108 protein-coding genes and 1 pseudogene (1 of these 109 running past the window's edge) are annotated in these 112,304 nt (G+C 60.7%); 61 read left to right on the plus strand and 48 right to left on the minus strand.

Annotation, left to right across the window (positions count from 1 at the left end; genetic code table 11):
* Positions 1–75: 75 nt before the first annotated feature.
* The 8 genes and pseudogenes from SB725_RS02160 to SB725_RS02195 form a co-directional block, all read left to right on the plus strand.
* Positions 76–366, plus strand: a pseudogene (locus tag SB725_RS02160) (gamma-glutamyl-gamma-aminobutyrate hydrolase family protein); the annotation flags it as partial.
* Positions 367–477: 111 nt separating this feature from the next.
* A complete protein-coding gene (locus tag SB725_RS02165; RefSeq protein ID WP_027926485.1) occupies positions 478–1,836 on the plus strand; it encodes a glutamine synthetase family protein in 1,359 nt (452 codons plus the stop codon).
* Between the two features lie 59 nt (positions 1,837–1,895).
* Positions 1,896–3,260 carry an aspartate aminotransferase family protein gene (locus SB725_RS02170; RefSeq protein ID WP_027926486.1) on the plus strand — a complete coding sequence of 455 codons (1,365 nt, stop codon included), beginning with the start codon at positions 1,896–1,898 and terminating at the stop codon, positions 3,258–3,260.
* 183 nt (positions 3,261–3,443) lie between these two features.
* A complete protein-coding gene (locus tag SB725_RS02175; protein ID WP_027926487.1) occupies positions 3,444–4,541 on the plus strand; it encodes a polyamine ABC transporter substrate-binding protein in 1,098 nt (365 codons plus the stop codon).
* A gap of 245 nt (positions 4,542–4,786) precedes the next feature.
* Entirely contained in the window at positions 4,787–5,884 is a 1,098-nt protein-coding gene (locus SB725_RS02180; RefSeq protein ID WP_027926488.1) for a polyamine ABC transporter substrate-binding protein, read from the plus strand.
* A 73-nt stretch (positions 5,885–5,957) separates the two neighbouring features.
* Positions 5,958–7,100, plus strand: coding sequence for an ABC transporter ATP-binding protein (locus SB725_RS02185; protein ID WP_027926489.1), 1,143 nt, complete (start codon positions 5,958–5,960; stop codon positions 7,098–7,100).
* 35 nt (positions 7,101–7,135) lie between these two features.
* Positions 7,136–8,017, plus strand: a complete 882-nt coding sequence (locus tag SB725_RS02190; protein ID WP_172825964.1) for an ABC transporter permease subunit — start codon at positions 7,136–7,138, stop codon at positions 8,015–8,017.
* Positions 8,014–8,904 (plus strand): ABC transporter permease subunit, encoded by an 891-nt coding sequence (locus SB725_RS02195; protein WP_027926491.1) that lies wholly within the window; start codon positions 8,014–8,016, stop codon positions 8,902–8,904. The genes SB725_RS02190 and SB725_RS02195 overlap by 4 nt, the downstream gene beginning before the upstream one ends.
* A gap of 142 nt (positions 8,905–9,046) precedes the next feature.
* Here the strand turns inward: SB725_RS02195 and SB725_RS02200 are convergent, their stop codons facing one another.
* The gene (locus tag SB725_RS02200; protein WP_027926492.1) at positions 9,047–9,688 is read right to left on the minus strand and encodes an HD domain-containing protein; all 642 of its coding nucleotides are present in this window, start codon (positions 9,686–9,688) and stop codon (positions 9,047–9,049) included.
* Positions 9,689–10,026: 338 nt separating this feature from the next.
* Between SB725_RS02200 and SB725_RS02205 the strand changes: the two genes are divergently transcribed.
* Positions 10,027–10,992, plus strand: a complete 966-nt coding sequence (locus SB725_RS02205; RefSeq protein WP_027926493.1) for a GlxA family transcriptional regulator — start codon at positions 10,027–10,029, stop codon at positions 10,990–10,992.
* Positions 10,993–11,088: 96 nt separating this feature from the next.
* On the opposite strand, the gene SB725_RS02210 is transcribed toward SB725_RS02205, so the two are convergent.
* Both SB725_RS02210 and SB725_RS02215 read right to left on the minus strand, forming a co-directional pair.
* The gene (locus SB725_RS02210) at positions 11,089–13,500 is read right to left on the minus strand and encodes a penicillin acylase family protein (RefSeq protein WP_410921202.1); all 2,412 of its coding nucleotides are present in this window, start codon (positions 13,498–13,500) and stop codon (positions 11,089–11,091) included.
* 103 nt (positions 13,501–13,603) lie between these two features.
* Positions 13,604–14,182, minus strand: a complete 579-nt coding sequence (locus tag SB725_RS02215) for a DUF6436 domain-containing protein (RefSeq protein WP_410921203.1) — start codon at positions 14,180–14,182, stop codon at positions 13,604–13,606.
* Between the two features lie 96 nt (positions 14,183–14,278).
* Here SB725_RS02215 and SB725_RS02220 point away from each other — a divergent pair, with 96 nt between their 5' ends.
* Complete coding sequence (locus SB725_RS02220) at positions 14,279–15,226, plus strand: alpha/beta hydrolase (RefSeq protein ID WP_194940461.1); 948 nt, start codon at positions 14,279–14,281, stop codon at positions 15,224–15,226.
* Between the two features lie 104 nt (positions 15,227–15,330).
* On the opposite strand, the gene SB725_RS02225 is transcribed toward SB725_RS02220, so the two are convergent.
* Positions 15,331–16,083: a DUF2059 domain-containing protein gene (locus SB725_RS02225; RefSeq protein ID WP_027926497.1), complete on the minus strand. Its 753-nt coding sequence runs from the start codon at positions 16,081–16,083 to the stop codon at positions 15,331–15,333.
* Between the two features lie 108 nt (positions 16,084–16,191).
* On the opposite strand from SB725_RS02225, the gene SB725_RS02230 reads away from it, so the two are divergent.
* Complete coding sequence (locus tag SB725_RS02230) at positions 16,192–16,824, plus strand: 2OG-Fe(II) oxygenase (protein ID WP_027926498.1); 633 nt, start codon at positions 16,192–16,194, stop codon at positions 16,822–16,824.
* 2 nt (positions 16,825–16,826) lie between these two features.
* Positions 16,827–17,312, plus strand: coding sequence for a DUF523 domain-containing protein (locus SB725_RS02235; RefSeq protein WP_410921204.1), 486 nt, complete (start codon positions 16,827–16,829; stop codon positions 17,310–17,312).
* 122 nt (positions 17,313–17,434) lie between these two features.
* On the opposite strand, the gene SB725_RS02240 is transcribed toward SB725_RS02235, so the two are convergent.
* A complete protein-coding gene (locus SB725_RS02240; RefSeq protein ID WP_410921205.1) occupies positions 17,435–18,019 on the minus strand; it encodes a transporter substrate-binding domain-containing protein in 585 nt (194 codons plus the stop codon).
* Between the two features lie 135 nt (positions 18,020–18,154).
* Here SB725_RS02240 and SB725_RS02245 point away from each other — a divergent pair, with 135 nt between their 5' ends.
* Positions 18,155–18,580: a DUF4399 domain-containing protein gene (locus SB725_RS02245; protein ID WP_027926501.1), complete on the plus strand. Its 426-nt coding sequence runs from the start codon at positions 18,155–18,157 to the stop codon at positions 18,578–18,580.
* Positions 18,581–18,642: 62 nt separating this feature from the next.
* Here SB725_RS02245 and serA read toward each other — a convergent pair whose 3' ends face one another.
* Complete coding sequence (serA, locus tag SB725_RS02250) at positions 18,643–19,872, minus strand: phosphoglycerate dehydrogenase (RefSeq protein ID WP_027926502.1); 1,230 nt, start codon at positions 19,870–19,872, stop codon at positions 18,643–18,645.
* A gap of 204 nt (positions 19,873–20,076) precedes the next feature.
* Here serA and SB725_RS02255 point away from each other — a divergent pair, with 204 nt between their 5' ends.
* From SB725_RS02255 to SB725_RS02270, 4 genes are all read left to right on the plus strand, one after another.
* Positions 20,077–21,471 (plus strand): FAD-binding oxidoreductase, encoded by a 1,395-nt coding sequence (locus SB725_RS02255; RefSeq protein ID WP_027926503.1) that lies wholly within the window; start codon positions 20,077–20,079, stop codon positions 21,469–21,471.
* Between the two features lie 36 nt (positions 21,472–21,507).
* A complete protein-coding gene (locus SB725_RS02260) occupies positions 21,508–22,173 on the plus strand; it encodes a fumarylacetoacetate hydrolase family protein (RefSeq protein WP_027926504.1) in 666 nt (221 codons plus the stop codon).
* Between the two features lie 207 nt (positions 22,174–22,380).
* The gene (locus SB725_RS02265) at positions 22,381–23,307 is read left to right on the plus strand and encodes an SdiA-regulated domain-containing protein (protein WP_059182001.1); all 927 of its coding nucleotides are present in this window, start codon (positions 22,381–22,383) and stop codon (positions 23,305–23,307) included.
* 103 nt (positions 23,308–23,410) lie between these two features.
* Positions 23,411–24,328, plus strand: a complete 918-nt coding sequence (locus tag SB725_RS02270) for an SdiA-regulated domain-containing protein (RefSeq protein ID WP_410921206.1) — start codon at positions 23,411–23,413, stop codon at positions 24,326–24,328.
* 131 nt (positions 24,329–24,459) lie between these two features.
* Here SB725_RS02270 and rpiA read toward each other — a convergent pair whose 3' ends face one another.
* Positions 24,460–25,134 carry a ribose-5-phosphate isomerase RpiA gene (gene rpiA, locus SB725_RS02275; protein WP_027926507.1) on the minus strand — a complete coding sequence of 225 codons (675 nt, stop codon included), beginning with the start codon at positions 25,132–25,134 and terminating at the stop codon, positions 24,460–24,462.
* 307 nt (positions 25,135–25,441) lie between these two features.
* On the opposite strand from rpiA, the gene ilvA reads away from it, so the two are divergent.
* A complete protein-coding gene (ilvA, locus tag SB725_RS02280) occupies positions 25,442–26,956 on the plus strand; it encodes a threonine ammonia-lyase, biosynthetic (RefSeq protein ID WP_027926508.1) in 1,515 nt (504 codons plus the stop codon).
* Positions 26,957–26,995: 39 nt separating this feature from the next.
* Positions 26,996–27,421 carry a DUF2269 domain-containing protein gene (locus SB725_RS02285; RefSeq protein ID WP_410921208.1) on the plus strand — a complete coding sequence of 142 codons (426 nt, stop codon included), beginning with the start codon at positions 26,996–26,998 and terminating at the stop codon, positions 27,419–27,421.
* Between the two features lie 121 nt (positions 27,422–27,542).
* Here the strand turns inward: SB725_RS02285 and SB725_RS02290 are convergent, their stop codons facing one another.
* The gene (locus tag SB725_RS02290; RefSeq protein WP_027926510.1) at positions 27,543–28,199 is read right to left on the minus strand and encodes an HAD family hydrolase; all 657 of its coding nucleotides are present in this window, start codon (positions 28,197–28,199) and stop codon (positions 27,543–27,545) included.
* Between the two features lie 143 nt (positions 28,200–28,342).
* Between SB725_RS02290 and SB725_RS02295 the strand changes: the two genes are divergently transcribed.
* Together SB725_RS02295 and ptsP are read left to right on the plus strand one after the other, a co-directional pair.
* Positions 28,343–28,822 (plus strand): RNA pyrophosphohydrolase, encoded by a 480-nt coding sequence (locus SB725_RS02295; RefSeq protein WP_007945562.1) that lies wholly within the window; start codon positions 28,343–28,345, stop codon positions 28,820–28,822.
* A 22-nt stretch (positions 28,823–28,844) separates the two neighbouring features.
* Positions 28,845–31,124, plus strand: a complete 2,280-nt coding sequence (ptsP, locus tag SB725_RS02300) for a phosphoenolpyruvate--protein phosphotransferase (protein WP_027926511.1) — start codon at positions 28,845–28,847, stop codon at positions 31,122–31,124.
* Positions 31,125–31,238: 114 nt separating this feature from the next.
* Here the strand turns inward: ptsP and SB725_RS02305 are convergent, their stop codons facing one another.
* Positions 31,239–31,985, minus strand: coding sequence for an NRDE family protein (locus SB725_RS02305; RefSeq protein WP_027926512.1), 747 nt, complete (start codon positions 31,983–31,985; stop codon positions 31,239–31,241).
* Positions 31,986–32,109: 124 nt separating this feature from the next.
* Between SB725_RS02305 and SB725_RS02310 the strand changes: the two genes are divergently transcribed.
* The 3 genes from SB725_RS02310 to SB725_RS02320 all read left to right on the plus strand — a co-directional run bounded on the left by SB725_RS02310 (position 32,110) and on the right by SB725_RS02320 (position 34,807).
* Entirely contained in the window at positions 32,110–32,892 is a 783-nt protein-coding gene (locus SB725_RS02310) for a sulfite exporter TauE/SafE family protein (protein ID WP_410921209.1), read from the plus strand.
* Between the two features lie 80 nt (positions 32,893–32,972).
* Positions 32,973–33,785, plus strand: a complete 813-nt coding sequence (lgt, locus tag SB725_RS02315) for a prolipoprotein diacylglyceryl transferase (protein ID WP_059182002.1) — start codon at positions 32,973–32,975, stop codon at positions 33,783–33,785.
* A 50-nt stretch (positions 33,786–33,835) separates the two neighbouring features.
* Positions 33,836–34,807 (plus strand): thymidylate synthase, encoded by a 972-nt coding sequence (locus SB725_RS02320; RefSeq protein WP_027926515.1) that lies wholly within the window; start codon positions 33,836–33,838, stop codon positions 34,805–34,807.
* A 121-nt stretch (positions 34,808–34,928) separates the two neighbouring features.
* Here SB725_RS02320 and cadR read toward each other — a convergent pair whose 3' ends face one another.
* The gene (gene cadR, locus SB725_RS02325) at positions 34,929–35,378 is read right to left on the minus strand and encodes a Cd(II)/Pb(II)-responsive transcriptional regulator (protein ID WP_027926516.1); all 450 of its coding nucleotides are present in this window, start codon (positions 35,376–35,378) and stop codon (positions 34,929–34,931) included.
* Between the two features lie 85 nt (positions 35,379–35,463).
* On the opposite strand from cadR, the gene SB725_RS02330 reads away from it, so the two are divergent.
* From SB725_RS02330 to SB725_RS02360, 7 genes are all read left to right on the plus strand, one after another.
* Positions 35,464–37,725 (plus strand): heavy metal translocating P-type ATPase, encoded by a 2,262-nt coding sequence (locus SB725_RS02330; RefSeq protein ID WP_410921210.1) that lies wholly within the window; start codon positions 35,464–35,466, stop codon positions 37,723–37,725.
* A 16-nt stretch (positions 37,726–37,741) separates the two neighbouring features.
* Complete coding sequence (locus SB725_RS02335) at positions 37,742–38,605, plus strand: LysR family transcriptional regulator (RefSeq protein ID WP_027926518.1); 864 nt, start codon at positions 37,742–37,744, stop codon at positions 38,603–38,605.
* Between the two features lie 145 nt (positions 38,606–38,750).
* Positions 38,751–39,827, plus strand: a complete 1,077-nt coding sequence (locus tag SB725_RS02340) for a putative 2-aminoethylphosphonate ABC transporter ATP-binding protein (RefSeq protein ID WP_194940457.1) — start codon at positions 38,751–38,753, stop codon at positions 39,825–39,827.
* Complete coding sequence (locus SB725_RS02345; protein WP_410921212.1) at positions 39,827–41,551, plus strand: putative 2-aminoethylphosphonate ABC transporter permease subunit; 1,725 nt, start codon at positions 39,827–39,829, stop codon at positions 41,549–41,551. Before SB725_RS02340 ends, SB725_RS02345 begins: the two co-directional genes overlap by 1 nt.
* Before the next feature lie 53 nt (positions 41,552–41,604).
* Positions 41,605–42,630: a putative 2-aminoethylphosphonate ABC transporter substrate-binding protein gene (locus SB725_RS02350; RefSeq protein WP_027926521.1), complete on the plus strand. Its 1,026-nt coding sequence runs from the start codon at positions 41,605–41,607 to the stop codon at positions 42,628–42,630.
* A 122-nt stretch (positions 42,631–42,752) separates the two neighbouring features.
* The gene (locus SB725_RS02355) at positions 42,753–43,886 is read left to right on the plus strand and encodes a TIGR03364 family FAD-dependent oxidoreductase (protein ID WP_410921214.1); all 1,134 of its coding nucleotides are present in this window, start codon (positions 42,753–42,755) and stop codon (positions 43,884–43,886) included.
* Positions 43,886–44,443, plus strand: coding sequence for a phosphonate degradation HD-domain oxygenase (locus SB725_RS02360; protein ID WP_059182007.1), 558 nt, complete (start codon positions 43,886–43,888; stop codon positions 44,441–44,443). Before SB725_RS02355 ends, SB725_RS02360 begins: the two co-directional genes overlap by 1 nt.
* A gap of 119 nt (positions 44,444–44,562) precedes the next feature.
* On the opposite strand, the gene SB725_RS02365 is transcribed toward SB725_RS02360, so the two are convergent.
* Positions 44,563–45,939, minus strand: a complete 1,377-nt coding sequence (locus SB725_RS02365; RefSeq protein ID WP_027926524.1) for a GTPase/DUF3482 domain-containing protein — start codon at positions 45,937–45,939, stop codon at positions 44,563–44,565.
* The gene (locus SB725_RS02370) at positions 45,932–47,311 is read right to left on the minus strand and encodes a DUF2868 domain-containing protein (RefSeq protein ID WP_059183048.1); all 1,380 of its coding nucleotides are present in this window, start codon (positions 47,309–47,311) and stop codon (positions 45,932–45,934) included. The genes SB725_RS02365 and SB725_RS02370 overlap by 8 nt, the downstream gene beginning before the upstream one ends.
* A gap of 85 nt (positions 47,312–47,396) precedes the next feature.
* On the opposite strand from SB725_RS02370, the gene SB725_RS02375 reads away from it, so the two are divergent.
* Positions 47,397–47,909 carry a dihydrofolate reductase gene (locus SB725_RS02375; protein WP_059182008.1) on the plus strand — a complete coding sequence of 171 codons (513 nt, stop codon included), beginning with the start codon at positions 47,397–47,399 and terminating at the stop codon, positions 47,907–47,909.
* Between the two features lie 122 nt (positions 47,910–48,031).
* Here the strand turns inward: SB725_RS02375 and SB725_RS02380 are convergent, their stop codons facing one another.
* The gene (locus SB725_RS02380; RefSeq protein WP_410921216.1) at positions 48,032–49,423 is read right to left on the minus strand and encodes an L-cystine transporter; all 1,392 of its coding nucleotides are present in this window, start codon (positions 49,421–49,423) and stop codon (positions 48,032–48,034) included.
* A gap of 242 nt (positions 49,424–49,665) precedes the next feature.
* On the opposite strand from SB725_RS02380, the gene SB725_RS02385 reads away from it, so the two are divergent.
* A complete protein-coding gene (locus SB725_RS02385; RefSeq protein WP_027926528.1) occupies positions 49,666–50,721 on the plus strand; it encodes a phosphorylcholine phosphatase in 1,056 nt (351 codons plus the stop codon).
* Positions 50,722–50,907: 186 nt separating this feature from the next.
* On the opposite strand, the gene ilvD is transcribed toward SB725_RS02385, so the two are convergent.
* From ilvD to SB725_RS02410, 5 genes are all read right to left on the minus strand, one after another.
* On the minus strand, positions 50,908–52,749 hold the full coding sequence (ilvD, locus tag SB725_RS02390) for a dihydroxy-acid dehydratase (RefSeq protein ID WP_027926529.1): 1,842 nt from the start codon (positions 52,747–52,749) through the stop codon (positions 50,908–50,910).
* A 273-nt stretch (positions 52,750–53,022) separates the two neighbouring features.
* Positions 53,023–54,207: an MFS transporter gene (locus SB725_RS02395; protein ID WP_050590261.1), complete on the minus strand. Its 1,185-nt coding sequence runs from the start codon at positions 54,205–54,207 to the stop codon at positions 53,023–53,025.
* Complete coding sequence (locus SB725_RS02400) at positions 54,200–55,177, minus strand: diiron oxygenase (protein ID WP_410921217.1); 978 nt, start codon at positions 55,175–55,177, stop codon at positions 54,200–54,202. The genes SB725_RS02395 and SB725_RS02400 overlap by 8 nt, the downstream gene beginning before the upstream one ends.
* Entirely contained in the window at positions 55,174–56,253 is a 1,080-nt protein-coding gene (locus SB725_RS02405; RefSeq protein ID WP_410921218.1) for a SagB family peptide dehydrogenase, read from the minus strand. Before SB725_RS02405 ends, SB725_RS02400 begins: the two co-directional genes overlap by 4 nt.
* 424 nt (positions 56,254–56,677) lie before the next feature.
* On the minus strand, positions 56,678–57,874 hold the full coding sequence (locus SB725_RS02410; RefSeq protein WP_410921219.1) for a class I SAM-dependent rRNA methyltransferase: 1,197 nt from the start codon (positions 57,872–57,874) through the stop codon (positions 56,678–56,680).
* 229 nt (positions 57,875–58,103) lie between these two features.
* On the opposite strand from SB725_RS02410, the gene SB725_RS02415 reads away from it, so the two are divergent.
* The 3 genes from SB725_RS02415 to SB725_RS02425 are packed head-to-tail and all read left to right on the plus strand — an operon-like array spanning position 58,104 to position 60,138.
* Positions 58,104–58,919, plus strand: coding sequence for an HDOD domain-containing protein (locus SB725_RS02415; RefSeq protein ID WP_172825965.1), 816 nt, complete (start codon positions 58,104–58,106; stop codon positions 58,917–58,919).
* A gap of 28 nt (positions 58,920–58,947) precedes the next feature.
* Positions 58,948–59,760: a bifunctional DNA-formamidopyrimidine glycosylase/DNA-(apurinic or apyrimidinic site) lyase gene (gene mutM, locus SB725_RS02420; protein ID WP_027926534.1), complete on the plus strand. Its 813-nt coding sequence runs from the start codon at positions 58,948–58,950 to the stop codon at positions 59,758–59,760.
* 54 nt (positions 59,761–59,814) lie between these two features.
* Positions 59,815–60,138: a hypothetical protein gene (locus SB725_RS02425; RefSeq protein ID WP_059182012.1), complete on the plus strand. Its 324-nt coding sequence runs from the start codon at positions 59,815–59,817 to the stop codon at positions 60,136–60,138.
* 140 nt (positions 60,139–60,278) lie between these two features.
* Here the strand turns inward: SB725_RS02425 and SB725_RS02430 are convergent, their stop codons facing one another.
* The 5 genes from SB725_RS02430 to SB725_RS02450 all read right to left on the minus strand — a co-directional run bounded on the left by SB725_RS02430 (position 60,279) and on the right by SB725_RS02450 (position 64,985).
* Positions 60,279–60,530, minus strand: a complete 252-nt coding sequence (locus SB725_RS02430) for a YfhL family 4Fe-4S dicluster ferredoxin (RefSeq protein ID WP_007945532.1) — start codon at positions 60,528–60,530, stop codon at positions 60,279–60,281.
* A gap of 102 nt (positions 60,531–60,632) precedes the next feature.
* On the minus strand, positions 60,633–61,112 hold the full coding sequence (coaD, locus tag SB725_RS02435; protein WP_007945531.1) for a pantetheine-phosphate adenylyltransferase: 480 nt from the start codon (positions 61,110–61,112) through the stop codon (positions 60,633–60,635).
* Between the two features lie 115 nt (positions 61,113–61,227).
* On the minus strand, positions 61,228–62,823 hold the full coding sequence (locus SB725_RS02440) for a GMC family oxidoreductase (protein WP_027926536.1): 1,596 nt from the start codon (positions 62,821–62,823) through the stop codon (positions 61,228–61,230).
* A gap of 157 nt (positions 62,824–62,980) precedes the next feature.
* Complete coding sequence (locus SB725_RS02445) at positions 62,981–63,526, minus strand: hypothetical protein (RefSeq protein WP_027926537.1); 546 nt, start codon at positions 63,524–63,526, stop codon at positions 62,981–62,983.
* 28 nt (positions 63,527–63,554) lie between these two features.
* Positions 63,555–64,985: a coniferyl aldehyde dehydrogenase gene (locus SB725_RS02450; protein WP_059182013.1), complete on the minus strand. Its 1,431-nt coding sequence runs from the start codon at positions 64,983–64,985 to the stop codon at positions 63,555–63,557.
* Between the two features lie 146 nt (positions 64,986–65,131).
* Here SB725_RS02450 and SB725_RS02455 point away from each other — a divergent pair, with 146 nt between their 5' ends.
* Both SB725_RS02455 and SB725_RS02460 read left to right on the plus strand, forming a co-directional pair.
* The gene (locus tag SB725_RS02455) at positions 65,132–65,803 is read left to right on the plus strand and encodes a TetR/AcrR family transcriptional regulator (protein WP_027926539.1); all 672 of its coding nucleotides are present in this window, start codon (positions 65,132–65,134) and stop codon (positions 65,801–65,803) included.
* A gap of 33 nt (positions 65,804–65,836) precedes the next feature.
* A complete protein-coding gene (locus tag SB725_RS02460; RefSeq protein WP_059182014.1) occupies positions 65,837–66,691 on the plus strand; it encodes a sulfurtransferase in 855 nt (284 codons plus the stop codon).
* Between the two features lie 50 nt (positions 66,692–66,741).
* On the opposite strand, the gene SB725_RS02465 is transcribed toward SB725_RS02460, so the two are convergent.
* Genes SB725_RS02465 through SB725_RS02485 form a run of 5 tightly spaced genes read right to left on the minus strand, consistent with a single transcriptional unit; the run spans position 66,742 to position 72,079 of the window.
* Positions 66,742–67,572 (minus strand): AraC family transcriptional regulator, encoded by an 831-nt coding sequence (locus SB725_RS02465; protein WP_027926541.1) that lies wholly within the window; start codon positions 67,570–67,572, stop codon positions 66,742–66,744.
* 3 nt (positions 67,573–67,575) lie between these two features.
* The gene (locus tag SB725_RS02470; RefSeq protein WP_059182015.1) at positions 67,576–68,574 is read right to left on the minus strand and encodes a hydrolase; all 999 of its coding nucleotides are present in this window, start codon (positions 68,572–68,574) and stop codon (positions 67,576–67,578) included.
* 55 nt (positions 68,575–68,629) lie between these two features.
* Positions 68,630–69,241 (minus strand): 16S rRNA (guanine(966)-N(2))-methyltransferase RsmD, encoded by a 612-nt coding sequence (gene rsmD / locus SB725_RS02475; RefSeq protein ID WP_027926543.1) that lies wholly within the window; start codon positions 69,239–69,241, stop codon positions 68,630–68,632.
* Positions 69,241–70,731: a M16 family metallopeptidase gene (locus SB725_RS02480; protein ID WP_027926544.1), complete on the minus strand. Its 1,491-nt coding sequence runs from the start codon at positions 70,729–70,731 to the stop codon at positions 69,241–69,243. Before SB725_RS02480 ends, rsmD begins: the two co-directional genes overlap by 1 nt.
* Positions 70,724–72,079: a M16 family metallopeptidase gene (locus tag SB725_RS02485; RefSeq protein WP_410921221.1), complete on the minus strand. Its 1,356-nt coding sequence runs from the start codon at positions 72,077–72,079 to the stop codon at positions 70,724–70,726. Before SB725_RS02485 ends, SB725_RS02480 begins: the two co-directional genes overlap by 8 nt.
* A gap of 345 nt (positions 72,080–72,424) precedes the next feature.
* On the opposite strand from SB725_RS02485, the gene ftsY reads away from it, so the two are divergent.
* The 4 genes from ftsY to rpoH all read left to right on the plus strand — a co-directional run bounded on the left by ftsY (position 72,425) and on the right by rpoH (position 76,599).
* Complete coding sequence (gene ftsY, locus SB725_RS02490; RefSeq protein ID WP_410921222.1) at positions 72,425–73,945, plus strand: signal recognition particle-docking protein FtsY; 1,521 nt, start codon at positions 72,425–72,427, stop codon at positions 73,943–73,945.
* On the plus strand, positions 73,942–74,613 hold the full coding sequence (gene ftsE, locus SB725_RS02495) for a cell division ATP-binding protein FtsE (protein ID WP_027926547.1): 672 nt from the start codon (positions 73,942–73,944) through the stop codon (positions 74,611–74,613). The genes ftsY and ftsE overlap by 4 nt, the downstream gene beginning before the upstream one ends.
* Complete coding sequence (gene ftsX, locus SB725_RS02500) at positions 74,610–75,632, plus strand: permease-like cell division protein FtsX (RefSeq protein WP_194940450.1); 1,023 nt, start codon at positions 74,610–74,612, stop codon at positions 75,630–75,632. Before ftsE ends, ftsX begins: the two co-directional genes overlap by 4 nt.
* A gap of 112 nt (positions 75,633–75,744) precedes the next feature.
* Entirely contained in the window at positions 75,745–76,599 is an 855-nt protein-coding gene (gene rpoH / locus SB725_RS02505; RefSeq protein ID WP_007897890.1) for an RNA polymerase sigma factor RpoH, read from the plus strand.
* A gap of 125 nt (positions 76,600–76,724) precedes the next feature.
* On the opposite strand, the gene mtgA is transcribed toward rpoH, so the two are convergent.
* A complete protein-coding gene (gene mtgA, locus SB725_RS02510; protein WP_027926549.1) occupies positions 76,725–77,447 on the minus strand; it encodes a monofunctional biosynthetic peptidoglycan transglycosylase in 723 nt (240 codons plus the stop codon).
* A 74-nt stretch (positions 77,448–77,521) separates the two neighbouring features.
* On the opposite strand from mtgA, the gene SB725_RS02515 reads away from it, so the two are divergent.
* From SB725_RS02515 to trmB, 4 genes are all read left to right on the plus strand, one after another.
* Positions 77,522–77,893, plus strand: coding sequence for a DUF423 domain-containing protein (locus tag SB725_RS02515; protein ID WP_027926550.1), 372 nt, complete (start codon positions 77,522–77,524; stop codon positions 77,891–77,893).
* 90 nt (positions 77,894–77,983) lie between these two features.
* Positions 77,984–78,184 carry a sulfur carrier protein ThiS gene (gene thiS, locus SB725_RS02520; protein WP_007897898.1) on the plus strand — a complete coding sequence of 67 codons (201 nt, stop codon included), beginning with the start codon at positions 77,984–77,986 and terminating at the stop codon, positions 78,182–78,184.
* 60 nt (positions 78,185–78,244) lie between these two features.
* Entirely contained in the window at positions 78,245–79,039 is a 795-nt protein-coding gene (locus SB725_RS02525; protein ID WP_027926552.1) for a thiazole synthase, read from the plus strand.
* 9 nt (positions 79,040–79,048) lie between these two features.
* The gene (trmB, locus tag SB725_RS02530) at positions 79,049–79,774 is read left to right on the plus strand and encodes a tRNA (guanosine(46)-N7)-methyltransferase TrmB (RefSeq protein ID WP_027926553.1); all 726 of its coding nucleotides are present in this window, start codon (positions 79,049–79,051) and stop codon (positions 79,772–79,774) included.
* Between the two features lie 125 nt (positions 79,775–79,899).
* Here trmB and SB725_RS02535 read toward each other — a convergent pair whose 3' ends face one another.
* The 10 genes from SB725_RS02535 to SB725_RS02580 form a co-directional block, all read right to left on the minus strand.
* Positions 79,900–80,223, minus strand: a complete 324-nt coding sequence (locus SB725_RS02535; RefSeq protein WP_027926554.1) for a DUF3392 domain-containing protein — start codon at positions 80,221–80,223, stop codon at positions 79,900–79,902.
* Positions 80,224–80,245: 22 nt separating this feature from the next.
* Positions 80,246–81,451, minus strand: a complete 1,206-nt coding sequence (gene hemW, locus SB725_RS02540) for a radical SAM family heme chaperone HemW (protein ID WP_027926555.1) — start codon at positions 81,449–81,451, stop codon at positions 80,246–80,248.
* Positions 81,448–82,044: an RdgB/HAM1 family non-canonical purine NTP pyrophosphatase gene (gene rdgB / locus SB725_RS02545; RefSeq protein ID WP_027926556.1), complete on the minus strand. Its 597-nt coding sequence runs from the start codon at positions 82,042–82,044 to the stop codon at positions 81,448–81,450. Before rdgB ends, hemW begins: the two co-directional genes overlap by 4 nt.
* Positions 82,041–82,475, minus strand: coding sequence for a DUF4426 domain-containing protein (locus SB725_RS02550; protein WP_027926557.1), 435 nt, complete (start codon positions 82,473–82,475; stop codon positions 82,041–82,043). The genes rdgB and SB725_RS02550 overlap by 4 nt, the downstream gene beginning before the upstream one ends.
* Before the next feature lie 26 nt (positions 82,476–82,501).
* Positions 82,502–83,122: a methionine biosynthesis protein MetW gene (gene metW / locus SB725_RS02555; RefSeq protein WP_027926558.1), complete on the minus strand. Its 621-nt coding sequence runs from the start codon at positions 83,120–83,122 to the stop codon at positions 82,502–82,504.
* Between the two features lie 7 nt (positions 83,123–83,129).
* The gene (locus SB725_RS02560; protein ID WP_027926559.1) at positions 83,130–84,269 is read right to left on the minus strand and encodes a homoserine O-succinyltransferase MetX; all 1,140 of its coding nucleotides are present in this window, start codon (positions 84,267–84,269) and stop codon (positions 83,130–83,132) included.
* A gap of 182 nt (positions 84,270–84,451) precedes the next feature.
* Positions 84,452–84,748, minus strand: coding sequence for a DUF167 domain-containing protein (locus tag SB725_RS02565; protein ID WP_027926560.1), 297 nt, complete (start codon positions 84,746–84,748; stop codon positions 84,452–84,454).
* A complete protein-coding gene (locus SB725_RS02570) occupies positions 84,748–85,335 on the minus strand; it encodes a YggT family protein (protein WP_027926561.1) in 588 nt (195 codons plus the stop codon). Before SB725_RS02570 ends, SB725_RS02565 begins: the two co-directional genes overlap by 1 nt.
* Before the next feature lie 24 nt (positions 85,336–85,359).
* Positions 85,360–86,178, minus strand: coding sequence for a pyrroline-5-carboxylate reductase (gene proC / locus SB725_RS02575; protein WP_410921224.1), 819 nt, complete (start codon positions 86,176–86,178; stop codon positions 85,360–85,362).
* A gap of 35 nt (positions 86,179–86,213) precedes the next feature.
* A complete protein-coding gene (locus SB725_RS02580) occupies positions 86,214–86,900 on the minus strand; it encodes a YggS family pyridoxal phosphate-dependent enzyme (RefSeq protein WP_410921225.1) in 687 nt (228 codons plus the stop codon).
* Between the two features lie 57 nt (positions 86,901–86,957).
* Between SB725_RS02580 and SB725_RS02585 the strand changes: the two genes are divergently transcribed.
* The gene (locus SB725_RS02585; protein WP_027926564.1) at positions 86,958–87,992 is read left to right on the plus strand and encodes a type IV pilus twitching motility protein PilT; all 1,035 of its coding nucleotides are present in this window, start codon (positions 86,958–86,960) and stop codon (positions 87,990–87,992) included.
* Between the two features lie 132 nt (positions 87,993–88,124).
* Here the strand turns inward: SB725_RS02585 and SB725_RS02590 are convergent, their stop codons facing one another.
* Positions 88,125–88,742, minus strand: a complete 618-nt coding sequence (locus SB725_RS02590) for a C40 family peptidase (RefSeq protein WP_027926565.1) — start codon at positions 88,740–88,742, stop codon at positions 88,125–88,127.
* 250 nt (positions 88,743–88,992) lie between these two features.
* Here SB725_RS02590 and SB725_RS02595 point away from each other — a divergent pair, with 250 nt between their 5' ends.
* The gene (locus SB725_RS02595; RefSeq protein WP_027926566.1) at positions 88,993–89,424 is read left to right on the plus strand and encodes an NINE protein; all 432 of its coding nucleotides are present in this window, start codon (positions 88,993–88,995) and stop codon (positions 89,422–89,424) included.
* Between the two features lie 87 nt (positions 89,425–89,511).
* On the opposite strand, the gene SB725_RS02600 is transcribed toward SB725_RS02595, so the two are convergent.
* The 7 genes from SB725_RS02600 to gshB form a co-directional block, all read right to left on the minus strand.
* Positions 89,512–90,783 carry a dihydroorotase gene (locus SB725_RS02600; protein ID WP_059182019.1) on the minus strand — a complete coding sequence of 424 codons (1,272 nt, stop codon included), beginning with the start codon at positions 90,781–90,783 and terminating at the stop codon, positions 89,512–89,514.
* Positions 90,780–91,799, minus strand: coding sequence for an aspartate carbamoyltransferase catalytic subunit (locus SB725_RS02605; protein WP_027926568.1), 1,020 nt, complete (start codon positions 91,797–91,799; stop codon positions 90,780–90,782). The genes SB725_RS02600 and SB725_RS02605 overlap by 4 nt, the downstream gene beginning before the upstream one ends.
* A gap of 27 nt (positions 91,800–91,826) precedes the next feature.
* The gene (gene pyrR, locus SB725_RS02610; protein WP_410921226.1) at positions 91,827–92,330 is read right to left on the minus strand and encodes a bifunctional pyr operon transcriptional regulator/uracil phosphoribosyltransferase PyrR; all 504 of its coding nucleotides are present in this window, start codon (positions 92,328–92,330) and stop codon (positions 91,827–91,829) included.
* 99 nt (positions 92,331–92,429) lie between these two features.
* Entirely contained in the window at positions 92,430–92,867 is a 438-nt protein-coding gene (ruvX, locus tag SB725_RS02615) for a Holliday junction resolvase RuvX (protein ID WP_007945492.1), read from the minus strand.
* A complete protein-coding gene (locus SB725_RS02620) occupies positions 92,867–93,439 on the minus strand; it encodes a YqgE/AlgH family protein (RefSeq protein ID WP_027926570.1) in 573 nt (190 codons plus the stop codon). The genes ruvX and SB725_RS02620 overlap by 1 nt, the downstream gene beginning before the upstream one ends.
* 103 nt (positions 93,440–93,542) lie before the next feature.
* Positions 93,543–94,442 carry an energy transducer TonB gene (locus SB725_RS02625; RefSeq protein ID WP_027926571.1) on the minus strand — a complete coding sequence of 300 codons (900 nt, stop codon included), beginning with the start codon at positions 94,440–94,442 and terminating at the stop codon, positions 93,543–93,545.
* Between the two features lie 105 nt (positions 94,443–94,547).
* Positions 94,548–95,519: a glutathione synthase gene (gene gshB / locus SB725_RS02630; protein ID WP_027926572.1), complete on the minus strand. Its 972-nt coding sequence runs from the start codon at positions 95,517–95,519 to the stop codon at positions 94,548–94,550.
* A 225-nt stretch (positions 95,520–95,744) separates the two neighbouring features.
* Here gshB and pilG point away from each other — a divergent pair, with 225 nt between their 5' ends.
* From pilG to SB725_RS02660, 6 genes are all read left to right on the plus strand, one after another.
* Positions 95,745–96,149: a twitching motility response regulator PilG gene (gene pilG, locus SB725_RS02635; protein ID WP_027926573.1), complete on the plus strand. Its 405-nt coding sequence runs from the start codon at positions 95,745–95,747 to the stop codon at positions 96,147–96,149.
* A 57-nt stretch (positions 96,150–96,206) separates the two neighbouring features.
* Complete coding sequence (pilH, locus tag SB725_RS02640; protein ID WP_027926574.1) at positions 96,207–96,572, plus strand: twitching motility response regulator PilH; 366 nt, start codon at positions 96,207–96,209, stop codon at positions 96,570–96,572.
* 10 nt (positions 96,573–96,582) lie between these two features.
* On the plus strand, positions 96,583–97,116 hold the full coding sequence (locus tag SB725_RS02645; protein ID WP_027926575.1) for a chemotaxis protein CheW: 534 nt from the start codon (positions 96,583–96,585) through the stop codon (positions 97,114–97,116).
* Positions 97,117–97,184: 68 nt separating this feature from the next.
* Positions 97,185–99,242 carry a methyl-accepting chemotaxis protein gene (locus tag SB725_RS02650; RefSeq protein ID WP_027926576.1) on the plus strand — a complete coding sequence of 686 codons (2,058 nt, stop codon included), beginning with the start codon at positions 97,185–97,187 and terminating at the stop codon, positions 99,240–99,242.
* Between the two features lie 49 nt (positions 99,243–99,291).
* Entirely contained in the window at positions 99,292–105,198 is a 5,907-nt protein-coding gene (locus SB725_RS02655) for an Hpt domain-containing protein (RefSeq protein WP_410921228.1), read from the plus strand.
* Positions 105,191–105,649, plus strand: a complete 459-nt coding sequence (locus tag SB725_RS02660) for a chemotaxis protein CheW (protein WP_027926578.1) — start codon at positions 105,191–105,193, stop codon at positions 105,647–105,649. Before SB725_RS02655 ends, SB725_RS02660 begins: the two co-directional genes overlap by 8 nt.
* 150 nt (positions 105,650–105,799) lie before the next feature.
* Here SB725_RS02660 and SB725_RS02665 read toward each other — a convergent pair whose 3' ends face one another.
* The gene (locus tag SB725_RS02665; protein WP_410921230.1) at positions 105,800–106,177 is read right to left on the minus strand and encodes a DUF6124 family protein; all 378 of its coding nucleotides are present in this window, start codon (positions 106,175–106,177) and stop codon (positions 105,800–105,802) included.
* A gap of 713 nt (positions 106,178–106,890) precedes the next feature.
* Between SB725_RS02665 and mdcA the strand changes: the two genes are divergently transcribed.
* The 7 genes in view from mdcA to mdcH are tightly spaced (each overlapping or abutting the next) and all read left to right on the plus strand, a layout consistent with a single transcriptional unit that may run on beyond the window.
* On the plus strand, positions 106,891–108,561 hold the full coding sequence (mdcA, locus tag SB725_RS02670; RefSeq protein WP_027926579.1) for a malonate decarboxylase subunit alpha: 1,671 nt from the start codon (positions 106,891–106,893) through the stop codon (positions 108,559–108,561).
* On the plus strand, positions 108,561–109,418 hold the full coding sequence (locus SB725_RS02675) for a triphosphoribosyl-dephospho-CoA synthase (protein WP_194940446.1): 858 nt from the start codon (positions 108,561–108,563) through the stop codon (positions 109,416–109,418). The genes mdcA and SB725_RS02675 overlap by 1 nt, the downstream gene beginning before the upstream one ends.
* The gene (locus tag SB725_RS02680; protein ID WP_027926581.1) at positions 109,418–109,717 is read left to right on the plus strand and encodes a malonate decarboxylase subunit delta; all 300 of its coding nucleotides are present in this window, start codon (positions 109,418–109,420) and stop codon (positions 109,715–109,717) included. Before SB725_RS02675 ends, SB725_RS02680 begins: the two co-directional genes overlap by 1 nt.
* Complete coding sequence (locus SB725_RS02685) at positions 109,710–110,561, plus strand: biotin-independent malonate decarboxylase subunit beta (protein ID WP_194940445.1); 852 nt, start codon at positions 109,710–109,712, stop codon at positions 110,559–110,561. Before SB725_RS02680 ends, SB725_RS02685 begins: the two co-directional genes overlap by 8 nt.
* Positions 110,558–111,361: a biotin-independent malonate decarboxylase subunit gamma gene (gene mdcE, locus SB725_RS02690; RefSeq protein ID WP_410921231.1), complete on the plus strand. Its 804-nt coding sequence runs from the start codon at positions 110,558–110,560 to the stop codon at positions 111,359–111,361. Before SB725_RS02685 ends, mdcE begins: the two co-directional genes overlap by 4 nt.
* Positions 111,355–111,975, plus strand: a complete 621-nt coding sequence (locus SB725_RS02695) for a malonate decarboxylase holo-ACP synthase (protein ID WP_410921232.1) — start codon at positions 111,355–111,357, stop codon at positions 111,973–111,975. The genes mdcE and SB725_RS02695 overlap by 7 nt, the downstream gene beginning before the upstream one ends.
* A protein-coding gene (gene mdcH / locus SB725_RS02700) for a malonate decarboxylase subunit epsilon (protein ID WP_194940442.1) crosses the window boundary here: on the plus strand, positions 111,972–112,304 show its 5' portion. It continues 579 nt past the right edge of the window; only the first 333 of its 912 coding nucleotides appear in the window; its start codon is at positions 111,972–111,974; its stop codon lies off the right edge, out of view. The genes SB725_RS02695 and mdcH overlap by 4 nt, the downstream gene beginning before the upstream one ends.

A 112,304-nucleotide genomic window follows, 5' to 3' on the forward strand; every position in this document is an offset into this window, starting at 1 on the left:
GGGGGTGTTGTGTAAAAAAATGAACAAGGCTAAGCTCGATTCAAACCCATAACACCAATAATACCGGGGTGCTTCATGTCTCGCCTGCCGTTAATCGGCGTCACCAACTGCTCTAGGCAGATTGGTCTGCATGCTTATCACATCAGTGGCGACACCTTCGTCCGCGCCGTGGCCTCGAAGGCTCCGGGACGGCTGGTCTTTCTGCCGTCCCTGACGGATTGCCTGTCTCCGTCCGATATTCTGGACGGCCGAGATGGCACCCCCATTACGGTTACTTCATTCAATATAGAACCGATTCACAATAGCGGCCCGGCTTTCGCTCAGGGCATTGCTCGTGATTCTGCACGCCCGGCGTTTGCCGCACCGTCCGGGGAAACACGATAGCCTGACGTAGACACCCGTTTCAACGCGACGCCGATGCGTCAACTATTGCCTGATGCGAGCAAGCGTCAGGAAACTCAAAGCCTAGAGGCATTTATGAGTAACAACCTCGACCAGCTCACCGATTGGTTGAAAGACCACAAGATCACAGAAGTCGAATGCATGATCGCCGACTTGACCGGGATCACCCGGGGCAAGATCTCGCCGACCAACAAGTTCATTGCAGAAAAAGGCATGCGCCTGCCCGAAAGCGTTCTGTTGCAGACCGTGACTGGCGACTATGTCGAAGACGACATCTATTACGAACTGCTCGACCCGGCCGACATCGACATGATCTGCCGCCCCGACCAGAACGCCGTATTCCTCGTGCCGTGGGCCATCGAGCCCACCGCCCAGGTGATCCACGACACCTACGACAAGCAAGGCAACCCGATCGAGCTGTCGCCGCGCAACGTGCTCAAGAAGGTCCTCAAACTCTATTCCGACCGCGGCTGGCAGCCCATCGTGGCGCCGGAAATGGAGTTCTACCTGACCAAGCGCAGCGACGACCCCGACTACCCGCTGCAACCGCCAATCGGCCGTTCCGGGCGTCCGGAAATCGGGCGTCAGTCGTTCTCGATCGAAGCGGCGAACGAATTCGACCCGCTGTTCGAAGACGTCTACGACTGGTGCGAATTGCAGGAACTGGACCTCGACACGCTGATCCACGAAGACGGCACGGCGCAGATGGAAATCAACTTCCGTCACGGCGATGCCCTGTCCCTGGCCGACCAGATCCTGGTGTTCAAGCGCACCATGCGTGAAGCCGCGCTCAAGCATGACGTGGCGGCGACGTTCATGGCCAAGCCCATGACCGGTGAGCCGGGCAGCGCGATGCACTTGCACCAGAGCATCATCGACATCGAAACCGGCAAGAACATCTTCTCCAATGAAGACGGGACCATGAGCCAACTGTTCCTGCACCACATCGGTGGCTTGCAGAAGCTGATCCCTGAGTTGTTACCGCTGTTCGCGCCGAACGTGAACTCGTTCCGCCGCTTCCTGCCGGACACCTCGGCACCGGTGAACGTGGAGTGGGGCGAAGAGAACCGCACCGTGGGCCTGCGGGTTCCGGATGCCGGGCCGCAAAACCGTCGGGTGGAAAACCGCCTGCCGGGCGCTGACGCCAACCCGTACCTGGCGATTGCCGCGAGCTTGCTCTGCGGCTACATCGGCATGGTCGAAGGGCTCAACCCGAGCGCACCGGTGGTGGGTCGTGGCTATGAGCGCCGCAACCTGCGCCTGCCACTGACCATCGAGGACGCGCTGGAACGCATGGAAAACAGCACGACCATCGAGAAATACCTGGGCAAAAACTTCATCACTGGCTACGTCGCGGTCAAGCGGGCCGAGCATGAAAACTTCAAGCGCGTCATCAGTTCGTGGGAGCGTGAATTCCTGCTCTTCGCCGTCTGATACGCCGGGCGCCGTCGTTGTCGGGCGGCGCTTTCACCTGATTTTTTTTGGAGATTGGTATGACCAGCAATAATCCGCAAACCCGTGAATGGCAAACCCTGAGCAACGATCACCACCTGGCCCCGTTCAGCGACTTCAAGCAGCTGAAAGAGAAAGGCCCGCGCATCATCACAAACGCCAAGGGCGTTTATCTGTGGGACAGCGAAGGCAACAAGATCCTCGACGGCATGGCCGGCCTGTGGTGCGTCGCGATCGGTTACGGGCGTGATGAACTGGCCGACGCGGCCAGCAAGCAAATGCGCGAACTGCCTTACTACAACCTGTTCTTCCAGACCGCTCACCCGCCGGTACTGGAACTGGCCAAGGCCATCGCCGACATCGCGCCGCAAGGCATGAACCACGTGTTCTTCACCGGTTCCGGCTCCGAAGGCAACGACACCATGCTGCGTATGGTTCGTCACTACTGGGCGATCAAGGGCCAGCCGAAAAAGAAAGTCATCATCAGCCGCAAGAACGGTTATCACGGTTCCACCGTGGCCGGCGCGAGCTTGGGTGGCATGACGTACATGCACGAACAAGGCGACTTGCCGATCCCGGGCATCGTCCACATCGCGCAGCCGTACTGGTTCGGCGAAGGCGGCGACATGACGCCTGAAGAGTTCGGCGTCTGGGCGGCGAATCAGCTGGAAGAGAAGATTCTGGAAATCGGCGTGGACAACGTCGGCGCCTTTATTGCCGAGCCGATCCAGGGTGCCGGCGGCGTGATCATTCCGCCTGAGACCTACTGGCCGCGCATCAAGGAAATCCTCGCCAAGTACGACATCCTGTTCGTGGCAGACGAAGTGATCTGTGGTTTCGGCCGCACCGGTGAGTGGTTCGGTACCGATTACTACGACCTCAAGCCCGACATGATGACCATCGCCAAGGGCCTGACCTCCGGCTACATCCCTATGGGTGGCCTGATCGTGCGTGACGAAGTGGTTGCCGTACTGAACGAAGGCGGCGACTTCAACCACGGTTTCACCTACTCCGGTCACCCGGTGGCGGCTGCGGTGGCACTGGAAAACATCCGCATCCTGCGCGAAGAAAAAATTATCGAGCGCGTTCATGCAGAAACGGCACCCTATTTGCAAAAGCGTCTTCGGGAACTGAACGATCACCCGCTGGTGGGGGAAGTGCGTGGGGTCGGTCTGCTGGGGGCCATTGAACTGGTTCAGGACAAAGCCACGCGTAAACGTTACGAAGGCAAGGGCGTCGGCATGATCTGCCGCCAGTTCTGCTTTGACAACGGCCTGATCATGCGTGCCGTGGGCGACACCATGATCATTGCTCCGCCACTGGTGATTACACCGGCTGAAATCGACGAGTTGGTGACCAAGGCACGCAAGTGTCTGGACCTGACCCTGAGTGCGTTGCAGGGCTAAGTGCTAGGCTCTGAGCGGGGTGCGAAGCTGGCACTTCGCTCAGGGCAAATTAAGGATGGGTCTTTCCTTGAAAGCCTGCCTCGGAACTTGCCAGACTACCGGTTGTTCGGATGCCCAGTAAAAGGCCGCTGAGCACGTGGTTAAAAAGAAAAAATTGGAGCATTACTGATGAAGGCATTAGGTATGAAGATAGCTGGCAAGACCCTTCTCGCCATGTCCCTGTTGGGCGCGATGGCGGGTGCAGTTCAGGCGGACGACAAGGTGTTGCACGTCTATAACTGGTCCGATTACATCGCTCCGGACACGATCGCGAACTTTGAAAAAGAGTCCGGGATCAAGGTGGTGTACGACGTTTTCGACAGCAACGAAACCCTCGAAGCGAAGTTGCTGGCAGGCAAGTCCGGTTACGACATCGTCGTGCCGTCGAACAACTTCCTGGCCAAGCAAATCAAGGCCGGCGTTTACCAGAAGCTGGACAAGTCCAAGCTGCCTAACTGGAAAAACCTGAACCCTGAACTGCTCAAAGCAGTATCGGTGAGTGACCCGGGTAACGAGCACGCCTTCCCGTACATGTGGGGTTCGATCGGTATCGGCTTCAACGCCGAGAAGGTCAAGGCGGCACTGGGCGCCGACGCACCGACCAATTCCTGGGACCTGATCTTCAAGCCTGAAAATGCTGCCAAGTTGAAGTCGTGCGGTATCAGCCTGCTGGATTCGCCAACCGAGATGATTCCGGCGGCGTTGCACTACCTGGGCCTGCCGACCGACAGCCAGAAGAAGGAAGACATCGACAAGGCTGAAGCCCTGCTGTTGAAAGTTCGTCCTTCGATCGCCTACTTCCACTCGTCCAAGTACATCTCCGACCTGGCCAACGGCAACATCTGTGTAGCCGTGGGTTATTCGGGTGACGTGTACCAGGCCAAGTCCCGCGCGGCTGAAGCCGGTGACAAGGTGAAAGTCAGCTACAACATTCCGAAAGAAGGTGCCGGCAGCTTCTACGACATGGTCGCCATCCCTAAAGATGCCGAAAACGTCGAAGGCGCCTACAAGTTCATGACCTACCTGCAGAAGCCGGAAGTCATGGCTGCAATCACCAACGCCGTACGCTTCCCGAACGGTAACGCAGCTGCCACACCGTTGGTTGATAAAGACATCACCAGCGACCCGGGCATCTACCCGCCAGCGGACGTGATGGCCAAGCTGTACGCGATTGCCGACTTGCCGGCCGCGACCCAGCGTCTGCTGACTCGCAGCTGGACCAAGATCAAATCGGGTAAATAAGACGTAAAACCCTGTAGCAGCTGCCGCAGGCTGCGTCCGACTGCGGAGCAGTTGTGCTGTTGAAAACGCGGGAAGGTCCTTCGGACCTTAACGCCGCCTTCGGCAGCTGCTACAGGTATCTGCATAAAAGTTTTGCTGGAACGGTTTTTCGAGGGTAAGTTGCGCGCCGGTTTTGTTGCCGGGCAGCCATGGCTGTCATGTAACGCGGGGCAACTTGGGCCCAACTAATTTTAGAGGACCTCCACTTGCCTATTTTTTCTTTGTTTCGCAATGCCATGCTGGTCGCAGCCGGGTTGACGCTGGCCGTCAATGTCCAGGCCGCCGGCACTGTGCATGTTTATAACTGGTCGGACTACATCGGCTCTACCACCCTGGCAGACTTCCAGAAAGAGACCGGCATCAAGCCGGTTTACGACGTCTTCGATTCCAACGAAACCCTGGAAGGCAAGTTGCTGGCCGGGCGTACCGGTTACGACGTCGTCGTGCCGTCCAACCACTTCCTCGGCAAGCAGATCAAGGCAGGCGCTTTCCAGAAGCTCGACCGCTCCAAACTGACGAACTACGGCAACCTCGACCCGGTGCTGCTCAAGCGCCTGGAGCAGAACGATCCGGGTAACCAGTACGCTGTGCCGTATCTGTGGGGCACCAACGGCATCGGTTACAACGTCGACAAGATCAAGGCTGTGCTGGGCGTCGACAAGATTGATTCCTGGAGCGTGCTGTTCGAGCCGGAGAACATCAAGAAACTGCACAGCTGCGGTGTAGCGTTCCTCGACTCGGCTGACGAAATGATGCCCACGGTCCTCAACTACATGGGCCTGAACGCCAACAGCACCAACCCGGAAGATTACAAAAAGGCCGAAGCCAAGTTGCTGGCCGTGCGGCCTTACGTGACGTACTTCCACTCTTCCAAATACATCACCGACCTGGCCAATGGCGATATCTGCATCGCGATCGGTTTCTCCGGCGACATGTTCCAGGCTCGCAACCGTGCGAACGAAGCCAAGAAAGGCGTGAAGATCGCCTACACGATTCCGAAAGAGGGCGGCGCGCTGTGGTTCGACATGCTGGCGATTCCAAAGGACTCGGCCAACGTCAAGGAAGCCCACGCCTTCATCAACTATTTGCTGAAACCTGAGGTGATTGCCCAGGTCAGTGATTACGTCGGCTACGCCAACCCTAACCCCGGGTCGGACAAACTGATGGAACAGTCCATTCGCACCGACGAAGCGGTTTATCCACCGCAAGCAGTCCTCGACAAGACCTACGTGTCGGTCGAGTTACCACCGAACATTCAACGTTTGATGACCCGTAGCTGGACCAAGGTCAAGACGGGTAAATAGCTTCAAGGCTCAAACTATCCAAGGTTGGCTCACCTTGAGCGAACTGCACTCTTTTTTTCTGGGAGTTTCGTAAATGGCAGTTGCCTCCGGCGCCTATAAGAAAGCCCTCGAGGGCGACCAGTCACCTAAACAGGTGTTGGTCAAAATCGACCGGGTCACGAAGAAGTTCGACGAGACGATTGCCGTGGACGATGTGTCCCTGGAAATCAAGAAAGGCGAGATTTTCGCCCTGCTCGGCGGTTCGGGATCGGGCAAATCCACCTTGCTGCGCATGCTCGCAGGCTTCGAACGGCCCACGGAGGGGCGCATTTACCTCGACGGCGTCGACATCACCGAGATGCCGCCGTACGAGCGACCGATCAACATGATGTTCCAGTCGTACGCTTTGTTCCCGCACATGACCGTGGCGCAGAACATCGCCTTTGGCCTCAAGCAGGACAAACTGCCGGCCGCTGAAGTCGATGCCCGCGTGGCCGACATGCTCAAGCTGGTGCAGATGAGCCAGTACGCCAAGCGCAAGCCGCATCAGTTGTCCGGTGGCCAGCGTCAGCGTGTGGCCCTGGCGCGCTCCCTGGCCAAGCGACCGAAGCTGTTGCTGCTCGACGAGCCGATGGGTGCACTGGATAAAAAGCTGCGTTCGCAAATGCAACTGGAGCTGGTCGAGATCATCGAGCGCGTCGGCGTAACCTGCGTCATGGTGACCCACGACCAGGAAGAAGCCATGACCATGGCTGAGCGCATCGCGATCATGCACCTGGGCTGGATCGCCCAGATCGGCAGCCCGATCGACATCTACGAAACCCCGACCAGTCGCCTGGTCTGCGAGTTCATCGGCAACGTCAACATCTTCGACGGTGAAGTGATCGACGACGCCGAAGGTCACGCCACCATCACCTGCAAGGACCTGGACCGCCAGATCTATGTGGGCCACGGCATCAGCACCTCGGTGCAGGACAAATCCGTGACCTACGCGATCCGCCCGGAAAAACTGCTGGTGACGCCGACCATGCCGACCTGTGAATACAACTGGTCCAGCGGCAAGGTGCACGACATCGCCTACCTCGGCGGCCACTCGGTGTTCTACGTCGAACTGCCGAGCGGCAAGATCGTCCAGTCGTTCGTCGCCAACGCCGAGCGCCGTGGCCAGCGCCCGACCTGGGGTGACCAGGTTTACGTGTACTGGGAAGACGACAGCGGCGTGGTGCTTCGTTCATGAACATGCGCAAATTCAAACGCCGCCTCAATCGAATAATTCCCGGTGGCCGTCAGCTGGTCATCGGGGTTCCGTTCATCTGGCTGTTCATGTTCTTCATGTTGCCGTTCTTCATCGTCTTGAAGATCAGCTTCGCCGAAGCCGACGTGGCCATTCCGCCGTACACCGAGATCTACAACTTCGTCGACCAGAAGCTGCAGGTGCTGCTCAACCTCGGCAACTACGCGATGCTCGGCGACGACGAGTTGTACATCGCCGCTTACCTCGGCTCGTTGAAGATGGCGTTGTTCAGCACCATCCTCTGCCTGCTGATCGGTTACCCGATGGCCTACGCCATCGCCAGCGCCCGTAAAGAGCTGCAAACGGTGCTGGTGCTGCTGATCATGATGCCGACCTGGACCGCGATCCTGATTCGCGTGTATGCGTGGATGGGCATCCTCAGCAACAACGGCCTGCTCAACGGTTTCCTGATGAGCATGGGCTGGATCAACGAACCGCTGCAGATCCTCAACACCAACCTCGCGGTGTACATCGGTGTTGTTTATTCCTACCTGCCGTTCATGATCCTGCCGCTCTACGCCAACCTGGTGAAGCACGATCAGAGCCTGCTGGAAGCCGCCTCGGACCTCGGTTCGAGCACGTTCAACAGTTTCTGGAAGATCACGATTCCGCTGTCGAAAAACGGCATCATCGCCGGTTGCATGCTGGTATTTATCCCGGTGGTCGGTGAGTTTGTGATCCCGGAACTGCTCGGCGGTCCGGAAACCCTGATGATCGGTAAAGTGCTGTGGCAAGAGTTCTTCAACAACCGTGACTGGCCGGTGGCGTCTGCCCTGGCGGTGGTGATGCTGGCGATCCTGATTGTGCCGATCATCCTGTTCAACCGCAGTCAGGCCAAAGAAATGGAGGGCAAAGAATGAAGCGCTTCAGTTTCTCCAGCCTGATGCTGGTATTCGGTTTGCTGTTTATCTACGCCCCGATGCTGATCCTGGTGATCTACTCGTTCAACGCCTCGAAACTGGTGACGGTGTGGGGCGGCTGGTCGATCAAGTGGTACGTCGGCCTGCTCGACAACAGCCAACTGATGGGCTCGGTGGTGCGCTCGCTGGAAATCGCCTGCTACACGGCGATTGCAGCGGTTGCGCTCGGTACATTGGCGGCGTTCGTCCTGACCCGTATCACCCACTTCAAGGGGCGTACGCTGTTCGGCGGTCTGGTGACCGCACCGTTGGTGATGCCCGAAGTGATCACCGGTCTGTCGCTGTTGCTGCTGTTCGTGGCGATGGCGCAGATGATCGGTTGGCCACAGGAACGCGGGATCATCACCATCTGGATTGCGCACACGACGTTCTGTGCCGCGTATGTGGCGGTGGTGGTGTCGGCGCGCTTGCGTGAGCTGGACCTGTCCATCGAAGAAGCGGCCATGGACCTCGGTGCACGGCCGTGGAAGGTGTTCTTCCTGATCACCATCCCGATGATCGCGCCGTCGCTGGCGGCGGGCGGCATGATGTCGTTTGCCCTGTCGTTGGATGACCTGGTGCTGGCGAGTTTCGTGTCGGGCCCGGGTTCGACGACCTTGCCGATGGAAGTGTTCTCGGCGGTGCGCCTGGGCGTGAAGCCGGAGATCAACGCGGTGGCCAGCCTGATTCTGCTGGCGGTGTCGATCGTGACCTTCCTGGTCTGGTTTTTCAGCCGCCGCGCCGAAGAAAGCCGCAAGCGTGCGATTCAGCAAGCCATCGAAGAAGGCGCTGCCGACTCCTGGAAACAACCGGACGTACGCCGCGCCCCGGCGCCGGAAGCGGCTTAAGCGCAATGCCGGGTTGACCACAAATACGTGGCCAACCCAACTCCCCTGTGGGAGCGAGCTTGCTCGCGATGAGGCCATTACATTCAGCGAAGATGTTGAATGTTAGTCCGCCATCGCGAGCAAGCTCGCTCCCACAGTTGTTTCAGGCAACCCAAGGGGATTTGCGGATGATCTCGACAAAGTTCATCGGCTTGAACCCCACCTCGCTGTCCACCAGCACATCCGCATTCACCGTGCCGAACGTCGTGTCCGGCTTGTGCTTGAAGCCGTTGGCGAACGCACACAGGATGCACTCCTTGAACCCATCACCGCGTGGATGCGCATGCACCACCGCCTCGCGCTGCACGGTGGAAAACGCCGCGTAGTCGATTCCCAGCACATCCATTTCAACCCCGGCGGTCACCAGCGCCACGTTCGGCCGCAGGTGCTGCGGCACGCCCGGTGTGGTGTGCAGCGCAATCGACAGCCAGACTTGCTCGATATCGTCATCGCTCAGCCCATAAGGCTTGAGGAACGCCTTGGCGGCATTGGCACTGTCGACTTCAAAACGCTCGTCAGCGCTGCGATGACCTTCCACCAGACCGAGGTCATGGAACATTGCGCCGACGTACAACAGCTCCGGGTTGTAGGCCAGTTGCTTGCGTTCGCCGCTCAAGGCACCGAACAGGAACACCCGGCGGGAGTGGTGATACAGCAGGTCGGATTCGACGTCGCGGATGTATTCGGTGGTGGCCTTGGCCAGTGCGCTGTCGGGGATTTTGATACCGGCAATGATGCTGCTCATGGTGATTTCCTCGTGGGGAACGCCGTGGCGGCGCTGATGGGTAAAGTCTGTGCCGCCCCCTGAAACCGGACAATCGATCCATGGCTGCGATCCTTGCCAATGAACCTGCATATCGCGCCAACCTCGCTTGTTGCGCCTGGATTGGCTAAGTTGGACGGATCTGTAGCAGCTGCCGAGCCTGCGTTCGGCTGCGAAGCAGTCGTAAACCCGGAGTACGCGGTTTACCTGAAAAACCGCGGTGCCTGATTTCACGACTGCTGCGCAGCCGAACGCAGCCTCGCACGCTCGACAGCTGCTACCGGTCGCGTAATGGCTAACAATTGAGGGCGTTTGTTTCCATGAGTAAAACCGTCGCCATCGTGGTCTTCGCCGGCGTTCAGTCCCTGGACGTCACCGGTCCCATGGATGTGTTTTCTGAAGCCAATCGTTTCCTCGAACCAGCGGATCACTATCGATTGGAAGTGATCGGCGTCGAGCGCGGGGTGATGCCGTGTTCCAACGGTCTGTCGCTCAATGCGCACCGGCACTTCAGCGAAGCGCTTGAGGCGTATGACTTGCTGCTGGTGGCCGGTGGGCCGCAGTTGCCGTTCATGGATTTCGGCGCGGCGTTCGATACCTGGTTGCGATCTGCCTGCGCGCGGGCGCAACGCTTTGGCTCGATCTGCAACGGCGCCTTCATCCTCGCCCGGGCCGGATTGCTGGAGGGGCGAACCGTGACGACTCACTGGGGTGACGCTGCCGCGCTGGCTCAGTTATGTCCGTCGACTCAGGTCGAAGCGGATCGCTTGTACGTGCAGGACGGTGAGCTCTACACCTCGGCCGGGGTCACGGCGGGGATCGATTTGTCGTTGTATCTGCTGGCCATGGACCACGGACCGGAAGTCGCATTGAACGTGGCCAAGCGCCTGGTGGTGTTCACCCAACGCTCGGGCGGGCAATCGCAGTTCAGCCCGTTTCTCACGCCCCACGCTGAACCCACCTCTGCCGTGGCGCTGGTTCAGCTCTACGTGCTGGCCAACCTTACCGGCGACCTGACCATCGCGGACCTGGCGAACGCGGCCAACATGAGCACCCGCAATTTTTCCCGGGTGTTCGCCAAGGAAGCCAAAATCACCCCGGCGGAATTCGTCGAGCGGGCGAGGGTGGATGCGGCGCGGGTGCTGCTGGAGAGCACGCATTCGCCGCTCAAGACCGTGGCCTACCAATGTGGATTCCGCGATGCCCAGCACATGCGCAGCGTGTTCAACCGCCGATTGGGGGTAACGCCACAGCAGTTCAGGCTGAACTTTGCGGCGATGGTTTGAAGGCCCCATCGCGAGCAGGTTCACTCCTACAGTTGAAACGCATTCCAATGTAGGAGCGAGCTTGCTCGCGATAGCGTCAGTCCAGACACTGAAGATTTAAGGCGCAGCCCTGGCCGGCAAAAACTTCAACGTACTGCGCGTATTGGCCGTGACTTCTTCGTCGTTGAAATGCGCTTCGTAGTACACCCCTTCGACATACGCCTCGGCCTGGTCATCGTAATGACTGTCGAACGGCACGCCGCTCTGGCCGACCGGGTTGATGGTCAGGCTGTGAGCCGGGTCGGCGAAGTCGACCAGGCGCCGTGTCGACGGGCCATAAGTCACCGGCCAGGGTGCCGGGCCGATTTTGGCCGAGAGGTTGTTCGGCACTTCGTGGGTACCGGGTGCGTCGAACGGCCCGACGTTGAAGACCCGATCCAGCGGCTTCTGCACGCCCAGTGGATGACCATGGGTCAGGGTATGCGCCTTGCCCCACTGCCACTGTGCCGAATCCGCGCCGAGGGTGGTCTTGAGGTGGGCGATGCTCGCTTGCCAGGCCACCTTGACGGTGTCGGCGCGGGTTTCCTTGCCGAGGGTGTTGCGGTTGTCCCACCACGGTGAATCAGGCGTGGCAGCCAGGCGCGGCAGTGCGGCATCGATCACGCGGGTCGAGAGCAAGGTCTCGAAAAAATCATTGCCCAGTTCATCGTGCATCGTCGCGTCAGCGAGGTTGAACAGGAACTGGTTGAACAGCGTGGCGCTGGTCGAATCAAGCGGATAGTCGCCTTTCCACTGCGCCAGTTGTTCCACCAGTTTCAGTCCGGCGGGATCAGTCACTACTTCACGCAGCACCGGCAATAGCGGTGCCAACAGGCGCGGACCGTAGGCGGTGGTGGTGCCCAGTTGCAGCTTCTGACTGGCGTCGATGACCCACTTCACGTTTTTGTCGCTGAGCTGGCGATTGAGCTGCTGGCCGCGATCGGCCAGGTTGTAATAACCGGGAATCTCCATGCCGGTCGGCGACAGCGGCTGGAAGTTGGCCGAGACGATATAGCCGCGCGTCGGGTTCTCCTCTTGCGGGTTGGCGCTGAACGGGTAGAAACCGTCCTTGTCCGGCTGATTGGTGCTGCCGTCGAGGATGAAACCGGGTTTCACCCCGGCCGCGCGCTTGGGCAGCAGCGCCGAAGCCCACCAGCCGATGTCGCCCTTGGCGTTGGCGTAGACGATGTTCAAACCCGGTGCCTGAACCTTGGCCGCAGCGGCGCGCGCCTTGGCCAGGGTGTCGGCGCGGTTGAGCTGATAGAAGCCTTCGAGAATCGGGTTCGGTGTTTCAAGGAACGCCCACCACATCGCCACCGGCGTCTTGCCGGCCGCCGTGCCAAGCGCATCGTTGATGATCGGGCCGTGGGGTGATTGACGCAGCGTCAGCTTGACCGCCTCCTGCCCCTTCACGGCGATCTGTTGCTCGGTGGTGACCATGTCCACCCACTTGCCGCGGTACCAGACCTGGTTCGGATTGTCCGGGTTGGTCTTCTCGGCGATCAGGTCCAGATCGTCGTTCTGGAACATCGTCAGACTCCAGCCGAAGTCCAGGTTGTGGCCCAGAAACGCAAACGGCACCAACGCCTGATGGTGACCGTACAACTCAAAGCCCGGCGCCGAGAGTTGCGCCTCGTACCAGACTGCCGGCACGGAAAAGCGAATATGCGGGTCGCCGGCCAGCAGCGGCTTGCCGCTTTTGGTGCGGTTGCCGGAAATCACCCAGGCATTACTGCCCTCGAATTGCGGCAGGCCATTGTCGGCCAGTGCCTGTTCACTCAGGCGGGCGAGGGCGTTCAAGTCTTTCCAGTCGCTGCTGGACAGGCTTGGCGCAGGCGTGGAATGCCCTTTGGCCAGGACGCCTTTGGGCTGCCAGTCGAGGTCGAAGATGTTCAGGTAGTCGGCACCCAATTGATCGCGCACGAACGTCAGCAACGGTTCGGTGCGAAACGCCGCAGCAAAGCTGTACGCCATGTAACCGGCGACGCTGATGCTGTCTTGCGCCGTGAACGGGCGTTTGTGGATGCCCAGCACGTCGAACTCGACAGGCGCTGCATGCGTGTCCTGATATTGATTGATACCGTCCAGATAAGCTTCCAGGGCCTTCCACGCCGGGGACTGCCGATCCAGCGCGGCGACGTAGCTGTCAGCCCGCTCGCGGATGCGCAGGCTGCGGAACAGCTTGTCAGTGTCGATCAGTTTCGGGCCGAAGATTTCGGCCAGTTCACCACGGGCCAGGCGGCGCATGGCTTCCATCTGGAACAAACGGTCCTGGGCCTGCACATAACCGAGGGTACGGTAGAGGTCGGTCTCGTTTTCCGCGCGGATATGCGGAACGCCGCGCTCGTCGTAGCGCACGCTCACCGAACCTTGCAGGTGCTGCAATTCCACTTGACCCTGGCGCGTCGGCTGCTTGCTGTACACATACCCGCCGACCCCGATGGCGAGCGCGACAATCAGCAAGGCAAGTACGGTCAGGACGCGTTTCATGGTGACTCCTTGTTCTTTTTGGATTGCCGCCCGTGTGGGCTGCCAACATGTAGCACAGACCTCCTGTGCCGGGCATCGCGGTCCTGCAAAAGTCAGTAATGCCTTATTTCACTTCAACGGGCCATGGGCAGTAACAACCGATGGCCAGCGTATGCGTTGCATTCACTGCGCGACCTTCGCTCAGCGCTTGCAGGATGGGTTCGATAAAGCTGTTGTTCGAATTGCAGGTCAGGCCTTCGCTGTACGGGCCGAAGTAAGCCAGTTTGCCGGCGCGGTCCCAGATCGCTACGGCCGGGCTGGCAGGTATCTGTTCAGAGCCGGGCAGGACGGTAATGGTTTTCAGGCTGCTCAATGTGGTGGGGAGCTGGCCGTGACTGCCGGGTTTTTGCACGGCATAAAACTCGACGCCCTGTGGCGCATAGCGCTCAACCAGTTCGCTCAGGTGTTGCTGATTGCCGACGTTGCACGGGCAGGCCGGGTCCCAGAAGTGCACCAGGCGAATGGCGCCCGGGCCGGCGAGGTCATCGGGCAGGCGCAGCGGGTCGCCGGAAAATACCGCGGTGTGTTCGCTGAACGCCCGCAAGTAACGTCCTTGAAACCAGTCATACGCGGCCCACAGGACACCGGCACACACGAGGGCGAGCAGGCTGGCAAGCAGTGTGGTGCGGTAGGCCGGGCGCATGGGTTTCATCCTCGAAGGCCGGCTAGCTTGCCATGCTTGCTGCGACAGATGAATATCGCAGGCCTATAAAGTCTGTTTAACGCTCTGGAATCTTTCATGTCAGCCACGTTTGCCCCCGATCATTTGCGCGCCAGCCTGCGGCCATTGGCTGAAGGGCAGGCGCTGTCGACCGAGGCCATGGCGTATCAGCACTTTTACGGGCTGGATTTTCCAGGACGTACACTGCGAAGCGGGCTAGGGTGTTTCGAGGTCGATGGCTATCAGTTGGTCAGCCAGTTCTGGTGGCCGGAGCGGGCGAAGGCGACGCTGTTCCTGTTCCACGGTTTCTACGATCACACCGGGCTCTACCGTCATGTGATCGAGTGGGCGCTGGATCAGGGTTTTGCCGTGATTGCCTGCGACTTGCCGGGGCACGGTCTGTCCAGCGGCGAGCGGGCGAGCATCAAGGAATTCGCCGAGTATCAGGACACGCTGCAAGGATTGTTCGCCGAGGCGTTGTCCATTGACCTGCCGCAGCCCTGGCACCTGTGCGGGCAGAGCACGGGCGGGGCGATTGTGATCGATCATGTGCTCAACCACGGCACGAACAGCCCGGCTCAAGGTCAGGTAATCCTGTTGTCACCCCTGGTCCGGCCGCGTGCCTGGGGGTGGTCAAAGCTCAGCTATTACCTGCTCAAACCGTTCGTCAAAGCCATCGCCCGACGTTTCAGCGAGAACTCCAACGACCCTGATTTCCTGCCATTCCTGCAGGCCGATCCGTTGCAGCCGTTGCGTCTGCCCACGGCGTGGGTCGGGGCATTGGCGCGCTGGATCAAGCGGATCGAAGCCGCACCGAACAGCCCGCGCCGGCCGCTGATTGTGCAGGGGCAGGCGGACATGACGGTGGATTGGGAACATAACCTTGGGGTACTGAAGGCCAAGTTCGATCGGCCTCAGGTGTTGATGTTGCCGGAGGCGCGGCATCATCTGGCGAATGAAACGTTGGTGATGCGGGAGGAGTATTTCGGGTTTTTGAGCAAGCGGATCAAGGGCCGGAATCTATAGCGCCGGTGATGGCCTCATCGCGAGCAGGTTCACTCCTACAGTTGATCGCGTTCCCCCTGTAGGCGTGAGCCTGCTCGCGATAGCGATTTCCCAGACACCGAAGTTTACTGGGAAAGGTTCGAAGTGCTTTGCCCCACCGCCAACCCCGCCCGAATCGCCGCCAGCGCCGCCTGGTAATACGCCTGGCCTTCAGTGGACTCGGCAAACGTAGCGAACTCTTCCAGTTCGTTATCCGACAGGTCGCGATAGACATACAGCAGCGTGTTGTTCAGGTCGCTGCCGATCTGGTCCATCAAACGCAGGCGCTGACCGTTCAAGATCCCTTGCGACTGTCCACTGCCGAGCAACCCGGGGATCATCGAACTCAGGCTGTCAGCCGCGACACCGGCAATCGCCAGGCTGACCTCAGCACCCGCCTCGCGAGCGGGCAGGGCCTGGGCCAGGTGGCCGATGATCAGTTGACGGCTGTCGCTGGCCTGCATCTTCGGCAGGCCCTTGGCGTTTTTCGCCAGTTGGTCGCGACGGGTGGCCAGCAACTCGGCAGCCACGACTTTTTTGCCCAAGGGCGATTGGAAGAAGGTCAGTGCCGGTTTTGGGTCGGCCAGGCTTTTGCGTAATTGTGCTTCGGCGCGTTGATCGACCGACTGCGGAGCGAATCGCTGATTGCTGTTGTTGACCAGTGCCTGAAACACCGCCGGTGGCAGGCTGCTTTCGTAGCGTTGTTGCGCGGCTGTCAGGGCATCGTTGAAATGCGCACGTTGGTCTGGCCAGCCGGCGACTTTATACAACTGGTCGTGGCCGTCTGCCCAAGCGGGCAAAACACAGAGCATCAACAGTGAAAAAAGCAACCGGCGCATAGGGACTCCTGTCAGCAGGCGACTATTCTCCGTGTGGCATCCGTACTTGTCGAGAATTCGTATCAACCCGCTGCGTGGCTCTGTCGGATTTTCAGGCACAGGAATACTATGCGCGGCATGCAAATACCCTCTGATCACCCGCTGCTGTTACGTATCGTTGACGACCTGGCTGCAAACGGCTGGTCGCAACAGAACATTTTTCTGCCTGAGGATCTGACCCGGGCGCTGGCGGCTGAGTGCCGTAAACGTGCAGCCGAGGGTGAACTGGCCCCCGCAGCGGTAGGCCGAGGGCCGTCATCGGAGGTTCGCGAAGGGATTCGTGGCGACCATATCCAGTGGATCGATCCCGGTCAGGCGGAGGCGTGCGACAGCTATCTCGCCTTGATGGACAGCCTGCGCGAAGCGATGAATCGCGGTTTGTTTCTGGGCCTGGAGGATTTCGAAAGCCATTTCGCGCTGTACCCGCCGGGCGCGTTTTACCTCCGGCACGTCGACCGTTTCCGCGATGACGACCGGCGCATGGTCTCGGCCGTGGTGTACCTCAATGACGGTTGGCTGCCCGAGCACGGAGGACAGTTGCGCATGTATCTGGAGGAAGACCGGGCCTACGATGTGGAACCTGTCGGCGGATGCCTGGTGGTGTTTCTGTCCGGCGAAGTCCCCCACGAAGTCCTGCCCGCGACCCGGGATCGCCTGTCGTTGACCGGCTGGTTCCGACGCCGGGGTAACGAGCCGTTCTGATCATGCCAAAGATTCTGGTAAGCCGCTGCCTGCTGGGCCACCGCGTACGTTACGACGGCGGGGCGAGCGGGCCATTCGATCAGCTCCAGCAGTGGCTGGATGAAGGCCGGGTCATCCCGTTGTGCCCCGAAGTGGCTGGCGGTTTGCCGACACCGAGGGCGGCGGCGGAAATTCCTGGCGGGCAGGGCGCTGAAGTGCTGGATGGCCACGCCAGCGTGATCACCACCGACGGCGAGGATGTCAGTGCGCAGTTTCTGTCGGGGGCTTATCAGGCGCTGGAACTGGTGCAAAAGCACGGTATCCGCATTGCCGTGCTCAAGGCCAATAGCCCGTCATGCGGGAATTTGCTGACGTATGACGGAAGCTTTAGCGCTGTGAAGGTGGCGGGCGAAGGTGTGACCGCGGCGTTGCTCAAGCGCAATGGTGTGCAGGTTTTCAGTGAGTTGGAGTTGCCGCAAGCGGCTGCCGCCCTGAGCGCTCTCGACTGACACCACCCCCCTGTAGGAGTGAGCCTGCTCGCGATGGCGGACTAACATTCAACAACTCTGCTGACTGATCCAACGCTATCGCGAGCAGGCTCACTCCTACAGGGGTAGTCATTTGCCCTGAGTCAGGGTTTCGGCGCCACGCTCGCATCCGCCCCAAACCACTTCTTCTCCAGCGCCGCCATCCGGCCATCATCCTTGATCCGCTGCAGCGCACTCTCCAGGCTGGCATGAAACGCCGGGTTGCCCTTCTGAAACGGAATCGCCAAACCCACCGGCGGATTGGCCTTGGGCTTCTCTTCGGCAAACGACTGCGCCAGCAGCATCGAGCGCGGCTCTTCTTTCTTCGCGATCAATTGCGCATCGGTTTGAAGGTAAGGTTCGCTGAAATCGAAACGATCCTTCAGATCCGGGGTCATTGCTATGTGGTTGATGGCGACGTCGTACTTGCCGCTTTCTACGCCGGTCAACAGATCGCCCGAATCGGTGACGACGAAGTCGGAGCGGACATCGAGTTCGTCGGCCAGCAGTTGGCCCAGCTCGACTTCGAACCCGCTGAGCTTGCCTTCATCCTTGAAATTGAAAGGCGGTGTATTAGCCTCAAGAGCAATACGCAGTTCGCCACGGTCGTTGATGTCGTCAATCAGTTCGGCATGAGCCAAAGGGCTCAAAAGGGGTAGCAGGCAGATCAGGCCAGGCAAAAAGCGCATGGTCACTCCTTTGAATTCATTATCGCGATGCTCTGGGTCGGGCTCGCTTTGCTATGGTTGTCGAGTGCCTTCGACAACGATTGACCATGAAGTTGTCATGGTCACGCGGATTTTACGAAAAAACTGGAGAAGAGAATGAAAACGTTTATGTCTCGTGCTGCCTTGGCTGGCCTGCTGATGGGTGTCTCACTGCTGGCCAGTGCGGCCACGCCGGCGCCGGCGGGTGCTTCCGTGAGTATCGTTGAGCCTGGCAGTGGTGCCGTCGTGGGTACGAAATTCAAGGTCAAGTTTGAAGTAAAAGGTATTGCGCTGGCGCCGGCAGGCGACGCTACCGCGAACACTGGCCATCACCACCTGTTGGTCGACGCCAAGAGTACGATCCCTGCTGGCTCTTTGATTCCGGCAGATGCCAACCACATCCATTTCGGCAAGGCTCAGACCGAAACCGAGCTGGAGTTGACCCCGGGCAAGCACACTTTGCAGCTGGAGCTGGGTGACAAGAACCACATGGCTTTCGATCCTCCAATCGTTTCGGAAAAGATTACCGTGACAGTGAAATAACGTTTCCGCAGGCATGAAAAAGGAGACCCGAAGGTCTCCTTTTTTTGTCGCTCAAGTCGCTATCAGAACAACACGCGGCAACGAATGGTGCCGTTGATGTGCTGCAGTTTCTCCTGGGCGATTTCCGAGTAGTCGGCGTCGACGTCGATCACGACGTAGCCGACTTTCTCGTTGGTCTGCAGGAACTGACCGGAGATATTGATGCCGTTTTCGGCGAACACCTTGTTGATCTCGCTCATCACACCCGGAATGTTCTCGTGGATGTGCAGCAGACGGTGCTTGCCAGGGTGAGCCGGCAGGGCCACTTCCGGGAAGTTCACCGACGATACGGACGTACCGTTGTCGCTGTACTTGACCAGTTTTTCTGCCACTTCCAGACCGATGTTGGCTTGCGCTTCAGCGGTGGAACCACCGATGTGCGGGGTCAGGATCACGTTGTCCAGGCCACGCAGCGGGCTTTCGAACTCTTCGTCGTTGGAGCGTGGCTCCACCGGGAACACGTCGATGGCCGCGCCGATCAGGTGCTTATCCTTGATCGCGTCCGCCAGGGCGTCCAGTTCGACCACGGTGCCGCGAGCGGCGTTGATCAGGATGCCGCCCTTCTTGATGGCGCGGATTTCCTTCTCGCCGATCATCCACTGGGTGGCTGCGGTTTCCGGAACGTGCAGGGTGACGATGTCGGACATGCCCAGCAGCTCGTGCAGGTTGCCGACCTGGGTGGCGTTACCCAGTGGCAGCTTGGTCACGGTGTCGTAGAAGTACACCTGCATGCCCAGGCCTTCAGCCAGGACCGACAGTTGCGTACCGATCGAGCCGTAACCGACGATGCCCAGCTTCTTGCCGCGGATCTCGAAGGAGTTGGCCGCGCTTTTGATCCAGCCGCCACGGTGGCAGGAAGCGTTCTTCTCAGGGATGCCGCGCAGCAGCAGGATCGCTTCCGCCAACACCAGCTCGGCGACGGAACGGGTGTTGGAGTACGGTGCGTTGAACACCGCAATCCCGCGTTCGCGCGCTGCGTTCAGGTCGACCTGGTTGGTGCCGATGCAGAAACAGCCGACCGCGACCAGCTTCTTCGCGTGATCGAAGATCTCTTCGGTCAGTTGAGTGCGGGAGCGAATGCCGATGAAGTGCGCATCAGCGATCTTTTCCTTCAGCTGGGCTTCCGGCAGAGAACCGGTGAGGTACTCGATGCTGGTGTAGCCCGCCGACTTGAGAACGTCGACAGCCGATTGGTGGACGCCTTCGAGAAGAAGGAACTTGATCTTGCTCTTATCGAGAGAAGTCTTGCTCATCTGCGTAAACCTGTATCCCGGAGAAAAATGGCAGGAAATAGCCAGCAGACGCTGACCCGGACGGCAGGAAAGCCGTCGCCGCAGATTGGCCGTTGGGCACTATGCTGCGGGGTCGGTATGCTAGCATACGCACCCCGCTAAACACTCATTCCTGCGACGTGAAGCGTTCTCAGGATGACCATGAATTGTTCGAGAGTTCTGTCGATGACCAATCCTGCGCTGATTGATGAGCTGAAGACCCTGGTTGAGCCTGGCAAGGTGCTGACCGATGCCGACTCCCTGAATGCTTACGGTAAGGATTGGACCAAGCATTTTGCTCCGGCCCCGACCGCCATCGTGTTTCCCAAGACCACCGAACAGGTGCAGGCCATTGTCCGTTGGGCCAATGAACGCAAGGTGGCGCTGGTGCCGTCCGGTGGACGTACCGGGCTTTCCGCCGCAGCGGTGGCAGCCAATGGCGAAGTGGTTGTGTCGTTCGACTACATGAACCAGATTCTCGATGTGAACCTCACCGACCGCACTGCCGTTTGTCAACCAGGCGTCGTGACCGAGCATTTGCAGAATGTCGCGGAAGAAAAAGGCCTGTACTACCCGGTGGATTTTGCTTCGGCAGGTTCCAGCCAGATTGGCGGCAATATCGGCACCAATGCCGGCGGGATCAAGGTCATTCGCTACGGCATGACCCGTAACTGGGTTGCCGGCATGAAAGTCGTGACCGGCAAGGGTGACCTGCTGGAACTGAACCGCGACCTGATCAAGAACGCCACCGGTTACGACCTGCGTCAGCTGTTCATCGGCGCCGAAGGCACCCTCGGGTTTGTGGTCGAAGCGACCATGCGTCTGGATCGTGCACCGAAAAACCTCACCGCGATGGTCCTCGGTACCACCGATTTCGACTCGATCATGCCGGTATTGCACGCGTTCCAGAGCAAACTCGACCTGACCGCCTTCGAATTCTTCTCCGACAAAGCCCTGGCCAAAGTCATGGCCCGTGGCGATGTTCCGGCACCTTTCGAAACCGATTGCCCGTTCTACGCATTGCTGGAATTCGAAGCGACCACCGAAGAAGTGGCCAACCACGCGCTGGAAACCTTCGAACACTGCGTCGAGCAAGGCTGGGTGCTGGACGGCGTGATGAGCCAGAGCGAAACCCAGCTGCAGAACCTCTGGAAGCTGCGCGAATACATCTCCGAAACCATTTCCCACTGGACGCCGTACAAGAACGACATTTCGGTCACCGTGTCGAAAGTGCCGGCGTTCCTCAAGGAAATCGACGCGATCGTCGGCGAACACTACCCGGATTTCGAAATCGTCTGGTTCGGCCACATCGGCGACGGCAACCTGCACTTGAACATCCTCAAGCCGGAGAACCTGAGCAAGGACGAGTTCTTCGCCAAGTGCGCGACCGTCAACAAGTGGGTGTTCGAAACCGTCGAGAAGTACAACGGTTCGATTTCCGCCGAGCACGGCGTGGGCATGACCAAACGTGATTACTTGACCTACAGCCGTTCGCCGGTCGAGATCGAGTACATGAAAGCGGTTAAAGCGGTGTTCGATCCGAACGGCATCATGAACCCGGGCAAGATCTTTGCTGTTTGATTTTCGAATGTTCAGAGCACGAATCAGGAGTCGGTAATGAGCTATCAGCACCAGTATGTCGACGGTACGCGTATTCATTTCCCGCTGGGGAAAGTGGTGTGCATCGGCCGTAACTACGCCGAACACGCCAAGGAGCTGGACAACCCGGTGCCTACCGAGCCGCTGCTGTTCATCAAGCCGGGCAGTTGCGTCGTGCCGCTGGAAGGTGGTTTTGCCATTCCGACCGAGCGCGGTTCGGTGCACTACGAAGCGGAAATTGCTGTGTTGATCGGCAAGCCGTTGTCGACCAAGCCGAGCCGCGAAGAAGTGCTGGACGCCATCTCCGGTTTCGCTCCGGCACTGGACCTGACGCTGCGCGACAAGCAGGCGGAGCTGAAATCCAAGGGCCTGCCGTGGGAAATCGCCAAGTCGTTCGACGGCGCGGCGGTGATCGCGCCGTTCGTGTCTGGTAGCACCTTTGCCGACCTGACCGACATTGGCATTCGCCTGACCATCAACGGCGAAGTGCGCCAGGATGGCAACAGCAGCGCGATGCTCAACCCGATCGTGCCGATGATCCAGCACATGGCCGGCTGCTTCTCGCTGCAGGCCGGTGACGTGATCCTGACCGGCACGCCGGTGGGCGTTGGTCCGTTGAATGTCGGCGATGAGATTGTTCTGGAGTTGCCTGGTGCGAGTAGCTTCACCAGCAACGTGCGCTAACCCCAATACTGCAAAAACCCAGTGGGAGCGAGCAAGCTCGCTCCCACATTGGTATTTAGTGGTTTCAAGTCCTGCGACAGGTAGGGCAATCCCGCCATTTCCCGTTTTTTTCACATTTCGTCTGGATAATTCCGGGGGCTTGCGGCGTCTGAGCCGGCCCCAATTGTGCTATTACCCCTAGCCTGAATTTCTGGAACGCATCCCTCAATGGCCACCCCCCCGCTGTCGACTCTCAAAACAACCCGCCGCTCGCGCTTCGCGCTGCCTTGGTATGCCTGGCTGTTGCTGGTGGCGGTCATTGCGTACGGCGTTGCCTTTGCAATGCATTGGGATAATCGCGGCGTGCTCTGGGTGAAAGAGCAATTCAAGAGCCCGGCCGAGCGTCAGGCCAGTATCTGGCTTCCGGACTACCGGGCAGTGATCGATGCCAAGGTATTGCCGGGCATGGAAAAGGACGAAGCTTCGGACCTCGCTTACGATCCTCAGACCAAAACGCTGTTTTCGGTCATGGGCAAGAACCCGTTTCTGGTCGAGCTGAATCTTCAAGGCGATGTCCTGCGCAAAATGCCGCTGGTGGGCTGGAGCAACCCGGAAGGTGTCACGGTGCTGGGCAACGGCCTGCTGGCGATTGTCGATGAGCGCGAGCACTTGATCACCGTCGTCAAGGTCGATGCCAACACCCGTGAATTGAACATCGCCGACTTTACGAAGTACGACCTCGGGCCTTCGAAAGACCAGAACAAGGCCTTTGAAGGGGTTACCTGGGATTCGCAAAACCAGCAGCTGCTGCTGGGCGAAGAGCGTCCGCCGGCCTTGTTTGCCTGGAAAGGTGACGGCCGGGTCCTGACCGGTGACAAGCTGAAGCTGGCCAGTCATGCGCTGGACATGCGCAACCTGTCGGCGCTGGCCATTGATCCGCGCACGGGCCACATGCTGGTGCTGTCTGCCGACTCGCACTTGTTGATGGAGCTGGACAAAAAGGGTGAGCAAGTCAGTTTCATCACCCTGTTGCGCGGCTTCAACGGCCTGAAGAACACCATTCCCCGGGCCGAAGGCGTGACCATGGACGAAGCGGGCAACTTGTACATGGTCAGTGAACCCAACCTGTTCTACCGCTTCGAACAGCAGAAATAGTCGCCACACACCCGCGGTTGTGGTCGCAAGCCACTGACCATTAAGCTTGAATTCATACGGGCGTGATATTTCATCCGCCCGTTTTGTTTTCGAGCTCGCCTGAATGCGCCGACTTGCCCGTCCCAAACCCCTCGTTTTGATCCTGTCAGTGATTGCGCTGATCGCGCTGGTTGCGGTCGGCCAATACATGCGCCTGTTCGAGCGTGCCTGGTTCAACCTGCATACGCTTTGGCAGCCGCAGAGCAGCGTATCCATTGGCCTGGATCAATATCGGGTCGACATCGAGGCACGGGTGATCGACGGGTTGGACGATAACGTTTCGGCGCTGACGTTCGATCCGGTGCGCAAAAGCCTGTTCACGGTCACCAATAAAGATTCCGAGCTGATCGAGCTGTCGCTTGAGGGCAAGATCCTGCGGCGCGTGGCCTTGATTGGTTTCGGTGATCCGGAGGCGGTGGAGTTCATCAGCGCTGACACTTACGTGATCACCGATGAGAGCCAGCAACGGCTGATCAAGATTCGCCTGGATCCGGATACGACGTTCCTTGACGGGGCGGATGCCGAGCAGATGGTTCTCGGCGTGCACATGGGCAGTAACAAGGGGTTTGAAGGGCTGGCTTACGATTCGGTGGGCAAACGGTTGTTCGTCGCCAAGGAGCGCGACCCAATGCTGATCTACGAAGTGCAGGGCTTCCCGCATTACAACCCGGAGAAATCCTACGCCGTGCACGTGGTGAACAACCCCAAGCGCGATGCCGGGATGTTTGTGCGAGACCTGTCGAGCCTGCAATACGACGAACGCAGCGGCCATTTGCTGGCGCTGTCCGACGAGTCGCGGCTGATTATTGAACTGGATGTGGACGGTCGACCGCTGAGTACAATGTCACTGAACAAGGGGCGCCAGGGCCTGCAAAAGACCGTGCCGCAAGCGGAAGGCATCGCCATGGACGACGACGGCACGATGTACCTCGTCAGTGAGCCGAACCTGTTCTACGCCTTCAAAAAACCCGCGCAACCCTAAAACCCCTCCCTAAAAAAGCACTGTGGGAGCCGGGCTTGCCCGCGATGAGGTCGTGTCAGTCGATAAATATGTGACTGATATACCGCCATCGCGGGCAAGCCCGGCTCCCACAGGTTGGCGTTGCGGCGGGCTTACTCGGCGCGCAGGGTTTTCACGCCTTCACTGGTGCCCAGCAACAGCAGGTCCGCTGGACGCGCCGCGAACAGGCCGTTGGTGACCACGCCGACAATCGCGTTGATCTGGCGTTCCAGTTCAACCGGATTGGTGATCTGCATGTTGAACACGTCGAGGATGATGTTGCCGTTGTCGGTCAGCACGCCTTCGCGGTAAACCGGGTCGCCGCCCAGTTTCACCAGCTCGCGGGCCACGTGGCTGCGGGCCATCGGGATCACTTCGACCGGCAGCGGGAACTCACCGAGCACCGGCACCAGTTTGCTGGCGTCGGCGATGCAGATGAAAGTCTTGGCCACGGCCGCGACAATCTTCTCGCGGGTCAGGGCAGCGCCACCGCCCTTGATCAGGTTCAGGTGCGCGTCGCTTTCATCGGCGCCGTCGACGTAGAACTCCAGGTCGCTGACCGTGTTTAGCTCATACACCGGAATGCCATGGCCTTTAAGGCGGGCGGCAGTGGCTTCGGAGCTGGCGACCGCGCCGTCGAACGCGCCTTTGTGCTTGGCCAGGGCGTCGATGAAGCAGTTGGCAGTGGAGCCGGTGCCGACCCCGACGATGCTCTTGTCGTCGAGTTTCGGGAGGATGAAGTCGACGGCGGCCTGAGCCACTGCCTGTTTGAGTTGATCCTGGGTCATGCGGGCTCCGAAAGCGGGCAGGGGGAAACGGAAAGGCCGGCATTATAGCCCCATGCGGGGTTAAAACCTCTTGATTCGTGTGGTCGCCCGGCCGAAAGCCGGGTTAGACTCCGAGGGTCTGTTGACGTTTGGTGGTGGGCCGCGTTGTGCGCCAATTTTGCGCAGGGCTGCGTTGCTCGGAACTTATTTGGAACAACCAAACTGCGTTCCTCGCGCCTTGCCCTGCGCAAAATTGGCCTCCGTCGCGGCCCGCCACCAAACGTCAACAGACCCTAACCCTGCCCAACCCGCTCAGTGATGCTTTCCGATGCTCGAACAGTACGTCAAAAAGATCCTCACCTCGCGCGTTTATGACGTTGCCGTAGAAACCCCATTGCAGACTGCCCGCCAGCTCTCCGAGCGGCTGGGCAACAGTGTCTGGCTCAAGCGCGAAGACTTGCAGCCGGTGTTCTCGTTCAAGATTCGTGGCGCTTACAACAAGCTGACCCAGTTGACCGATGAAGAGCGTGCTCGCGGCGTGGTCACGGCGTCGGCGGGCAACCATGCGCAAGGCCTGGCCCTGGCGGCGAAAGTGTTGGGCGTGAAAGCCACCATCGTCATGCCCAAGACCACCCCGGAAATCAAAGTCGAAGGCGTGCGTTCGCGCGGCGGCAAAGTGGTGCTGCACGGGGATTCGTTCCCGGAAGCCCTGGCCTACTCGCTGAAACTGGTCGACGAAAAAGGCTACGTCTACATCCACCCGTACGACGATCCCCACACCATTGCCGGGCAGGGCACCGTGGCGATGGAGATTCTGCGCCAACACCCTGGCCGTCTCGACGCTATTTTCGTTCCGGTCGGTGGCGGCGGCCTGATCGCCGGCATCGCGGCGTACGTGAAATACCTGCGCCCGGAAATCAAGATCATCGGTGTCGAGCCAGACGACTCCAATTGCCTGCAAGCGGCGATGGCGGCCGGCGAGCGCGTGGTATTGCCGACCGTGGGCATCTTCGCCGACGGCGTGGCAGTGGCGCAGATCGGCCAGCACACTTTCGACATCTGCAAAGACTATGTCGATGACGTGATCACGGTCAGTACCGATGAGATCTGCGCGGCGATCAAGGATATCTACGACGATACCCGCTCGATCACCGAGCCGGCCGGCGCGTTGGGTGTGGCGGGAATCAAGAAATACGTCGAGCAGAACGGCGTCACCGGCCACACTTTCGTGGCCATCGACTCCGGCGCCAACGTCAACTTCGACCGTTTGCGCCACGTCGCCGAACGCGCCGAACTGGGCGAGGGCCGTGAAGCGATCATCGCCGTGACCATCCCCGAGAAACCGGGCAGCTTCAAGGCGTTCTGCGAAGCCATCGGCAAGCGCCAGATCACCGAATTCAACTACCGCTACAACACCGGCAGCGAAGCGCACATTTTCGTGGGCGTGCAGACGCACCCGGAAACCGATCCGCGCAGTGCGCTGCTGGCGAGCCTGACCGAGCAGGGCTTCCCGGTGCTGGACCTGACCGACAACGAACTGGCCAAGTTGCACATCCGTCACATGGTCGGTGGTCGTGCGGCGCAGGTGGTCGACGAAGTGATCCTGCGCTTCGAATTTCCGGAGCGTCCGGGTGCGCTGTTCAACTTCCTCAACAAGCTGGGCGGGCGCTGGAACATCTCGATGTTCCACTACCGCAACCACGGCGCGGCGGACGGTCGAGTGGTCGCGGGCCTGCAAGTACCGCACGACGAGCGTCATCTGGTACCGGCGGCGCTGGAAGAAATCGGTTACCCGTACTGGGACGAAAGCGATAACCCGGCCTATAAGCTGTTTCTGGGCTGAGCGGCTACGCTGATGGGCAGGTCATAAGGAAATCGGACAATGGAAACGTTAACTGCCCTGAAAGTGGCGCACATGGTTGCAACGGTGGTGTTGCTGATCAGTGCGCTGGGCTTGGGGATCTGGGTTTTTATCGCGCGACGCAAAGGTGACGCGACGGCCGGCAGCCGCACCCTGCAACGGCCACGGGTGTTCATCTGGTTGTTGATGGGCCTGGCGCTGTTGAGCATGCCGTTCACCGGCTGGGGGATGGTGCATCTGGTGGGCTGGCCGTTGGGGCAGACGTGGTTGTTGGCGTCGACTGTGCTTTACACCGTGGCGGCGTTGGCGTGGTTTTGGCTGTTGGTGCGGCTTAACAAGCTGCGCAAGACGCCGGGAGGGGTGGGGAGATTTACCTTTGCCTTGGCGTTGTTCAGTTTTGTCTGCTTTGTCGCCATTGCGGGGTTGATGGGTGCCAAGCCTGTTTAAGGGTAGAGACTGAGTCGACCCAATCGCGGGCAAGCCCGCTCCCACAGGGTTCACTGCTGTAAATGCTTTCTATGTCACGCAGCAGAACCTTGTGGGAGCGGGCTTGCCCGCGATGGCGATTTCAATCGCGCAACGAAATCACCGGCCATCCACGCTTCTCGGCCTCGGCGCGCAAATTCGGATCCGGATCCACCGCGACCGGATTCGTCACCTGCTCCAGCAACGATAAATCATTCATCGAGTCGCTATAGAAATAGCTGTCTTCCAACGAATGCCCGGTTTCTTCCAGCCAACGAGTCAACCGCGTCACCTTGCCTTCGCGAAAGCACGGCACATCGGTGCTGCGCCCGGTATAACGGCCATCGACCATCTCGCACTCGGTGGCGATCAGGGTTTCAACCCCCAGGCGCTGGGCGATCGGCCCGGTCACGAAACGGTTGGTCGCGGTGATGATCACCAGTTTGTCCCCGGCCTCGCGGTGTCTGGCCAGCAATTCGATGGCCTGCGGCAACACGATCGGCTCGATGCAATCGCGCATGTAATCGAGGTGCCATTGATCCAGCGTGGCCATTTCGGTGCGCCCGAGCACTTCCAGGCAGAAGTTCAGGTAAGCGTCGTTATCCAGCTTGCCAGCCAGGTAATCCTGATAGAACTCGTCGTTGCGTGCCTTGTAGGCGACGGCGTCGAGAAAGCCGCGCTCGCACAGGTAATCGCCCCAGGCGTGGTCACTGTCGCCGCCCAGCAGGGTGTTGTCCAAGTCGAATAAAGCCAGACGCATTGCAGTTACTCGCTGAAAAGTCTGTAGAAAGGCGCCCAGAATACGGACTTTTCACAAGAGTGCACATAAGGTCGGTCGGCGCGTTGCTGCTTTCACAACCTTTGTGGAACAATGCGGCGACATGCGTTTGCGAGGTTGTTGCCGTGATCGACCCCGATGGTTTCCGCCCCAATGTCGGGATCATTCTCACGAATGATGCCGGACAGGTGCTATGGGCTCGCCGTATCAATCAAGATGCCTGGCAGTTTCCTCAGGGCGGGATCAACCCCCAGGAGACGCCGGAAGACGCCTTGTACCGCGAGTTGAACGAAGAAGTGGGTCTTGAGCGTGAAGATGTTGAAATTCTCGCCTGCACCCGGGGCTGGTTGCGCTATCGTTTGCCGCAACGTCTGGTCCGTACCCACAGCCAACCGCTGTGCATCGGCCAGAAACAGAAGTGGTTTCTCCTGCGCCTGATCTCCAACGAGCAGCGGGTGCGGATGGATTTGACCGGTAAACCGGAATTCGATGGCTGGCGCTGGGTCAGCTATTGGTATCCGTTGGGCCAGGTGGTGACATTCAAGCGCGAGGTGTATCGACGCGCTCTCAAAGAGCTTGCCCCGCGCCTTTTAACGCGCGACTGACGACGGAGTTCGACCCCGAGCCATGCTCAATACGCTGCGCAAGATCGTCCAGGAAGTTAACTCCGCCAAGGATCTCAAGGCGGCGTTGGGCATTATTGTATTGCGCGTCAAAGAGGCCATGGGCAGCCAGGTCTGCTCGGTCTATCTGCTTGACCCCGAGACCAACCGCTTCGTGCTGATGGCGACCGAGGGCTTGAACAAGCGCTCGATCGGCAAAGTCAGCATGGCGCCCAACGAAGGTCTGGTCGGCCTGGTCGGCACGCGTGAAGAACCGCTGAACCTCGAAAACGCCGCGGATCACCCGCGCTACCGCTACTTCGCCGAGACCGGTGAAGAGCGCTACGCCTCTTTCCTCGGGGCGCCGATCATTCACCACCGCCGCGTCGTCGGCGTGTTGGTCATCCAGCAAAAAGAACGCCGCCAGTTCGATGAAGGTGAAGAAGCCTTTCTCGTGACCATGAGCGCGCAGCTTGCCGGCGTTATTGCTCACGCCGAGGCCACCGGTTCGATCCGCGGCCTGGGCCGTCAGGGCAAAGGCATCCAGGAAGCCAAGTTCGTCGGTGTGCCGGGTTCACCGGGTGCAGCGGTCGGTACGGCGGTGGTCATGCTGCCACCGGCTGATCTGGACGTGGTGCCGGACAAGACCATCACCGACATCGACGCTGAACTGGCGTTGTTCAAGACGGCCATCGAAGGCGTGCGCGCCGACATGCGCGCGTTGTCCGCCAAATTGGCCTCGCAACTGCGCCCCGAAGAACGGGCCTTGTTCGACGTCTACCTGATGATGCTCGCCGACGAGGCGCTGGGCAGCGAAGTGACCACGGTGATCAAGACCGGCCAGTGGGCCCAGGGTGCGTTGCGCCAAGTGGTCACTGAGCACGTCAACCGTTTCGAATTGATGGACGACGCCTACCTGCGTGAGCGCGCCTCGGACGTCAAGGACCTTGGCCGGCGTTTGCTGGCGTATCTGCAGGAAGAGCGTCAGCAGAATCTGGTCTACCCGGAAAAAACCATTCTGGTCAGCGAAGAACTGACGCCGGCGATGCTCGGCGAGGTGCCGGAAGGCACGCTGGTCGGTCTGGTCTCGGTCCTCGGTTCAGGCAACTCCCACGTCGCGATCCTGGCCCGGGCAATGGGCATCCCGACGGTGATGGGCCTGGTCGACCTGCCCTATGCCAAGGTCGACGGCATCGAATTGATCGTCGATGGTAATCGCGGCGAGGTCTACACCAACCCGAGCGACGTGCTACGCAAGCAGTTCGCCGAAGTGGTGGAAGAAGAGAAGCAGCTGGCACTCGGTCTCGACTCCCTGCGCGACTTGCCGTGCGTGACCCTCGACGGTCACCGCATGCCGCTGTGGGTCAACACCGGCCTGCTGGCGGACGTGGCGCGGGCGCAGAAGCGTGGCGCGGAAGGCGTGGGTCTGTACCGCACCGAAGTGCCGTTCATGATCAACCAGAGGTTTCCGAGCGAAAAGGAGCAGTTGGCGATCTACCGCGAGCAGCTCGCCGCGTTCCATCCGCAACCGGTCACCATGCGCAGCCTGGACATTGGCGGCGACAAGGCGTTGTCGTACTTCCCGATCAAGGAGGACAACCCGTTCCTCGGCTGGCGCGGGATTCGCGTCACCCTCGATCACCCGGAAATCTTCCTGGTGCAGACCCGCGCCATGCTCAAGGCCAGCGAAGGCTTGAACAACCTGCGGATTCTGCTGCCGATGATCTCCGGCACCCACGAACTCGAAGAAGCCCTGCACCTGATTCACCGGGCCTGGGGTGAAGTCCGCGACGAAGGCACCGACGTGCCGATGCCGCCGATTGGCGTGATGATCGAGATTCCGGCGGCGGTGTACCAGACCAAGGAACTGGCGCGGCAAGTGGACTTCCTGTCGGTCGGCTCCAACGACCTGACTCAGTACCTGCTGGCCGTGGACCGCAACAACCCACGGGTGGCCGACCTTTACGACTACCTGCACCCGGCGGTGCTTCAGGCGTTGCAGAACGTGGTGCGTGATGCCCATGCCGAAGGCAAGCCGGTAAGCATCTGTGGTGAGATGGCCGGTGATCCGGCAGCAGCGGTGCTGTTGATGGCGATGGGCTTCGACAGCCTGTCGATGAACGCCACCAACTTGCCGAAAGTGAAGTGGATGCTGCGTCAGATCAACCTGAGCAAGGCCAAGGATTTGCTCGCAGAGCTGATGACCATCGACAACCCGCAAGTTATCCACAGCTCCCTGCAACTGGCGCTGAAGAACCTTGGGTTGGCGAAGATGATCAATCCGGCTTCAGTGAAGACCCTCTAAAACTTGGCTGGCTCCATCGCGAGCAGGCTCACTCCTACATTGGAACTGTGACCGACGCACATCCAGTGTAGGAGTGAGCCTGCTCGCGATAGGGTCAGTCCTCACAACACACAACTAAAGCCTGATCTCCACTTCCCCCAGATGCCCCCCATACGGCCCGAAACTCCTTTCGACCATATGTCGCGTCCCATCCGCCTGAACAATCAACGCCGTACTCGCCCGCGTCCCATAACTCTGGCTGGCTATAAATACACTCGACAACAACGTCTCGGTCGCCAGTCCGACCCCGGTGTCCGGCAGTTCGGTAAACGGCGCCGTCTGCGCATCCCCCAACAATGCCAGCAACGCCTGGGGTTGCGGGTCTGCCAAGACTTCTTCCAGTGCCGCCCGGGCCTTGAGCAGTTTTGGCCATGGCGTATCGAGCCCGGCGTTCGACAATCCGTAAACACCCGGGGGCAGCATCACCGCCTCAGATTCCCGCGCATTGAAGTGCCACAGCTCGTTGGTATTGCCGATCAGCAGATTAAACCCGGCATATTCGATGTAACGTCGGACAACATCGCTCAAATAGTCATCAATCGAGCGGTCACCCAACAGAAACCCCGCCACCAGTTCACCGCGGGATTTACGCGATGGCGGCTGATGCGGATCACGAATATTGGTCAGTGCCGCAAAGCGCCCATTGGCGCCAATACCCAGCCAGGTGCCGCCGGCTTCCTGGTCTCGGCCGGCGTAAACGTTGGGCGCTTCGGGCCACTGCGCCAGAGGCAGGCTAGGGCGGGCATAGAATTCGTCGCGGTTGGCCGCCACGATCAGCGGCTGGGCGTGGCCAGGCCGCCAGGCGAAGACAATCAGGCACATAAGGTGGTCCTTGTGTGTTTTTTGCTCACTCTACGCAGTCCTCGCCCGTCGTTCCATCGCCTTGCGCAGTGGAGCGTTGCCCCCTCCATCCGTTACCATGCCCCCCTTCTTCGGGGATGCATCCATGGAATTTCTGCTTTACCTGGCGCTGGGCGCCTGCGCAGGCGTGCTGGCCGGGCTGTTCGGGGTCGGCGGCGGGATCATCATCGTCCCCGTGTTGGTCTTCAGTTTCACCTTGCAGGGCTTTGACGCATCGATCCTGACCCACCTGGCGGTCGGCACGTCCCTGGCGACGATTATCTTTACCTCGGTCAACGCCGTACGCGAACACCATCGTCGTGGCGCGGTGCGTTGGCCGATTTTCGTCTGGATGACCGTCGGCATTCTGATGGGCGCCGGTTTCGGCGCGCTGACCGCCGAAGCGATCTCCGGCCCGAACCTGCAGAAGATCATCGGCGTGTTCGCCCTGGTCATCGCCGCGCAACTGGCGCTGGACGTCAAAACTAAGGCCAGCCGAACGGTGCCGGGCAAACTCGGTCTGACCCTGGCCGGTAGCGTGATTGGCTGGGCCTCAGCGATTTTCGGGATTGGCGGCGGCTCCTTGACCGTGCCGTTCCTGACCTGGCGCAGTGTACCGATGCAGCAAGCCGTGGCCACATCGTCGGCCTGTGGTCTGCCGATCGCCTTGGCCAGTGCATTAAGTTTCATGATTCTGGGGTGGCACGATCCATTGCTGCCGGCCCATAGTCTCGGTTTTGTGTACTTGCCGGCGCTGCTGGGGATCGCCCTGACCAGCATGGTGTTCGCCCGTATCGGCGCGCGACTGGCCCACAGGCTGTCGCCGAAGTTGCTGAAAAGACTGTTTGCCGCTTTGCTGTTCTGCGTGGGCCTGAGCTTTCTGCTCTGACACGTTTCGCAATCCTGGCTTAATCCTGAGGTGGCAGCGTCACCCGGGAATTTTGGTTTCAACTCTAACGAGGAGTCGCAATGCTGCCTTACCCGCAGATCGACCCGGTGGCCCTGGCCATCGGTCCGCTGAAAATCCACTGGTACGGCTTGATGTACCTGATCGGCATTGGCGGCGCCTGGCTGCTGGCGTCCCGCCGGTTGAACCGGTTCGACCCGACCTGGACCAAGGAGAAACTCTCCGACATGGTCTTCTGGATGTCGATGGGCGTCATTGTCGGCGGCCGTTTGGGGTATGTGCTGTTCTACGATCTGCACGCCTACCTGGCCAACCCGACGCTGATTTTCGAAGTGTGGAAGGGCGGCATGTCGTTCCATGGCGGTTTCATTGGCGTGATGCTGGCGGCGTTGTGGTTTGGCAAGAAGAACAACAAGTCGTTCTTCCAGCTGATGGACTTCGTTGCACCCATGGTGCCGATCGGCCTGGGCGCCGGGCGTATCGGCAACTTCATCAACGCGGAGTTGTGGGGCAAGCCGACCGACGTGCCATGGGCGATGATCTTCCCGCCGTTCAGCGATCCGTCGCAGTTGCCGCGCCATCCGTCGCAGCTGTACCAGTTCGCGCTGGAAGGCGTCGCGCTGTTCCTGATCCTGTGGCTGTTCTCGCGCAAGCCGCGGCCGACCATGGCGGTATCGGGGATGTTCGCGCTGTTCTACGGCATCTTCCGGTTCATCGTCGAATTCGTCCGCGTACCGGACGCGCAACTGGGCTATCTGGCCTGGAACTGGCTGACCATGGGTCAGGTGCTCTGCGTGCCGATGATCGTCGGTGGTCTGTTCCTGATCTGGTTGGCGTATCACCGCGCCCCGGCGACCCCAGCGGCAGCCGTATAAATTCGAACCCCGGGGGCGACGGCCTCCGGGTTCAAGGACACAGGTAACTCATGAAGCAATATCTCGAACTGGTCGCCCACGTCATCAAGAACGGCACAAAGCAAGCCAACCGTACGGGCGTGAACACCATCAGCTTTCCGGGCGCGATGCTGCGTTACGACCTGAAAGAAGGGTTCCCGGCGATCACCACGCGCAAGATGGCCTTCAAATCGGCCATCGGCGAGATGTGCGGTTTCCTGCGTGGCGTGAACAACGCCGCCGAATTCCGTGCACTGGGCTGCAAGGTCTGGGACCAGAACGCCAACGAAAACGCGCAGTGGCTGGCCAACCCGTTCCGCCAGGGCGACGACGACCTCGGCGAGATCTACGGCGTGCAATGGCGTAAATGGCCGGCGTACAAGCAGATCCCGGTCAGCAACCAGGCCGCCATCGAGCAGACTCTGAGTCAGGGCTACCGCCAGATCGCGGAGGGTGAAGAAGACGGCCAGGCCTACGTGGTGCTGTACAAGGCGATCGACCAGATCCGCCAGTGCGTCGACACCATCATCAAGGACCCGGGCAGCCGCCGCATCCTGTTCCACGGCTGGAACGTTGCCCAGCTCGATGAAATGGCCCTGCCGCCGTGCCACCTGTTGTACCAGTTCCACCCGAATGTCGAGACCAGGGAAATCTCCCTGACCCTCTACATCCGCTCCAACGACCTGGGCCTGGGCACACCGTTCAACCTCACCGAGGGCGCCGCGCTGCTGAGCCTGATCGGTCGCCTGACCGGGTATACGCCGCGCTGGTTCACCTATTTCATTGGTGATGCGCACGTCTACGAAAACCACCTGGACATGCTGAATGAACAGCTCAAGCGCGAGCCGTTCCCGATGCCGAAACTGGTGATCAGTGATCGTGTACCGGAGTTTGCCAAGACTGGCGTGTATCAGCCGGAATGGCTGGAGTTGATCGAGCCGGGCGATTTCTCGCTTGAGGGGTATCAGCACCACGCGCCAATGACCGCGCCAATGGCGGTCTAAGCCTTAACACATAACCCTGTGGGAGCGGGCTTGCCCGCGAAAGCGGTTTGTCAGTCACATCAACGTTGGATGTGCCGCCGTCATCGCGGGCAAGCCCGCTCCCACAGGTTTTAGGGGGGCTTTAATGCCCGTGGCTTCTCCCGACATGAGAATGCTCAACCTCCGTCGCCACAACCCCGCCACTCACTTCCAACCGCTGCAAAATCCCGCACTGATCAATCTCCGGCCCTTCGCCACAGCGTTGGCGCAGGTCGAGCAGTTGTGTCTGCAATGCCAATAACCCATCAATCCGCGCCTTGACGTGGTGAATGTGCTCATCGATCAGCGCATTCACGCTTTCACACTGATCCTGCGGGCTGTCGCGCAAGGCCAGCAGGCTGCGGATCTCTTCGAGGGTCATGTCGAGGGTGCGGCAGTTGCGGATGAAGGTCAGGCGTTCGGCGTGGGCCTGGGTGTAGACGCGGTAGTTGCCGTCGCTGCGGGCCGGTTCCGGCAGCAGGTTTTCGCGCTCGTAATAGCGGATGGTTTCGACGGCGCAGTCGGTGAGTTTGGCCAGTTCTCCGATCTTCATGACGGCAATCTCCAAATGGGTGCTTGACCCTATAGTGGCTACAGGGTCTTTACTTGGCAACAGGCACCTTCATGGACGCGACCCGATGAGCGATTCCCGACACACCCACACACACGAGGCTGGGCACGATCACAGCCACAAACTGCAGCCTGTGCAGAAACATGAGCATGGCGGGCACGGTGATTCCTGCTGTTCCGCCAAAGTGGCGGCGCCATCGCTGATCAAGTTGAGCGAAACGCCAACCGCCGGTGCGCGGCTGAGCAGCTTCCGCATCGACGCCATGGACTGCCCGACCGAGCAGACGCTGATCCAGAACAAACTGGGCAAGCTTGCGGGTGTGCAACAGCTGGAATTCAACCTGATCAATCGGGTGTTGGGCGTGACCCACGACCTGCCGAGCACTGCGCCGATCATCGAGGCGATCAAGTCGCTGGGCATGGTGGCCGAACGGCTGGAGCAGGGCGTCGAAGCGCCCGCGCCGATCCCCGAGAAAAAGCACTGGTGGCCTCTGGCACTGTCCGGCGTGGGGGCGCTGGCGGCAGAAGTGATCCACTTCACTAGCGCCGCGCCGGACTGGGTGGTGGCGATCATCGCGCTGATTTCGATCCTCAGTGGCGGCCTCACCACTTACAAGAAAGGCTGGATCGCGCTCAAGAACCTCAACCTGAACATCAACGCGTTGATGAGCATCGCGGTCACCGGCGCGATCCTGATCGGGCAATGGCCGGAAGCGGCGATGGTGATGTTCCTGTTCACCGTGGCCGAGTTGATCGAAGCCAAATCGCTGGACCGGGCGCGTAACGCCATTGGCGGCTTGATGCAGATGACCCCGGAACAGGCGACGGTGCAGCAAGCCGACGGCAGCTGGGTCACGCAAGAGGTCAAAACCATCGAGCTCGGTGCGCGAGTGCGGGTGCGTCCCGGCGAGCGGATTGGCCTGGACGGCGAAGTCGTGTCGGGCAGTTCGACCATCGATCAGGCGCCGATCACGGGCGAAAGCCTGCCGGTGGAGAAGACCGTCGGCGACAAAGTTTTCGCCGGCACCATCAATCAGGCGGGGTCTCTGGAATATGCGGTGACCGCAGCGGCCAACAACTCGACGCTGGCGCGCATTATCCACGCCGTCGAACAGGCTCAGGGTGCCCGGGCGCCGACCCAGCGTTTCGTCGACCAGTTTTCCAAAATCTACACCCCGGCGGTCTTCATTCTTGCTCTGGCGGTCGCGGTCATTCCGCCGCTGTTCATGGGCGCCGTCTGGTTTGACTGGATCTATCGCGCGCTGGTGTTGCTGGTGGTGGCTTGCCCATGCGCGTTGGTGATTTCCACTCCGGTGACCATCGTCAGCGGCCTCGCGGCGGCGGCGCGCAAAGGGATTCTGGTCAAGGGCGGCGTCTATCTGGAGGGCGGTTACAAGCTCGATTACTTGGCCTTGGACAAGACCGGCACGATTACCCATGGCAAACCGGTGCAGACCGATTATTTGTCGCTTGAGCCCACCGCAGACGCCACTGCCCCGGCGATTGCCGCAGCGCTGGCCGGTCGCTCGGATCACCCGGTGTCGCTGGCCATTGCCAACGCGGCTGCCGATAAACAATTTGCGCCGCTGATTGTGGATAACTTCGAAGCGCTGGCCGGTCGCGGTGTGAAGGGGCAAGTCAACGGCCAGACCTACCACTTGGGCAATCATCGTCTGGTCGAAGAGCTGGGCCTGTGCTCGCCGCAACTGGAAGAAAAACTGTTCGCGCTGGAGAAGCAGGGCAAGTCCGTGGTGCTGCTGCTCGACCCGTCGGGTCCGCTGGCGCTGTTCGCCGTGGCCGACACCGTTAAAGAGAGCAGCCGTGAAGCGATCCGCCAGTTGCATGAGCTGGGCGTGAAAACCCTGATGCTCACCGGCGATAACGTCCACACCGCGCAGGCGATTGCCGCACAAGTCGGTATCGATGAGGCCAAGGGCGACCTGCTGCCGACCGATAAACTGCAAGCCATCGAAGCCCTTTATGCACAGGGCCATAACGTCGGCATGGTCGGCGACGGCATCAACGACGCGCCGGCGCTGGCCCGGGCCGAGATCGGCTTTGCCATGGCGGCGGCCGGTACCGATACCGCCATCGAGACCGCTGATGTCGCCTTGATGGACGACGATTTGCGCAAGATTCCGGCGTTCATCCGCTTGTCGCGCCAGACCTCCAGCATCCTGAAACAGAACATCGCCCTCGCTTTGGTCATCAAGGCGATCTTTCTTGGGGTAACCTTCGCCGGGATCGCTACCATGTGGATGGCGGTGTTCGCCGACATGGGCGTGAGCCTGTTGGTGGTGTTCAATGGTTTGCGCCTGTTGCGCAAATAAGCGATGAGGAGCGGGTGTGCTGAGTGCCGAGCTGAAGGCGTTTTACATGGTGGCCCGCCTGGGCAGCATTACCCTGGCGGCGAAGAAGCTTGGCCTGAGCCAGCCCACGGTGACGACGCAGATCCGCCATCTGGAAAGTCAGTACTCGGTTGAACTGTTCTACCGTGGCGGCCGCCGCCTCAGCGTCAGCGAAGAAGGCGCGCGGCTGCTGCCGATGGTCAAGGCATTGTTGCAGCAGGAAGCCGACATCGAGTTTTTCCTGCGCAACAGCGGTCAGGTCCAGGGCACGTTGCGCATCGCGGCCACGGCGCCGTATTACATCCTTGATCTGGTGAAGGCCTTTCGCGAGCGCCTGCCGCAAGTGGAAGTGTCGGTGGAAATCGGCAATTCCCAACAAGTGCTCGAAGCGCTGGAGGACTACCGGGTGGATGTCGCGGCGTCCTCGCAATTGCTCGACGATGCGCGGTTGATTCGCCGGGTGCTGGGCAGCGATCCGTTGGTGTTGGCGGTGCATCGCAATCATCCGCTGGCGGTTCACGACCATGTGCCGCTGAGCGCATTGGCCGGGCATACGTTGTTGATGCGCGAATCGGGCTCGACCACTCGGCGTCTGACGGAAGAATTGCTGGCCAGCGCCGGGGTGAGTTTCGGGCCGCTGCTGGAGATTGGCAGCCGTGAATCGATCCGGGAGGCGGTGCTGCGCAACATCGGCATCAGCATCATTGCCCGGCAGGAAGTGCCGCACGATCCGCAACTGCGGGTGCTGACCATCGAGAATGCGCCGCAGATTCCCGAGTACCTGTATTGCCTCAAGGAGCGCAAAGGCGCGCGGCTGCCAGCGGCGTTTCTCGGGTTGGCGCAGGAAATGGCACCTGCCTGATGATCGTTTCCCACGCAGAGTGTGGGAACGATCGACGGTGAACCAAAATCCCTGAATACCACTATCAGCCATTTTTGCCTCACTGCCACATGACGGACGCATTGCATCCCTAGGATGGCCTTCATCTGCTTGATGAGGCCTGTCCATGAACCACTCGATCGCAACTGCCCTGACCAACCCCGGCGCCCCGATGAAGGTGCGCGGCGTACAGAAACGCTTCGGCGCCTTTACTGCGCTGGATAACGTTTCCCTCGACGTGGCGGCCGGCGAACTGGTGTGTCTGCTGGGCCCGTCGGGTTGTGGCAAAACCACCTTGCTGCGCTGCATCGCCGGCCTGGAAAAACAGGACAGCGGCGAGTTGTACCTCGGTGATCGCGACGTTTCCCACTTGGCCCCCCAGGCGCGGGACTACGGCATTCTGTTCCAGTCCTACGCACTGTTCCCCAATCTCACCGTCGAAGCGAACATTGCCTACGGCCTCGCCGGCAGCGGTCGCGACGAAGTGCGCAAGCGTGTCGGTCAGATGCTGGAACTGGTCGGCCTGATCGGCAGCGAGAAAAAGTACCCCGGCCAATTGTCCGGCGGCCAACAGCAACGCGTCGCCCTGGCTCGGGCCCTGGCGCCGGCGCCTTCGTTATTGCTGCTGGACGAACCGATGTCGGCACTCGACGCCCGGGTTCGCGAGCACCTGTGCACCGAACTGCGCCAATTGCAGCGCAACCTTGGCATCACCACCCTGATGGTCACGCACAATCAGGACGAAGCCATGCTGATGGCCGACCGCATCGCCGTGATGAACAACGGCAAGGTCGAGCAGTACGCCACGCCGCAGGAAATCTACGACCGTCCGGCCACGCCGTTTGTGGCGGAGTTCGTCGGCCAGGGTAACTGGCTGCCGTTTCGCCGCAGCAGTGACAGCCACGCCCAGGTCGGCGGGCTGAACATGCGCCTGGCCGATGGCAGCGCAAAAACTGCGTCGGGCCGTTTGTTCTGCCGCCCGGAGGCGATCAACGTCAACCCGCTGGTGCATGAAGAAAACCTGTTCCCGGCCAAGGTTCGCGAGATTACTTTCCTCGGCAACCGCTGCCGCATGAGCTTCGAACTCGACCAATTGCCGGGCCATCCGTTGCTCGCCGAACTGGCACCGGAAGCCATGCCGCGCCTCGGCGCCCAGCAGATCATGGTTGCCTTGCCGCCGCGCAGCCTGCAGGTGTTTGCCTGATGAGCGCGAACATCGCGCTGCCGATACCGCACAAGCAGGTTCGGCAGACCTCCCGTGCCGAAATCGGCGACCGGGTGTTCGTGGTCGGCGGCAAAGTCCTGTTGCTGGTATTGCTCGGCGTCGCGGTGTTGATGCCGTTGCTGGCGATCTTCTGGCGCGGCTTCAGCTCCGAAGCCGGGCAGGGCGGTGGTCTGGTGGCCGCACGGGAGTTGGTCACCAGCGAAAATTTTCACTGGCTGTTGGGTAATAGCCTCAAGGTTTCCCTCAGCGTCGCGGCGATTGTCGTACCGCTGGCCTATCTGTTTGCCTACTCCCTGCAACGCACATTGATTCCCGGCAAAGGCATCTGGCGTGGGATTTCGCTGCTGCCGTTGATGGCGCCGTCGATGCTGCCTGGTATTGCACTGGTCTATCTGTTCGGCAACCAGGGCATGTTGCGTGGTTTGCTCTCGGACAACATCTACGGCTTCTGGGGCATTGTGCTCGGCGAGGTCATCTACACCTTCCCACACGCCTTGATGATCCTGCTGTCGGCGCTGTCCCTGGCGGATGCGCGACTGTTCGATGCTGCCTCCAGCATGGGTGCGAGTCCGGCAAAAGCTTTCCGCAGCATTACCTGGCCGGCGACGCGTCAGGCTGTGTTCGCCGCGTTCTGCCTGGTGTTTACGTTGACCATCACCGACTTCGGCGTGCCTGTGGTGGTCGGTGGCGACTACCAGGTGCTGGCGCTGGAAGCCTATAAAGCGGTGGTCGGCCAGCAGCAATTCGGTCGCGGCGCGTTGATCGGCATGGTCCTGCTGTTGCCGGCGCTGTTCAGCTTCGGCGTCGATGCGTGGTTGCGTCGACGTCAGGGCGACGCCATGAGCGGGCGTGCGCAAGTCTTCAAACCCGCGCCATCGAAACTGCGCGACGGCTGCTACCTGGGCATCGTGTTGCTGATCAGCGCGGCGTTGCTGTTGGTGTTCGGCATGGCGATCTTCTCTTCGCTGGTCAAATTCTGGCCGTACAACCTGTCGCTCTCGCTCAACCACTACCAGTTCAACGACACGGCGGGTGGCGGCTGGCTGGCGTATAGCAACAGCGTGAAGATGGCGTTGTGCACGGCGTTGATCGGCAGCGTGCTGATCTTCACCGGCGCTTACCTGATGGAAAAAACCAAGGGCCAGCGCGGACTGAATCTCACCTTGCGCATGCTCAGTTTCGTACCGATGGCGGTGCCGGGACTGGTGCTGGGCCTGGGTTACGTCTTCTTCTTCAACCTCACCGGCAACCCGCTGCATGTGCTTTACGGGACCATGACCTTGCTGGTGGTCTGCACCATTGCTCACTATTTGACCACCGCGCAGATGACCGCCACCACCGCACTGCGTCAGCTCGACGCCGAGTTTGAAGCCGCCGCGCTGTCGCTCAAGGCGCCGCTGTATCGACACTACCTGCGCGTCACCGTGCCGATCTGCCTGCCGGCGCTGCTGGACATCGTGCGCTACCTGTTCGTCTCGGCCATGACCACTGTCTCGGCGGCGATCTTCCTCTACAGCCCCGACACCATCCTCGCGGCGGTGGCGGTGCTGAACATGGACGACGCCGGCAACGTCGGCGGCGCGGCGGCGATGTCGACCCTGATTCTGTTCACCTCGGCGGGTGTGTCCCTGCTGCTGGCCTGGGCCTCGCGCGGTTTGCTGCGCCGTTCCCAAGCCTGGCGGCAGACCGCGCCTGGCCACTGATTCTGCCCGTGACTCAACCCTCAAGCCTCAACTCAAAAAACAGGAAAACGATCATGTTCAAGCCCCTGGCCCTGGCCGCTGCTGTTCTCTCCGCTTTTAGCCTGAACGCCTTCGCGGCGAAAACCGAGTTGACGGTGTACACCGCCCTCGAAGCCGAGCAGTTGACCGCTTACAAGGCCGCTTTCGAAAAGACCAACCCGGACGTCGAGATCAAGTGGGTACGTGATTCCACCGGCATCATCACTGCCAAGTTGCTGGCCGAAAAAGCTCGCCCACAAGCCGACGCCGTCTGGGGCCTGGCCGCTTCGAGCCTGGCGATCCTCGACCAGCAAGGCATGCTGCAAAGCTACGCGCCGAAAGACCTGGGCAAAATCGGCGGCAACTACCGCGACGCCGCCAACCCACCCGCCTGGGTCGGCATGGATGTCTGGGCCGCGACCATTTGCTTCAACACCGTCGAAGCCGAGAAGCAGGGCCTGAGCAAACCCGTGAGCTGGCAAGACCTGACCAAGCCTGAGTACAAAGGCAAAATCGTGATGCCTAACCCGGCCTCGTCCGGCACCGGCTTCCTCGACGTCAGCGCCTGGCTGCAAACCTTCGGCGAGAAGCAGGGCTGGCAGTACATGGACGACCTGCACCAGAACATCGGCCAGTACGTTCACTCCGGCTCCAAGCCTTGCAAACTGGCGGCTGCCGGCGAATTCCCGATCGGTATTTCCTTTGAATATCCGGCCGTGCAGCTGAAGCGCCAAGGCGCACCGCTGGACATCATCCTGCCGAAAGAAGGCCTGGGCTGGGAGATCGAGGCAACGGCTGTGATCAAAGGCACGCCGCATGAAGAGGCGGCGAAGAAACTGGCTGACTTCTCGGCAAGCCCTGCGGCGATGGAGCTCTACAAAGAGAACTTCGCGGTACTGGCTCAGCCGGGTATCGCCAAGCCGCAGACTGAATTGCCGGCGGATTATGAGCAGCGTCTGATCAAGAACGACTTTGCCTGGGCTTCCAAGAACCGTGACGAGATCCTGACCGAATGGCGCAAGCGCTATGACGGCAAGTCCGAGAAAGTGGTTGCCAAGTAACCGACTCACATTCTGTGGCGAGGGAGCTTGCTCCCGTTGGACTGCGCAGCAGGCCCATTTTCAGGGCCGCTACGCGCCCCAGCGGGAGCAAGCTCCCTCGCCACAAAAAGCGGGATTACGCCATGACACAACACAACGACCTGCTGATCGTCGGCGCCGGCATCCTCGGCCTGTCCCACGCCTACGCCGCCGCCCGACGCGGTCTGAAAGTCACCGTCTTCGAACGCAGCGAAACGCCCTTGGGCGCCTCGGTGCGCAACTTCGGCCAGGCCCTCGTCACCGGCCAGCCGCCGGGCCCGATGCTTGAACTGGCCAAGGCCAGCCGCGAGATCTGGGGCCAATGGGCACAACTCGCCGGCCTGCAACTCAAGCGCAACGGCTCATACCTGTTCGCCCGCACCGAAGCCGAAGAACACCTGCTGGAAGCGTTCTGCGCCGGTCGCGCCGTGGAGCACAGCTACCGCGTCGAACTGCTGCGCGGCGCTGCCTTGCGTGATCTGTACCGCGGCCAGTTCACCCATCACCGCGCCGCGTTGCACGGGATGGACGATCAGCAGTTGTATTCCCGCGAAGCCATTCCGGCGCTGATCGACTACCTGCACCGCGAACGCGGCGTGACCTTTCACTTTTCGACCCTGGTCCGTGACATCGAACCGGGCCGCTTGCACAGCACCGCCGGCACTTTCAGCGCCGAGCAGATCATCGTCTGTTCCGGCCACGATTATCAGACGTTGCTGGCCGAACAGATTGCAGCACTCAACCCGCAAATCTGTCGCCTGCAAATGCTTCGCGCCCGCCCGCAGATCAACCTCAACCTGCAACACGCGTTGCTCACCGGTTTGAGTTGCGTGCATTACGGCGCCTTTGCCGATCTGCCGGAAGCGGCGGCGGTGCAGGCGCAAATTCTGCGAGACGAGCCGCACCTGCATGACAACGGCATTCACCTGCTGATCAGCCCGACGCCGTACGGCGAATTGATCATCGGCGACTCCCACCATTACGGCAGCGATCCATCGCCGTTCAACGCCGAGCAAGTGGACGACTGGATGATCGAACTGGCCGAACAGACGCTGGGCTGCAAGGTGCAAGTGATCGAACGCTGGCAGGGTGTCTATGGTTCACGGGGGCCGGGGCCGTTTTCGTTCCTGCGTCCGGCACCGGGATTGAGCGTGGCGCTGATGCACACCGGCGTCGGTATGAGCGTCGGGCCTGCAATGGCTGAACGTAATGTGGCGACTTTGTTGGGAGAGCGGTGATGAGCAACCACGAACAGGTGATTGCCGACGTGTTCGGTCTGTACGAGCGTTTTGGCGACAGCGACTACATCGGCGAACCGGTGTCGCAGATCGAGCACATGTCTCAGGCCGCACAATTGGCGATGGCCGAAGGCTTCGATGATGAAGTGGTGTTGGCTGCTTTTTTTCACGACATCGGGCACATCTGCGCCGAAAGCACCGAGAACATGGGCGGCTTTGGCGTGGTCAGCCACGAACGACTAGGTGCCGATTACCTGCGCCGTGCCGGTTTCGGCGAACGCATGGCGCGACTGGTGGAATACCACGTGCAGGCCAAGCGTTATCTGACGCTCAAAGAGCCGGGGTACTACGAGCGCTTGAGTGAGGCCAGCCGTCGCACGTTGGAGTATCAGGGTGGAGTGATGACACCGGCTGAGGCCGAAGCCTTCGAACAGGACCCTCTGTGCGAGGTCAGTTTGCGCATGCGGCAGTGGGATGAGTTGGCCAAGGGCATGGGCGTACCGGTGATGGACCTTCGTCTCTTGAAAGAAAAGGCGGCGCGACTGTTGGCGGAGTAGAGCCTCATGACCAGGTGGCTGCCATCGCGAGCAGGCTCACTCCTAGAGGGGGAACGCATTCCCATGTGGGCGCGAGCCTGCTCGCGAAGGGGCCGCCCAAACACCCCAGGCATCAAGGCTCACAACTGCTGCGCCAATACCTCTACCTGCTCCTGCCTTTGCGCCTGATTCAACTTCACCTGTGGATTCAGCGACGACCACTGCGGATGCGCCCGCGCCTTGTTCAGTGCCTCGGGTAACTTGCCTTCGCGCCAGGTCTTGTCCTGGGGCGTGGCGACCTGAATGCTGTCCATGGCCGCATGCCCGCGCGCGTTCAGCGCCTGCAACAGCTGACGCTGACGCAACGCCAACAACCGCAATACGCTGTCATCGATGGTCAGTTCTCGCTGGCCTTTGATCTTGCCGATTAACCGGCTGCCATAGCTGCGCGCGGTTTGCAGTGCGCCACCGGCAATCGCGCCGGCCAATGCTGCCGCACCCAGGGTCAGGCCGCCCACCAGCAAGTCGACCCCGGCCCCGGCTGCCGCGCCAGCGGCGATCCCGCTGCCGACCCGTACACCCAGCTGTTTCAAGGTTTCCGGGTTAAACAAATCATCGCCCCAACGGCCATCGAGCAGCGGTAAATCACTGGCCGCCGCATCCTGTGGGCGAAAGGCGTAAAGCTTGAGCAGCGCTTCAACGCAGCGTTGTTCGCGCTGGCGCACGGCTTTGTGCAGTTCGCTGATGGCGTGCCGTTCCTGCTCTGCATCGCTGGCGACGCTGCGTCGGCAGGCGGCGCAATCAATCAACAATTCGGCAATCAACCGGACTGCACTCTGATGACGGGCGAGGCGCTGGGCCTGTTGATCGGCGATCAAGCGTTCAAGCTGTTCACGGGAATTTTCCAGCAGCAGCGCGAGGCTTTCATAGAGGCGACGTTCGCCATCCTCCGGCGGTGCGACGCTGTCGAAACGCACCAGTGCATGCAAGCCCAAACGCGCCAACGCTTCACGCCAATCCGGCTCGCGGTGGTTGGCGCTGCTGACAAAATTCAGCACCGGCAGCAGCGGCTTGCCACAACTGGCCAGCACTTCCAGTTCGTCGCGGTACTTGGCCAACACCGGTTCGCGAGCGTCGATCACGTAGAGGCCGGCGTCGCAGGTGAGCAGTTGCCGCAGCACTTTGGCTTCCTGCTCAAAGCGCTGCCGGGCTTCGCTGCCCTCAAGGAATCGCGCCAGGCGCGCCGGGCCGTCGAGGCGTTCGCCGGGACGCTCCAGGCGTTCGAGGTAGTCGAGCAGGGCGATGGCGTCTTCGAGGCCGGGGGTGTCGTAGAGGTCGAGCAGCGGCTCGCCCTCCACCGACAAGCGTGCGCCTTCGACGTGACGCGTGGTGCTGGGACGATGGGACACTTCGCCGAAGCCGACATCGCGGGTCAGGGTGCGCAGCAATGAGGTTTTGCCGACGTTGGTGTGGCCAACCACAGCGAGCTTCAACGGGGCCTTCCAGGCGTTACTCATGACCGGTCTCCAGCCAGTTCATCGGCGCACAATCGGCGAACGGCAACTCCAGTTGCTGCAATGCGACGTGCCAGTCACCCAGCCGTTCGGCGTCCAGCGCTTCGCCGGGTGGCGCTTGCAGCAGCCAGACGCGAGTGGCGGCAGCATTGCGCGCCAGTTCGGCGATCAGCGCCAGGCTGCCGCGGTCCGGCGAGCGCCGCGGGTCGCAAGCGATGAGCAGGCGTGCGGGCGGAAAGCGGCTCAATTGTTCGAGGAGTCGGTGGCGCGATTCACGGCTGTCGAGTATTCCGGCGTTGCCCACGGTCTTCGGCAATTGCGGTGGCCACGGGCGTTGGTCATCGAGTTCGATGGCGACCAGCAGGGCACCGTCGCTTTGCTGGTCGGTGACACCGCTTTCGACGCGATGCAGTTTCTCCGGTGCGGCGTCGCTGATGCCCAGGCGTTCGCTGGTGGGCATCAATCGCTCGCGCAACTGGGCGTAGCCGGGCAGGTTCAGGTCCAGATGCAGTTTTGCCTGGCCGGTTTTCCAGCGCCACCGACAAAACAGCATCAGCAGCAAACGCGGCAGCACACCGTAGATCAACAGGACGCCAACCAGCCAGGCGGCCCAGGCCTGTCGAGCACTTTCGATGTTCAGCGCGGCATCGCCGCTGGCGCGGATCATTTCCACGGTAGGCACGCTGAAGCCGAGCAGGGCCGGGAGCGCGCCGAGGGCCTGAGTCATGGCGACGAAGGTGTCGCCGCTCAGAATGGTGGTTTCCCAGACGAAGCCGTAGCGTCGGGTCGCCATCAGCGTCAGCAGAATCGCCAAGGCGCTGAGCATCGCCAGCAGCCACAAACCGTTGATTAGCGTACCGACCGCCCAGCGATTGAGTTTGTGCCGTTGCAATAACAGCAGGAGGGCCGGGGCCAGTTGCGCGGCTTTGGCGTCGCGGGCGAGTTTTTCGCTGAGCCACAACCATAAGCGCCCGAGGGTGGCGCCGTGTTCACCCGCGAACATCAGGCCCAGCGCCCAGCTCAGTAACAGAATCAGGTTCAGCCCGAGCAGACTGCCCAGGGCCCAGAACACATTCACCGGGGTTTGCCCGTCACCCATAGCGGCGAAAGCCAGACCGGCACCGCTCACCACGGCCAGCACCGCCATCACGATCAGCGCCAGTCGCGCACCTTGCAGCCAGTGTTGCAGGGCGTTGGCCAAACCATCGCGTTCGGCCAGCCACACGGCCCGCCGTTGAATCCGTGTCGACAAGTCACCACCAGCACTTCGGGCCAGTCGGTTGGCTTCCGTGTCTTCCAGCGGGCCGGCGTGTTCTTCACGCAGACGCACGGTTTCGGTCAGCCAGAGATTTTGCAGTCCAGTCAGTTCAGTCACGCGCGATCCCATCGCTCCATTGAGCTGTGAGCATAACCGCTGTGGCGCTTATCGGGGTACGGATGGCTCTGGTATCCTCGCCGGCATGACTAAATCACTTCCCCTCAGCCTGATCGCAGCCCTCGGTGAAAACCGCGTGATCGGCGTCGACAACAGCATGCCCTGGCACTTGCCGGGGGACTTCAAATACTTCAAGGCCACCACCCTGGGCAAGCCGATCATCATGGGGCGCAAGACCTGGGATTCCCTCGGTCGGCCGCTGCCGGGCCGGTTGAACATCGTGGTCAGCCGTCAGGCGGACCTGGTGCTGGAAGGCGCCGAGGTTTACCCGTCGCTCGAAGCCGCGGTGGTTCGCGCCGAAGAATGGGCGAAGGCGCAGGGCGTCGATGAGCTGATGCTGATTGGCGGCGCGCAGTTGTATGCGCAGGGGATGGCGCAGGCGGACCGGTTGTATCTGACCCGCGTGGCGCTGAGCCCGGAAGGGGATGCGTGGTTTCCGGAGTTTGATTTGGGCCAGTGGAAATTGGTGTCCAACACCCCGAATCCAGCTGAAGGCGATAAGCCGGCATACAACTTCGAAGTCTGGGAAAAAGCCTAAAAGCATCGCGGGCAAGCCCGGCTCCTACAGAGGTTTGAGGTGAAACACACAATGTGTGAGCACCACTGATCCCTGTGGGAGCCGGGCTTGCCCGCGATGGGGCCGGTCCTGTTGATGAAGACTTAAGCGTGAGCCAACTCCGAATGCTCATCCGCATCCAGCAATTCTTTATCCGTCTGCTGCATGATCTGGCTGGTAATCGCCCCCGCCGTCATCGATCCACTGACGTTCAGCGCCGTGCGTCCCATGTCAATCAGCGGTTCGACCGAAATCAGCAACGCCACCAGTGACACCGGCAAGCCCATCGCCGGCAACACGATCAACGCGGCGAATGTCGCCCCGCCGCCCACACCCGCCACACCGGCCGAACTCAGCGTCACGATCGCTACCAACGTCGCGATCCATAGCGGGTCCAGCGGGTTGATGCCCACGGTCGGCGCGACCATCACCGCCAACATCGCCGGGTACAGACCGGCACAGCCGTTCTGGCCAATGGTCGCTCCGAACGACGCGGCGAAGCTGGCGATGGATTGCGGAATACCCAAACGGCGGGTCTGTGCTTCGATGCTCAACGGAATCGTCGCCGCGCTCGAGCGGCTGGTGAACGCAAACGTCAGCACCGGCCAGACTTTGCGGAAGAACCGCAACGGGTTGATCCCGGCCGCCGACACCAGCAGACCATGGACCACAAACATCAGGCCCAGGCCGATGTAGGACACCACGACAAAACTGCCGAGCTTGATGATGTCTTGCAGGTTGGAACCGGCGACCACTTTGGTCATCAGCGCCAGCACGCCGTACGGGGTCAGTTTCATCACCAGGCGCACCAGACGCATCACCCAGGCTTGCAGGGTGTCGATGGCGTTGATCACTTTCTGACCTTTCTCGACGTCATCCTTGAGCAATTGCAAGGCGGCGACGCCGAGGAAAGTCGCAAAAATCACCACGCTGATGATCGAGGTCGGTTTGGCGCGCGCCAGATCGGCGAACGGGTTTTGCGGGATGAACGAGAGCAACAGCTGCGGCACGTTCAGGTCCGCTACCTTGCCGGCGTAGTCGGTCTGGATGGTTTGCAGGCGCGCCATTTCCTGGGTGCCGGCCACCAGGCCTTCGGCGGTCAGGCCAAACAGGTTGGTCAGACCGATGCCGATCAACGCCGCGATGGCGGTGGTGAACAGCAGCGTGCCAATGGTCAGGAAGCTGATCTTGCCCAATGACGACGCATTGTGCAGACGGGCCACGGCGCTGAGGATCGAGGCGAACACCAGCGGGATCACGATCATTTGCAGCAACTGCACGTAACCGTTACCCACCAGATCGAACCAGCCGATCGAGGCTTTCAGGACCGGATTGCCGGCGCCATAAACGGTGTGCAGCGCCACACCAAACACCACGCCCAACACCAGGGCGAGCAGGACTTTTTTTGCCAGGCTCCAGGTGGTGTGGCGGGTTTGTGCCAGGCCAAAAAGCAGGGCAAGGAACACCAGCAGATTGAGGATCAGCGGCAGATTCATAAAAACTCCGATCAGACATGTGCCAGCTACCTTCCGGGGCAGCCGCGAACCGGAAAGCCTAACAGCTTGATATCTAATGAATTAATACCAAAATCAGAGGTGAACTGTCGTTTTTGGAATAAGCCGGTGTCGCTGTCGGGGATGCAGCTGGCGCGATGGGTACGGTAACGGTCGCTGACAGACGAGGACTGTCACACTTATTTGTTAGCGTCGATGTCTTTCACATTCAGGGAGAGTCGTCGATGAAATTCATACCAAAAATGCTGGCTGCAGCCATTTGCCTGGGCCTTGCGGGCCAGGCATTCGCCACCGATTTGAAACACTGGCCAGCCGATCAGGCCAAGGCGCTGGATGCAATGATTGCCGCCAACGCCAACAAAGGTAACTACGCGGTGTTCGACATGGACAACACCAGTTACCGCTACGACCTCGAAGAGTCGTTGCTGCCCTATATGGAGAACAAGGGCCTGATCACCCGCGACAAACTCGACCCTTCCCTGAAACTGATTCCGTTCAAGGACACTGCTGACCACAAGGAAAGCCTGTTCAGCTACTACTACCGCCTCTGCGAAATTGACGACATGGTGTGCTACCCATGGGTTGCGCAAGTGTTCTCCGGCTTCACCCTTAAAGAACTCAAAGGTTATGTCGACGAGCTGATGGCGTCCGGCAAACCGGTGCCGGCTACTTACTACGACGGTGATGTGGTCAAGAAACTCGACGTCAACCCGCCGAAAGTCTTCACCGGCCAGGCTGAGCTGTACAACAAGCTGATGGAGAACGGCATCGAGGTCTATGTGATGACCGCCGCCTCCGAAGAGCTGGTGCGCATGGTCGCTTCCGATCCGAAGTACGGCTACAACGTCAAACCGCAGAACGTCATCGGCGTGAGCCTGCTGCTGAAGGATCCGAAGTCTGGCGAGCTGACCACCGCGCGCAAACAGATCACCGCCGGCAAGTATGACGAGAAGGCTAACCTTGGCCTTGAACTGACCCCGTACCTGTGGACCCCTGCGACCTGGATGGCGGGTAAGCAAGCAGCGATCCTGACTTACATCGATGAGTGGAAAAAACCGGTCCTGGTTGGCGGCGACACCCCGAGCAGCGATGGTTACATGCTGTTCCACAGCGTCGACGTGGCCAAGGGTGGCATTCACTTGTGGGTTAACCGCAAGGACAAATACATGACCCAGATTAACGGCATGATGGCCAAGAATGCGGCGGCCCAGGCCAAGGAAGGGCTTGAGGTTACGGCGGACAAGAACTGGGTGATCGTGAAACCGGAAGAGATCCAGTAAAGGTAAACGCACGGTCCATGTGGGAGCTGGCTTGCCTGCGATAGCCTCGACGCGGTTAGTCAGATAGACCGAGTTGTCCGCATCGCAGGCAAGCCAGTTCCCACCGTTGATCTCCAGTGTTTGGGGGATCGTGGTCAAAAAAATGCCCCGCACTTGGCGGGGCATTTTTATTTCTGCGATTGACGCTTACAGCCCGTCGAGCATCGCCTTGTTACGTACAGCACCCTTGTCGGCGCTGGTCGCCAGCAGGGCGTAGGCTTTCAGTGCGGTGGTCACCTTGCGTGGACGTTTTTCCACAGGCTTCCAGCCTTTCTGATCTTGCTCGGCACGACGCCCGGCCATTTCTTCGTCGCTGATCAACAGGTTGATCGAGCGGTTTGGAATGTCGATCAGCACTTTGTCGCCGTCCTGCACCAGACCAATCGCACCGCCCGCTGCTGCTTCTGGCGAAGCGTGGCCGATGGACAGGCCCGAGGTGCCGCCGGAGAAGCGGCCGTCGGTGAGCAGGGCGCAGGCTTTGCCCAGGCCTTTGGATTTCAGGTAAGACGTCGGGTACAGCATTTCCTGCATGCCCGGGCCGCCTTTCGGGCCTTCGTAACGAATGATCACGATGTCGCCGGCCTTCACTTCGTCAGCGAGGATGCCGCGTACGGCGCTGTCCTGGCTTTCGAAGATCTTCGCGTTGCCTTCGAAGACGTGGATCGACTCGTCGACGCCCGCGGTTTTCACTACGCAGCCATCCAATGCGATGTTGCCGTAGAGGACGGCCAGGCCGCCTTCTTTCGAGTAAGCGTGCTCGACGCTGCGGATGCAGCCGTTTTCACGGTCGTCGTCGAGGGTTTCCCAACGGGTCGACTGACTGAACGCGGTTTGCGTCGGAATGCCTGCCGGGCCGGCCTTGAAGAAGTGATGCACCGCTTCGTCGTCAGTCTGGGTGATGTCCCACTTGGCAATGCCTTCGGCCAGGGTCTTGCTGTGCACGGTCGGCAGGTCGGTGTGCAACAGGCCGCCACGGGCCAGGGAGCCGAGGATGCTGAAGATCCCGCCGGCACGGTGCACGTCTTCCATGTGGTACTTCTGGATGTTCGGCGCGACTTTGCACAGTTGCGGCACGTGACGGGACAGGCGGTCGATGTCGCGCAGGTCGAAATCGATCTCGGCTTCCTGGGCCGCGGCCAGCAAGTGCAGGATGGTGTTGGTGGAACCGCCCATGGCGATGTCCAGCGTCATGGCATTTTCGAACGCCTTGAAGTTGGCGATGTTGCGCGGCAGTACCGACTCGTCGTTCTCGGTGTAATAACGCTTGCACAGCTCGACGATGGTGCGCCCGGCCTGCAGGAACAATTGCTCACGGTCGCTGTGGGTGGCCAGGGTCGAACCGTTGCCCGGCAATGCCAGGCCCAGGGCTTCGACCAGGCAGTTCATTGAGTTGGCGGTGAACATGCCGGAGCACGAACCGCACGTCGGGCAGGCGCTGCGCTCGTACTCAGCGACTTTCTCGTCAGAAGCGCTGGAGTCGGCGGCGATCACCATGGCGTCGACGAGGTCGAGACCGTGGCTGGCCAGTTTGGTCTTGCCGGCTTCCATCGGGCCGCCGGACACGAAGATCACCGGGATGTTCAGGCGCAGGGACGCCATCAACATGCCAGGGGTGATCTTGTCGCAGTTGGAGATGCAGACGATGGCGTCGGCGCAGTGGGCGTTGACCATGTACTCGACGGAGTCGGCGATGATCTCCCGGCTCGGCAGCGAATACAGCATGCCGTCGTGGCCCATGGCGATGCCGTCATCCACGGCGATGGTGTTGAATTCTTTGGCTACACCGCCGGCGCGTTCGATTTCGCGGGCGACCAGTTGGCCCAGGTCCTTGAGGTGGACGTGGCCCGGTACGAACTGGGTGAAGGAGTTGGCAATGGCGATGATCGGCTTTTTGAAGTCGTCATCTTTCATCCCCGTGGCGCGCCACAGTGCGCGGGCGCCGGCCATGTTGCGACCGTGGGTGGATGTTTTCGAGCGGTAATCAGGCATGAAGCACTCCGGGCGGTTAATCAGTTATCAAAAGGGAAGTGAGCTTCTATTGACGTCTGGAACACTCAGAAATGGCCGTGTGTCCGGAAGTTGCCGATAACTTTGCGGGATCGCCGCGCGCTTCAGCTTGAGCTCATAAACCCGCCGGGGGATGACTGGCGATGAATGTCGCGATTCTACACGGCTGGCGTCAGGAGGGAATGGCTGCCGCTTTGGAGATAGTGCTGACAAGACGTGTGGACAGGGTTGTCGGCATGTTGCCCTGATGCGCAGTTAGCGGCGACTGATCAGGGCGTTCAGGCCGATACCCACCGCACTCAAAATCAAAAAGCACACGGCCAGGGCCGTGGTCAGGTAGGCGCTGGCCAGGTTGATCACGGCGCTGATCAAGCCGCCACACATGAAAATCAGCAGGCTGCCGGCCGAGGTCGCGGTACCCGCGTATTGGGGGTAGAGGCTCATCGCCCTGGAGTTGGCGATGGGGCGGCAAATGGTGGTGCCGGCAGTACAGATCAGCATGGGAATCAGCACCGTGGCGGCGGACAGGCCAAACTGCCAGACCAGCCATGGCATCACCAGGCCCGAGAGGGCAATCAGGCCCAAGCCGATATTGATTTGCCTGTCGCCCTCCATATGGCGATGCAGGAGGCTGGCGATAATTCCGCCGACCACATACGCGACGCCGTACAGCAACAGCGCCCAGGCGAACTGATAGGCGGAAAGCTTCAGGTGCTCCATGAACAGGAGTGGGGAAATGACAATGAACGAGAAATGGCAGGCGAAGGCGAGACCGGATATCAGCCAGTAACCCGTAAAGCGGATGTCGCCAAGCAGCAGCCAATAAGCGCCGAAGATTCGCCGGGGCGATGGAACACTGCTACGGCTTTCTTTCAGCAGGAAGCAGGACCTCAACCAGACAATAATGGCCAGGCCGATGAACACATAAAAACTGCCCTGCCAGCCCACATGCAACTGTAGCCAGGTGCCGATCAGCGGCGAACTGGAAATGAATATCCCGCCGGCGGTTGCCATCCAGATTCGCAGTCGTTCCAGTTCGCGGCCGAAGAACAGGTCCTGGACCAGTGCCTGTGACAAGGCAAACGACCCGCAGCCCATCGCCTGTATAACGCGAAAGAACAGAAACCAGGCGTAATCGCTGACGAGCAGACAACCTGTTGCACCCAGGGCAGCCAGAGCAATTCCCCCTAGCAGCAGTTTTTTGCGGCCGAACCTGTCGGACAGCGGCCCGATCAGCAGCAGTGAAAACGCCAGGCCGATGGCAAAGAGGCTGACGGACAACGCTATATCGACAGGCGTAGTGCGGAAGTGGTCGGAGAGCGCGGGAAAGGAAGGAAGCACGACGTCGAGGGGGAAAACAGCAAGCAGCGTCATGGCCATCAACAGAATGACCATGGCCCGGCTTTCTTTGACCTGGGTTGCGTCGATAACACTATTCATCAAGAAGCCCGGCTTTGGTGAAGAGTTTCCGGTTGTAAGGCAGGTCGAAGAACCCGGCGTTTTTCAGGGCGCTCAGGGTCGCGCTGGCGCCCGAACGGGTCCGTTGCAGAGTGGCATGCGCATCGGACAGTCCTTCAGTGATTTCCAGGCAGACTGTCTCCCTGAGGCCGACACCGCGAAAGCTTGCCCTCAGCCAATGCTCATCGATCTCAAAGAAAACCCGAATGAGCTCCGGGAGCAGACCCGCGCAGAACAGGCGTTGGGCGCTGGTCAGGTGCAGCCACAGATAATGGAACACTTCGCAGAAATAGCGACTGTGTCGCGCCTCGTCGGCGAGGTGGTCCCTGAGCATTTCCTGAACGCCGTCCACCAACGCATCGCGACAGATGTCGAGCAGATCCTTGGCGATGATTGTCTCGGAGACGAAACCGGTGAGGAACCAGGCCAGCGGCTTGTGCTTGTCAGGTGTGCGCTCGAGCAGGGCGTGCAGCCGGGTGATTCGCTGCGGCATGACGGGCCGATCGAACATGCCGTAGAACGCGGCAATCTGCTCGGCGAGGCCATTGGAAAAGAGGGCGTGATAGCCCTCGTCGGTGTAGAGCTGCAGCGCAGCGTTTTTCATCCGCGGGGGAATGCTCACACCGAGTTCGTCATGGACGATGGTTTCGACAGATCGATTAACGATACGGTGTTCGAGCAAGGTGGTGTAGTCGAGGAAATACACCAGATGATTGGCCGACAGTCGATGAGTGATCGCCCGGCCCTCGTCTTTGACGGCCGGGTGGTTCAAATACGGCAGGAAGGCGGGCGGGAACCAATGCCGGGTTTCCAGTTGCTGTTCAATATCGGGCGGCAATAAATAGGTGTGTTTGCTGGTTCGCACCGCGGCGCGGTTATCCCAGTCGCCGAGGGTAAAGCGATCGGCCCAGCCAGTGGGAAGTGTTGCCTGTTCAAGGCGGGTGTCGGTCATGATTGCGGGGCCTTTCGGTTCAGCAACGTTTTCAGTTCCTTGCACAGCACGTCCCCGTCGCTGTTGCCGCAACCGACAAAAAACAAAGGCTGTTCTGCGCTGTCATTGAGGCCGAGCAGCGTCTCGACCTGATCATCGGTCAGGGCGCCGGTCAGCCAGGTGTTAAAGCCGAGCGAGGTGGCCACCAACTGAAAGGTCTGGGAAATATGCCCGGCTTCAACGTAGGCCATTCGATAGGCGCGTGAGTGTTCATATTTCCACCACAGTTTGTCGAATCGACTGGTGATGAACAGGCCCACCGGCAGGTTATTGATGAAGTGTTGCCCGCACAGCAGTTGCCCCAGCGGTCGACCTGGCAGCGGGTTGACGAAGCTCAACGCATGTTCGCTTGGATGGTAGGCATAGAGCCCAGGTTTCAGGCCGCTGACGTTTTGTACGAGCAGGAAGCCTTCACAGGCGTTTAGCCCACCCCCGGAGGGGCTGGTGCGGCGGGCGCCAAGTCCTTCGGCGATGCTTTCGTCGACGTCGTCCTCACGTTCTCGCAAGTAACCGAGGGACAAGTAGAGCAACGTGCTGACCGCTTCGAGTGAGAGGGGCTCGCCGGTGAAGGTTCGGCAGGTTTTTCGGTCAATCAGGGTATTTGCCAGAGTGCTTTGCGGCAGGCATCCAGGTTTCGGCAATGAAATCTTTTCGTCTGCCAGACGTTCCGCCAGACGGGTGTCCGGGGGCGGTGTGGCCAGTACTTCGCTGCAATGGTTCAGATATTCTCTGGACCATTCATGAATATCTTGTGGGGTATGTTGGCAAGGGATGTTCTTGGTGCCGATATGGAATATTTTCGACAGTTCATCCCAGCCCCATTCAATAAGAGTGGGGGGGGATGTTGTGAGTATTCCTGCTTCGAGAAGTTGGGTGTCTATACTGTTGTTGTGATTGAATTTGTTCGGGTTGTTGGTCAGTTCTGCCAGTCGGGTTGAATAGTCAAGATTCAGTTCGTACTGTTTGTGATTTTTATAATCCCATACTATTTGATCGGGCGTGCGCGGAAGTATGAAGAGATAAGGGTTTATCTGCATGATGGGCGGTTCACTCTGGGGTTTTTCTTAGAGAACGCTGGGTAGCCGGCACTCCCCAGCGCTTCATTTACTTAGCGGGCTTTCGGCGCAACCAGAAAAGCCAGGTTGGCGATGGTGTTTGCTTCCAGAGTAATTGCTTTCATGTTTGTAACTCCTTGTCATTGATAATGAGCGTCACTTCAATGTGACAACTCAATCATAGTTGGTAATGAATTCTTATCAAGGAGAGATTGAGTAGGAATGTTCTAGTTATTCTGTCGGATCAATCGAAATGACACCTGAATTTTGTAAGGCATATTCTCCAAAGTGCAAAGCACAGAGAAATGTCCTGCAAGTCGAAAGGATTGCAAGTGTAGGAAGTTGTAGAAATTAATATCGAGTAATAGAACGGGGAGCCGATGGGCTCCCCGTCAAACCGGCGTGATCAGCTGTTTGGCAGCAGGCGGCAGGTGATGCTCTTGATGTAGCGGGTTTCAGCGATGGCCGGGTGAACCGGGTGGTCCGGGCCCTGAGCGCCGCGCTCCAGCAACTGGATGTTGCGGTCCAGGTGACGCGCGCTGGTCAGCAGGATGTTTTGCAGGTCATCTTCGGGCAGGTGCATCGAGCACGAAGCGCTCACCAGGATGCCGTCTTTGCTGAGCAGGCGCATGGCTTGCTCGTTCAGGCGACGGTAGGCGCCTTCGCCGTTCTTCATGTCTTTCTTGCGTTTGATGAACGCCGGCGGGTCGGCCACGATCACGTCGAAACGTTCTTCGCTGGCTTTCAGCTCTTTGAGGGCTTCGAACACGTCGCCTTCAATGCAGGTCATTTTGTCGGCGAAACCGTTCAGCACGGCGTTACGCTCGACGCCGTCGAGGGCGAAGGCCGACGCGTCGACGCAGAACACTTCACTGGCGCCGAAGGCGGCCGCTTGTACACCCCAGCCACCGATGTAGCTGTACAGGTCCAGTACGCGTTTGCCTTTGGCATACGGGGCCAGGCGTGCACGGTTCATGCGGTGGTCGTAGAACCAGCCGGTTTTCTGGCCTTGCATGACCGGTGCTTCGAATTTCACGCCGTTTTCTTCCAGCGCTACCCACTCCGGCACCAGGCCGAACACGGTTTCGACGTAGCGGTTGAGGCCTTCGGCATCACGGGCGGCGGAGTCGTTCTTGAACAGAATGCCGCTTGGCTTGAGCACTTGGGTCAACGCGGCGATCACGTCTTCTTTATGGGCTTCCATGGTCGCCGAGGCGATCTGCACCACGAGGATGTCGCCAAAACGGTCGACCACCAGGCCTGGCAGCAGGTCGGAATCGCCGTAGACCAGGCGATAGAACGGCTTGTCAAACAGGCGATCGCGCAGCGACAGGGCGACGTTGATACGGTGGACGAGCAACGACTTGTCCAGCGGCAACTTGATGTCGCGCGACAGCAGGCGGGCGCAGATCAGGTTGTTCGGGCTCATGGCAACAATGCCCAGCGGTTTGCCGCCGGCGGCTTCGAGGATCGCCTGATCACCGGCCTTGAAGCCGTGCAATGGGGTGGCGGCGACATCGATTTCGTTGCTGTAGACCCACAAGTGGCCGTTTCGCAGGCGACGGTCGGCGTTGGCTTTGAGGCGCAGGCTAGGCAGGGACATGACGTCGCTCCGGAAAAAAGAGCGGGAGTATAGCGTGTTGCGCAAGGCCACGGTTTGGTGGATGGACATGCGGTGAAGGTCGCGCCAAAGATGAAACTTCAGCAGATGCGCCCTCCAAGGTGTCGGATCCAACTTTTAGAAGCTAGAATCTGCGCCTGGCCCAGAGTGTGTACTTATGTCCCAAGAGCTGACTACCGAACAGATCCAACAGTCCCTGCAAGGCATCAGCGTGCCCGCCCAGCCGCAAATCATGGTGGATTTGCAGATGGAGCAGTACATGCCCGACCCGGACCTGGAAGTGATCGCGAAGCTGATCTCCCAAGACCCGGGCCTTTCTGGCGCCTTGCTGAAGATCGTCAACTCGCCGTATTACGGCTTGAGCAACAAGATTGCTTCGATCCAGCGGGCGGTGAACCTGCTGGGCAGCCGTTCAATCATCAACCTGATCAACGCCCAGTCGATCAAGGGCGAGATGAATGACGACACCATCGTCACCTTGAACCGCTTCTGGGACACGGCTCAGGATGTGGCAATGACCTGCCTGACGCTGGCCAAGCGCATTGGTGCCCAGGCCGGCGACGAAGCGTACGCGCTGGGCCTGTTCCACGATTGCGGTGTGCCGCTGATGCTGCAGCGTTTCCCCAACTACATGACGGTTCTGGAAGAGGCATATGCCAACGCCAGCGCCGAATGCCGGGTGGTGGACACCGAGAACCGCGTGTTCAACACCAACCACGCCGTGGTCGGTTATTACACCGCCAAATCCTGGCGCCTGCCGGACCACGTAACCGCCGCAATCGCCAATCACCACAACGCGTTGGCGATTTTCAGCGATGAGTCGTCGCGCAATGCCCAGCTCAAGAACCTGCTGGCGATCCTCAAGATGGCCGAACACATTTGTGCGTCCTATCGAGTGCTGGGCAACCAGAACGAAGACCACGAATGGAACAGCATCGGGCCTCTGGTGCTCGACTATGTCGGCCTCTCGGATTACGACTTCGAGACGCTCAAGCAAACCATTCGCGACCTTGGCGCTCATCGCTGAGAGCCGGATAGCCTGATTCGAGTGCACCATGCCTGAACTGCCGGAAGTCGAAACCACCCGCCGCGGAATTGCGCCGCACCTGGAAGGCCAACGGGTCAGCCGGGTGATCGTGCGTGACCGGCGGCTGCGCTGGCCGATTCCCGAAGACCTTGATGTGCGGTTGTCCGGGCAGCGCATCGTGCTGGTGGAACGGCGCGCCAAGTACCTGTTGATCAATGCCGAAGTCGGCACGTTGATCAGCCATTTGGGCATGTCGGGGAATTTGCGGCTGGTGGAAGCCGGCCTGCCGGCGGCCAAGCATGAGCATGTGGACATCGAGCTGGAATCCGGCCTGGCACTGCGTTACACCGATCCGCGACGGTTTGGCGCGATGCTCTGGAGCCTTGACCCGCTCAACCACGAATTACTGATTCGCCTCGGGCCTGAGCCATTGACCGACCTGTTCGATGGCGAGCGCCTGTTCCAGCAGTCTCGCGGACGCTCCATGGCGGTCAAGCCGTTCATCATGGATAACGCCGTGGTGGTGGGCGTTGGCAATATCTATGCGACCGAAGCGCTGTTCGCCGCCGGCATTGATCCGCGCCGCGAAGCCAAGAGCATTTCCCGGGCGCGTTATTTGAAACTGGCGATCGAGATCAAACGCATCCTCGCCGCCGCCATCGAGCGCGGCGGCACCACGTTGCGCGACTTTATCGGCGGTGACGGCCAGCCGGGTTACTTCCAGCAGGAACTGTTCGTGTATGGCCGGGGCCATGAGCCCTGCAAGGTCTGCGGCACGGAGCTGCGGGATGTGAAGCTCGGGCAGCGCGCCAGCGTCTTTTGCCCTCGCTGTCAGAGCTGAAAACTCGCGCGGTCTATAGTCAGTGTTCTCACTGCCTCGCATAAGGACCGTGCCATGAACCTGTTTCGAATCCTTGTCGTTGTCTGCCTGCTGGGCGCCAATGCCGGCGCGTTTGCGGCAGAGAGCGGCAGCGGCGACCCGCTCTACACCCTCCAGAATCCCCCGGCGTACGCCATGATCGGTGATTTGCTGATTGCCCGACCGTTGCTGGTCGTGGCGACGGTGATCGGTGCTGGCGTGTTTGTGGTGTCGTTGCCGTTTACCGCGCTGGGTGGCGGCGTTGGCGATGCGGGGCAGGCGTTGGTGGTTGACCCGGCGAAAGCGGCGTTTGTGCGGTGTCTGGGGTGTGTCGGCGAGGGGTTTGAGCAGCGGAAGTGAAGGCAGTTACGTCTTTGGTGTGGCTGATGGCCTCATCGCGGGCAAGCCCGCTCCACATTGGTTTTGTGTACGACACGAAACACGGTGGGAGCAGGCTTGCCCGCGATGAGGCCCGAACAGGCTCTACAAAACTATCTGACTCAAGCCTTGCCGGTAATCTTCCGGTACTTCTCCATCAACTCGTCTTCAGTCTCCGGATGCGCTTCGTCCAGCGGAATGCAATCCACCGGGCACACTTGCTGGCACTGAGGTTCATCGTAGTGGCCGACACACTGCGTGCACAGGTTCGGGTCGATGACGTAGATCTCTTCGCCTTGGGAAATGGCGGCGTTCGGGCACTCGGGTTCGCAGACGTCGCAGTTGATGCAATCGTCGGTGATGATCAGGGACATGCTAACTCCAGCCAGGGCGACAGGCCCGGGCGCAATAAACCAATGCGCGCAATTGTGCCGCATTGGCGCCCGCAGTGCACGCGGGCGCCGCTTGAGCGGTCTTTACTTCTTGAAGCGCTCGGTGAGAGCGTCCGCCACCGCAGGGTGGACGAACTTGGTGATATCACCGCCCAGCGCCGCGATTTCACGGACCAGCGTTGAGGAAATGAACGAATAACGCTCGGAAGGCGTAAGAAACAGGCTTTCCACATCCGGCGCCAGCTGACGGTTCATGTTGGCCAGCTGGAATTCGTATTCGAAATCCGAGACCGCACGCAAACCACGCAGGAACACGTTGGCGTTCTTCTCTTTGGCGAAATGCGCGAGCAGCGTCGAGAAACCGACGACTTCAACGTTCGGCAGATGTTTAGTGACCTCGCGGGCCAGCTCCACACGCTGTTCCAGAGGAAACAACGGATTTTTCTTGGGGCTGGCGGCGACGGCAATGATCACATGATCGAACAGGCGCGCGGCGCGTTCGACCAAGTCGCCATGGCCCTTGGTAATAGGGTCGAAGGTACCTGGGTACAACACTCGGTTCATCGCGTCGTCCTGGCGGGAGTCCGTTGGGGAGTCGGATGGTATCGCAGCCTTCCCGGTCGGCCAAGTCGCCTGTTGGGTAAGAAAGCACTATAGACGATACGAATATTCTCCCTTTTCATGGGTTTTTCAAACGTTCGGCCAGGGCAGTGGCCAGTTGTGCTGTCAGCCCGTACACCGACAATTGCGGGTTTGCGCCAATGCTGGTGGGAAACAGCGAGCCGTCATGGATCGACAGATTGCTCAGCTGGTGATGACGGCCGAGGCTGTCGGTCACGGCGTTTTTCGGGTCTTCGCCCATCGCACAACCGCCCATCACGTGGGCGCTGCCCAGGCGTGTGCGATACAACTCAAGGCTCAAGCCATCAATCAACGTGCGCGCTTCAGCCAGGGTTTTCACGTAGCGGGCATCGGCGTGCATCGGCATCACTGCATTGGCGCCCCCGGCAAACTGGATTTCGGCCATGCTGTGGAAGGCTCGGCGCAAACCGTCCCACGCGTAGGGCGAGACCTGATAGTCGAGCACCGGCGTATTGTCGCCGCGCAGTTCGACGCTGCCGCCGGGGCTGTCCGGGTGGAAACCGTCGCGCAACAACGCGAGCATGGCGTGGGTATGGGGCAGGTGCTCCATGTGCTGGGCGTTTTCCTTGCCGAAGCCGCCCAGCAGGGTCGTCGCCAGCGCCGGGTGCAGCGGCGGGACTTCGAGTTTGTAGGCCATCTTGCCGGTGGTGCCGTCTTGCCATTGGAAATGGTCGGAATAGATCGACTGTGGCGCGCCGTAGAAGGGGTTGATCACCTCGTCGAACAGCCCGGCGGACATGTTCACCAAATGCAGGAACGTGCGCTTGCCCAGACGTTTGTGCGGATCCGGCGCATCAGAACGCAGGAGCAACGCGGGGCTGTTGATCCCGCCGCCGGCCAGTACGTAATGGCGCGCCTTGACCGTGATCGTGCGCCCGGTCGGCGCGACGCAACGGTCGTCCATCGCCACGCATTGCAGGCCAGTGACTTTGCCATCCTTGATCGACAGTTTTTCGGCGCGAGCCAGGTACAGAAGCTCGCCACCTTTCTCCAGCGTCGCCGGAATGGTCGTGACCAGCATCGATTGCTTGGCGTTGGTCGGACAGCCCATGCCGCAGTAGCCGAGGTTCCAGCAGCCGCGCACGTTGCGCGGGATGACGTGCCAGCTGTAGCCGAGTTTTTCACAGCCTTTGCGGATCACGTCGTTGTTGGCGTTGGGCGGCACCCTCCACGGCGCCACGCCGAGGCGTTGTTCCATTTTCTCGAACCACGGCGCCATGTCGGCAGGCGAGTGACCTTTAACATCGTGTTCGCTGGCCCAGTGTTCGAGTGTCGGGGTAGGCGTGCGAAAGCTCGAAGTCCAGTTGATCAGCGTGGTGCCGCCTACTGCGCGGCCCTGGAGGATGGTGATTGCGCCATCCTTGCTCATGCGCCCGATGCCTTCCTGATAGAGGCTGGTGTAAGCCTGGTCTTCGAGCATCTTGAAGTCGCTGCTGGTCTTGAGCGGGCCTTCTTCGATCAGCAGCACTTTGTAGCCGGCCGCGCTGAGGATTTCCGCCGTGGTGCCGCCGCCGGCACCGCTGCCGATGATCGCGACGTCCGCTTCGAGGGTCAGGTCTTGGGTCAATTGCGCGCCGTTGTAGGTTTTCCAGCCACGGGACAGGCCTTCTCGGAACGGGTCGGGTACAGGCATTCTCAGGTTCTCTTGTTGTTTTTATTGGCGGTGATGAGGCGGCTGACGCCTTCGCGGGTAAGCCCGGCTCCCACAAGGTTTTGGGTTGTTCACAAAAGGATGGCTCGCCTCAAGCCCTGTGGGAGCGTGGCTTGCCCGCGATGGCGTCGACTCGGTCTCAAACCGTAGGCGGCCCGGGATACCCACAATGCACCCAAGACTCCGCCCGGGTGTACCACGCCATCATCACCAGTTGCTGCAGCGAGCTATGGCCCATGCGCAACAGGCTCAACGAACTGTTTTCCCAGCGATCGAGAAAGTGCCGGATCTCATCAGCACTGGCATTTTCCCAACTGCCCCAGATCCCGGTCAGCGGTCCGCGCGTCACGGCCATCCCCAGCACATCGAACAGTTGCTGGGTCAGCTTGAGCATTTCCGGCGACAGGTGATTCAGGCTGTTATCCAGGCTGTGCAAGGTCTGGTCGACCGATGCCGGCATTTTCTCGGCAGCGACCGCACCCTCGAGCATCACCGGAGTCAGTGCGCGCAAAAACAGCAGGTCGCCGCTGCGCAGGATCACGAAGCCGTTCGCTGCGGTGCTCGACGAGCAGCCGCTGAGGCTTGCGCCCAACCCGGCGGTGGCCAGGAAGGCGCTGGCGCCGAGGCTGAATTTCAGCAGGCCGCGCCGTGACAGCGCGGGTGTATCGGACAGGCTTGGGCTCATTATTGTTGTTACCCGGTGGTGGTGAGCGTTAGCGGATGAACAGCTTCTGGATCAGTTTCTGAATGGATTTTCCGTACGGCGGGTAGATCAGCTTCGCAGCATTGAAGCGCTGCTTGATCAACACCCCTTTGGCCTTGCTGAAGGTCAGGAAGCCTTCATGGCCGTGGTAATGGCCCATGCCCGACGCACCGATGCCACCGAATGGCATGTCGTCCTGAGCGACGTGCAGCAGCGTGTCGTTGAGGCAGACACCGCCGGAGTGGGTTTCGTGGAGCACGCGGTTCTGTTCGCGTTTGTCGTAGCCGAAGTAGTACAGCGCCAGTGGGCGAGGGCGTTGGTTGATGTAGGCAAAGGCCTCATCCAGATGCTTGTACGGCACGATCGGCAGCAGCGGGCCGAAAATTTCGTCCTGCATCACGGTCATATCGTCGGTGACGTCAAGCAGCAGGCTGTGGCTCATGCGTCGGCCCTGACCCTGGTCGAACAGCGGAATCAACTGTGCCCCTTTGCTGGTGGCATCGCTGATGTAGCCGTTGAGACGCGCCAGTTGCCGCTCGTTGATGATGGCGGTGTAGTCAGGGTTGTCAGCCAGCGTCGGATAAAACCCGCGAACCACCTGACGATAGGCTTCGACGAAACCATCGACACGGTCTTCGGGCACCAACACGTAGTCCGGAGCCACGCAGGTTTGCCCGGCGTTCAGGGTTTTACCGAAGGCGATGCGTTCGGCGGCGTCTTTCAGCGGCACGTCATGGGACACGATGGCTGGGGACTTGCCGCCGAGTTCGAGGGTTACCGGGGTGAGGTTCTCGGCCGCCGCACGCATCACGTGTTTGCCGATGCTGGTGGCGCCGGTGAACAGCAAGTGATCGAAACGCAGGCGGGAGAACGCGACACCGACATCGGATTCGCCCAACACCACGCACACCAGGTCTTCAGGAAAGACCCGGGCGAGCAATTCCTTGAGCAGCAAACCGGTGGCCGGGGTCGATTCGCTGAGTTTGAGCATCACCCGATTGCCGGCCGACAGCGCGCCCACCAATGGACCGATGGCCAGGTACAGCGGGTAGTTCCAAGGCACGATCACGCCGACCACGCCCAACGGTTGGTAAACGACTTTGGCCGCCGCCGGTTGAAAAGCGATGCCCACCTTGCGCCGCGAGGCCTTCATCCAGCCTTTGAGGTGCTGGCTGGCGTAATGAATGCCGTGCAGGCTGGGCATCAGTTCGGCGAGCAGGGTTTCATCGGCGCTGCGGTGACTGAAATCCTGGCTGATCGCCTCGATCAGTGCCTGGCGCTCGCTGCTCAATAGATCGCGCAAGGCTTTGAGCCATTGCTGGCGCTGGGCGGCCGGCGGCATCGGGTTGGCGGCGTAGGCGGCGCGTTGGGCGTCGAACAGGGCCTGCATTGCTTCCAGAGGCTGATTCAAGTTCTGAAGGTAGGCGATGTCAGCAGTCATTGTCGGCTCCGGATTTATTGTAATGAGTGACTTTTTAGAGTCTATGCTCTAGAAAGTCAAATGGCATCCTGGAACAGCTTTGTTTTATCCACTCGCGGATAGGTCGTAAGATGCCTGTCATCGCACTCTGAATTAAAGCTCAAGCCATGGCCCCTCGGATCAAAACCAGCGAGCGCATCGTGCAGAACAGCCTGGAGCTGTTCAATCAGCAGGGTGAGCGCAGCATCAGCACCAACCACATTGCTGCCCACATGGAAATTTCACCGGGCAACCTGTACTACCACTTCCCCAACAAGCAGGCGATCATCGCCGTGTTGTTCAGTGAGTACGAAAGCCTGGTGGACAGCTTCCTGCGCCCGCCTCAGGGGCGTGCGTCGACGGTGGACGACAAGCGCTTCTACCTTCAGGAGCTGCTGGCGGCGATGTGGCGCTACCGGTTTTTGCATCGCGATCTTGAGCACTTGCTCGACAGCGATCCGGAATTGGCTGCCCGTTACCGACGGTTTTCCCAGCGCTGCCTGATCCATGGCACGCACATCTACGCGGGTTTCGTCGAGGCCGGCATCCTGCAAATGGATAAGGTCCAGATCGAGTCCCTGACGCTGAACGCGTGGATCATCCTGACGTCCTGGGTGCGGTTCCTGTGCACCACGCGGGAAAACTCCAATCACCTGAGTGAACAAGCCATTAAACGAGGTGTGTATCAGGTGTTGGTGCTTGAAGCCGGTTTCGTCACGGATCAGGCGCGTGATGCGGTGAATGCGCTGTACGAAGAGTTTTACGTGCCGTTGGCCCAAGCCCTTGAAGAAGTGCAGTAGGATCGAACACCGACTTAGTCACAGGAGCCCGCTATGCCCATTGCGCAATTGATCAGCCCGCAAGCACTGGACCTGAAAAAGGACCAGCCGGGGTTGGTGATTCTCGATTGTCGTTTTGCCCTCGAAGACCCGGATTACGGCCAGCGTAGTTATGCCGAAGGGCACATCGCCGGTTCGAAGTTTGCCGATCTCGAGCGTGATTTGAGCGGGACGGTGGTCAAGGGCGTGACCGGGCGTCATCCGCTGCCTGAAGCGGATGACTTGATCGAGCGCTTGCAAGCCTGGGGCATCAACGCCGACAGCGAAGTGGTTTTGTACGATGACGGCCCCGGTGCCTTTGCGGCGCGGGCCTGGTGGTTGCTGGCATGGCTGGGCAAGCGTGACGGCGTGTTCATTCTGGATGGCGGGCTCAAGGCCTGGCATGCGGCGGGTTTGCCGCTGAGTCTGGATGCGTGCGACACCAAACGGGGCACCTTCAGCGGGACGCCGGATAACGCGTTGATCCTCAGTGCTGAACAGCTTCAGAAACGCCTCGGTCAACCCGCGCTGACGTTACTGGATGCTCGTGCCTTGCCGCGTTTCAAAGGTGAAGTGGAGCCGATTGATCCGATTGCCGGACACATTCCGGGGGCGCAATGTGCGGCGTTTACCGACAACCTCGGCGGCGATGGGCGGTTTTTACCGGCTGATCAGCTCAAGCAGCGTTTTGCCGAGAAACTGGGGGATCGTTCGCCGACCGATCTGGTGGCGTACTGCGGTTCCGGGGTGACGGCTTGCCATAACCTGTTTGCACTGTGCCTGGCGGGTTATCCGTTGGGGGCGTTGTATGCCGGGTCGTGGAGCGAGTGGATCAACGATCCCGCACACGGCATCGCCATCGGCGAATAACCCCGAATCCCTGTGGGAGCAAGCTCGCTCCCACAGGGGTATCAGGCGATTCAAAACAGTCGGGCACTTCGATACGCCCCCGGTCCCACCCCGTAAACCTGCTTGAACTGCCGGCTCAGGTGACTCTGGTCGGCAAACCCCAATTGCGTGGCCACTTCCAGCGGCAAACAACCGTTCTGCAACAGCGCCCGGGCCTGGGCGATGCGTTGTTGCATCAGCCAGGTGTGCGGCGGCATGCCGGTGGCTCGGCGAAACACCCGGGCAAAGTGAAAAGGCGAAAGATTCACCGCCGCCGCCAGCTCTTCAAGAGACGGTGGCGCCGCCAATTGCGCATGCAGCAATTCCTTGGCCCGTGTCACGGCGCGGTGCTCCTTGCCGGGTTGGCCGGCAATCGGCACGGCCGCGTGTCGTTGCAGCAACGACAACATCATTTCCCGCCAGACCGTTTGCTGTTGCAGTGCCGTGGACGGACTTTCCAGCAAACGATGCAGTTGGCAAAAACCCTTCACCAGGTCCGGGTCGCGGTACAGCGTGGCGCCAAACATGGGCAAGTGATGGGTCGGCAATTCCAGTTCGGCCAGCAACGACAGTAACTGCCCGCTGTCCGGATAAAACGCCCGGTACAGCCAACCATCCTCGGTGCCTTTGTGGCCTGTATGCAGTTCATCCGGATTGATCAACACCAAGGTGCCGCTGCCAGCCAGGTGTTCGACGCCGCGATAGCGATAGCGCTGGGCGCCGGCCATGATCATGCCGATCACATAACCATCGTGCACATGGGGTGCGAAGCGGTGTTCGATATAGCGCGCGGACAGCAACTCGACCCCGGCCAGCGGCGCGGTTTGCCAGAAGCGGATCGACTCGCCCTGATCGACGTCCATCGGCTACATGCGCCCCACGGCGGCCAGCCACTGCGGGATACGCCGTTCCAGGTAATAACCCGGTTGCCGGAACGAACCATCGACGAAGCCGACATGCCCGCCCTTGGTTTGTAATTCCAGTTGCGTGCAGGCAGACAATTCGTCGGCCTGCGGCAGGCTGTGGGGGAAGACGAAGGGATCGTCGGCCGCCTGAATGATCAGGGTCGGTGTGCGAATCTCCCCAAGAAAATAACGGCTCGAGGCGCGACGGTAGTAATCCTCGGCATCGATAAAACCATTCAACGGCGCCGTGACCCGGCCATCGAAGTCCCAGAAGGTGCGCATGTTCTCCAGCGAACCCAGTGCCGCCAACGCCGCGAGGCCATCTTCGCGTCCGTCATGCTGGAACTGGCGTTGTTTGTTCTTGATGTAGGCGAGCATCTCGCGCATGAAATGCGCCTGATAGACCCTGGAAAAACCTTGGCCGATACGATCCGCGCACTGGTCGAGGCGAAACGGCACCGACACCGCCACCGCGCCGGTCACGCCGCTGTCACTGCCGGACTCGCCCAAGTGCTTGAGCAAGACGTTGCCGCCCAGGGAATAACCCACCGCATACAGCGGCGCCAACGGACGTTTGGCCCGCAGGTGTCGGATGGTTTCGGCGAGGTCTTCACTGGCGCCGGAATGGTAACTGCGCGCCAACAGATTCGGCTCGCCCGAACAGCCGCGCCAGTTCAACGCGACACTGGCCCAGCCTTGGGTGGCGAGGGCCTTTTGCACGCCGGCCACGTACGGTGAGTTCGACGAACCGGTCAGCCCGTGCAACACCAGCACCAGAGGCGCCGTCGCGCTGTGTGGGCCGTGCCAGTCGAGGTCGAGAAAGTCGCCGTCTTCGAGCCACAAGCGTTCGCGCTCGCGTTCGATGTGCGTGGTTTTGCGCCAAAGCGGTCCCCACAAGGTTTGCAAGTGCGGATTGCCCAGGCCCAAGGCGGGGGTGAAGCGGTCTGGCGGATGGGACACGATTGCTCTCGATGCAGCGGTGCGCAACGGGTGCGCACCTTTTCAGGCCGGTCGATTAACCGGCGATCTCTGCCATACGTTGCCACAACGCGTAGTAAACCCGCCCGGATTTCTGCTCACGGTGCAGGCGCCAGTTGCCTGGCAAACCAAGGGACGACGGCGCGTTTTCGCTTTCAGTGTAGATCCAGGCCTCGTCGGCCAGCCACTGGCGCTCTTCCAGCAGCGTGCAGACGCCCGGCAGCAGGTTCTGGTTGAACGGTGGGTCGAGGAACACCAGGTCGTACGCCGTGGCGGTCTGGGTTTCCAGGTAGCGCAGGGCGTCGGCGGTCTGAATCTGGCCCGTGGTGCAACGCAGTGTGCCCAGATGCTCCTTGATGCTGGCGACCGCGATGTTGCTGGCATCCAGCGCTTGGCCCATGGCTGCGCCACGGGACAGGGCTTCGAGGAACAGTGCGCCGCTGCCGGCGAACGGGTCCAGCACCTTGGCGCCCGCGACATACGGCGCGAGCCAGTTGAACAGGGTTTCACGCACCCGGTCCGGGGTCGGGCGCAGGCCTGGGGCATCGGGGAAGCTCAGCTTTCGGCTGCCCCATTCGCCGCCGATGATGCGCAGTTGATTCACGCCGTTATGGACGTTGTGAACAGGTTTTTTAGGACGCGTGGCCATTAATGCTCCGGAACCCCGAGCGGCTGCTCGGCAGGTTTATCAGATGGGGCCGGTAACGGCTTTTGTGGCACGGTCGGGCCAGCGCTGACGATGACCATTTTGTCCGTGCTCAAGTGTTTGTTCAGTGCGGTCTTGACCTGGTCGACGGTCAGGCTCTGGGACTCACGCATGAAGTCATCCAGATAATTGAGCGGCAGGTTGTAAAAACCCATGGCGCCCAACTGGCCGACGATATCGGCGTTGCTGGCGGTGGACAGCGGGAAGCTGCCGGCCAGTTCACGCTTGGCGTCATCGAGTTCTTTCTGCGTCGGGCCGGTTTTAAGGTAGTCGGCCAGCACGTCCTGCACCAGTTTCAGCGTGCCTTCGCTCATCTCGGCGCGGGTCTGCAGGTTGATCATGAACGGGCCACGCGCCTGCATCGGGGTGAAGCCCGAGTACACGCCGTAGGCCAGGCCGCGTTTTTCCCGCACTTCGCTCATCAGACGGGTGCCGAAACCACCGCCGCCAAGGATCTGGTTGCCCATGGACAGTGCGGCGTAGTCCGGATCTTCACGGTCGATGCCCAGTTGGGCGAGCATCAGGTTGGTTTGCTTGGACGGAAACTCGATGTGGCCGACGCTGGCTTTCGGTTCCTGCGGCTGTGCAATTTTCGCCAGTGCCGGGCCTTTTGGCAGTGCACTGGAGACTTGCGCAGCAATCGCTTCGGCCTCGGCGCGGGACAAGTCGCCGACCAGCGCAATTACCACGTTGCCGGCGGCGTAGGCTTTCTCATGGAACGCTTTGAGCTGCGCCAAGGTGATCGCAGGAACGGTTTTCGCCGTGCCATCGCTGGAGTGCGCGTAAGGGTGATCGCCGTACAAACGGTTCATCAACTCCAGGCTCGCCAGTTTGCCGGGGTTCTGTTTCTGGTATTCGAAACCGGCGAGCATCTGGTTCTTGATGCGCGCGAAGGAGTCGGCGGGGAAGGTTGGTTTGCCGATCACTTCGGAAAACAGCTTCAGGGCGGGTTCGCGTTTGTCCTTGGCGCTGAGGCTGCGCAAGGAAGCCAGAGCCATGTCCTTGAACGCGCCGTTGCCGAAGTCAGCGCCCAGGCCTTCGAAGCCCTGAGCGATGGCGCCGACATCTTTGCCGGCCACGCCTTCGTTAAGCATCGCGTTGGTCAGCAAGGCCAGGCCCGGCGCATTGCCGTCCTGGCTGCTGCCGGCGGCGAAAATCAGGCGCATGTCGAACATCGGCAGCTCACGGGCTTCGACGAACATCACCTTGGCGCCTTCTGCGGTGTTCCAGGTCTGTACGTCGAGCGTGCGGTGGCTTGGCGCCTTGCCGTCGAGTTCAGTCAGCGATTGCAGTTTCTGGCTGGATTTGGCTTTGTCCAGGGCCTCGCTGGCGTTGGACTCATCGGTTCTGGACAAGTAGAAAGCCGCGGAGCCGATCAGGGCGACAGTGATCAGGCCGATCAGGGCCAGGCGTGGTTTTTTACGCTCACTCATGAGTCGTCTCCAGTGGCAGGACATGGGCGACGCTGAGACGTTCGCGGGTGAAATACAGCTTGGCGGCGTTCTGGATGTCTTGCGGGGTCACGCTTTCCAGGTCGCTGAGTTCGGTGTCCATCAGTTTCCACGACAGGCCGACGGTTTCGAGTTGGCCGATGGACGTGGCCTGGCTGGTGATCGAATCACGCTCAAAGACCAGACCGGCAATCACTTGAGCTCGCACGCGCTCCAGCTCTTCGGCCGACGGCGCAGTGGTTTTCAGTTGTTCAAGCAGCTTCCACAGGCCGGCTTCGGCCTGGGCCATGGTTCTCTTTTTCTGCGTGTTCGGTGTGGCCGACAAGGTGAACAGGCTGTCGCCGCGGGTATAGGCGTCGTAACTCGACGAACCGCCGGACACCAGCTCTTCGCCGCGTTCCAGCTGCGCCGGAATGCGACCGCTGTAGCCGCCGTCGAGCAGGGCCGAGATCAGGCGCAAGGCATTTACCGAGCGTTTGTCTTCGGCGGTCGCGATGCTGGGCACGTTGAAGCCCAGCATCAGACTCGGCAATTGGGTTTGCACGTGCAGGGTGATCTGGCGCTCGCCTGGCTCGGCCAGTTCCAGCGGGATTTTCGCCGGGGGCACGTCGCGCTTGGCGATAGGACCGAAGTAACGCTGGGCCAGGGCTTTGACCTCGTCCGGGGTTACGTCACCGACCACCACCAGCGTGGCATTGTTCGGTACGTACCAGGATTGGTACCAGTGACGCAGCTCTTCGACTTTCATGCGGTCCAGGTCGGCCATCCAGCCGATGGTCGGCGTGTGGTATCCGCTGGCCGGGTAAGCCATCGCCTTGAAGCGTTCGTAGGCCTTGGACATCGGTTTGTCGTCGGTGCGCAGGCGACGTTCTTCCTTGATGACTTCGATCTCGCGAGTGAACTCGTCAGCCGGCAGGCGCAGGCTGGCCATGCGGTCGGCTTCCAGTTCGAAGGCCACGCCCAGGCGGTCGCGGGCCAGCACCTGGTAGTAGGCGGTGAAATCGTCGCTGGTGAACGCGTTCTCTTCGGCGCCGAGGTCACGCAGGATCAGCGAGGCTTCGCCGGGGCCGACTTTCTCACTGCCCTTGAACATCATGTGTTCCAGCGCATGGGAAAGACCGGTCTGCCCCGGTGTTTCGTAGCTGGAGCCGACCTTGTACCAGACCTGGGACACCACCACCGGCGCACGATGGTCTTCGCGCACGATAACTTTCAAGCCGTTATCGAGGGTGAATTCGTGGGTGGGTTGTGGATCGGCAGCCAAGGCTGACAGTGGCAGACAAACTGTGCTGAGCAGCAGGCCTGCAGCGCGGCGGGCTAGAGCATTCATTCGTTTTTTAAACCTGTTGGGCTGCCCGCTTGGTCTTAGCGTCAGCGGGCGAGAGGGTGCTAGGATAACGGTCCGTTTTACTGGCGGCCACGCCTATCAGGCCTTTGATCGGTTTGCAGGTTGTTTGGGTTCGCGGCGCAAGCTATGAGTTTGACAGCTAAACTCTGCGTTTTCGCCGACGATGCCGTTCCAGTCCTTCGTATTAGTCGACCTTTGGGGTGCGGTTTGCACCTCGACAAAATGTTGCGCGTGAACAAGCTGGATCAATCGCAGTCTGTTCTGCATCGAATATTTATTTGCCGAGGCGCCCTTTGGCGCGTCGCTACCGTGAGATAGCCGTCCTCCATGTTTGGTTCCAACGACGACAAGAAAGCCCCAGCTGCGGCTGGCGAGAAGAAAAGCCTGTTCGGATGGCTGCGCAAAAAGCCGCAGGAACCCGCCGTCGAACAGCCACAGCCACTTTCTGAGCCCACGCCGGCGCCGGTAATAGAAGAAGAGCTCGCGCCGATTGTCTTGCCGATCGCCGAGCCGGTGTTGCAACCGGTGGTCGAGCCGGATCACGTTGCCGAAGCCGTTGCACAACCCACCCAGACCCCGATTGCCGAGCCCTGGCTGACGCTGCCGGTGGCCGAAGAGCCGGTTGCCCTCGTTGAAGACGAGTTGGCACCGCACGTTACGCCGCCGATTCCAGCCCCGACCGCGTTTGTGCCTGAGCCAGTTCAGGCTCCGGTGGTTGAACCGGTTGTGGCGCCAGTGGTTGTGGCCGAGCTTGAACCGGTGGTTGCAGAGCCTGTGGTTCCTGCTTTCGTTGCTCCGGTTGCTCCGGTTGCTCCGGTTGCTCCGGTTGCTCCGGTTGCTCCGGTTGCTCAAGCACCTGCACCCGTCGTCGCGCCCGTCGAAACGTCCGTCGAGCCGCCGCGTACTGAAGAATCCAAAGCCGGTTTCTTCGCCCGCCTCAAGCAAGGCCTGTCCAAGACCAGCGCCAGCATCGGCGAAGGGATGGCCAGCTTGTTTCTGGGCAGAAAGGCCATCGATGACGAACTGCTCGAAGACCTCGAAACCCGCCTGCTGACCGCCGACGTTGGCGTTGAGGCCACCTCGGTGATCATCCAGCGCCTGACCCAAAAGGTCGCGCGCAAGGAACTGGCCGATTCCGATGCCCTGTATAAATCTCTGCAAGCCGAACTGGCCGCCATGCTCAAGCCGGTCGAGCAACCGCTGAAAATCACCTCGCAGAACAAGCCGTTCGTGATTCTGGTGGTGGGCGTCAACGGCGCCGGCAAGACCACCACCATCGGCAAACTGGCGAAGAAACTGCAGCTCGAAGGCAAGAAAGTCATGCTCGCGGCCGGTGACACCTTCCGTGCTGCAGCGGTCGAGCAATTGCAGGTCTGGGGTGAGCGCAACAAGATTCCGGTCATCGCCCAGCACACGGGCGCCGACTCGGCTTCGGTTATCTTCGATGCCGTGCAAGCCGCCAAGGCCCGTGGCATTGATGTGCTGATCGCCGACACCGCCGGTCGTCTGCACACCAAAGACAATTTGATGGAAGAACTGAAGAAGGTTCGCCGGGTGATCAGCAAGCTCGACGCCGATGCGCCGCACGAAGTGCTGTTGGTGCTCGATGCCGGCACCGGCCAGAACGCGATCAGCCAGGCCAAGCAATTCAACCAGACCGTCGAACTGACCGGCCTGGCGCTGACCAAGCTCGACGGCACCGCCAAGGGTGGGGTGATTTTTGCCCTGGCCAAGCAGTTTGGCCTGCCGATTCGCTACATCGGCGTCGGGGAAGGCATCGACGATTTGCGTACTTTTGAAGCAGAACCCTTTGTCCAGGCACTGTTTGCCGAGCGGGAGCGTTCATGATTCGTTTCGAACAGGTCGGTAAACGCTACCCGAACGGTCACGTCGGCTTGCATGAGCTGAGCTTTCGAGTCCGTCGGGGCGAATTCTTGTTTGTGACCGGCCACTCTGGCGCCGGTAAAAGCACCTTGTTGCGCCTGCTGCTGGCGATGGAACGTCCGACCACCGGCAAATTGCTGCTGGCCGGCCAGGACCTCGCCACCATCAGCAACGCGCAGATTCCTTACCTGCGCCGGCAGATCGGCGTGGTGTTCCAGAATCACCAGCTGCTGTTCGATCGGACGGTGTTCAACAACGTCGCGCTGCCCTTGCAGATCCTGGGTCTGTCGAAGGCCGAGATCGTCAAGCGCGTGGATTCGGCCCTGGAGCGCGTGGCGCTCTCGGACAAGACCGATTTGTACCCAGGCGACTTGTCCACCGGTCAGCAACAGCGCGTCGGCATCGCCCGCGCCATCGTTCACCGCCCGGCCTTGCTGCTGGCGGACGAACCGACCGGTAACCTCGACCCGCGACTGGCCGCCGAAATCATGGGCGTGTTCGAAGACATCAATCGCTTGGGCACCAGTGTGCTGATCGCCAGTCACGACCTGGCGCTGATCGCCCGTATGCGTCACCGCATGTTGACGCTGCAGCGTGGCCGATTGATCGGCGACGGGGAGGCGGGCGAATGAGTGCGACACGCAGCCCCAAAGTTTCCGAACGGGTAGCCCCGAAGGCCGCCGATCCGCAACCGCAGAAGAAAAAACGCGACGATGACGACGGTCCGGACTTTGCAACGTTGTTCCGTGCCTGGGTTGAAAGTCACCGCGCGAGCCTGCTCGACAGTTTGCGTCGCTTGGGCAAACAGCCGATTGGCAGCTTTTTCACCTGCATGGTGATGGCCGTTGCGCTGAGTTTGCCGATGGGCCTGTCACTTTTGCTAAGTAACGTCGAGCGTCTGGGTGGATCCTGGCAGCGTGCGGCGCAGATTTCCCTGTACCTGCAACTGGAAGCCAGTCCAGAACAGGGTGAGGCGCTGCGTGAACAGATCAAAGGCATGCCGGGCGTAGCTGATGCTGAATATGTCGGTCGTGACCAGGCGCTGGAGGAGTTTCAGCAGCAGTCCGGTTTGGGCGAAGCGCTGAAGGAATTGCCGGAAAACCCGCTGCCGGGCGTGGTCCTGGTGACGCCGAACGAAGTCGACAAGCCCGCGCTTGAAGCATTAAGACAAAAACTATCCGAGCTGCCGAAGGTACAACAGGCGCAACTTGATCTAGTCTGGGTCGAGCGTCTGGCAGCGATCCTCAAGCTGGGCGACCGTTTTGTCTTCGGTCTGACCGTGCTTCTGGTTTCTGCATTACTTTTGGTGATAGGCAATACCATTCGTCTTCATATTGAAAACCGCCGCACAGAGATAGAAGTGATTAAACTCGTCGGTGGCACTGACAGCTATGTGCGCAGGCCCTTTCTCTATATGGGCGCGTTGTATGGCTTCGGTGCGGGGATGCTGTCTTGGGGCGTGCTGGCGTTTGGCCTGAACTGGCTGAACGACGCTGTGGTTGGACTGGCCGGTTTGTACGGCAGTGATTTCGCGCTGGCCGGAGTGCCAGTTGCCGACGGTCTGTCTCTCTTGCTTGGTGCAGTGCTGTTGGGGTATATCGGTGCATGGATTGCAGTCGCACGCCACCTGAGGGAGCTTGCGCCTAAGTAGTATCATTTTGCTCGTATTGACCTTTCAGCGTTTATGGGAACTTGTCTTTCGGTTTCCGGTCAATTTTCGCAGTGCTGAACTGCACGAGTTTGTAAGTCGGAGGTTTTGTCGTATGACCAATTCTTTGCAACCTGCATATGCTCTGGTCCCGGGTGCGAACCTGGAGGCCTATGTGCACACCGTGAACAGCATTCCATTGCTGACGCCGGAGCAGGAGCGTGAACTGGCCGAGAGTCTCTATTATGAGCAGGATTTGGGGGCGGCTCGGCAGATGGTGCTCGCCCACCTGCGTTTTGTCGTACATATCGCCCGTAGCTATTCCGGCTACGGTCTGGCTCAGGCTGACCTGATCCAGGAAGGCAACGTCGGCCTGATGAAGGCCGTGAAGCGCTTCAACCCGGAAATGGGTGTGCGTCTGGTGTCGTTCGCCGTGCACTGGATCAAGGCGGAAATCCACGAGTTCATCCTGCGCAACTGGCGTATTGTGAAAGTCGCGACCACCAAGGCCCAGCGCAAACTGTTCTTCAACCTGCGCAGCCAGAAGAAACGCCTGGCGTGGCTGAACAACGAGGAAGTCCACCGTGTGGCGGAAAGCCTTGGTGTAGAGCCTCGGGAAGTGCGCGAGATGGAAAGTCGCCTGACCGGCCACGACATGGCCTTCGACCCGGCCGCAGAAGCGGACGACGACAGTGCTTTCCAGTCGCCAGCCAACTATCTGGAAGACCACCGGTATGACCCGGCCCGTCAACTGGAAGACGCCGACTGGAGCGACAACTCCAACCACAACCTGCACGAAGCGCTGGAAGTGCTGGACGACCGCAGCCGTGACATCCTTTATCAGCGCTGGTTGGCTGAAGAGAAAGCCACGCTGCACGACCTGGCGCAGAAGTACAACGTGTCGGCCGAGCGCATCCGTCAGCTTGAGAAAAGCGCGATGAACAAGCTCAAGCTGTCGATCGCGGCATAACCTGCGAACCGGCAATAAAAAACGCCCCGATCATTGATCGGGGCGTTTTTGTTTGGGTCCGGTTTTCTGCTTCACCTCAGCCTCCTACAGAAGAGGGCTTTGAGTGTTCAGAAGAATGTGTTCGGCTACTGGGCCCAAGGCGCCCGCCGTGAATCATTGAGGCCCAACAGATAACTGTCACCCCCCAACTGACTCATCTGCTGCCGAATCCACCCGGCCCGTCGTGCGACGTAGTTGGTCGGATGGCTCGCACTCCACACTCTTGGGTTGGGCAACACGGCAGCCAACAAGCTCGATTGCTGGCGGCTCAGGCTTTTAGCGCTCACGCCAAAGTGATGCCGTGCCGCAGCCTCTGCTCCAAACACCCCGTCATCCCACTCGACGCTGTTGAGGTACACCTCAAGAATCCGCTGCTTGGGCCAGAACACCTCAATCAATCCGGTGAACCAGGCTTCCAGACCCTTACGCAGCCAACTGCGCCCCGACCATAAAAACAGGTTCTTCGACACCTGCTGGCTCAGGGTGCTGGCGCCGCGAATCGAGCCGCCCAACTCGTTATGAGCCAGTGCCGCCTGAATCGCCCCGAAGTCAAAACCCCAGTGCTCCGGGAATTTCTGATCCTCACCAGCAATCACCGCGACTTTCAGGTCGTCGGAGATTTCATCCCACGGCTTCCAGGTCCGTTGCAGGTCGATCGGCTCGCCGTCGAACCAGGATTCGATCTTGCGTTCGACCATCAGCGCGGTTCCCGGCGGCGGCACCACGCGAAAGATCAGCACCAGCAAGACGCTGCCGCCCGCGAACCAGAGCACGGCCTTAGTGAATCGTCGTAAAAATATACGCAGCATAGAGATGGCTTGGCCGAACCCGTTGAGCGGGCCATTATACAGACCCTGTTGATCGAGTCTGACTGGAGTTCTTCATGCTGCGTGGCTTTTTGATGCTGGCCGCTTTCTTTGGCTTCACGGGCGTTGCCCTCGGCGCGTTCGCCGCGCATGGCCTGAAAAACCGTCTGACCCCCGAGTATCTGGCGATTTTCCATACCGGCGTCACCTATCAACTGGTGCACACCCTGGCGTTGCTGGGCGTAGCGCTGCTGGCCACGCAGATTCCCGGGCGTTTGGTTACGTGGGCCGGGGCCTCGTTTGTCATCGGCATCCTGCTGTTTTCCGGCAGCCTGTACCTGCTGACCCTGACCGGTATCAGCAAGCTGGGAATCATTACGCCGTTCGGCGGGCTCGCATTCCTGGTGGGCTGGGCGTGCCTGGGGCTTGCCGCCTGGCGGTTGAGCTGACCGGGTGGTCCATTTCATGACGAATGGCTTGGGTCGCCAAGACTGATCGGGCTAGAATGCCAGCCCCTAAAAATGATGGCGGCTTCCGGCATGCGCATTCAGTTGAACGGCGAATCCCTTGAACTGCCCGACGGTGAAACCGTTGCGGCCCTGCTGACCCGTCTGGAACTGACCGGACGCCGGGTGGCGGTCGAACTCAATCTGGATATCGTCCCGCGCAGTCAGCACGCTGAAACCACACTGAACGACGGCGATTCCGTCGAAGTGGTTCATGCCATCGGCGGCGGCTAGCCGCCCGGCCCGCAAGGGCACAGAATTCTGCAAGAACCTCACCCCAACAGAGGATTTCCCATGAGCATCGTTCGTAGCGACAAGCCCTTCGTCCTGGCCGGTCGTACTTACCAGTCGCGTTTGCTGGTAGGCACCGGCAAGTACCGCGACATGGAAGAAACCCGCCTGGCCATCGAAGCCTCGGGCGCCGAGATCGTCACCTTCGCCGTGCGCCGTACCAACCTCGGCCAGAACCCGGGCGAACCGAACCTGCTCGAAGTCCTGTCGCCGGATCGCTACACCTTCCTGCCGAACACCGCGGGTTGCTTCGACGCTACCGAGGCCGTGCGCACCTGCCGCCTGGCCCGTGAGTTGCTCGGCGGCCACAACCTGGTGAAGCTGGAAGTGCTGGCCGACCAGAAAACCCTGTTCCCCAACGTGATCGAAACCCTCAAGGCCGCCGAAGTGCTGGTCAAGGAAGGTTTCGACGTGATGGTCTACACCAGCGATGACCCGATCATTGCCCGTCAACTGGCGGAAATCGGCGTTATCGCAGTGATGCCGCTGGCCGGTCTGATCGGCACGGGCCTGGGGATCTGCAATCCGTACAACCTGCAGATCATCCTCGAAGAAGCCAAGATTCCTGTGCTGGTGGATGCGGGTGTCGGCACCGCGTCCGACGCCACCATCGCCATGGAACTGGGTTGCGAAGCGGTGCTGATGAACTCGGCCATCGCCCACGCCCAGCAACCGGTCATGATGGCTGAAGCCATGAAACACGCCATCGTTGCAGGTCGCCTGGCCTACCTCGCCGGCCGCATGCCGAAAAAACTCTATGCCAGCGCCTCCTCGCCGCTGGATGGTCTGATCAAGTAAGAGCCATTGATGACTGAATCAAACGAAACGCCTGTCCAGCCGGAAGAAGGCGAAGAGCGCCAACACCGCCGCATCAAGAGCTTTGTGATGCGCGCCGGGCGCATGACCGAAGGCCAGCAAAAAGGTCTGGAGCAGGGCACGCCACTGTTCGTCCTGCCTTTGGCTGACTCGCCGGTGGACTTCGATAAGGTGTTCGGCCGTTCGGCGCCGCGCTCGCTGGAAATCGGTTTTGGCATGGGCCATTCGCTGCTGGAAATGGCCGCGGCCTCGCCGGAACAGGATTTCATTGGTGTGGAAGTTCACCGTCCGGGTGTTGGCGCGCTGCTCAATGGCGTTCTGACGCAGGGCCTGACCAACCTGCGGGTCTACGATTGCGACGCGATTGAAGTGCTCAACCGTTGCATCGCCGACAACAGCCTCGACCGTCTGATGCTGTTTTTCCCGGACCCGTGGCACAAGAGCCGTCACCACAAGCGCCGTATCGTTCAGGCATCGTTCGCTGAACTGGTGCGCAGCAAGTTGAAGGTCGGCGGTGTGCTGCACATGGCCACCGACTGGGAACCGTACGCCGAGTACATGCTGGAAGTGATGAGCGTCGCGCCGGGTTATCGCAACCTCGCCGAAGACGGCAAGTGCGTACCGCGCCCGACCGAACGCCCAATCACCAAGTTCGAACGCCGCGGCGAACGGCTTGGACATGGCGTGTGGGACCTGAAGTTCGAAAAACAGTCCTGAGCTGTAAAACTGTAGGAGCCAAGCTTGCTCGCGATGAGGCCCTGACATTCAACATTTATGCTGACTGTTAAACCGCCATCGCGAGCAAGCTCGGCTCCTACAGTTGTTTTGGGTGTGACCAAAGATCAGCGGCGGTCGGCGACTACACCGATCAGCACCAGCACCACCAACAACACCGGCGCCAGGCTGTAGTTGTTGAACTGGCTCAGGCCGCGCACGACCCACGGCGTGGCGTAGATCAGCGCGGCGCCGCTGCCGATCATGCACAACAGGGCCATCAGCGGGACGCGCAAGGCACCGGCGATGCTACCCAGGCGTTGCTCGACCCAGGTTTTGAAATCCGAACCGAACAGCACCAGCAAGCAGCCCACCAAGGCCAGGGCAATTTCCGACAGGTTACTGCGGCTCCAGCGGGACACGGTGGCGAGCAGGTCGAGTATCAAATCCATTCGTTTTCCCTTAAGGCTGAAATCAGCTCAGAAATGTCTGCAGCAAGTCATTGAGAAACAGCTGTCCGCGCTCGGTGGCCGCCAGACGTGACGGTTCGACCTGCAACAAGCCACTTTGTTCGGCGACCCGGCGGCCTTCGGCGAGGCTTTCCAGGGACATCCCGGTGCGCTCCGGATACAGCCGCGATTCGACGCCCTCGGTCAGGCGCAGCGCGTTCATCAGGAACTCGAACGGCATCTCATCATGGGTCAGCGCTTTCTCGCCGGCCTTGAAGCTTTTCGCCGGGTTGAGGTAATCCTTGGGCAGGCGGGTCTTCCAGGTGCGCACGATGCGCCCGTCCGGATGACTGAGCTTGCCGTGGGCGCCAGCGCCGATGCCGATGAAGTCGCCGAAACTCCAGTAATTGAGGTTATGCCGCGCCGGGCGACCCGGTTGCGCATAGGCCGAGACTTCGTATTGCGCGTAACCGTGTTCAGCAAGCAGCGCCTGACCCGCTTCCTGAATGTCCCACAACGTGTCGTCTTCGGGCAGCGTCGGCGGCTGATTCCAGAACACCGTGTTCGGCTCCAGCGTCAGCTGATACCAGGACAGATGAGTCGGTTTCAGGGCGATGGCTGTACGCAGGTCGTTCAGGGCATCTTCCAGCGACTGATCGGGCAAACCGTGCATCAAGTCCAGGTTGAAGTTATCAAACCCGGCCTGACGGGCCATGCCGGCGGCACGCACCGCTTCGTCACCGTTGTGAATCCGCCCCAGCGCCTTGAGTTTCTCTTCCTGAAAGCTCTGGATGCCGATCGACAGGCGATTGATGCCCAGTGCGCGGTAGGCGACGAATTTCTCTTGCTCGAACGTCCCCGGATTGGCTTCCAGGGTGATTTCGATGTCACTGGCAAACGGAATCCGTTGCTCGACGCCTTTGAGCAAGCGGCCCAAGGCCTCGGCGCTGAACAGGCTAGGCGTGCCACCGCCAAAGAAGATCGAGCTCAGCTCACGGCCGTATACCGCGTGCAGGTCCTGATCGAGGTCAGTGAGCAAGGCGTCGACGTACTCTTCTTCCGGCAGCACCGGGCTGGCGGTGTGGGAGTTGAAGTCGCAATAAGGGCATTTGCGCACACACCACGGGATGTGGATGTACAGCGCCAGAGGCGGCAGCACGGGCAGCGCTGCCCGTGGCGATTGGGCGTCGCCGCCGAAGATCAGCGGTGACGCGGATGAGTCGTGGGTCATTTCAGTCCCAGACGCTGGCGCAGCAGATCCATTGCACGGGCGCGGTGGCTGATCCGGTTCTTGTCGCTCGGGCTCAGCTCGGCGCTGGAGCAATCGCGCTCCGGGACCCAGAACAGCGGGTCGTAACCAAACCCGTGCTCGCCACTGGCGGCCGTCAGGATCCGCCCGTGCCACAGGCCTTCGCAGAGGATCGGCAATGGATCATCGGCGTGGCGAACCAGCGCGAGGACGCAGACGAACTGCGCGCCGCGTTCGGCTTGCGGCACGTCTTTCAAGGCGTCGAGCAGTTTGGCGTTGTTCGCCGCATCGCCCTTGCCGTCAGCATAACGAGCCGAATAGATACCCGGCGCACCGCCTAGGAAATCCACCGCCAGCCCGGAATCGTCAGCCAGCGCCGGCAAACCGGAAATGCGTGCGGCGTTGCGGGCCTTGAGAATGGCGTTCTCGACGAACGACAGGCCGGTTTCTTCAGGCTCGACGCTGCTGAACTCGCCGATCGAGCGCAATTGCACCGAGTCGCCGAGCATGGCCTGGAGTTCCTTGAGTTTGCCGGCGTTATGGCTGGCCAGTACGAGTTGCGTGAAATTGATCATTCGCCGGGGAAAAGCTCTTGGTTGAAATTGATGGTGTTGATTTTGTCGCCGTTCTGCACCTTGATCTCGAAGGTGCGGATTTCCTGCTGGTCCACCGGGTATTGGGCGATGTAGTAGATCGCGCCCTGTTCGGTGATCTGTTTGAAGTTCAACGGCACGCTCTGGCTGGTCAGGTCTTTGACCGAGCCGGTCACTGAAGCTACCAGCGGCTTGCCGTCCTTGATCACGGACACATTGATCACGCCCTGATTCTTGCTGCGAACCAGCTCCGCCGCTTTGGCGATGTCCGGGGTCAGGTACGTGGAGTTGAAGGTGTTGTAGTGCACCGTCACGTCGCCGAAGGTTTCCTGGCGTTCGCCCTTGATGACGTCAGCGGCCATGGCAGTGATACTCAGGCAGGCAGTAAGTACAAACAGCGCTAGACGACCCATGTTCTTTCTCCTTGGAATGTCGTAGTTCAGACCGCGACCTTGTGATCCTGCAGCCCGGGGCTGCTGACGCGGTAAATACCGATCTCACCTAACAGATTAGGCCATAGCTTACTGGCCCACCCGTGCCGATGCTGTTGATCCACGGCAAGCCGATCAATGACCTTGGCTTCACGTTCGCGACACAACGCCTCAAAGTCTTCAAAAGTGCAGAAGTGGATGTTCGGCGTGTTGTACCAGGTGTACGGCAGAAACTCGGAAACCGGCATCCGGCCCTTGCTCGCCAGGTACCAGCGGCAGCGCCAGTGACCGAAGTTGGGGAAGGTGATGATGCACTGGCGGCCGACCCGCAGCATTTCGTCGAGGATCTTGTCCGGGTAATGCACAGCTTGCAGCGCCTGGGTCATGACCACGATGTCGAAGCTGTTGCTGGCAAAGTTGCCAAGGCCCTTGTCCAGGTCCTGCTCGATGACGTTGATGCCCTTGGCCACGCACTCGGCGATGTTGTCCGGGTCGTTTTCCAGGCCGTAACCGGTGACTTGCTTGTTGTCGCGCAGCCAGGTTAGCAGTTCGCCATCACCGCAGCCGAGGTCGAGCACGCGACTGCCAGCGGGGATCCATTCCTGGATGATTTCCAGATCAGCTCTCATGGCTTTCTCACAACTTGATTCGGTTCATGTAGTTGCTGAACGCCTGCAAATAACGCGGGATCGGAATCAGGAAGGCGTCGTGGCCTTGCGGAGCGTCGATCTCGAGGTAGCAGACGTCTTTCTTGGCCGCCATCAGCGCATCCACCAGTTCCCGCGAGCGGGCAGGGGAGAAGCGCCAGTCCGTGGTGAAGGACATCACGCAGAACTTGGCCTGGGCGTTGGCGAAAGTTTTCGCCAGGTCATCGTCGAAGTTCGCTGCCGGGTCGAAGTAGTCCAGCGCCTTGGTCATCAGCAGGTAGGTGTTGGCGTCGAAACGCCCGGAGAACTCTTCACCCTGATAACGCAGGTAGCTTTCGACCTGGAACTCGACGCTGTGGAAGTCATAGTTGAGCTTCTCACTCTTGAGGCCACGACCGAATTTTTCACCCATGGAATCGTCGGACAGGTAAGTGATGTGCCCGACCATCCGCGCCAGCATCAAGCCGCGCTTGGGGATCACGCCCGCTTCCTGAAACGAGCCGCCGTGGAAATCGGGGTCGGTGAGGATGGCCTGGCGTGCCACTTCATTGAAGGCGATGTTCTGCGCCGACAGCTTGGGTGCCGAGGCGATGGCCAGGCAGTGGCGAATGCGTTCCGGGTAGGTAATGCTCCATTGCATCGCCTGCATGCCGCCGAGGCTGCCGCCAATCACCGCCGCCCATTGGCTGATGCCGATACGGTCGGCCAGTCGCGCCTGGCTGTGCACCCAGTCTTCCACGGTCAGCACCGGGAAATCGGCGCCAAACGGCTTGCCGGTTTCCGGATTGATGCTGCTCGGGCCCGTGGAACCGTTGCAACCGCCGAGGTTGTTCAGGCTGACCACGAAGAATTTGGTGGTGTCGATCGGCTTGCCGGGACCGATGCAGCTGTCCCACCAACCGGGTTTACGGTCGTCGGCGCTGTGAAAACCGGCAGCGTGATGGTGACCGGACAACGCATGGCAAATCAGCACGGCGTTGCTCGCCGTGGCATTCAGCGTGCCGTAGGTTTCGTAGATCAGGTCATAGGCTGGAAGCGAACGCCCGCAGGCCAGGGCCAGGGGGTCGCTGAAGTGCGCCACTTGCGGCGTCACCAGACCAACAGAATCGGGGGGAAAGGCAGTTGGCATCGACCCTGCTCTCGTTGAAATGAGGCGTAAGTCTAAAGACCGGTGGGGTTAGCGGCAAGCAAAGGGCTGAGCTGATTTTCCCTGTCAGACCGAGGCACGGCCATCGCGGGCAAGCCACGCTCCCACAATGGAATGCGATCCCCTGTGGGAGCGTGGCTTGCCCGCGATGAACGATGACGCGGTCAGTCCGCCGGACGCACCAGATCAGGCAACTCCGGCAGTTTCTTCGGCGAACAAATCCGCACCCGTTTCTGCCGGTTCAACTCACCGCTGATCAAACTGACCTGGCTCTTGGACACACCAAACGCCTTGGCCAAAAACGCCATCAGATACGCATTGGCCTTGCCTTCAACCGGCGGCGCGGTCAGGCGGATCTTCAGGCGATCGCCGTGCAGCCCGCAGAAATCATCGCTGCGGGCCGCCGGTTGCAGGTGACACTCCAGAATCAGGTCGTCACCTTCCCAGCGAAAGTAGCTCATCAGATCAGGCCGAGCAGCCCCTGCGGCATGAAGGCAAAGTACGCCAGGCGCGGGATCAGCCAGCTTTGCAGCAGTTGGATCACGATGAAGGCGAAGATCGGCGAGATGTCGAGACCGCCCAGGTTCGGGATGATCCGGCGGAACGGCGCGAGCACCGGTTCAGTAATCTGCGCGACCAGCTCGGCGCCAGGGTTATGGCTGCCCGGGGCGACCCAGGACAGGATGACGCTGATGATCATGGCGTAGAACAGTATGTTCAAAAACAGCGAGAACAGCGCAATCAGGGCCCATGGCACCAACAGCAGCCAGTCGACCATGAAGCCTTTGAGCGCGAGGATGACGGCGATCAGCAGCATCTGGATGATCAGCGCCAGCACCAGCGACGACATATCGAGCCCGAACATGCTCGGGATCACCCGACGCAGCGGCTTGAGCAGCGGTTGCGTGGCCTTGACGATGAACTGGCAGAGCGGGTTGTAGAAGTTCGCCCGAACCAGTTGCAGGATGAAACGCATCAGTACGATCAGCAGGTACAGGCTGCCAAGGGTTTTAATGATGAAAATGGCAGCGTCATTGAGTCCGAGCATCGTTGATTCCTTTGTAAGAGCTGATTAGCGACCGAGCTGCTCAGCCATCTCGGCCGAGCGATGCGCGGCGGCGCCGAGTGCTGTTTCGACCAGGGCTTCAAAGCCACCGGCCTGGAACGACTTGATCGCAGCTTCCGTGGTGCCCGCAGGCGACGTGACACGACGACGCAGTTCGGCGGCATCGACATCGCTGGCAACCGCCATGTGCGCGGCGCCCAGCGCGGTTTGCAGGGTCAGTTGTGCGGCGATGTCTGCTGGCAGGCCAAGTTTCACGCCGGCGGCGGTCATGGCTTCGATCAGCAGGAAGAAGTACGCCGGGCCGGAACCGGACACCGCGGTGACTGCGTCCAGTTGCTGCTCTTCGTTCAGCCACAGGGCGATGCCCACGGCCGAGAGCAGTTCTTGAGCTTGCTGGCGTTGATCGGCGTTCACTTCCGCGGTGGCATACAAACCGCTCACGCCCTGACGCAGCAGCGCCGGGGTGTTGGGCATGCAGCGTACGATCGGCTGGGCGCCGAGCCAGTTGTTCATGCTGGCGCAGGTGATGCCCGCGGCAATTGATACCACCAGTTGATTCGGCTTGAGGCTCGGGCGAATCGCTTCGCACACGGCTTTCATCGCCTGAGGTTTGACCGCCAATACGACGACATCGGCGTCCTGGATGGCGTCAGCGTTGTCAGCGAAGGTTTCGATGCCGTGTTCGGCGGCCACCTTGGCGCGGGTTTCTGCACCCGGATCGCTGGCGCGGATTTGCGAGGCGTCCAGACCTTTGGCGCGCAGGCCGCCGATCAGGCTGGCGGCCATGTTGCCGGCACCGATAAAGGCAATACGGGTTTTGCTCATGTCAGGTCCTTATAAATAGAAGAGTCGGCCATTGTTCATGGTTGACCGTAGTCGCGGGCGCCGAACAGGGCCGTACCGATGCGGACCCATGTGGCGCCCATGGCGATGGCCGACTCGAGGTCATGGCTCATGCCCATGGAAAGTGTGTCCAGCGGCAGATCCAGGCTGGCTTGCAGGCGTTGTACGGCAGCAAAAGCGGCATCCTGTTCGGCACGATCATCCGTCGGCTCGGGAATCGCCATCAGCCCGCGCAAATTGAGGCGCGGCAATTCGCTGATGGCCTTGGCCAGGGCCGGCAGGTCGGCCGGGGTGCAGCCGGATTTGCTGGCTTCACCGCTGACGTTGACCTGGATGCAGATGTTCAGGGGCGGCAGATCGGCAGGACGTTGTTCGGACAGGCGTTGTGCGATTTTCAATCGATCCACGGAATGCACCCAGGCGAAGTGCTCGGCGATAGCGCGAGTCTTGTTCGATTGAATGGGGCCGATGAAGTGCCAGATCAAGGGCAGGTCGGCCAGTTCGAGCTGTTTGCCCAAAGCCTCCTGCAGGTAGTTCTCGCCAAAGTCACGCAGGCCGGCGGCGTACGCTTCGCGCAGGGCTTGGACGGGTTTGGTCTTGCTCACGGCCAGGAGCTGAACGCTGTGCTCATCGCGCTGGGCGGCCAGGGCGGCGGCACGGATGCGTGAACTAACCTGAGCAATGTTGTCTGCTATCGTGGACATTCAATGTGCGCCAGCGGTCTGAAGGTTCGCGGCATTCTACTGGAATTGAGGGGCGCTATGGATATCACTGAACTGCTGGCTTTCAGCGCTAAACAGGGCGCATCCGACCTGCACTTGTCCGCCGGCCTGCCACCGATGATCCGTGTCGATGGCGACGTGCGACGCATCAACCTGCCGGCCCTCGACCATAAACAGGTACAGGCGCTGATCTACGACATCATGAACGACACCCAGCGGGTGGACTTCGAGAAACACCTGGAAACCGACTTTTCCTTTGAAGTGCCCGGCGTGGCGCGTTTTCGGGTTAACGCCTTTAACCAGAATCGTGGCGCAGGCGCGGTGTTCCGGACCATTCCGTCAAAAGTCCTGAGCATGGACGACCTCGGCATGGGTGAGGTATTTCGCAAAATCACCGACGCGCCACGCGGGCTGGTGCTGGTGACGGGGCCGACCGGCTCCGGCAAGTCCACTACGTTGGCGGCGATGATCGATTACCTGAACAACCATCGCCATCACCACATCCTCACCATCGAAGACCCGATCGAGTTCGTCCACGAATCGCGCAAATGCCTGATCAACCAGCGCGAAGTGCATCGCGATACGCGCAGTTTCGCCACGGCCCTGCGCTCGGCGCTGCGGGAGGACCCGGACGTGATTCTGGTGGGGGAGATGCGGGACCTGGAGACTATTCGCCTGGCGCTGACCGCCGCCGAGACAGGGCATCTGGTGTTTGGCACGCTGCACACCACCTCAGCGGCGAAAACCATCGACCGGGTGGTGGATGTGTTTCCGGGGGATGAGAAATCGATGGTGCGCTCGATGCTGTCAGAGTCGTTGCTGGCGGTGGTGTCGCAGTCGCTGGTGAAGAAGATCGGCGGCGGGCGAATTGCGGCGCACGAGATCATGCTCGGCACGTCGGCGATTCGTAACCTTATCCGCGAAGACAAGGTTGCACAGATGTACTCGTCGATTCAGACCGGCGGGAACCTGGGGATGCAGACGCTGGATATGTGCTTGAAGGACTTGGTGACCAAAGGCTTGATCAGCCGCGAGCAGGCGCGGGAGAAGGCGCGGTCACCGGATAACTTCTGAGGGGTGAACGCGGACCTGTGGCGAGGGAGCTTGCTCCCGCTGGGCTGCGAAGCAGACCTAAAAACGGGGAGCGCTGCGCACTCCAGCGGGAGCAAGCTCCCTCGCCACAAAAGCCGCGAAGGCGTCAGCAGATCAGCGCTGAACAACCTGAAGTGTGTTCTTCTCTTTCGGCAGAACCCGCTTGGCGACCACGTAGTGGCTTTCCCAGTACGGCTTTTTCAGCGTGTCGATGGTCACCGACTTGCCACGGCGTGGCGCGTGGATGAAGCGGTCGTTGCCCAGGTAGATGGCAACGTGATTGACCCGACGACTCTTGATGTTGAAGAAAATCAGGTCGCCCGGCTTCAAATCGCTGCGATCGACTTTCTCGCCGTGACCACTGGCCATGGCGTTAGAGGTGCGCGGCAGGTCAAACGTGGCGTCGTTAAACGCGTATTTCACCAGGCCACTGCAGTCGAACCCTTTACTTGGGCTGCTGCCGCCCCAACGGTAAGGAGTACCGAGGACGTTTACAGCGCGGCTCAGCACGTTGCTGCTGGTCTTGCTCGCCATCGGCGGAACAAGCTTGCTGTTGTCGCTCAGCTGGGCCGAGTGTTTTGTATTTTGTTTGTTTTTGCTCGAAGGAGCAGAAACATGGGATTTTGGGGTGTAACCATTAACGTTTGGAAGACGTTGCTCACGATTGGTGGCGTGGGCGGCCAGTGGCATCAAAAGGCAAATGGTTAGCCATGTCTTGAAAAATGGACGCATTAGGCAGGGCTCGAATAGGTGAACGCGCAACTTTATAACAGCTTTTTTTGTCCTTCCGAGGCCGTTGGTCGATTCAACCTGGGGGTCAATGGAACCAAACAAGCGGAAAATAGACGCAATTGTCGGACAGAAGTCAGGTGCTATAAGGCTTTGACGGACATCACGGTACCATTTGCCATACGTCGGCAACCTGTAAAAAAGTCACAAAGATTTAAAGAATATTTATCTATCGTGTGAATCGAGGTGCTCCATGAACAGCTATCAACAGTCCGCCGCGCATCAAGATACGCACAGCAAAGTGATCGGATATCTGCTGTGGATTTTCGGTTTTACCGGCGCTCACCGCTTCTATTACGGCAAGCCGGTGACCGGGACGATCTGGTTCTTCACCCTTGGCTTGCTGGGAATTGGCTGGCTGATCGACGTTTTTCTGATTCCGGCAATGGACCGTGAAGCAGACCTTCGGTTCACCGCGGGACCGATCGAATACAACGTGGCGTGGATTCTGCTGACGTTTCTCGGGGTGTTCGGCGTACACCGGATGTATCAGGGGAAGTGGATCAGCGGGTTGCTGTACCTGGTGACGGGCGGGTTGTTCTTTGTCGGGGTGCTGTATGACTTCTGGACGCTGAATGACCAGGTTTCGGTGCGTAACGCCCAGAACAGAGGCGCTTTCCAGTAAGCCATCGCTGGCAAGCCATGCTCCTACAGGGTGTTCATACACAATCCCGTAGGAGCAAAGCTTGCTCACGATTGCAGCGGCGCGGTATTACGCCTGGTGGCTAATCCGCCCATCCACCAAGGTGTAACGCACCACACCCGGCAGGCTATGCCCAATGAACGGGCAGTTCTCACCCTTGGACAGCCAGGTTTCACCCGCCACGGTCGACGCTGCAGGGTCGAACAGCACGATATCCGCCGGCCCACCCACTGCCAGCTTACCGGCCGGCAAACGTAGCGCTTCGGCAGGCCCGGCACTCAACCGCGCCAGCAACGTCGGCAGGTCCAGCAAACCATCCTCCACCAGCGTCATTGCCAGCGGCAGCAGCAACTCAACACTGCTGATGCCCGGCTCTGTCGCGCCGAACGGCGCCAGTTTGGCGTCGCGCTCATGCGGTTGGTGGTGGCTGGAGATGGCCGAGATCACCCCCGATTTCACCGCCGCACGCAGGCCGTCGCGGTCGGCGCGGGTGCGCAGCGGCGGCTGGACGTGGTAGAGGCTGCTGAAGTCGATCAAGGCTTCATCGGTCAGGATCAGCTGATACAGCGCCACGTCGGCGGTCACCGGCAGCCCACGGGCCTGGGCCTGGGCGATCAGGGCCACACCGCGAGCGCTGGTGAGCTGGCTGAAGTGCGCACGTACGCCGCTTTGCTCGACCAGCAACAGGTCACGGGCCAGGGCCACGGTTTCAGCGGTTTCCGGAATGCCCGGCAAACCGAGGAAACTCGCGGTCGGGCCTTCATGGGCCAGGCCACCTTCGGCCAGGTCGTGGTCCTGCGAGTTGAAAATCACCGTCAGGTCGAACGTCGCTGCGTATTCCAGCGCCCGGCACAGGGTGCGGGTGTTGCGGAAACTGTCCAGGCCGTTGCCGAAGGCCACGCAACCGGCATCGCGCAGGGCAACGAGCTCGGCCAGTTGCTCGCCGTCCAGGCCTTTGCTCAGGGCGCCAATCGGGAAGACTTTGGTGTTGCCGGCTTCACGGGCGCGGTCGAGGATCAGTTCGGCCACGGCCGAGGTGTCCAGCACCGGTTTGGTTTTCGGCGGGCAGCACAGGCTGGTCACGCCACCCGCGGCCGCGGCGCGGGTTTCGCTGATGATCGAGCCTTTGCGGCTGTAGCCCGGCTCGCGCAGGGCGACGTTCAGGTCAACCAGCCCGGGGGCGGCCACCAGGCCTTGGGCGTCAAGGGTGTCGACCGCGACAAAACCGGCTGGCGCGGCGCCCAGGGCGACGATCTTGCAGGCTTCAATGTGGATGTCAGTCACTTTATCCAGGCCAGAGGCTGGATCAATCACGCGTGCGCCGAGAATGCTGAGCTTCACTGGGCGTTCTCCTGCTCGAATTGGCCTTGCTCGAATTGACGTTGCGCAGTCTGCCCGCTCATGGCCATCGACAGCACGGCCATACGAATCGCAATACCGTAGGTGACCTGGTTGAGGATCACCGAGTGCGGACCGTCGGCCACCGCCGACTCAATTTCCACGCCACGGTTGATCGGCCCCGGGTGCATGACGATGCAATCCGGCTTGGCCCCGGCCAGGCGTGCGGTGGTCAGGCCGAACAGGCGGTAGAACTCGCCTTCGCTCGGCAACAGGCCGCCGGCCATGCGCTCGCGTTGCAGGCGCAGCATGATCACCACGTCGACGTCTTTCAGGCCTTCGGTCATGTCGGTGTAGACCTTCACGCCGTATTGCTCGATACCGATCGGCAGCAGGGTTTTCGGCGCGATCACGCGAATGTCCGGGCAACCGAGGGTTTTCAGCGCGAGCATGTTCGAACGTGCCACCCGCGAATGCAGGATGTCGCCGACGATGGCCACCGAGAGGTTTTCGAAGCCGCCCTTGTGGCGACGGATGGTCAGCATGTCGAGCATGCCCTGCGTCGGGTGCGCGTGCCGGCCGTCGCCGCCGTTGATGATCGCCACTTGCGGGCAGACGTGCTCGGCGATGAAGTGCGCCGCGCCGGAATCACCGTGACGCACGACAAACATGTCGGCGGCCATGGCTTCCAGGTTGCGCAGGGTGTCGAGCAGGGTTTCGCCCTTGCTGGCTGACGAGGTCGACACGTTCAGGGTGATCACGTCCGCCGACAGCCGCTGGGCCGCCAGTTCGAAGGTGGTGCGGGTGCGGGTGGAGTTTTCGAAGAACACGTTGCACACGGTCTTGCCGCGCAGCAACGGGACTTTCTTCACCGCCCGGGCACCGACTTCAAGGAACGAGTCGGCGGTGTCGAGGATTTCCGTCAGCAACTCGCGGCGCAAACCGTCGAGCGAGAGGAAGTGGCGCAGCTGGCCCTGATCATTGAGCTGCAGCGGGCGCTTGGTATCTAGAGGCGTCATCGCGAGGGGGACTCTCAATAGGGCGGATTAAAGGGCGAGGTCTTGCAGTTCAAGCTTGAGCTCGGGACCGGACAGCTTGACCCGTTCGTGAGCGGCCAGCGACAGCGTCGCGCCAACCACATCCGGACTGATCGGCAACTCGCCGGCGTCGAGGTCCAGCAGGCAAACCAGCGTTACGCTGGCCGGGCGGCCGTAGTCGAACAGTTCGTTCATGGCGGCGCGGATGGTCCGGCCGCTCATGAGCACGTCGTCGATCAGCACCAGGTGCTGGCCTTCGATCTCGAACGGCAGCGCCGACGGGCGAACTTGCGGGTGCAGACCGTTCTGGCTGAAGTCGTCACGGTAGAAGGACACGTCCAGGGTGCCGAGCGGCGAGTCGTTGCCCAGTTCTTCGAGCAACGCCTGGGCGACCCAGACGCCGCCGGTACGGATACCGATGTAACGCGGTTCGCTGATGCCACGGTGTTCCAGGTGGGCCTTGAGACGGATCGCCATCTGGCTGATCAGTTCGGCGGGATTGGGCAGGCTCATGGTTGCTCCTTCTTGGGCCCGAGCCGGGTGCTGCTTGATGGGTGGCTCGGGGTGTCGCTATAGAGAGTCGCCTGCGGCGGCTCTTGAGGATTCGTTGCTTCAGGATTCGAACAGCGCGCTGTTCTCGTCGAGCCAGCCTTGCAGCAGCAGGGCGGCGGCGATGGCGTCGACCGGGTTGTCGCGGTAACTGCCTTTTTGCCCGCCGCGATCACGTCGCTCGCCTTTGGCTTCAAACGTGGTCAGGCGTTCATCGTGGGTATAGAAGGGCAGGTTGTAGCGGCCATTCAGGCGGCGGGCGAATTTTTCCGCGCGCAGGCACATGTCGCTCGGGGTGCCGTCCATGTTCAAAGGCAGGCCGACCACCACTGCGTCGGGTTTCCACTCCTTGATCAGGGCTTCGACCTGATTCCAGTCGGGAACGCCGTTCTGCGCCTTCAAGGTGCACAGCTCGCGGGCCTGGCCGGTAATCACCTGGCCGACCGCGACGCCGATCTGTTTGGTGCCGTAGTCAAAACCCAAGATCAGGCGCAGGGCCATCAGGCGTGCCCCGCCTGGCTGGTCAGCAGGCTGAGATTGACGCCCAAATGTTTGGCCGCCGCTTCCAGGCGCAGTTCGCTGCTGGTGTTGAACAGGATGTCGGCGTCGTACGGGCAGGTCAGCCAGGCGTTCTGCGCCAGTTCGGCATCCAGTTGCCCGGCTTCCCAGCCGGCGTAACCGAGGGCGATCAGGCTTTTCGCCGGACCCACGCCGTCGGCAATGGCGAACAGCACGTCCTGGGAAGTGGACAGGGACAGATCGTCTTCCAGATCAACGGTCGCCTGATAGCCCTGGCCCTTGGGATGCAGGACAAAACCACGATCGGTCTGCACCGGTCCGCCGATGAAAATCGGCACATGCCGGCACAGCGCTGGCGGCTCGATGTCCGGGCGCAGTTGCTCGAGGATCTCGGCCAGGTTCAGGTCTTGCGGGCGGTTGATCACCAGCCCCATGGCACCATTGGCGGTGTGCTCGACGATGTAGGTCAAGGTGTGCGCAAAGTTCGGGTCGGCCATGTGAGGCATGGCGATCAGGAAGTGATGCTTGAGGTAGCTGGGGCTGACGTTCTTCATGAGCGCTAGTGTGGCGTTGGAGGGGCAAACTGACAAGCTGGGGATGCATAGGAAATGCCGCAAAAAACCGCTAACAACACAGATTCCTGTGGGAGCGGGCGTGTCAGTTACTGGACAGTCTGTCCCCACGCGCAAACTTCCACGTGCGGATGATTTCCAGGCGGTCGATGTCCGAAAGGTCCCCGGTAAACGGCGCAAACGGCGCGGCGAGCCTGACGATCCGCTGCGCCGCCTGATCCAGCAACGGCTGCCCGGACGACTCCAGCACCAACACTTCATACAGCGAGCCATCGCGGTTGATCGAGACCATTAAGCGCAAATTGCCGTAAATCTGTTGGCGGCGAGCTTCATCGGGGTAGTTGAGGTTGCCGATGCGCTCGACCTTCTTGCGCCATTCATCCTTATACCAGGCACCTTTGTCGCGCATGGTCGAGGCCGCGCTCAAGCGGTGGATGCGCGGGCGTTTGGCATACAGCTGTTGTTCGTTGGCCAGTTCCGCTTCGAGGCTGGCGATGTCGCTGGACAGCTGGGAACTGTCAAACGTCGGCGCGGCCACTTCCGCTTTGGTCTGAGGTTTGACCTCTTCGTTCTTGGCGGGGGCTTTTTTCGGCTTCGGTGCGATGGTCGTCACGGCAGCCTTGGGCGGCGCTTCCTGCACTTCAGGCTTGGCGGCGGGCGGTGGCGTGACTTTTTGTACCTTGTTGTCCTGGAACGGCGCGACCTCGGTGGTCTTGGGAATGGCCTTTTTATCCAGGGTGCCGCTGCCTTGCTGATTTTCCTGGGCGAGGAAATCAGCTTTTTCGGGCTTTTTTTCGCTTTTGAAGGTGGCGAGGGTGATTTCCAGGGTTTTGCTGATCTGTTTGGGCTCGACCATCGTAAAGCCGACGCCCAACAGCAAGGCCAGGTGAATCAACGCTGCAAGAAACAGGGTAAAACCGAGGCGATCGGCCGGGCGCACGCCACGATGGGCGAGTTCAGCGGGCAGATCGGACGGGAGTGTCATGGCAGAAAAACCAACATCGCGTTTTTACGGGCTCGGCATGATAACGCAATGTTGGTTTTTAGCTTCAAGCTTCAAGCAGTAAGCGACAAGCTGCCGGCGTGCGTTTCAAACTTGAGGCTTGCGGCTCGCAACTTGAAGCTGCTTCTGTATCGCATCCATCAGCAGACCACCAATGTCGGTGCCGAACGCATTATCAATCTCGCGAATGCACGTAGGGCTGGTGACGTTGATTTCGGTCAAATGTTCGCCGATCACGTCCAGACCCACGAACAGCAGGCCTTTCTCGCGCAGGGTCGGGCCCACTTGTGCGGCGATCCAGCGGTCCTTGTCGGTCAATGGGCGAGCTTCGCCACGACCGCCGGCCGCCAGGTTGCCCCGGGTTTCGCCAGCGGCAGGAATGCGCGCCAGGCAGTAATCCACGGGCTCGCCGTCGATCATCAGGATGCGCTTGTCGCCATCGACGATGGCCGGCAGATAACCCTGGATCATGATTTGCTGCTTGCCATGCAGGGTCAGGGTTTCGAGGATCACCGACAGGTTCGGGTGGCCGGCGGTGTGACGGAAAATCGAGGAACCGCCCATGCCGTCCAGCGGTTTGAGAATCACATCGCCATGATGGTCGGCGAATTCGCGCAGCACGTCAGGGCGACGGCTGACGATGGTCGGCGGCGTGCACTGCGGGAACAGCGTGGCGAACAGCTTTTCGTTGCAGTCACGCAGGCTCTGCGGTTTGTTGACCACCAGCACGCCATCACGCTCGGCCTGCTCCAGCAGGTAGGTGGAGTACACAAACTCCATGTCGAACGGCGGATCCTTGCGCATGAGGATCACGTCCAGATCGCTCAGCAGCGCATCGGTCTCGGCTTCCAGTTCGAACCACTTTTGCGGGTTGGCGAAGACTTTCAGCGGTCGCATCCGCGCTCGCGCCTGGCCTTCAGCCTGGTACAAATCACCCTGTTCCATATAGAACAGTTCCCAGCCGCGCTTCTGCGCGGCCAGCAGCATGGCCAGCGAGCTATCCTTTTTATAGGAAATGCTGGCAATAGGATCCATGACAATCCCGACGCGAACGCTCATGGGTTTTTCCTCGAAAATGGATGGTCCGAACGGACATGAAAAAGTGGCGTCAGAGTGGCGCTGAGTGTGTTCCCGGTCAAGGAAAAACCACCGCAAAGACCGGCCGATAGATTGCATTTGGAGACTGTGCTAAAAAGGCTGCCATGCCGTGCTGGCCCTTGAGCATCAAGGGTTTCCAGCCACCAAACGGACAATTTGTTTCGCAAAGGCGACGGTAGAGCATTTATGGATCAGCATTCCAGCGCCTTGAAGGTCATGGTGATCGACGATTCGAAGACGATTCGTCGCACCGCCGAAACGCTGTTGAAGAATGTGGGTTGTGAAGTCATTACGGCCATCGACGGTTTCGATGCGCTGGCCAAGATTGCCGATAATCATCCCGGCATCATCTTTGTCGACATCATGATGCCGCGTCTGGATGGCTATCAGACCTGCGCTTTAATCAAGAACAACAGTGCGTTCAAGTCCACGCCAGTGATTATGCTGTCGTCCAAGGACGGGCTGTTCGACAAGGCCAAGGGGCGCATCGTCGGCTCCGACCAGTTTTTGACCAAGCCTTTCAGCAAGGAAGAACTGCTGAACGCGATCCAGGCCCATGTTCCGGGCTTCGCCGCCGTTTTGCCGCAGTAGGACACGCACAGTGACGCTCGGCCAGCGGGCCCGGCGTCGACAAGAATGGGGAAGACCATGGCACGTATTCTGATCGTCGATGATTCGCCGACCGAAATGTACAAACTGACCGGCATGCTGGAAAAGCACGGTCACGAAGTGTTGAAAGCCGAGAACGGCGCCGACGGCGTCGCCCTGGCCCGTCAGGAAAAACCTGACGCCGTGCTGATGGACATCGTCATGCCTGGCCTCAACGGTTTCCAGGCGACCCGCCAGCTGACCAAAGACCCGGACACAGGGCACATCCCGGTGATTATCATCACCACCAAGGATCAGGAAACCGACAAGGTCTGGGGCACGCGCCAGGGCGCCAAGGACTACCTGACCAAACCCGTCGACGAAGAGACCCTGATCAAAACCCTCAACAACGTACTGGCCGGTTGATCGTCCGGCCATGACCGAGTCGCTGACGGCTTTCGAACTGCTGCTGCAGATCGACCAGCGCTGTCGTCTGCTGGCGGCGGACCTGCCGTCGCAACCGACCCGCCAGGACAGTTGGAGCGGCATCGGTTTTCGCATGGGCGAGGATTGGTACGTCGCGCCGATGGGCGAAGTCAGCGAAGTCCTGCATGAACCGCGTTTCACTCAGTTGCCGGGCGTCAAATCCTGGGTCAAAGGGGTCGCCAACCTGCGTGGGCGATTGCTGCCGGTCATGGATTTGTGCGGTTTCTTTGGCCACGAAGTCTCGGCGCCGCGCAAGCAGCGGCGGGTACTGGTGGTGGACCATAACGAGGTGTTTGCCGGGTTGCTGGTCGACGAAGTCTTCGGCTTGCAACACTTTGCCCAGGACAGCCTGGAGCCGGCAGATCAGGCGAGCGGGCCGATGTCGGCGTTCGTCAAAGGCCGGTTCCAGCGCGAGCAGGCCTGGCAAGTGTTCAGTCCGTTTGCGCTGGCGCAGTCGCCAGGTTTTATGCATGTGGCGCTGTAAACCCCATCCCCTGCTCCTACAGGGTTTTCGGCAAGCATTAAAGGGTGTTGGTTAACAGGCGAGGACTGATGATAAAAACAAAAACAGGCAAGCCAGAAGGATCGCGCAGTCGCTCGCAGATCATCGTGCTGTTTATCGCGCTGATCGTGTTCATCATGCTGCTGTTCGCCAATTTCGCTTACCTCAACACCCAGGCCACGTACGACAAACAGTACATCGGCCACGCCGGTGAACTGCGCGTGCTGTCCCAGCGCATCGCCAAAAATGCAACCGAAGCCGCCGCCGGCAAAGCGGCGGCGTTCAAGCTGCTCAGCGATGCGCGCAACGACTTCGCCCAGCGCTGGGGCTACCTGAAGAAGGGCGACCCGGCCACCGGCCTGCCACCCGCGCCGTCCACCGTGCGCCCGGAAATGCGCGCCGTGCAGCTCGATTGGGAACGCCTGCTGAAAAACACCGACGCCATTCTCTCCAGCGAACAGACCGTGCTGTCCCTGCATCAAGTCGCCGCAACCCTGGCCGAAACCGTGCCGCAGTTGCAGGTCGAGTACGAGAAAGTCGTCGAGATCCTCTTGCAACGTGGCGCCCCGGCAGCGCAGGTAGCGATGGCCCAGCGTCAATCGCTGCTGGCCGAGCGCATTTTGGGCGCGGTGAACACTGTGCTGTCCGGCGACGAAAACTCGCAGCAAGCCGCGGATGCCTTCGGTCGCGACGCCGCGCGTTTTGGCCAGGTGCTCAACGGCATGCTTCAGGGCAACGTGGCGCTGCGCATCAGCCAGGTCGAGGACCGCGATGCGCGCGCCCGTTTGACCGAGATCTCCGAACTGTTCGAATTCGTCTCCGGTTCGGTGGATGAAATCCTCGAAACCTCGCCGGAACTGTTCAAGGTCCGCGAGTCGGCCTCCAACATTTTTACCCTGTCGCAAACCCTGCTCGACGAAGCCTCGCACCTGGCCACCGGTTTCGAAAACCTCGCCGGCGGGCGCAATACCGACACCATCGGCGGCTACGTGCTGGGGTTGCTGGCGCTGACGTCGATCATCCTGATCGGCCTGGTGATGGTTCGCGAAACCAACCGCCAGCTTCAGGAAACCGCCGAGAAGAACGAACGCAACCAGAACGCGATCATGCGCCTGCTGGACGAAATCGAAGACCTGGCCGACGGCGACTTGACCGTCACGGCCTCGGTGACCGAAGACTTCACCGGGACCATCGCCGATTCGATCAACTATTCCGTCGACCAATTGCGCGACCTGGTGGCGACCATCAACCTCACCGCCGGCCAGGTCGCCGCCGCCGTGCAGGAAACCCAGGCCACCGCCATGCACCTGGCGCAGGCCTCGGAGCATCAGGCGCAGCAGATTTCCGAAGCCTCCACGGCTATTAATGACATGGCCCAGTCCATCGATCAGGTCTCGGCCAACGCCGCCGAATCGTCGGCGGTGGCCGAGCGCTCCGTGGAAATTGCCAACAAGGGCAACGAGGTGGTGCACAACACCATCCACGGCATGGACAACATTCGCGAACAGATTCAGGACACCGCCAAACGCATCAAGCGTCTGGGGGAGTCTTCCCAGGAAATTGGCGACATCGTCAGCCTGATCGATGACATTGCCGACCAGACCAACATCCTCGCCCTCAACGCGGCGATTCAGGCGTCGATGGCCGGGGACGCCGGGCGTGGTTTTGCGGTGGTCGCCGATGAGGTGCAGCGCCTGGCCGAGCGCTCGTCGGCCGCCACCCGACAAATTGAAACCCTGGTGCGGGCGATCCAGACGGACACCAACGAAGCGGTGATTTCCATGGAGCAGACCACCACCGAAGTGGTGCGTGGCGCGCGGCTGGCGCAGGATGCCGGTGTGGCCCTGGAAGAAATCGAAGGGGTATCGAAGACCCTCGCCGCGTTGATCCAGAGTATTTCCAACGCGGCGCAGCAACAAACCTCTTCGGCCGGGCAGATTTCCCTGACGATGAACGTGATTCAACAGATCACCTCGCAGACCTCGTCCGGCTCCACCGCCACCGCCGAGAGCATCGGCAACCTGGCGAAAATGGCCAGTCAGCTGCGGCGTTCGGTGTCCGGCTTCACCTTGCCGGCCGCCAAGGCGCAGGCGGCAGACAAAGCGTGAACCGTCCACAGGCGTATGATTTTTGATTGGCGTAGGGACTGGAGTGGTTATGGGTGATCGGCACGACTATGTGGCCCTTGAGTGGGTCAAAGGCGAGATTGCCGAAACGCTGAAGCTGGCTCATCAAGCCATCGAAACCCTGCTTGATGACCCACAGGCGTTGTACGCCTTGAACGATTGCCTGGCGTATATCCATCAGGTTCACGGCAGTTTGCAGATGGTCGAATTCTACGGCGCAGCGTTACTCTCCGAAGAGATGGAACAGTTGACCAGCGCCTTGCAGCAGGACCGCGTCAGCCATCGTGACGAGGCGCTGCACCTGTTGCTGCAAGCCCTCGGGCAACTGCCGATTTACCTCGACCGGGTGCAAAGTGCGCGCCGGGACTTGCCCTTGGTGGTGTTGCCACTGCTCAACGATTTGCGCAGTGCCCGAGGTGAAACCCTGCTCTCGGAAACCAGCCTGTTCAGCCCGCAACTGGCGGATCTGCCGCCGTTGGACGAAGCTTCACTGACACGGCTGGAACCCGCGGACTTCGCCAACGTGTTGCGTAAATTACGGCAGATGCTGCAGGTGGCGCTGGTCGGGTTGCTGCGCGAACAGGATGACCAGACCCACCTCGATTATCTGGCGAGGGTTTTTTCGCGCCTCGAAGGGCTGTGCGCAGGGGCGCCCCTGAGCCCGCTGTGGCAAGTCGCCTCGGCGCTGGTCGAAGGCATGCGCACCGGTGTGATCGCCAACAGTCCGGCGTTGCGCAGCCTGTTCAAGGAAGCCGACCATGAGCTCAAGCGTCTGCTGGAGCAAGGCTTCCACGGCATCAATCAACCGGCACCGCCGGAGCTGCTCAAGAGTTTGCTGTTCTACATTGCCAAGGCCGACCATCCCACCGGGCAGATGCTGACCATGAAAGATCGCTACTCACTGGACGATGCGTTGCCCGACAGCGCGATGGTCGATGAAGAACGGGCACGGCTGGCCGGCCCCGACCGCGATGCCATGCGTTCGGTGCTGGCTGCGCTTTGCGAAGAACTGGTGCGGGTCAAGGAGCGCCTCGACCTGTTCGTGCGCAGCGACCGCCAGCACACCTCGGACCTCGACAGCCTGCTGGCGCCGCTGCGGCAGATCGCCGACACCCTGGCGGTGCTGGGGTTTGGTCAGCCGCGCAAAGTCATCATCGATCAGCTGGCAGTGGTGCTGAGCCTGGTTCAGGGCCAGCGCGAACCCAACGACGCGATCCTCATGGACGTTGCGGGCGCCTTGCTCTATGTCGAAGCCACCCTGGCCGGCATGGTCGGCACCGTGGAGCCCGAGAGCCGGGAAGAAAGCCGCCTGCCGACCACCGACCTGACGCAGATTCACCAGATCGTCATCCGCGAAGCGCGCATCTGCCTGCAAGAAGCCAAGGACATGATCGTCGACTACATCGACGCCGACTGGGATCGTCAGCATCTGCAGGCATTGCCGGCCTTGCTGACGCAGGTGCGCGGCGCGTTGGCGATGATCCCGTTGAGCCGGGCGGCGAGCCTGATCGAAACCTGCAATCACTTTATCCGCGAGCATCTGCTGCTGGAGCCGGACCAGCCCGGTTGGCAGGAACTGGACAGCCTCGCCGACGTGATTTCCAGCATCGAGTATTACCTGGAACGCCTGAGTGACGACCCCGAATCCCCGGGCGAAAAGCTCCTCGATGTCGCCGAAAAAAGCCTGGCATCGCTCGGGTTTTTCCCCAGCGAAACGCACGTGCCGATGCTCGATGAGGTGCTCAGCCCAAGTGAAGCGCAGGTCATGCAGGACCAGCAGGGGCTCGATGACCCCGAGACCGTGCAGTCGCTGGCCGATGTGCTGGCCAGTCCCGTGTCTTCGGTCAATCCGCCGGCCCTGACCACGCCAGGCAGCCTGTTACCGCCCCCCGTCGGTGAAGAGCCGGTCGACGATGAGCTGCGCGAAGTCTTTCTCGAAGAGACCGATGAGGTCCTCGATATCCTCCAGGAATTCTTGCCGCGCTGGGCCGCCAACCCCGACGACAAGCCTGCCCTGAGTGAGCTGCGCCGCGCCTTTCACACGTTGAAAGGCAGTGGCCGGATGGTTCGGGCGCTGGTCTTGGGCGAGCTGGCATGGGCGGTGGAAAACCTGCTCAACCGCGTGCTGGAAGACAGTGTCGCGCCAGGTGCCGCCGTGCAACAACTGCTCACCGATGTACTGAATTTACTGCCGGAGCTGGTGGCCGAGTTCGCCGGAAATACCCAGCGGCAACGCAACGATGTCGACCAATTGGCGGTGCGAGCGCACGCCCTCGCCAAGGGCGATGCGCCGGCCAGCGATGAAGACACGCAGGACGTCGCGGCCCTCGATCCGCTGTTGCTGGAGATCTTCCGCAAAGAAGCCGAAACCCATCTGGCCAGCCTCAACCGCTTTCTCGATCAGGCCGCCGAGCATGTGCCGCTGCAGGCCAGCGATGAGTTGCAGCGCGCCTTGCACACGCTCAAGGGCAGCGCCTCGATGGCCGGTGTGTTGCCGATTGCCGAACTGGCGACGCCGCTGGATCAACTGGCTCGCGAATACAAGGCGCACCTGATTGCGCTGGACCTCGACGAAGTTGAGCTGTTGCTGGAAGCCGAAGGGCTGTTTCGGCTCGGCTTGCGCCAGCTCAAGACCGATCCGCTGGCCGGGATTCGCGGTGCCCGCTCATTGATCGAACGCACCCAGTCGTTGCTCGCCGAACGTCTGCAATCTCTGCTGAGCACACCCAATACCGCGCTGCGAACCAAGCGTGATCCGCAGTTGATCAACAACTTCCTGGCCCAGGGCATGGACATCCTGCTGGACGCCGAAAGCCTGTTGCAGCGCTGGCAGCAGCACCCCGGCGAACGTCAGGAACTGACCGCGCTGCTTGATGAACTGACCACCCTCGGCGAAGGCGCGCACCTCGCCGACTTGCATCCGGTGGACGCGCTCTGCGAAGCCTTGCTCGACCTGTACGGCGCAGTGGAAGAGAGCAGCCTGGCGGTCAGCGAACGGTTTTTCCATGAGGCGCAAAGTGCTCACGAAGCGCTGATCAACATGCTCGACGAACTGGCCGCCGGCCAGGAGGTCAGCCCGCAGCCGGAACGCATCCGGGCCTTGCGCGGGTTGCTCGATGAAAGTCTGGATCCGTCCTCCATGGGCCTGATCCGCAGTGATGGCAGCCGGACCCTGAGCATTCGGGAACTGAGCAGCGCCACCGCCGAACTGGAGCAGGCCGCAACCCAGGTGGATCTGGACGATGAAATCGTTTCGATCTTCCTCGAAGAAGCCGTGGATATTCTCGAAAGCGCCGGCCAGGCCCTGCAACGCTGGTTGAGTGACCCGGACAACGCCGCGCCGCTGTCGTCCTTGCAGCGCGATTTGCACACGCTCAAGGGCGGGGCGCGGATGGCTGAAGTCGAGCCGGTCGGCGACCTCGCACATGAATTGGAAAGCCTGTACGAAGGCTTGGTGGACCGCCGTTACACCTACAGCGAAACCCTGGCGCAGTTACTGCAAAAGAGCCATGACCGGCTCGCGGTGCTGCTGGAGCAGTTGCAGAATCAGCAATCGCTGGGCAACCCGGGCGAGCTGATCGAGGCGATTCGCGCGTTTCGTCAGGGCAATACGAACACCGCCGAAGTGCCGGAGCCAGCGCCAGCGCCAGCCAAGGATTCGCCGGGGCATGATCCAGAGTTGCTGGAAATCTTCCTTGAGGAAGGTTTCGACATCATCGAAAACTCCGGCGCTGCGCTTGTGCGCTGGCAAGCCGAACCGTCGAACCGGCAGGAAGTAGAAACCCTGCTGCGTGATCTGCACACGCTCAAGGGCGGTGCACGCATGGTCGAAATCGCCCCGATTGGCGATCTGGCCCATGAGCTGGAATTTCTCTACGAAAGCCTCTCGGCGGGCACCCTGCAACCGAGCGCGGCGTTGTTCACCTTGTTGCAAAGCAGTCACGACCGCTTGGCGCAGATGCTCGATGCGACCCGCGCCGACCAGCCATTGCCGCCGGCCGACCGACTGATCGATGCGATCAAGAATTTCAGCCATCCGGCCGTGCTTCAGCCGGCCGCTGTAACGCCTGTTGTCGCCAAGCCCGAGGCGCCCGCGCTGCAAGCCGACGCGGGCGCCGACATGGTCAAGGTCTCGGCGGAGCTGCTCGACGACCTGGTCAATCTGGCCGGTGAAACCTCGATCTTCCGCGGCCGTATCGAACAACAGGTCAACGATGCTCGGGTCACCCTGAGCGAGATGGAAACCACCATCGAGCGGATGCGCGACCAATTGCGCCGGCTCGATACCGAAACCCAGGGGCGGATTCTCAGCCGCCAGCAAGTCGACGCCGAACGCCTGGGCTACGAAGAATTCGACCCGCTGGAAATGGACCGCCACTCGCAATTGCAGCAACTGTCGCGGGCGCTGTTCGAGTCGGCCTCTGACTTGCTCGACCTCAAGGAAACCCTCGACCGGCGCAACCAGGATGCGGAGAACCTGTTGCAACAGCAGGGCCGCATCAATACCGAGTTGCAAGAAGGCCTGATGCGTACGCGCATGGTGCCGTTCGAACGGATGCTGCCGCGCTTGAAACGCATCGTTCGCCAGGTCTCCAGCGAGTTGGGCAAGGACGTGGAATTCATTGTCGGCAACGCCGAAGGCGAGATGGACCGTAACGTCCTCGAGCGCATGGCACCGCCGCTGGAGCACATGCTGCGCAACGCCGTGGACCATGGGCTGGAATCGGCCGAGGTGCGCATCGCTGCCGGCAAACCGGCCAAGGGACGGATCACCCTCGATCTGTCCCGGGAGGGCGGCGACATGATTTTCGACATCCGCGACGACGGTGCCGGCGTGCCGCTGGACGCGGTGCGGCGCAAGGCAATCAAGCGCGGTTTGCTGGCTGCGGACGCTGAGATCAGCGACCGCGACGTGTTGCAGTTCATCCTGCAACCGGGGTTCTCCACGGCCGAGAAGATCACCCAGATTTCCGGACGTGGCGTGGGTATGGACGTGGTTCATGAAGAAGTTCGCCAGCTCGGCGGCACGATGGTCATCGACTCGGTGCCGGGGCAGGGCGTGCATTTTCGCATTCGCCTGCCGTTCACCGTGTCGGTCAACCGCGCGCTGATGGTGCAGTGTTTTGATGATCAATACGCGATCCCGTTGAACACCATCGACGGCATCGTCCGCGTGCTGCCCAACGAGCTGGAAGGGCATTACCGCCTCGATCCTCCGCGGTACAAATACGCCGGGCAGGATTACGAACTGTGCTACCTGGGCGAGCTGCTGAAAACCAGCACCCGCCCGAAACTGTTGGGCCAAAGCCTGCCGTTGCCGGTGTTGCTGGTGCAATGCAACGAGCGGCACATTGCAGTTCAAGTCGACTCCATGGCCGGTACCCGCGAGATCGTGGTGAAAAGCCTCGGCCCGCAGTTCGCCGCGGTGCAGGGATTGTCCGGGGCGACGATTCTGGGCGATGGCCGGGTGGTGCTGATTCTTGATTTGCTGGCGCCGATCCGCGCCATGCAGGTGCCTGCGCCGCAACAGGTACAGACCCAGGACACCGAAGTCGAGCCACACAAGCCCTTGCTGGTGCTGGTGGTCGATGACTCGGTGACCGTGCGCAAGGTCACCAGTCGTTTGCTCGAACGCCACGGCATGAACGTGCTGACCGCCAAGGACGGAGTCGACGCCATGTTGCTGCTCGCAGAACACATGCCGGACGTGATGCTGCTGGACATCGAAATGCCGCGCATGGACGGCTTCGAAGTCGCGACCCAGGTGCGCGCAGACGAGCGTTTGCAGCACCTGCCGATCATCATGATCACCTCACGCACGGGCCAGAAACACCGCGACCGCGCGATGGCCATCGGCGTCAACGACTACCTCGGCAAGCCGTACCAGGAATCGGTGCTGCTCGAAAGCATCGCCCTGTGGAGCAAATCCCATGCTTGAGCATCGCGCCAGCAACCTCACGGGCCTGTTGCTGCCCTTGGCCGACCGCAACCTGATCGTGCCCAATGTCGCGGTGGCGGAGCTGATCGACTATCAACCGGGGGCGTTCGACCTCGATACACCGCCGTGGTATCTGGGCTTGGTGAAGTGGCGGGACCGGCAGATTCCGTTGCTGAGTTTTGAGTCAGCGTGCGGCCAGAAAATCGTCATCGGCGAGCGGGCGCGGATCGTGATTCTCAATGCCCTCGGTGGACGACCGGAGCTGAAATTCATCGCGCTGCTGGTGCAGGGGATTCCACGCTCCTACAAACTCGACAGCCAGTTGAGCTATGTGGATGTGCCGTTGTGTCCGCTGGAACAGGCGGCGGTGCAGGTGGGGGAGCAAGTGGCCAAGGTGCCGGACTTGCTGGCGCTGGAGGAGTTGCTTGTGAGTGCAGGGTTGATCAATTGATCCTGGATTTGCGTTATTTGTGCTGGCCTCATCGCGGGCAAGCCCGCTCCCACAGGTATTGTGATTGCCTCGGATAGCGGGCTCAGCACGGACCTTGTGGGAGCGGGCTTGCCCGCGATGGCGGCCTTCAATTCACTGCAGCCCCGACTGTTAAACCCCGGCCTGAACCTTCAGCTGCGATTCCTCATGGTGATCCAGCGCCCGCTCCACCAACAACTGCACACCATCCGCCATTCGACTGAGCGCCAGGGCTACCGAACGGCGTGAACCTTCCACATCGTCCGCCAGATCGGCCGCAATGGCGCTGATCGACAGCAAATCTTCAGAGGCATTGGCCAGCAAGGCTTCGGTGTCGATATCGGGGGAAACGGTGAATAAGTGGTGTTTGCGGCGTTTGGCCGGTTTTTCGTGAGCGGGGGGGAAGTAATGGGCGAAGGCGCGGTCGTCGGCTTCCTTGCGCTTTTCGGCTTCGACGGATGCGTCGGAACCGGTATCGGTTTCCGGGGGATTGGGAGTGGCTTTGAACATAGTGAAGCTCCGTACAGGGGTGAAGCTGACCCATTCGGTTTCCAAGCGAATGGTGGCAGCTGTACGCGGTTGGAAACCCGGGGTACGGCCCGGCAGACCCTAAGGTCTTCCGCGCACAGCCGCCATAACGGAATGCACACTTTGAAGGTGCGCAAGCATACGTTATGAAGGACGCTTTTGCGCCCCGTACTCATGGGGTTTCCAGCCCCGGTCGCTGAATTGTCAGCGACCCACAAACGATAAAGCTCAACACAAAACCCCACCAGTCAGCGGCTTCCGGCATTGCTGTAGGTGGCGACGTCACACCGTGTAGCCTCGCACCCTTCCAGCGGACAAACTTTTAAACACAAACCTCCAATCGACCGGCAAAGATTGATCGTTCATGACAAAAAACCCGATCGGCCGGCGAAAGTTGGAGAGTCCCAAAAAGGGACCGATCGGTCCTTTTTTGGGACTGATCGAACATTGCACTCTGGCATTGAACATTGCGGTGATTGTTAGGGCCTCATCGCGGGCAAGCCCGCTCCCACAGGTAGTGTGGATGCCTCAGACAGTGGGCTCAGCACGGACACTGTGGGAGCGGGCTTGCCCGCGATGACGTCAGCCCAGTCAACCATTACTCCAAGCGTAACGATCCGTCTCTGTGCTTGATTGATGCCGCCGACCCAACACTCCTAAGGTGACTCCCACGACAGCGAACCCGTGGAGTGGTCATGACAACAACAATATCCCCCGACTCGCGATGGACGCGGCGGCGCAGCGAAAAGCAGCGGCGTCTGGCGTTGGTCAAGGATCTCGCCGACGGTGTGGTGCTGCCCACCGACAACATCGTCGCGGCGCTGGAAGCCTTGATCCTGCCCGGCGACCGTGTGGTGCTGGAGGGCAATAACCAGAAGCAGGCGGATTTCCTCTCCCGCTCCCTGGTCAAGGCCGATCCCGCCAAGCTCCACGACTTGCACATGATCATGCCCAGTGTCGGCCGCGCCGAGCATCTGGACCTGTTCGAACGCGGCATCGCCCGTAAGCTCGACTTCTCCTTCGCGGGTACGCAAAGCCTGCGCATCAGCCAGTTGCTGGAAGACGGTTTGCTGGAAATCGGCGCAATCCACACCTACATCGAGCTCTATGCGCGGCTGGTGGTCGACCTGATTCCCAACGTGGTGCTCTCGGCCGGTTTCATGGCCGACCGCGCCGGCAACATTTACACCGGGCCGAGCACCGAAGACACCCCTGCATTGATCGAACCGGCGGCGTTCAGCGATGGCATCGTCATCGTTCAGGTCAACCAGTTGGTCGACGATGTCAGTGACTTGCCCCGCGTCGACATCCCCGCCTCGTGGGTCGATTTCGTGGTGGTGGCCGACAAGCCGTTCTACATCGAACCGCTGTTCACCCGCGACCCACGGCACATCAAGCCTGTGCACATCCTGATGGCGATGATGGCGATCCGTGGCATCTACGAAAAACACAACGTGCAGTCGCTCAATCACGGCATCGGTTTCAACACCGCCGCCATCGAATTGATCTTGCCGACCTACGGCGAATCCCTCGGCCTCAAAGGCAAGATCTGCCGCAACTGGACGCTCAATCCGCACCCGACCTTGATCCCGGCCATCGAAAGCGGCTGGGTCGAAAGCGTGCATTGCTTCGGCACCGAACTGGGCATGGAAAACTATATTGCCGCACGGCCGGACGTGTTCTTCACCGGGCGAGACGGCTCGCTGCGTTCCAACCGGATGTTCAGCCAGCTCGCCGGGCAATACGCGGTGGACCTGTTCATCGGCGCGACCCTGCAAGTCGATGGCGACGGTCATTCCTCCACCGTGACCCGCGGACGCCTCGCCGGTTTTGGCGGTGCGCCGAACATGGGCCACGACCCGCGCGGTCGCCGTCACGGCACGCCCGCCTGGCTCGACATGCGCCACACCGACGTGGCCGAACCGATGCTCGAGCGCGGCAAAAAACTCGTGGTGCAAATGGTCGAGACCTTCCAGGAGGGCGGCAAACCGACCTTCGTCGAAACCCTCGACGCGATTGATGTGGCGAAGAAAAGCGGCATGCCGTTGGCGCCGATCATGGTCTACGGCGACGACGTCACCCACCTGCTGACCGAAGAAGGCATCGCCTATTTGTACAAGGCGCGTTCGCTGGAAGAACGCCAGGCGATGATCGCCGCCGTCGCCGGGGTGACCGCCATCGGCCTGCGCCACAACCCGAAAGACACCGCACGCATGCGCCGCGAAGGTCTGATTGCCTTGCCCGAAGACCTCGGCATTCGCCGCACCGACGCCACCCGCGAACTGCTCGCCGCGAAAAGCGTGGCCGATCTGGTCGAGTGGTCCGGTGGCCTCTACAACCCGCCCGCCAAGTTCAGGAGCTGGTAATGCACGCACTCAACCTGCAACCGAAAACCCTGACCCTCGCGGAACGGCTGGCCGATTGGGCGGTGGACGCGCTGATCGACGAAGCCGACCTGTCGCCGAAACCGGCACTGGTCGACCGCCGCGGCAACGGCGCGCACACCGACTTGCACCTGGGGCTGATGCACGCTTCGGCGTTGTCACTCTGGTCTGCGTTCAAGGAAATGGCCGAGGCCGCTATCGAGCTTGGCGAAATCGGCTTGCCGCTGCGCGAAGCGGTGGGGCGGATTGGCCGGGAAGGGGAGCAAGCGATGCTCGCTACCACGGAAGGGGTGAATACCCATCGCGGGGCGATCTGGGCCTTGGGCCTGTTGGTCACGGCTGCCGCGCTTGAGCCCGAGTCCAGCGCCGCCGGTTCCATCACGCTGCGCGCCGCACGCCTGGCGTTGCTCGACGACCGTTATGCACCACGACCTTTCAGCCACGGCGCCCAAGTCGCCCAGCGTTTCGGCGCCCGTGGTGCCCGTGAAGAAGCGCAGCTGGGTTTTCCTTCAGTGGTGCAACGGGCATTGCCGCAACTCAAACACAGCCGCGCCGCCGGCCACGGTGAACAGAACGCCCGGCTCGATGCCTTGCTGGCGATCATGACCCGACTGGCCGACACCTGCGTGCTCTACCGCGCTGGCGAAGCAGGCCTGCAGACCATGCAACTCGGCGCACAAGCCGTGCTCGACGTGGGCGGCAGCGCCAGCCTTGCCGGTCGCCGCCGTTTGCATGAGTTGGATGAACAATTAATCGCGTTGAATGCCTCGCCCGGCGGCGCCGCCGACTTGCTCGCCGCCTGCCTGTTTATCGACCGCCTCGAGTCCGGAGCTTTCTGATGGAAACCTTATCCTTTGAATTCCCCGCCGGGCAGCCGCCACGCGGTCGCACGCTGGTGGGTTGTGTCGGCTCGGGCGATCTGGAAGTGCTGATCGAACCGGGTCAGGCCGGCAAGCTGACCATCAACGTACAGACCTCGGTCAATGGCGCGCAGCAGCGCTGGCAGCATTTGTTCTCGCGGATGTTCGACGGTCAGACACCGCCGGCGATGGACATCGCCATCCACGATTTCGGCGCGACACCGGGCGTGGTGCGCTTGCGTCTGGAACAAGGCTTTGAGGAGATCGGTCATGACTGATAACGCAGAACTCCTCCACAAACACAGCTTCATCGAACTCGGTGCCCGGCAACGCGCGAAAGCCTTGCTCGACCCCGGCACCTTCCGCGAATTGCTCGACCCGTTTCAACGCATCATGTCGCCATGGCTTGAGCGCCAGGGCGTGGTGCCGCAAGCCGATGACGGCGTGGTGATCGCCAAGGGCAGCCTCGGTGGTTTGCCGGTGGTGATCGCGGCCATCGAAGGGGCCTTCCAGGGCGGCAGCCTTGGTGAAGTCGGCGGGGCGAAGATGGCGGGCGCGCTGGAACTGGCCGCCGAAGACAACCGCAACGGCATTCCGACCCGCGCCGTGCTGCTGTTGGAAACCGGCGGCGTACGCTTGCAGGAAGCCAACCTCGGGTTGGCGGCGATTGCCGATATTCACGCAGCGATTGTCGACCTGCGCCAATACCAGCCGGTGATTGGTGTGGTGGCCGGCAGCGTCGGCTGCTTTGGCGGGATGTCGATTGCGGCTGGGTTGTGCAGTTATTTAGTGGTCACCCAGGAAGCGCGTCTGGGCCTGAACGGCCCGCAAGTCATCGAACAGGAAGCCGGGCTTGAGGAATACGACTCCCGTGACCGTCCTTTCATCTGGAGCCTGACCGGTGGCGAGCAGCGTTTTGCCAGCGGTCTGGTGGATCGTTATGCCGCCGATGATGTGGCGCAGATTCAACAAAAAGTCAGTGAATTGCTGCAGCAAGGTTTGCCAGCGCACCAACGCAGTCGCCAGGCCGATCTGTACCTGCAACGGCTGGCCCGTCTGGACGCCGCGCCGCAAATCGAAGCGGCGACGGTTCGTGATCTGTATCAAGGAGCGCGCTCATGAACAGCTATTCGCTGAGAGGTTTGAACTGGTTCAACGCGTTGAGCGCCGGGGCGAAACCGGTCGAAGGCTTGCCGGCATCATTGAAGGTGGCCGATGGCGTGCTGGGTGATCAGCCTGTCCGTTTTATCGCGGTGGTGGCGGATCCAGGCAACCGTTTTGTCCGTGCGCGCAACGGTGAAGTCGGTTTGCTGGAAGGTTGGGGGTTGGCCAAGGCGGTGGATGAAGTGATCGCCGCGGATGTGGATAAACCGCACAAGCGCGCCGTGATCGCCCTCGTCGATGTGCCGAGCCAGGCCTATGGTCGACGCGAAGAAGCCCTCGGCATCCATCAGGCATTGGCCGGCGCGGCGGACAGTTATGCCCGCGCCCGGTTGGCGGGCCACGCGGTGATTGGTTTGCTGGTGGGCAAGGCGATGTCCGGCGCGTTTCTGGCCCACGGGTATCAGGCCAATCGGCTGATTGCCCTGCGTGATCCGGGAGTGATGGTGCATGCGATGGGCAAGGCGTCGGCGGCGCGGGTGACCTTGCGCAGTGTTGAAGAACTTGAGGCGTTGGCCGCCAGCGTGCCGCCGATGGCCTATGACATCGACAGCTACGCCAGCCTCGGTTTGCTGTGGGAAACCCTGTCGGTGGAACAGATTGAACAGCCGACGGCGGCCGATCTGACGCGGGTGACTGAATGCCTGAATCAGGCGATTGGCGATGTGGCGGCCAACGGTCGCGACCTGAGCAGCCGCTTGGGTGCGAGCAACCGTGCCGCCTCGAGCAAGGTTCGCCAACTGCTGAGAGCGCAGTGGTGAATACGTTTATGGCCCACGATCTGCTCTGGGGCATGACCCCGGAGCTGTTGCCTGCGGACGCGCCTGCGTGGGTGACCGAATCCTTGAGCGCGGGCCAGCCCGTGGTGGTTCGGCGTGCGGTGAGTGCGCCGGGTCTGGTCGCGGTTGGTGTGCGTGGATGTTTGCGTGAACAGCGTTTTGCGACGGTGATGCCGGTCGATGGCATTCAGCGTCGGGTCAAGCCGGAAGACCTTTGCCAAGTCTCGATTGGTCGGAATTTGCCGGCCGTGCGTGCCCTCAATCAACTGCGGCCGCTACTCGATGACTGTGGTTGGGTGTGGGGTGTCAGCGGCAGTGCCGGGTTTGAATTGGCCAGCGGGTTTGCAGCGTTGCACGAGAGCAGTGATCTCGACTTGATCCTGCGTACCCCGCATGCGCTGGGCCGTTCTCAAGCGCAGGATCTGGTGAAGATTCTGGAGGCTGCCGAATGCTTGGTGGACATGCAGTTGCAGACACCGTTCGGCGCTGTGGCCCTGCGCGAATGGGCCGGTTCGGCTCGTCGTGTGTTGCTGAAAAATGCCCGTGAAGCCTGTCTGGTGATCGATCCTTGGAACCCACAGGAGCAAGCTGCGTGAGCAGTCTGTTGGTGTTTCCGGGCCAGGGCGCGCAGCAGCCGGGCATGCTCCAGCGTTTGCCTCGCGAAACGCTGAACGAGGCGAGTGAAGTGCTGGGTGAAGACGTTTTACGGCTCGATTCGGCAGAGGCGTTGAAGTCGACTCGTGCGGTTCAGCTTTGCCTGTTGATCGCCGGAGTCGCGGCTTCTCGTCAATTAACCCTGGCGCCGGATTACGTGGCCGGATTGTCCATCGGCGCTTACCCGGCGGCGGTGGTCGCCGGTGCCTTGAGCTTTAGCGATGCGCTGCATCTGGTCAGCCTGCGCGGTGAGTTGATGCAGCAGGCTTAT

It is taken from the genome of Pseudomonas sp. SIMBA_041 (assembly GCF_046535095.1).
GTDB classification, from domain to species: Bacteria; Pseudomonadota; Gammaproteobacteria; order Pseudomonadales; family Pseudomonadaceae; genus Aquipseudomonas; species Aquipseudomonas mucoides.

Coding starts and splice junctions, on each gene's coding strand:
- SB725_RS02165 (WP_027926485.1), top strand. CDS start 478: ATGAGTAACAACCTCGACCAGCTCACCGATTGGTTGAAAGACCACAAG.
- SB725_RS02170 (WP_027926486.1), top strand. CDS start 1,896: ATGACCAGCAATAATCCGCAAACCCGTGAATGGCAAACCCTGAGCAAC.
- SB725_RS02175 (WP_027926487.1), top strand. CDS start 3,444: ATGAAGATAGCTGGCAAGACCCTTCTCGCCATGTCCCTGTTGGGCGCG.
- SB725_RS02185 (WP_027926489.1), top strand. CDS start 5,958: ATGGCAGTTGCCTCCGGCGCCTATAAGAAAGCCCTCGAGGGCGACCAG.
- SB725_RS02195 (WP_027926491.1), top strand. CDS start 8,014: ATGAAGCGCTTCAGTTTCTCCAGCCTGATGCTGGTATTCGGTTTGCTG.
- SB725_RS02200 (WP_027926492.1), bottom strand. CDS start 9,688: ATGAGCAGCATCATTGCCGGTATCAAAATCCCCGACAGCGCACTGGCC.
- SB725_RS02205 (WP_027926493.1), top strand. CDS start 10,027: ATGAGTAAAACCGTCGCCATCGTGGTCTTCGCCGGCGTTCAGTCCCTG.
- SB725_RS02210 (WP_410921202.1), bottom strand. CDS start 13,500: ATGAAACGCGTCCTGACCGTACTTGCCTTGCTGATTGTCGCGCTCGCC.
- SB725_RS02215 (WP_410921203.1), bottom strand. CDS start 14,182: ATGCGCCCGGCCTACCGCACCACACTGCTTGCCAGCCTGCTCGCCCTC.
- SB725_RS02220 (WP_194940461.1), top strand. CDS start 14,279: ATGTCAGCCACGTTTGCCCCCGATCATTTGCGCGCCAGCCTGCGGCCA.
- SB725_RS02225 (WP_027926497.1), bottom strand. CDS start 16,083: ATGCGCCGGTTGCTTTTTTCACTGTTGATGCTCTGTGTTTTGCCCGCT.
- SB725_RS02230 (WP_027926498.1), top strand. CDS start 16,192: ATGCGCGGCATGCAAATACCCTCTGATCACCCGCTGCTGTTACGTATC.
- SB725_RS02235 (WP_410921204.1), top strand. CDS start 16,827: ATGCCAAAGATTCTGGTAAGCCGCTGCCTGCTGGGCCACCGCGTACGT.
- SB725_RS02240 (WP_410921205.1), bottom strand. CDS start 18,019: ATGCGCTTTTTGCCTGGCCTGATCTGCCTGCTACCCCTTTTGAGCCCT.
- SB725_RS02245 (WP_027926501.1), top strand. CDS start 18,155: ATGAAAACGTTTATGTCTCGTGCTGCCTTGGCTGGCCTGCTGATGGGT.
- serA (WP_027926502.1), bottom strand. CDS start 19,872: ATGAGCAAGACTTCTCTCGATAAGAGCAAGATCAAGTTCCTTCTTCTC.
- SB725_RS02255 (WP_027926503.1), top strand. CDS start 20,077: ATGACCAATCCTGCGCTGATTGATGAGCTGAAGACCCTGGTTGAGCCT.
- SB725_RS02260 (WP_027926504.1), top strand. CDS start 21,508: ATGAGCTATCAGCACCAGTATGTCGACGGTACGCGTATTCATTTCCCG.
- SB725_RS02265 (WP_059182001.1), top strand. CDS start 22,381: ATGGCCACCCCCCCGCTGTCGACTCTCAAAACAACCCGCCGCTCGCGC.
- SB725_RS02270 (WP_410921206.1), top strand. CDS start 23,411: ATGCGCCGACTTGCCCGTCCCAAACCCCTCGTTTTGATCCTGTCAGTG.
- rpiA (WP_027926507.1), bottom strand. CDS start 25,134: ATGACCCAGGATCAACTCAAACAGGCAGTGGCTCAGGCCGCCGTCGAC.
- ilvA (WP_027926508.1), top strand. CDS start 25,442: ATGCTCGAACAGTACGTCAAAAAGATCCTCACCTCGCGCGTTTATGAC.
- SB725_RS02285 (WP_410921208.1), top strand. CDS start 26,996: ATGGAAACGTTAACTGCCCTGAAAGTGGCGCACATGGTTGCAACGGTG.
- SB725_RS02290 (WP_027926510.1), bottom strand. CDS start 28,199: ATGCGTCTGGCTTTATTCGACTTGGACAACACCCTGCTGGGCGGCGAC.
- ptsP (WP_027926511.1), top strand. CDS start 28,845: ATGCTCAATACGCTGCGCAAGATCGTCCAGGAAGTTAACTCCGCCAAG.
- SB725_RS02305 (WP_027926512.1), bottom strand. CDS start 31,985: ATGTGCCTGATTGTCTTCGCCTGGCGGCCTGGCCACGCCCAGCCGCTG.
- SB725_RS02310 (WP_410921209.1), top strand. CDS start 32,110: ATGGAATTTCTGCTTTACCTGGCGCTGGGCGCCTGCGCAGGCGTGCTG.
- lgt (WP_059182002.1), top strand. CDS start 32,973: ATGCTGCCTTACCCGCAGATCGACCCGGTGGCCCTGGCCATCGGTCCG.
- SB725_RS02320 (WP_027926515.1), top strand. CDS start 33,836: ATGAAGCAATATCTCGAACTGGTCGCCCACGTCATCAAGAACGGCACA.
- cadR (WP_027926516.1), bottom strand. CDS start 35,378: ATGAAGATCGGAGAACTGGCCAAACTCACCGACTGCGCCGTCGAAACC.
- SB725_RS02330 (WP_410921210.1), top strand. CDS start 35,464: ATGAGCGATTCCCGACACACCCACACACACGAGGCTGGGCACGATCAC.
- SB725_RS02340 (WP_194940457.1), top strand. CDS start 38,751: ATGAACCACTCGATCGCAACTGCCCTGACCAACCCCGGCGCCCCGATG.
- SB725_RS02345 (WP_410921212.1), top strand. CDS start 39,827: ATGAGCGCGAACATCGCGCTGCCGATACCGCACAAGCAGGTTCGGCAG.
- SB725_RS02350 (WP_027926521.1), top strand. CDS start 41,605: ATGTTCAAGCCCCTGGCCCTGGCCGCTGCTGTTCTCTCCGCTTTTAGC.
- SB725_RS02355 (WP_410921214.1), top strand. CDS start 42,753: ATGACACAACACAACGACCTGCTGATCGTCGGCGCCGGCATCCTCGGC.
- SB725_RS02360 (WP_059182007.1), top strand. CDS start 43,886: ATGAGCAACCACGAACAGGTGATTGCCGACGTGTTCGGTCTGTACGAG.
- SB725_RS02365 (WP_027926524.1), bottom strand. CDS start 45,939: ATGAGTAACGCCTGGAAGGCCCCGTTGAAGCTCGCTGTGGTTGGCCAC.
- SB725_RS02375 (WP_059182008.1), top strand. CDS start 47,397: ATGACTAAATCACTTCCCCTCAGCCTGATCGCAGCCCTCGGTGAAAAC.
- SB725_RS02380 (WP_410921216.1), bottom strand. CDS start 49,423: ATGAATCTGCCGCTGATCCTCAATCTGCTGGTGTTCCTTGCCCTGCTT.
- SB725_RS02385 (WP_027926528.1), top strand. CDS start 49,666: ATGAAATTCATACCAAAAATGCTGGCTGCAGCCATTTGCCTGGGCCTT.
- ilvD (WP_027926529.1), bottom strand. CDS start 52,749: ATGCCTGATTACCGCTCGAAAACATCCACCCACGGTCGCAACATGGCC.
- SB725_RS02395 (WP_050590261.1), bottom strand. CDS start 54,207: ATGAATAGTGTTATCGACGCAACCCAGGTCAAAGAAAGCCGGGCCATG.
- SB725_RS02400 (WP_410921217.1), bottom strand. CDS start 55,177: ATGACCGACACCCGCCTTGAACAGGCAACACTTCCCACTGGCTGGGCC.
- SB725_RS02405 (WP_410921218.1), bottom strand. CDS start 56,253: ATGCAGATAAACCCTTATCTCTTCATACTTCCGCGCACGCCCGATCAA.
- SB725_RS02410 (WP_410921219.1), bottom strand. CDS start 57,874: ATGTCCCTGCCTAGCCTGCGCCTCAAAGCCAACGCCGACCGTCGCCTG.
- mutM (WP_027926534.1), top strand. CDS start 58,948: ATGCCTGAACTGCCGGAAGTCGAAACCACCCGCCGCGGAATTGCGCCG.
- SB725_RS02425 (WP_059182012.1), top strand. CDS start 59,815: ATGAACCTGTTTCGAATCCTTGTCGTTGTCTGCCTGCTGGGCGCCAAT.
- SB725_RS02430 (WP_007945532.1), bottom strand. CDS start 60,530: ATGTCCCTGATCATCACCGACGATTGCATCAACTGCGACGTCTGCGAA.
- coaD (WP_007945531.1), bottom strand. CDS start 61,112: ATGAACCGAGTGTTGTACCCAGGTACCTTCGACCCTATTACCAAGGGC.
- SB725_RS02440 (WP_027926536.1), bottom strand. CDS start 62,823: ATGCCTGTACCCGACCCGTTCCGAGAAGGCCTGTCCCGTGGCTGGAAA.
- SB725_RS02445 (WP_027926537.1), bottom strand. CDS start 63,526: ATGAGCCCAAGCCTGTCCGATACACCCGCGCTGTCACGGCGCGGCCTG.
- SB725_RS02450 (WP_059182013.1), bottom strand. CDS start 64,985: ATGACTGCTGACATCGCCTACCTTCAGAACTTGAATCAGCCTCTGGAA.
- SB725_RS02455 (WP_027926539.1), top strand. CDS start 65,132: ATGGCCCCTCGGATCAAAACCAGCGAGCGCATCGTGCAGAACAGCCTG.
- SB725_RS02460 (WP_059182014.1), top strand. CDS start 65,837: ATGCCCATTGCGCAATTGATCAGCCCGCAAGCACTGGACCTGAAAAAG.
- SB725_RS02465 (WP_027926541.1), bottom strand. CDS start 67,572: ATGGACGTCGATCAGGGCGAGTCGATCCGCTTCTGGCAAACCGCGCCG.
- rsmD (WP_027926543.1), bottom strand. CDS start 69,241: ATGGCCACGCGTCCTAAAAAACCTGTTCACAACGTCCATAACGGCGTG.
- SB725_RS02480 (WP_027926544.1), bottom strand. CDS start 70,731: ATGAGTGAGCGTAAAAAACCACGCCTGGCCCTGATCGGCCTGATCACT.
- SB725_RS02485 (WP_410921221.1), bottom strand. CDS start 72,079: ATGAATGCTCTAGCCCGCCGCGCTGCAGGCCTGCTGCTCAGCACAGTT.
- ftsY (WP_410921222.1), top strand. CDS start 72,425: ATGTTTGGTTCCAACGACGACAAGAAAGCCCCAGCTGCGGCTGGCGAG.
- ftsE (WP_027926547.1), top strand. CDS start 73,942: ATGATTCGTTTCGAACAGGTCGGTAAACGCTACCCGAACGGTCACGTC.
- ftsX (WP_194940450.1), top strand. CDS start 74,610: ATGAGTGCGACACGCAGCCCCAAAGTTTCCGAACGGGTAGCCCCGAAG.
- rpoH (WP_007897890.1), top strand. CDS start 75,745: ATGACCAATTCTTTGCAACCTGCATATGCTCTGGTCCCGGGTGCGAAC.
- mtgA (WP_027926549.1), bottom strand. CDS start 77,447: ATGCTGCGTATATTTTTACGACGATTCACTAAGGCCGTGCTCTGGTTC.
- SB725_RS02515 (WP_027926550.1), top strand. CDS start 77,522: ATGCTGCGTGGCTTTTTGATGCTGGCCGCTTTCTTTGGCTTCACGGGC.
- thiS (WP_007897898.1), top strand. CDS start 77,984: ATGCGCATTCAGTTGAACGGCGAATCCCTTGAACTGCCCGACGGTGAA.
- SB725_RS02525 (WP_027926552.1), top strand. CDS start 78,245: ATGAGCATCGTTCGTAGCGACAAGCCCTTCGTCCTGGCCGGTCGTACT.
- trmB (WP_027926553.1), top strand. CDS start 79,049: ATGACTGAATCAAACGAAACGCCTGTCCAGCCGGAAGAAGGCGAAGAG.
- SB725_RS02535 (WP_027926554.1), bottom strand. CDS start 80,223: ATGGATTTGATACTCGACCTGCTCGCCACCGTGTCCCGCTGGAGCCGC.
- hemW (WP_027926555.1), bottom strand. CDS start 81,451: ATGACCCACGACTCATCCGCGTCACCGCTGATCTTCGGCGGCGACGCC.
- rdgB (WP_027926556.1), bottom strand. CDS start 82,044: ATGATCAATTTCACGCAACTCGTACTGGCCAGCCATAACGCCGGCAAA.
- SB725_RS02550 (WP_027926557.1), bottom strand. CDS start 82,475: ATGGGTCGTCTAGCGCTGTTTGTACTTACTGCCTGCCTGAGTATCACT.
- metW (WP_027926558.1), bottom strand. CDS start 83,122: ATGAGAGCTGATCTGGAAATCATCCAGGAATGGATCCCCGCTGGCAGT.
- SB725_RS02560 (WP_027926559.1), bottom strand. CDS start 84,269: ATGCCAACTGCCTTTCCCCCCGATTCTGTTGGTCTGGTGACGCCGCAA.
- SB725_RS02565 (WP_027926560.1), bottom strand. CDS start 84,748: ATGAGCTACTTTCGCTGGGAAGGTGACGACCTGATTCTGGAGTGTCAC.
- SB725_RS02570 (WP_027926561.1), bottom strand. CDS start 85,335: ATGCTCGGACTCAATGACGCTGCCATTTTCATCATTAAAACCCTTGGC.
- proC (WP_410921224.1), bottom strand. CDS start 86,178: ATGAGCAAAACCCGTATTGCCTTTATCGGTGCCGGCAACATGGCCGCC.
- SB725_RS02580 (WP_410921225.1), bottom strand. CDS start 86,900: ATGTCCACGATAGCAGACAACATTGCTCAGGTTAGTTCACGCATCCGT.
- SB725_RS02585 (WP_027926564.1), top strand. CDS start 86,958: ATGGATATCACTGAACTGCTGGCTTTCAGCGCTAAACAGGGCGCATCC.
- SB725_RS02590 (WP_027926565.1), bottom strand. CDS start 88,742: ATGCGTCCATTTTTCAAGACATGGCTAACCATTTGCCTTTTGATGCCA.
- SB725_RS02595 (WP_027926566.1), top strand. CDS start 88,993: ATGAACAGCTATCAACAGTCCGCCGCGCATCAAGATACGCACAGCAAA.
- SB725_RS02605 (WP_027926568.1), bottom strand. CDS start 91,799: ATGACGCCTCTAGATACCAAGCGCCCGCTGCAGCTCAATGATCAGGGC.
- pyrR (WP_410921226.1), bottom strand. CDS start 92,330: ATGAGCCTGCCCAATCCCGCCGAACTGATCAGCCAGATGGCGATCCGT.
- ruvX (WP_007945492.1), bottom strand. CDS start 92,867: ATGGCCCTGCGCCTGATCTTGGGTTTTGACTACGGCACCAAACAGATC.
- SB725_RS02620 (WP_027926570.1), bottom strand. CDS start 93,439: ATGAAGAACGTCAGCCCCAGCTACCTCAAGCATCACTTCCTGATCGCC.
- SB725_RS02625 (WP_027926571.1), bottom strand. CDS start 94,442: ATGACACTCCCGTCCGATCTGCCCGCTGAACTCGCCCATCGTGGCGTG.
- gshB (WP_027926572.1), bottom strand. CDS start 95,519: ATGAGCGTTCGCGTCGGGATTGTCATGGATCCTATTGCCAGCATTTCC.
- pilG (WP_027926573.1), top strand. CDS start 95,745: ATGGATCAGCATTCCAGCGCCTTGAAGGTCATGGTGATCGACGATTCG.
- pilH (WP_027926574.1), top strand. CDS start 96,207: ATGGCACGTATTCTGATCGTCGATGATTCGCCGACCGAAATGTACAAA.
- SB725_RS02645 (WP_027926575.1), top strand. CDS start 96,583: ATGACCGAGTCGCTGACGGCTTTCGAACTGCTGCTGCAGATCGACCAG.
- SB725_RS02650 (WP_027926576.1), top strand. CDS start 97,185: ATGATAAAAACAAAAACAGGCAAGCCAGAAGGATCGCGCAGTCGCTCG.
- SB725_RS02655 (WP_410921228.1), top strand. CDS start 99,292: ATGGGTGATCGGCACGACTATGTGGCCCTTGAGTGGGTCAAAGGCGAG.
- SB725_RS02660 (WP_027926578.1), top strand. CDS start 105,191: ATGCTTGAGCATCGCGCCAGCAACCTCACGGGCCTGTTGCTGCCCTTG.
- SB725_RS02665 (WP_410921230.1), bottom strand. CDS start 106,177: ATGTTCAAAGCCACTCCCAATCCCCCGGAAACCGATACCGGTTCCGAC.
- mdcA (WP_027926579.1), top strand. CDS start 106,891: ATGACAACAACAATATCCCCCGACTCGCGATGGACGCGGCGGCGCAGC.
- SB725_RS02675 (WP_194940446.1), top strand. CDS start 108,561: ATGCACGCACTCAACCTGCAACCGAAAACCCTGACCCTCGCGGAACGG.
- SB725_RS02680 (WP_027926581.1), top strand. CDS start 109,418: ATGGAAACCTTATCCTTTGAATTCCCCGCCGGGCAGCCGCCACGCGGT.
- SB725_RS02685 (WP_194940445.1), top strand. CDS start 109,710: ATGACTGATAACGCAGAACTCCTCCACAAACACAGCTTCATCGAACTC.
- mdcE (WP_410921231.1), top strand. CDS start 110,558: ATGAACAGCTATTCGCTGAGAGGTTTGAACTGGTTCAACGCGTTGAGC.